Source organism: Pseudomonas sp. UBA7500, assembly GCF_002478435.1.
Lineage (GTDB): Bacteria > Pseudomonadota > Gammaproteobacteria > Pseudomonadales > Pseudomonadaceae > Aquipseudomonas > Aquipseudomonas palmensis.
On the sequence record NZ_DLNW01000027.1, the window covers coordinates 1 to 111,683 of the forward strand.

Consider the following 111,683-nt stretch of genomic DNA (forward strand, 5'->3'; position numbering starts at 1 on the left):
GCCCGGGCCCGGCCGCCGCCGTTGGCGTTTGCAGAGAACACGCAATGCCGCTGTCCAACGTTCACATCCTTCACCAGGATGCCGCCATCCTGGTGGTCAACAAGCCGACCCTGCTGCTGTCCGTGCCGGGGCGCGCCGACGACAACAAGGATTGCCTGATCACCCGCCTGCAGGAAAACGGCTACCCCGACGCCCTGATCGTGCACCGTCTGGATTGGGAAACCTCGGGGATCATCCTGCTGGCGCGCGACGCCGACAGCCACCGCGAGCTGTCGCGCCAGTTCCATGACCGTGAAACCGAGAAGGCCTACACCGCACTGTGCTGGGGCCAGCCTGCGCTGGACAGCGGCAGCATCGACCTGCCGTTGCGCTACGACCCGCCCACCAAGCCACGGCACGTGGTGGACCACGAGCAGGGCAAGCATGCGCTGACCTTCTGGCGCATCGTCGAGCGCTGTGGCGATCATTGCCGGGTGGAGCTCACGCCGATTACCGGGCGTTCGCACCAGTTGCGCGTGCACATGCTGTCGATCGGGCATCCGCTGCTGGGGGATCGACTGTACGCCTACCCCGAGGCCCTGGCGGCGCATGAGCGGTTGTGTCTGCATGCCAGCATGCTGAGCTTCACCCACCCGGTGAGCGGCGAGCGACTGCGCTTCGAGTGCCCGGCGCCGTTCTGATACACCGCGGCGCGGCCATCGCGGGTCANNGATATGGCCCTGCCGAACCTGGGGGGAGCGGGCTTGCCCCGCGATAGGGCCCACGCAAATCCGTGATCAATACGTTAAACTCGCGCCACTGCTGTCTGGAGTGACCTATGCGCGATGCACTGAACCAAGGCCTGATCGACTTTCTCAAGGCCTCCCCCACGCCGTTCCACGCCACCGCCAGCCTGTCGCAGCGCCTCGAGGCCGCCGGCTACCAGCGCCTGGACGAACGTGACAGCTGGGCCACCACGCCCGGCGGACGCTACTACCTGACCCGCAACGACTCCTCGATCATTGCCATCAAGCTCGGCCGCCATTCGCCGCTGCTCGACGGCATTCGCCTGGTCGGCGCCCACACCGACAGCCCCTGCCTGCGCGTCAAGCCACAGCCCGAACTGCAGCGCCAGGGCTTCTGGCAGCTGGGCGTGGAAGTCTACGGTGGCGCCCTGCTGGCCCCCTGGTTCGACCGCGACCTGTCGCTGGCCGGGCGCGTGACCTTCCGCCGCGACGGCAAGGTCGAAAGCCAGCTGATCGACTTCAAGCAGCCCATCGCGGTGATCCCCAACCTGGCGATCCACCTCAACCGCAGCGCCAACGAAGGCTGGGCGATCAACCCGCAGACCGAGCTGCCACCGATCCTGGCCCAGGTGGCCGGTGACGAGCGCGTCGACTTTCGCGCCCTGCTCACCGAGCAACTGGCCCGCGAACATGGCCTGAACGCCGACGTGGTGCTGGACTACGAGCTGAGCTTCTACGACACCCAGGACGCCGCCGTGGTCGGCCTGCATGGCGACTTCATCGCCGGCGCGCGGCTGGACAACCTGCTGTCGTGCTACGCCGGCCTGCAGGCCCTGCTGGCCGCCGACAGCGACGAGACCTGCGTACTGGTGTGCAACGACCACGAAGAGGTCGGCTCCAGCTCCGCCTGCGGCGCCGACGGCCCGATGCTGGAACAGACCCTGCGCCGCCTGCTGCCCGACGGTGACGATTTCGTCCGGGCCATCCAGCGCTCGCTGCTGGTGTCGGCCGACAATGCCCACGGCGTGCACCCCAACTACGCCGACCGGCACGACGGCAACCACGGGCCCAAGCTCAACGCCGGCCCGGTGATCAAGGTCAACAACAACCAGCGCTACGCCACCAACAGCGAAACCGCCGGTTTCTTCCGCCACCTGTGCATGGCCGAGGAAGTGCCGGTGCAGAGCTTCGTGGTGCGCAGCGACATGGGCTGCGGCTCGACCATCGGCCCGATCACCGCCAGCCACCTGGGTGTGCGCACGGTGGACATCGGCCTGCCGACGTTTGCCATGCACTCGATCCGCGAGCTGTGCGGCAGCCAGGACCTGGCGCACCTGGTCAAGGTGCTGACCGCGTTCTACCTGAGCCGCGATCTGCCCTGACCTGACAGGCCTGCGCCCACAGCACTGCGGTGATCGCCAAACAGGCGCCGTACCTGTGGGCGCTGGCTTGCCAGCGAAGAGGCCACGACTGACCCCCATCAACCCGCGCGCAAACATTTGGCGCTATGCTTGCCCATCATTACACTTCCTACAGCATAAGGACCTTGCGCATGTCCGAGTTTCAAACGATGTTCCTCCCGGTGATCGCCGGGTTGATCCTGCTCACCGTCGGCTTCAGCATGCGCGAGCGCAACAGCGGGGTGCTGATGATGTGGATCGGCATGCTGGGCATCCTGGGCATCATGGTGTGGAAGATCCTCGAGAAACTCACCTGACAAATGCTCTACACTCGGGCGATTGAGTGTTCGAGGTTGATCGTCCGGTGCCTGCCTTCCTGCGTTTCCTGTCCCTGCTGCTGATTCTGTTCCTGCCCCTGGGCCACGCACACGCGGCCGGCCTTCCGGGCCTGCTTGGCGGTTCGAGCAAACCCCAGCCCGAGGCGACTGAACCCCTCGCGCAATCGCTCGACGATGTCATCAAGAACCTCGAGAACGACCAGCAACGCAGCAAGCTGCTGGCCGACCTGAAGAAGCTGCGCGACGCCACCAGGCAAGCCCAGCCCAGTGCCGAGCAAGGTGTGCTGGGCCTGATCGGCACCACCTTCAACGAACTGGAAAAGCAGTTCAGCGGCGAGGCCAGCCCGTTCAACCGCTGGAGCCGCGAACTGGAACTGGCCCAGATCGAGCTCAGTGCGCGGGTGGTGCCGGTGCATGAATGGCCGACGATCCTGTTCGGTTTCGCCGCCATCATCGCGCTCTGGAGCCTGCTGGCCTACGCGCTGAACTGGGTCAGCCACCAGGTACGCCTGCGCTTCGGCCTCACCGAAGAGCTGCCGCAACACCCGCGCACCTGGGACCTGGTGCGCTTCGCCCTGCGCAAGCTCGGGCCTTGGTTGGTGGCGCTGATCATCACCGTGTACCTGAGCTTTGCCCTGCCCTCTTCGCTGGGCAAGTCGATGGCCATGGTACTGGCCTACGCCCTGGTGGTCGGCACCTGCTTCTCGGCCATCTGCGTGATCGCCTTCTCGCTGCTCGATGGCCCGCACCGCCACCGCGCCCTGTACATCCTGCGCCACCGCGCGTTCCGTCCGCTGTGGCTGATCGGCAGCTTTGCCGCCTTCGGCGAGGCGATGAACGACCCACGCATGGCCGCTGCCCTGGGCGACCACCTGGCGCACACCCTGGCGACCCTGGCCAACATTCTGGCTGCGCTGTCCACCGGGCTGTTCATCCTGCGCTTTCGCCGCCCCATCGCGCACCTCATTCGCAACCAGCCGCTGTCTCGGCGCCTGACGCGCCGCGCCCTGAGCGACACCATCGAGATCCTCGGCACCTTCTGGTACCTGCCGGCCCTGGTGCTGGTGGGCATTTCGCTGTTCGCCACGTTCGTGTCCGCCGGCGACACCAGCACGGCCCTGCGCCAGTCGCTGATGTGCACGGTGCTGGTGGTGATGTGCATGGTGGTCAATGGCCTGGTGCGCCGCCATGCGCTCAAGCCGCAGCGGGCCAACCGGCGCCAGGCGGTCTACGCCGAACGTCTCAAGAGCTTTGGCTACACCCTGGTGCACCTGCTCATCTGGCTGGTGTTCATCGAGCTGGGCCTGCGTGTATGGGGCTTCTCGCTGATCGGTTTCACCGAGGGCGAAGGCCACGAGGTCGCGGTGCGCGTGTTCGGCCTGGCCGGTACGCTGATCGCCGCCTGGCTGGTGTGGATCCTCAGCGACACCGCCGTGCACCACGCACTCACCCGCTCGCGCAAGGGCCTGGCCAATGCCCGTGCGCAAACCATGATGCCGCTGATCCGCAACGTGCTGTTCGTGGCCATCTTCATCATCGCGGTGATCGTGGCCCTGGCCAACATGGGCATGAACGTCACGCCGCTGCTGGCCGGTGCCGGTGTGATCGGCCTGGCCATCGGCTTTGGTGCGCAATCGCTGGTGGCCGACCTGATCACCGGCCTGTTCATCATCATCGAGGACTCCCTGGCCATCGATGATTATGTGGATGTCGGCGGCCACCTGGGGACCGTCGAAGGCCTGACCATCCGTACCGTGCGCCTGCGCGACATCGACGGCATCGTGCACACCATCCCGTTCAGCGAGATCAAGAGCATCAAGAACTACTCGCGCGAATTCGGCTACGCGATCTTCCGTATCGCCATCCCCTACAACATGAGCATCGACAAGGCCATCGGCCTGGTTCGCGACGTGGGCCAGAAGATGCGCAGCGATCCGCTGCAACGGCGCAATATCTGGTCGCCGCTGGAGTTCCAGGGGGTGGAGAGCTTCGAGTCCGGCTCGGCGGTGCTGCGCGCGCGCTTCAAGACCGCGCCGATCAAGCAATGGGAGGTGTCGCGGGCATTCAACCTGGCGCTCAAGCGCCAGCTCGACGAAGCCGGGCTGGACCTGGCTACCCCGCGTCTTTCGGTGCAGGTGGTGACCGCCGGCGGTGGCCCCGCGCAGGACACCGCCCCCGCCGACAGCAACGCCTAGCCCGCCTCGGCCACGATGCGAATCGCATCGTGGCGCCAGTACTCCAGGTCGCAGTCGATCAGCCGCCCGTGCTGGTCGCTGTTGACCCGGGTGATATGCAGGCCGGCACTGCCGGCCGACACCTTCAGCGCCATCGCCGCCGCCACCGGCAACGCGGTGGGTAGCGTCTCGAAACGCACCCGGCCATAGGCGATGCCGTAGTGCAGCGCGTACAGCTCGGTCAGCGACTGGCTCAGGTCGAAATCCAGAATCCCGGCAAAGTACTCGGGGTTGAGGTAGTGCTCGGCGTAGAGCACCGCGCGCCCATCGATACGCCGCAGGCGGCAGATCTGGATCACGCTGGACAGCGCCGGCAACTGCAGGCGCGCACAGATCGCCGCCGGCGCCGGCTGCAGACGGGCCGACAACAGCTCGGTGGCCGGCTGTCGGCCCTGGTCGCGCACCATGGCGTGGAAGTGGCTGCGCTCGATCAGGTCATAGCTCAGGCGCTGGGGCGCCACGAACCAGCCACGGCGTTCCTCGCGGTAGATCAGCCCGCAGGCCTCCAGTTGCACCAGCGCCTCGCGCAGGGTGATACGCGTGGTATCGAACACCTCGCTGAGCTTGCGTTCGGCCGGCAACTTGCAGCCGGGCGCCAGCAGGCCATGCTCGATCTGCTCTTGCAGGGCATTGCATATGGCTGTTACTGCACGCGTGGGCAGTCGATGCATCAAGGGTTACCTATCTGGACTAGTCCAGCCTGGTGCGTGTGCCAGAACGGCGCAGCGACGATGGCCGGGCGGAGTAACCAAAGCCTAGGCAATCCACATGAACGGCACATGACAGTGCGCCGGACGGTCACGCACAGGCCCGGTCGAGCGCGGTCAAGGCGTTGCGGATCAAGCACTTGAAACTGGTCTACGCTCTATTTTCAGGGCCGCTGCACACACCTGGCGCGGCGCCTTCGACATCAAACTGTCATGCAACCGGCCTACCTTGGCTCGGGTATTGCTGACCTAGACCAACCGAATCGAAACCCTCTCAGCGTTTTGCACGGCACCCATCAAGGAGCTTCGGATGAAACAGCTTTTTCTGGCCTCACTGTTAGGCACCAGTATTGCCCTGTGCACCTCGGCCATGGCCGCGGACACCGACCTCAAGGCCCTGGAGGACGCCGCCCGCAAGGAAGGCGTCGTCAACAGCGTCGGCATGCCCGATGCATGGGCCAACTGGAAGGGCACCTGGGCGGACCTGGCGAGCAAGTACGGCCTCAAGCACATGGACACCGACATGAGCTCGGCCCAGGAAGTGGCCAAGTTCGATGCCGAGAAAGACAACGCCAGCGCCGATATCGGCGACGTCGGCGCCGCCTTCGGCCCCATTGCGCTGGCCAAGGGCGTGACCCAGCCGTACAAACCCAGCACCTGGGAGCAGATACCGACCTGGGCCAAGGACCAGGACGGACACTGGGCACTGGCCTATACCGGCACCATCGCCTTCATCATCAACAAGCAGCTGGTCAAGGAAGAAGACATTCCCAAGACCTGGCACGACCTGGAAAAGGGCAAGTACAAGGTCGCCATCGGTGACGTCGGCACCGCTGCCCAGGCGGCCAACGGTGTACTGGCTGCAGCCATTGCCTACAAGGGCGACGAGTCCAACATCGAGCCGGGCCTGCAACTGTTCACCAAGCTGGCCCAGCAGAAGCGCCTGTCGCTGGCCAACCCGACCATCCAGACCCTTGAGAAGGGCGAGATCGAGGTCGGCGTGGTGTGGGACTTCAACGGCCTGAGCTACCGCGAGCAGATCGATCCGAAACGCTTCGAGGTGCTGATCCCGTCCGACGGCTCGGTGATGTCCGGCTACACCACCATCATCAACAAGTACGCCAAGCACCCGAACGCCGCCAAGCTGACCCGTGAATACATCTTCAGCGATGCCGGGCAGACCAACCTGGCCATCGGCCATGCGCGGCCGATTCGTGCCGAGCACCTGAAGCTGCCGGCGGACGTGCAGGCCAAGCTGCTGCCCAACGAGCAGTACGCGCCGGCGCAGCCGATCAAGGATGCAGCGGCATGGGAAGCCACCTCCAAGGCCCTGCCGCAGAAGTGGCAGGAGCAGGTCATCATCGAGATGGAGTGAAACCATCGCGGGTCAGGCACGCTCCCACAAGGAGCGGGCTTGACCCGCGATGTGGTCATCGCTGTCACCGGAGCCACCCATGAACCACAACGTCATCCTCGTCATCCTCGACGGCCTCAACCACCAGGTGGCCCACCACGCCATGGGCCACCTGCATGCCTATGTAGAAGCAGACCGCGCCGCCCTGTACCGCCTGGAATGCGAACTGCCGGCACTGTCGCGACCACTCTACGAATGCATCCTCACCGGTGTGCCGCCGATCGACAGCGGCATCGTGCACAACAACGTCACGCGCCTGTCCACCCAACGCAGCATTTTCCACTACGCCCGCGACGCCGGGCTGAGCACCGCCGCCGCGGCCTACCACTGGGTCAGCGAGCTGTACAACCGCTCCCCTTTCGAACCGCTGCGTGACCGCCACACCCATGCGCCGAAACTGCCGATCCAGCATGGCCTGTTCTACTACGCCGACCACTACCCCGACTCGCACCTGTTCGCCGACGCCGAGTACCTGCGGCGCAAGCACGCACCGAACTTCCTGCTGGTGCATCCGATGAACATCGACGATGCCGGGCACAAGCACGGCCTGGACAGCAGCCAGTACCGCAACAGCGCACGCAGCGCCGATATCCTGCTGGCCGACTACCTCAGCACCTGGCTGCAGGACGGCTACCAGGTGCTGATCACCGCCGACCACGGCATGAACAACGACCGCTCGCACAACGGCGTGTTGCCCGAGGAGCGCGAAGTGCCGCTGTTCGTGTTCGGCGATGCGTTCAGCCTCGACCCGGCCGCCAAGCCCCTGCAGACCGAACTGTGCGGCACCGTATGCGAACTGCTCGGCATCCCCCACGACAAGCCGGTATGCCGGGAGCTGCTCTCGTGAACTCGATCACCCGTGGCAAATGGCTGGCGCTGTTGTGCCTGCTGCCCTTCGCGGTATTTTTCATCATCTTCCAGATCGCCCCGCTGACCTGGGTGGCCGTGCACAGCCTGCAGGCCGAAAGCGGCTGGGGCCTGGACAATTTCAGCAAGGTGCTGGGCTCGAAGTTCTACCGCCAGGCCATCCAGCACAGCCTGGAGATCAGCTTCTGGTCGAGTCTGTTCGGCATCCTGATCGCCATCCTGGGCAGCTATTCGCTGCGCAAGGTGGACTCGCGCCTGCGCGACTTCGTCAACGCCTTCGCCAACATGACCAGCAACTTCTCCGGCGTGCCGCTGGCCTTCGCCTTCATCATCCTGCTCGGCTTCAACGGCGCGCTGACCCTGCTGCTCAAGCAGGCCGGGATCATCGAGGACTTCAACCTCTACTCCAAGACCGGGCTGATCATCCTCTATACCTACTTCCAGATCCCGCTGGGCGTACTGCTGCTGTACCCGGCGTTCGACGCCCTGCGCGAAGACTGGCGCGAATCGGCCGCCCTGCTGGGCGCCAGCGCCTGGGATTACTGGCGCCTGATCGGCCTGCCGGTGCTGACCCCGGCGCTGCTGGGCACCTTCGTGATCCTGCTGGCCAACGCACTGGGCGCCTACGCCACGGTGTACGCGCTGACCACCGGCAACTTCAACGTGCTGCCGATCCGCATCGCCGCGCTGGTGTCCGGCGACATCTCGCTGAACCCGAACCTGGCCAGCGCGCTGGCGATGATCCTGGTGGGGCTGATGACCCTGGTCACGCTGGTGCACCAGTGGCTGTTGAAGAGGAGCTACCATGTCTCGCGCTGAATCGGGCCCGGCCGGGCTCTACCACCGCGTGGTGGTGTACGTGCTGTTCGTGATCCTGCTGCTGCCGCTGGCCGGCACCCTGCTCTACTCGTTGTCCACCAGCTGGTCGGCGAGCCTGCTGCCCAGCGGGCTGACCTTCAAGTGGTACCTGGCGCTATGGAGCGAGCCGCGTTTTCTGGCCGCCTTCGGCCAGTCGCTGCTGGTGTGCGTGGGCGCGCTGGTACTGTCGGTGCTGCTGATCCTGCCGCTGCTGTTCGTGGTGCACTACCACTTCCCCAGGCTCGACGCACTGATGAACATCCTCATCCTGCTGCCCTTCGCGGTGCCGCCGGTGGTGTCGTCGGTGGGGCTGCTGCAGCTGTATGGCTCGGGGCCGATGGCGATGGTCGGCACGCCGTGGATTTTGATCGGCTGCTATTTCACCGTGGCCCTGCCCTTCATGTACCGCGCCATCACCAACAACCTGCAGGCGATCAACCTGCGCGACCTGATGGATGCCGCCCAGTTGCTGGGGGCCAACACCTGGCAGGCCGCGTTTCTGGTGGTGCTGCCCAACCTGCGCAAGGGCCTGATGGTGGCGCTGCTGCTGTCGTTCTCGTTCCTGTTCGGCGAGTTCGTGTTTGCCAACCTGCTGGTGGGCACCCGCTACGAGACGCTGCAGGTGTACCTGAACAACATGCGCAACAGCAGCGGGCACTTCAACAGCGCGCTGGTGATTTCCTACTTCCTCTTCGTGCTGGTGCTGACCTGGGCAGCCAACCGCCTGAACAAGGACAAGACCTGAAATGAGCTTCGTCAGCATCCAGAACCTGCGAAAAAGCTACGGCGCCAGCGCGGTGTTCAACGACATCAACTGCGAGATCGGCCGCGGTGAGTTCGTCACCCTGCTCGGCCCCTCCGGCTGCGGCAAGTCCACCCTGCTGCGCTGCATCGCCGGCCTGACCGCTGTAGACAGCGGCAGGATCCTGCTCGACGGGCAGGACCTGGTACCGCAGAGCCCGCAAAAGCGCGGCATCGGCATGGTGTTCCAGAGCTACGCGCTGTTCCCCAACATGAGCGTGGAACAGAACGTCGCCTTCGGCCTGCGCATGCAGAAGATCAAGGGCCAAGACAGCCGCCCACGGGTACTCGAGGCGCTGCGCATGGTCGAGTTGCAGGACTTTGCCAGCCGCTACCCGCACCAGCTCTCCGGCGGCCAGTGCCAGCGCGTGGCCCTGGCCCGCTCGCTGGTGACCCGCCCGCGCCTGTTGCTGCTGGACGAGCCGCTGTCGGCGCTGGATGCACGCATCCGCAAGCACCTGCGCGAACAGATCCGCCAGATCCAGCGCGAGCTGGGCCTGACCACCATCTTCGTCACCCATGACCAGGAAGAGGCGCTGACCATGTCCGACCGCATCTTCCTGATGAACCAGGGCCGCATCGTGCAGAGTGGCGATGCCGAATCGCTGTACACCGCACCCGTGGATGCCTTCGCGGCCGGCTTCATCGGCAACTACAACCTGCTCGATGCCCAGAGTGCCAGCCGCCTGCTGCAACGTACGGTGAACAGCCGCCTGGCAATCCGCCCCGAAGCCATCGCGCTGAGCCTGGAAGGCGAACGCGAAGGCCTGGTGCGCAGTCACAGCCTGCTGGGCAACGTGATCCGCTACCGCATCGAAGCGCGTGGTGTGGAGCTGGTGGTGGATGTGCTCAATCGTTCAGCCGCCGATCTGCATGCGGACGGCGAGCGGGTATCCTTGTCCATCGATCCCACCGCCCTCTGCGAAGTTGCCTGAGGGCCGAACAGGAGTTTTGTTGTTATGGCTTTAGCGATTTTCGATCTGGATGAAACCCTGATCCACGGCGACTGCGCCTCGCTGTGGAGCGAGCAGATGGTGCGCCTGGGCTGGGTGGACGGTGAGTCGTTCCTGCGCAGGGACCGTGAGCTGATGGAGGCCTACGGCAAGGGGCACCTGGCGATGGAAGACTACATGGCGTTCAGCCTGGAGCCGCTGATCGGGCGCACACCAGAGGAAGTCGATCATCTGGTCGAGCCGTGGGTGGAAGACTTCATCGAGCCGATCATCTTCAGTGAGGCCACCCGCACCATTGCCGAGCACCGCAAGGCGGGGGATCGAATTCTGGTGATCTCGGCCTCGGGTGTGCATCTGGTGGGACCGATTGCCGCGCGCCTGGGGATCGACGAGTACCTGGGCATCGAGCTGGAAGTGGAAAAAGGGTTCTACACCGGCAAGACCGTGGGCACCCTGACCTACCGCGAAGGCAAGATCACCCGCTTGCTGGAGTGGCTGGACCAGCAGGAAGAGAACCTGGAAGGCGCAAGCTTCTATTCCGATTCGCGCAATGACCTGCCGTTGCTGCTGAAGGTTGACCACCCGTATGTGGTAAACCCGGACCCGGTGCTGCGCGAGCATGCCGAGAAGAATGGCTGGCCGATTCTGGCCTGGGCCTGAAAAAAGTTCGCCGGCAAGGTCGGCTCCTGCAGGAGTCGGCCTTGCCGGCGAACAGGGCCCTATACCAGGCTGTCGTCGATCACCAGCACCAACTTGCCCGATACCTGGTTGCCCGCCAGTTCGGCATACGCCGCCTCGGCGTCCTTCACCGCATAGCTGCCTACCAGTTGCGGCTTCAAGCGCCCTTCGGCGAACAGCGGCCACACCTGTTGGCCCAGGTCACTGAGCAGGTCGGCCTTGAACTGGTCATCGCGATTGCGCAGGGTCGAGCCGGTCACCTGCACCCGCTTGGCCAGTACCTGGGCCAGGTCCAGCTCGGCCTTGCGCCCGCCCATCAGGCCGATGATCACCCAGCGCCCGTCTCGGGCCAGCAGCTTGAGGTTGAGCGCCGCATAGTTGGCCCCCACCGGGTCCAGGATCACATCGAACGGGGCGAAGTCGTTCAGCGCCTCTATATCGTCACCGCGCACCACGCCACCGCTGGCGCCCAGCGCCTGACAATAGGCCAGCCGCTCGGCCGAGCCCACGCTGACCCAGCTGGGGCTGCCGAAGGCCTTGCACAGCTGGATGGCCGCCGACCCCACGCCGCTGGCGCCGGCGTGCAGCAACACCTTCTCGCCCGGCTTGAGGCCGCCCAGCTGGAACAGGTTGAGCCAGGCCGTGGCGTATACCTCCGGGATCGCAGCCGCCTGCTGCAGGCTCAGGCCCTCGGGCACCGGCAGCACGTGGCGCGCATCGACCACCACCTCTTCGGCCATGCCGCCACCGGCCAGCAGTGCGCATACCCGGTCGCCCACCTGCCAGGACACCCCGGCTCCCACTTCGCTGATCACCCCGGCACATTCCAGGCCCAGGAACTCGCTGGCGCCCGGTGGCGGCGGGTACAATCCGGCACGCTGCAACAGGTCGGCGCGATTGAGCCCGGCCGCTGCCACGCGGATGCGTACTTGACCTACATCGCAAGTTGGACTTGTCGTCTCAACCCACTCCACATGTCCGTCAACGCCTTGCAATGCCTTCACAGTGCCTCCATAGTTGAGTCATGACTGAGCCTGGCTGCCTTGGCACCAGGCTTTTTGCATTATGCGTCCGGCTCCATGGAACCGGCGAATTCAAAGACGGCCTAATATGCGTGATCAATTGCCCCTACGTCGAATCAGCATGAAGCATCTCCTGCCCAGCACTGCCCTCGCCCTGATGATCGGCCTTGGCAGCTTGCCGCTGGCCGGCGCCGCTTCGGCCGCCAACAGTTGGGACAAGTTGCAACCAGACCGCGATGAAGTGGTCGCCAGCCTGAACGTGGTCGAGTTGCTCAAGCGCCACCACTACAGCAAGCCGCCACTCAATGATGCGCGCTCGGTCATCATCTACGACAGTTACATCAAACTGCTCGATCCCTCGCGCAGTTACTTCATGGCCAGCGATATTGCCGAGTTCGACAAGTGGAAGACGCAGTTCGACGACTTCCTCAAGAGCGGCAACCTGGACCCGGGCTTCACCATCTACAAACGTTATCTGGATCGCGTGAAATCGCGCCTGGACTTCGCCCTGGCCGAGCTGAACAAGGGCGTCGACAAGATCGACTTCACCACCCAGGAAACCCTGCTGGTCGACCGCAAGGACGCTCCGTGGCTGCAGAACCAGGCCGAGCTCGACGACCTGTGGCGCAAACGCGTCAAGGACGAGGTGCTGCGCCTGAAGATCGCCGGCAAGGAACCCAAGGCCATCCAGGAACTGCTGACCAAGCGCTACAAGAACCAGCTCGCGCGCCTGGACCAGACCCGCGCCGAAGATATCTTCCAGGCCTACATCAACACCTTCGCCCAGTCGTACGACCCGCACACCAACTACCTGTCGCCCGACAACGCCGAGAACTTCGACATCAACATGAGCCTGTCGCTCGAAGGCATCGGCGCGGTGCTGCAAAGCGACAACGACCAGGTCAAGATCGTGCGCCTGGTGCCGGCTGGCCCTGCCGCCAAGACCAAGCAGGTGGCCCCGGCCGACAAAATCATCGGCGTGGCCCAGGGCGACAAGGAAATGGTCGACGTGATCGGCTGGCGCCTGGACGAAGTGGTCAAGCTGATCCGCGGCCCGAAGGGCTCCGTGGTGCGCCTGGAGGTCATCCCGGCCAGCAACGCGCCTAACGACCAGACCAGCAAGATCGTCTCGATCACCCGCGAAGCGGTCAAGCTCGAAGAACAGGCCGCCAAGAAGTCGGTGCTCAAGCTCAAGCAGGACGGACGCGACTACAAGCTGGGCATCATCGAGATCCCGGCCTTCTACCTCGACTTCAAGGCGTTCCGCGCCGGGGATCCGGAGTACAAGTCCACCACCCGTGACGTGAAGAAACTGCTCACCGAACTGCAGAAGGAAAAGGTCGACGGCGTGGTCATCGACCTGCGCAACAACGGCGGCGGCTCCCTGCAGGAAGCCACCGAGCTGACCAGCCTGTTCATCGACAAGGGCCCCACCGTGCTGGTACGCAACGCCGACGGCCGTGTCGACGTGCTCGAAGACGAAAACACCGGTGCCTTCTACAAGGGCCCGCTGGCGCTGCTGGTCAATCGCCTGTCGGCCTCGGCCTCGGAGATTTTCGCCGGCGCCATGCAGGACTACCACCGTGCCCTGATCATCGGTGGCCAGACCTTCGGCAAAGGCACCGTGCAGACCATCCAGCCGCTCAACCACGGCGAGCTCAAGCTGACCCTGGCCAAGTTCTACCGGGTTTCCGGGCAGAGCACCCAGCACCAGGGCGTGTTGCCGGACATCGACTACCCGTCGATCATCGACACCAAGGAGATCGGCGAGAGCGCCCTGCCCGAAGCCATGCCGTGGGACACCATCCGCCCGGCCATCAAGCCGGCCGTCGACCCGTTCAAGCCGTTCCTTGCGCAACTCAAGGCACGCCACGAAAACCGCAGCGCCAAGGACCCGGAGTTCGTCTACATTCGCGATCGCCTGGCCCTGACCCAGCAGTTGATGAACGAGAAGACCGTCAGCCTCAACGAGGTGGAACGCCGCGCTCGCCATGCCGACATCGAAGGCAAGCAGCTGGCGCTGGAAAACATCCGGCGCAAGGCCAAGGGCGAAGAGCCGCTCAAGGAACTGAAGAAGGAAGACGAAGACGCCCTGCCGGTCGAGCCGGATGACACCAAGCCGGAAGATGACGCGTACCTCGCCGAAACCGGGCGCATCCTGCTGGACTACCTGGGGCTGAATTCCTCGGTGGCCAAGCACTGAAACGATAATGGCAAAATAATGTGACGGTGCCCATTTCGGGTCATCAAACAGTCATCATTCTGTCGTGAAATAAGGGACTGGGCGCCGATGGCCCCAGTCCCTTTTTTTCAAGGTAGCCCTGCCATGACCGTGACCGAACAGCTCAGCGCGTTGAGCTCCATCCTGGCTCAAAGCGGCTTGCACAGCCTGTTCCAACCCATCGTCTGCCTGTCCGAGCGACGCATCCTCGGTTATGAAGCCCTCAGCCGCGGCCCGTCCAACAGCCCGCTGCACTCCCCCATCAACCTGTTCGCCGTGGCCCGCCATGCCGGCCGCCTGACCGAACTGGAGGTGGCCTGCCGCGAAAGCGCGTGCCGGCGTTTCAGCCAGCAGCAACTGGAAGGCAAGCTGTTCCTCAACGTGTCGCCCGAATCGTTGCTCGAACCGCAATACCAGTCCGGGCGCACGCTCAAGCTGCTGCAGAGCCTGGGCATCCCACCCAGCCGGGTGGTCATCGAGTTGACCGAACAAACCCCCACCGATGACTTCCAGCTGCTGTTCAACGCCCTGCACCACTACCGCGACATGGGCTTTTCGATTGCCCTGGACGACCTGGGCGCCGGCTATTCCAGCCTGCGCCTGTGGTCGGAACTGCGCCCGGACTACGTCAAGATCGACCGGCATTTCATCGACGGCATTCACCAGGATGCGGTCAAGCGCGAGTTCGTCGGCTCGATCCTGCAGATCGCCAAGGCGTCGCGGGCCAAGGTGATTGCCGAGGGCATCGAGCTGGCCGAGGAGCTGGCGGTGCTCACCGAGATGGGGGTCGACCTGGTACAGGGCTACCTGCTGTGCCGGCCGCAGGAGCAACCGCCCCGCGACGCTACCGCCATGCTGCCGTCAGCGACGCACAGTGGCGCGGTGGTGCTGGGTGAGGACGGCCGCGATCTGAGCGCGCTGCTCAACGAGCAACCGGCCGTGAGCGGTGATACGGCGACCCTGGAGGTACTGGCGCTGTTTCGCCGCCAGGCCAACCTCAACTCGCTGGCTGTTCTCGACCATGCCCAGCGCCCCTGCGGCATCGTGCACCGCCATTCGCTGTCCGACGCGCTGCTCAAGCCGTTCGCCACCGACCTGTATGCGCGCAAGCCGATCAGCCGGCTGATGAACGAGGACTTTCTGGCGGTGGAGCTCAACCAGTCGCTGCAGAAGGTCAGCCGCCTGCTGACCAGCCGCGCGCGCCAGCGCATCGAGGAAGACTTCATCATTACCCAGAACGGTCGCTACCTGGGCCTGGGGCGGGTGATCGACGTGCTCAAGCTGATCACCGAACAGAAGCTGCAGCAGGCCCGCTATGCCAACCCGCTGACCCTGTTGCCGGGCAACGTGCCGATCCAGCAATGCCTGACCCGCTTGCTGCAGCAACAGCGCGAGGCAGCGATCTGCTATGTGGACATCGACAGTTTCAAGCCCTTCAACGACATCTATGGCTATGCCAAGGGCGACGAAGTGCTGTTGAGCCTGGCCCAGTGCCTGAGCGAACGGGTCGACCCCAGCCGGGACTTCGTCGGCCATATCGGTGGCGACGACTTCATGCTGGTACTGGGTTCGAAGGATTGGGAGCAGCGCCTGAACGTGCTGCTGGACGACTTTCAGAATGCCTGTCGGCGCTTCTACCGCACCGAGCACCTGGAGGCCGGGTGCTTCATCGCGCACAACCGCCTGGGCCAGCGCCAGGAATTCCCGTTGCTGTCACTCTCGATCGGTGTGGTGCAACTGCATGCGCATACCTGCGCGCAACTGGATGCCGGCCAACTGGCCGACCTCGCCTCCCAGGCCAAGCACCATGCCAAGGATGTGCCCGGGCACAGCCTGTACCTGATCGATACGGCGCTGGCGCCTCAGGCCTGTTCGGGATAGGTGTACTCGAACACCCGTACCACTTCCGAGGCATGCCAGGATGCTGCGGCCATGCCGTCCGATGGCCCGGAAAACCGCCCCAGGCGCTCGACGCATTCGAAAAAGCCGGTACGTGGCAAACGGCTGGCCCCCTGGCTGATCACCAGCGAGCTACGCAGTGGCTGCTCGGCGCGTGCATCGATCACCGCCAGGTACTCAAGCGCGGCGGTCAGGGTCTGCATCGCCGGGCTTGGCAGCTCCAGGCGTTCGAGCAAGGCGCGGTAGGTCAGCAGGTGGCGTTGCCGGCGTGCCACGTCCAGCTCGCCCAGCAGCCCCTCCCATTGCTGACGGCTGATCCGCACGCCGCTCACGACGGCTCGCTCCAGCCTGCCACGCCCAGCTCCCAGGCCAGGCTGCGGCGGATCGCGGCATCCGGCTCGCGCTCACCGCTTTCAATCAGCGCCAGGTACACCGGACTGATGCCCACCTTGCGCGCCAGCTGCTCGGCAGCCAGGCCCTTGGCCTCACGCAAGGCGGCCAGCTCGCCCAACGCGGGCAGGCTGGCCGGCGTGGGTGCAGCGGCGCTGGCGTTGACGCCTGCCGGCTGCGCCGTGGCGGCCGGTTGACCTGCCGCCTTCAACAACGCTTGATAGTGCTCCCAGGGCACGACCGCGTACTCGGGTTGACCTTCTCGGCTGATAACCTGAATACCCATTACAACCCCCTTGTAAGAACCTGCGCATGTAATCGCTCGGTATAGCGCTTATGCCAAATATAGTACCAGCCGGCGCAGTATTGCAGGGTGTAACCGGATTTAGCGCTTTCCCTGCTCCAGGCGCAACGCTTCGGGGGTGTCGGGCAGGCGCTCGACCACGCGCAGTTTCTCGGGAGACTGACGATTGCGCCAGGCGCGAAAAGCCGCCAGCTCGCTGTCGAACGTCTTCAGCACCCAGGCCAGTACGGCGAGATCGTCGAGCAGGCCGATGCCGGGCAGCCAGTCCGGGATCGCGTCCAGCGGGCTGACAAAGTACAACAGGCCGGCGACGATGGTCAGTAGCGCCCTTGAGCTGATGGCACGGTACTCGCCACGCCACCACGCCACGCACAGCGCCTGCAGCAGGCGTACGTCATCCTTGAGCTTGCCCAGGCTCGGGCCCTTGCGCGCCACGGCGAAGATCAGCGCTGGCAGGCGCCCCCGGCTCAACAGGCGCTCGGCCAGCGGCAGGAAACGGGCAAAATTCCAGGGTGCTTTCATACCACCTCCAACGGCAGGGCCGGGAAGGTTATCCACAGTATTTGTGGATAACCTTGTGAACAGAGGCCATTTTCAGGCTCGGCGTGCCCGCCAGGCAAGGGCCAGGGTCAAATCGGGCGTTTTTTACACACCTGTTTCATTACGCGGTCACTTTGCGAAAGCCGTCACAGTTGCGCACGCCACCAAGGTGTGACGTCAGATCGCTCCCACGGTTCAGCCCGATCCATAAACGACAACGCCCCGTCGAGACGGGGCGTTGTGCACACAGCGGGACGCTTACTTCTCAGCAGCGTCTTCTGCTGCCTTGGCCGGGTCCTTGATGGCGATCAGTTCCAGATCGAACACCAGTACCGAGTTGGCCGGGATCATCGGGCTAGGGCTCTGTGCGCCATAGGCCAGGTCAGCCGGGATGAACAGCTTGACCTTCTCGCCCACGTGCATCAGTTGCAGGCCTTCGACCCAACCCGGAATCACGCCGCTGACCGGCAGGTCGATCGGGCTGCCGCGCTCGACGGAGCTGTCGAACACCTTGCCGTCGATCAGCTTGCCTTCGTAGTGAACAGTGACCACGTCGGTAGGCTTGGGCTGGGCGCCTTCGGCCTTCTTCACGATCTGGTACTGCAGGCCCGACGCGGTGGTGACCACGCCGTCCTTCTTGCCGTTTTCTTCAAGGAACTTCTTGCCGGCGGCGGCCGACTCTTCGCTCATCTTGACCAGGCGTTCTTCAGCACGCTTCTGCAGCGCGGCGAAGGCTTCGACCAGGTCTTCGTCCTTGATCTTCTGTTCCTTCTTGCCGACAGCGTCCTCGATGCCCTGGGCCACGGCCTTGGAGTCGAGATCGTCCATGCCTTCCTGTGCCAGGCTCTTGCCCATGTTCAGGCCGATACCGTAGGAAGCTTTCTGTGCCGGGGTCTTCAGCTCGACGCTGGTCTGCGAATCGCAACCCGCCAGTACCAGGCTAACCAGGGCAACCGCAGCCGCCAACCGATGCTGTTTCATGCTATTTCCTTGTTCATGCGCCAAAAGGGCAATCGAGTAAAGCCGCGAGCTTATCAGGCGGCCACGACCAATGGCTACCGGCATGAGAGCGACAAAAGGTCGAGAAGTTCAGCCAGGTGAAGGCTTCTTCATGCAGCCGATAAGCCAGTGGCCAGTATTGCAGCCAACGCCCCGGATCTGGATGAAATCTACGGGTAGTGTCCTTCGCGGTACTGCCCCGCCACTTCGCGCAGCACCTGGCACAACCACTGGGCCGGCAGGGCCTGTGGCAGCGCGGCATTGCTGCAGATACCCACCGAGCCACCGGGTTCGCGCACGCCCAGGTCGAGCTCGCACAGCTCGCCCCGCTGCAGGTCGACCCGCACCGCATCACGCGGGGCCACCCATACCGCATCGCTGCCCAGCACATAGCGCCGGCTCAGTGCCGGGGAAAGCGTTTCCAGACGTTGCTGCGGTTGTTCGATGGCGCATTGCACGAACAGGCTGTCGGCATGCTTGCGAATGGTGGTGCCGGCCAGGGGCAGTACCAGCGGGTACTGGCCCACCTGGTTGCGCTCGATCGGGCTGCGTGCCAGCAGCAGGTGGCCGGGGCGCACCACCAGCGACATCGACTCGCTGTACAGGTGCTCGAACAGCAGGCCCTGGATCTGCGGGCTGTCGGTCATGCGCCCGATCACCAGGTCCAGCTCCCCCACGTGCAACTGCGCCAGCAGGTGCGCACTGGGGCCGGTGGCAACGCTGACCACCAGGGCCGGGTGGCGCTGGTGCAGGCGGCAGATCACTTCGGGGATGAGCAGGCTTTCGACGGTCGAGAGCACGCCGATCTTCACCTGCGGCGGCGCGTGTTCCTCGCCGCGCAGGGTACTCACCCCTTCGCGCAGGGCCTGTACGCACGGGCCGGCGTAGCGCATGAAGCGCACCCCGGCCGCAGTCAGCTCGACACCCTGCTTGCCGCGCTCGAACAATCGCGTCTGCAGCAGTTCTTCGAGCTCCTTGAGGGTCTTGGAAATCGCCGGCTGGCTGATGGCCACGGCGTCGGCGGCCTTGGCGAAACTGCCTTGACGGGCGATTTCGAGAAAGCACAGCAGGTGGCGGAACTTGATGCGGGTATCGAGGTTCATGGCCGGAGTTTATCGCAACCGCAGCCCCTTTGCGGCGCCGGCCTCGAACAACACACAAGCTATATGCTATATATACGCTTCGTATACAGAGTGAGTATTGCCATGGGTATCGTCAAGATCGATGACGCGCTGCATGAAGACCTGCGCATTGCCAGCGGCGCGGTGTCGCGCTCGATCAACGCGCAGGCCGAGTACTGGATTCGCATCGGCATGCTGGCCGAGCTCAACCCGCACATGACCTACCAGGAACTGTTGCGCCAGTTGCTGCGCCAGGAGCAGGCCAGCCTCAGGGAGCTGATCGCATGAGCGAGGTGATCCTGAAGAACCCGCAGCAGCTGGCCTTGATGCGTACCGCCGGGCAATTGCTGACGCGGGTGTTCGAGCACCTGGACGGCTTTGTCGCGCCAGGGGTCAGCACCTTGCAGATCAACGACCGTGCCGAGGCGTACATCGTCGATGTGCTCAAGGCGCGTCCGGCCAGCAAGGGGCAGTACGGGTTCAAGTATTCGCTCAACACCTCCGTCGACCATGTGGTGTGCCACGGCGTGCCAAGTGCCGACGAGGTGCTGAAGGCGGGGTCGATCATCAATGTGGACATCACCCTGGAACAGGGTGGTTACATTGCCGACTCGTCGAAGATGTATGCGGTGGGCGCCATTGCCGACGAGGCGCGGCAATTGGTCGATACCACCTATGCCGCATTGTGGGCGGGCATTCGCCAGGTGCGGCCCGGGGCCACGCTGGGTGATGTGGGGCATGCGATACAGCGGCTTGCCGAGGGCGCGGGTTACAACGTGGTGCGTGAGTACTGCGGGCACGGCATCGGCAGGCAGATGCACGAGGCGCCGCAGGTGCTGCACTACGGACACCGCAACAGCGGGCTGGTGCTCAAGCCGGGCATGGTGTTCACCATCGAGCCGATGATCAACCAGGGCGGGCGTGGGGTGCGTACGCTCAAGGACGGGTGGACGGTGATCACCCGGGACCGCAGCCTGTCGGCACAGTGGGAGCATACGGTGGCAGTGACGGCGCAGGGGGTCGAGGTGTTGACCTTGCGTGAGGAAGAGCGGGGCATGGTCGGGTGACTGGCTCACCATCGCACTGCTGATCGTGCTTTTGATGTTCCGGTTCTTCAGGGGGGCTTGTGGGGCGCTTGGATCACCGCCCGTGCCGGATAATCTCTCGGCCCCCTTCCCGGGGAGCGACGGTTGTAAGGTTAGCGAGCTTATCCAGCATGGACAGAGACGCCGAAGGCCCCTTCCGCTCTTACAGCGGCTTACTTTTTTCTTGGAAAAAGTAAGCAAAACCGCTCCGTCCAGCATCCGGCCCTACGCTTCGCTACGGGTCCCCTCATTCCACCCACGCTCCGTGGGGCCGCGCCGTACGGGCATCCCTGCCCGTCGGCACTTTCCGGGCCATCCATGGCCCTACACCCCACTACACGCAGGCTCCATTCGGCCTCCTGAAGGACGGAAGATCAAAAGCAAAGCAACAGCAAGAGCAAGAAAACCAGCACCGGTAGACACCACTGCCGAAAAAATCTGGATCCAATTGCCCCACCCGCCCCGCCTCTCTACAATCCGCGCCATTACGGTCGACCCCGCCCATTCCCCGTCGACCCCGGAGCCTTCTATTCATGGAAGAGATTGAACAGCACTGGCTGTACGCCCTTTCTGCACCCATGGCCGCCCTCAACGGCGCCAGCCTCACCTCCCCCCGCTATTTCGAAGCCGAAGGGGACCTGGACCTGAAAAAATGGTGGGGCATCAACAACCGCCGCGAGCTGCTCGACATGCTGCGCATGGCCGACACCGGCCACGCCGAAAAACTCAACGATGCCTACTGGCAATACCCTCGCCGCCAACCCAGCCAATGGCAGGCACTGCTTGACGAGCTGGGCCCGCGCGAGCGCGCCAACTATGAATTTGCCGCACGCACCTATGCCGATTGCGGCTTCGGCGGCACCCGCGCCTGGGACCTGGGCCGCATGGGCTACCTGCTGCGCGCCGGGGTGTTCGAGAACCTGATCACCGAGCCCGAAAGCCTCTGGCTGCACAGCCGCCTGGCACTGCGCGCACGCCACTTCTACAACAGCTGGGACACCTACATCGCCGGCTACATGTTCGGCAAATCGCTATGGAACTGCTCCAGCCATGACGACGACGTCTACCCCTACCGTATCGACCGCCAGGGCGCCGAGCACTGGAACCGCTGCATCATCATGAACATGCTCAAGCGCGGCAAGGCACTGTTCGCCAGCCTGCCCTGGGACCTGCCACTGGACTACCCGCCCCGGCCCGATTCGCTCGAGGAGGGCACCTGGTCATGAGTTGCTGGATAAAGCTGGGCATCGAGCCCACCAAGGACCAGGACGTCATCCGCGGCGCCTACCGCGCCCGCCTGCCGGAGTTTCACCCCGAAACCGACCCGCAGGGCTTCCAACTGCTGCGCCAGGCCTACGAGCACGCGCTCAAGCTCGCCACCCGCACGGATGACGAAGACGACGAAGAGGACGAGGACGTCGGCGAAGAACAGGCCTACGCAGAACGCCCGCCGCGCCCGCCCCGCGTGCACCCGGTCATCGCCACCTTCGCCCGCATGCTCGCCGACCCGGCCCGGCGCTACAACGTCGATGCCTGGCAGGACTACTTGCGTGAGCTCGACCAGTTGCCCCTCGAAGAACTCGAGGACGTAAGCTGGGAACTGCTGTGGCGCCTGGAAGAAGCCGGCCAGCTGTCCAATGCCTGCGTGCAGGTGCTGGCCAAGCGCCTGGCCTGGGACAAGCAGTTGCTGCGCCTGGGCTTCGAAGAGGCGCAGGAAGTCGAGACGCTGCTGGCTCGCTTCGCCGCCCCCGACCCGTTCGACATGCGCCTGATGAACGACTGGTCTACGGCCGCGCAGTTGGAAACCCTGTGGTACCTGCGCAGCCTGGACCACCTCTACAACAACCGCCCGCTGTTCGAACTGGCCGCCTTCGCCCGGGAACACACCGTGGTCGCCCTGCCCCCGGACGCCGCACTGGTCGAACGCCTGCTGCTGCAGATCGGCCAGGCCGGGGTGGCCAGCCCGAGCCTGTACGCGCTGTGCGTTGAACGCCAGGCGCTACAACCCGACGATGTCGACGCGCTGTACCAGCTGGCCTGCCAGGCCAGCCTGCTGGGCAAGGAAGAAGAAGCGCTGTCGTGCTGGAGCCGCCTGTGGCTGGAGTTCCGCCACCCGGTGGCCGCCCGCGAGCTGCTGGACCTGTGCACCGCGCACCAGCCGCAACGCCTGCCGCTGATGATCCAGGCCTTCGACCGCCTGGCACCGGTGCGCACCTGGCCCGACGACCTGAGCGAAGACGAACAGACCCTGGGCAGCCCGGCGCAGCGCCCGGAAACCCTGACGCGCTGGTTCCAGGCCGCGCGCCTGGAACTGGACGGCATCGCGGGGCAGTTCGTCGACTGGCGGGCCACCGATGAGCGTGAGCTGGAACTGCTCGCCAGCCTGATCGACGAACACCCGGACCCGGCCCTGCAGCGTCTGTACCGCCACGCCTGGGCCCTGCACTGCGGCGACGCCGCGCTGCTGCAACAGGTGCTCGACGAACCTAAAAGCAGCCACCTGATCGATGAACTGATCCTCGACGGCTTGCGCTACCAGGCCCAACAGCAACTGGCCTGGCTGCAACAGGCGCCGATCCCCCTGGCGATCCAGGCGTTCCTGAACAGCAACTCGCCGCACCCACAACTGCCCGACGTGCTCAAGGACGGCGCCACCACCCTGTGCCGCGACTGGCTGCGCCGCCTGCGCGCCTACGACGGGCGCACCCTGGCCCGCCTGCACGAGACCTTCAGCCCGCGCGCCATGATGCCGGTACCGTTCGGCCTGGAGATGCAATGCGAGCTGGGCGCCGCAGGCGTGGTGCTGCCTCCCGCCCCGGCCGGCGCCGAGTTGTGGCACTGGCACCGCCAGGCACTGTTCATGCTGGCCCTGGCCCAGGCGCCACAACGCTGGCTGGCGCTGGTGACGCCGAGCATGCTCGACACCCTGCAGTGCCCACCCGGCCATCCGTTGGCAAAGGTCCATACCCTGCTGCTGAACCTGCTTCAGGAACAAGGCAACCTCGATGGGCTGCTGGGCTGGCTGGACAGCCGCGACCCGCTGCAAAAAGCCATTGCCGACAGCCTGCCCGCGCCGGACCAGGCCCTGAGCAGTGCGCGCCTGCCCAGTACGCTGGCGTTGCTGGCCAGCTACCAGAAGGACGAAGAGGCCTTCGCCGACGACCTGCTGGGCATGATGCTGTTCTGGGCGGTGCTCTACCACGACCCGGCACTGGATGCCGAACAGCACCGCGTGCTGCTGCGCACCATGGCCGACATCTCCAGTGAAGAGCCGTGGTTCGAAGCCTTTCGCAGCGGCCTGATCAAGGGCGAGCCGAGCCGGCCGCCGCGCGAGAAGCTCGATGCCTACGGCATGGACAGCGCGGTGTTCTACCAGGTCATGGATACGCTCAAGGGCCTGATCCGCTACGGCCGTGTCGGCGTACCGCGCCTCAAGGTGCTCAAGCAGCTGCAAAAGGCCAAGGATGACCCCAGCACCGGTATCGGCCTGCGCTTTGCGCTGACCGCGGTGTTGTCCTGGTGCGAGCGCCTGCTGCTGGCCCAGGCCGATCTTCAGCCAGTATCGCCCTGGGCCTTCTGGCGCTGGAACACGCGCCTGGGCCGTGGCGCATTCGTCGGCCAGCTGATGTTGTGGTTCTTCGTCACCCTGGTGCTTGCCATCACCTCCAGCGATGCGCCCGAGGCCATGGTCAAGATCGGCCTGGGCCTGGCCCTGCTGTTCGGCACCTGCCTGCGCCGGCTGCACGACATTGGCCACGGGATCGTGGTGATGGTGCTGCTGGCTGCGCTGTCGGTAGCGCTGCCGTTCCTGCCGCTGGTGCTGGTGGTGATGCCCGGCGACGTGCTGCCCAACCGCTGGGGCGTGTCGCCGGAGCATCATGACCCCGACGCTCTCAGCGGCGGGCTGCAGGCTGTGCTGCGGCGCCTGATCGGCTAGAGGTTGAGTGCGTCCAGCGCCTCGTTCAACTGCTGGCGCTGGCTGGCGATCAGGCTGGACTGCTGGGTGGCCAGCACCTGGCTGAAGTCGCTCAGCCAGGTGCCGATCTGCTCGCGCTCATCGCCCAGGCACTGCATCCAGGCGCGCTCCAGGCGCGCCGTCAGGGTTCGGTTGGGCAATGCATCGCGCGGGTGGATCTTCAGCCCGGCCAGGCGCTGATGGCTGTTCTGGCGCGCCTCTTCATCCAGCCCGGTGGGGCTGCGGTCGATGCTATGGCTGTGGCGCTTGCCGGTGTCCACCAGGGTCACGTCGACTTCGAGCAGGCCGTTGATGTCGTAACTGAAGCGGATGTCCAGTGACTGGATCTTGTCCATCGGGGTCAGCTCGACGACGAAGCTGTCGATGAAGATGTTGTCACGCACCCACGGCCGCTCACCCTGGTAGACCTCGACGTTGATGGTCTTCTGCTGTTCGTGGGAGGTGTAGAAGCGCTGCACCCGCGAGGTCGGTATCACCGTGTTGCGCTCGATGATCGGCGAGAATACCCCGCTGATGTTGGCGCCGCGGGTGGTCTCGATGCCCAGGGTGTAGGGGCATACGTCGGTCAGGATCAGCTCTTCGATGGCCGAGTCGCGGGCCTTGCAGGCCGCCTGGCTGGCAGCGCCCAGGGCGACGATGGTGTCGGGGTCGAGGTGGCGGTACGGCAGGCGGCCGAACAGCTTGGCCACCATCTGCTGCACCACCGGCATGCGCGTGGCACCGCCCACCAGCACCAGGCTGTCGAGGTCGCGCGGGCTCAGCCGCGCGTCGCGCAGGGCCTGCTCGATGGGCGCGCGCACCCGGCCCAGCAGCGGCTCCCAGATCGTCTGCGCGCCCAGCTCGTCCAGGGTCCACTCGCGGGGCTCGCCGGCACCCTTCCAGTAGACCGTCTGCGGGCCTTCGCCCAGCTTGCACTTGAGCAGTTCGATGCTGTCGTACAGGCTCGCCAGCGCCTGCGGTTCGACGCTGGACAGGGTCATGCCCCAGTCCTTCAGGCAGGCCTGCAGCAGCGCTTCGGTGAAGTCTTCGCCGCCAAGAAAGTTGTCGCCGGTGGAAGCATGCACCTCGATCAGCGGCAGGGCGTATTCGAGCACAGTGACGTCGAAGGTACCGCCCCCCAGGTCGAAGATGAGTGTGCGCTCGAATTTCTGCTCGTGCAGGCCGTAGGCCATGGCGGCGGCGGTCGGTTCGTTGATCAGGCGCTGCACCTTGAGGCCCGCCAGCTCGGCGGCGAACACGGTGCGCTTGCGCTGTTCATCGCTGAAATAGGCCGGCACCGAAATCACCGCCTCGTGCACTGCGCAGCCCAGAAAGGCCTCGGCGTCGTGCTTCAGCGAGCCCAGCACCAGGGCCGACAGCTCTTCGGGGCTGAATGCCTGCCCGCCCAGCTCCAGGCGCTTTTCGCTGCCCATGAAACGCTTGAATGCCGCGACGCTGCGATCGGGGTGGGTGGTCAATCGCGAACGGGCGGCGCGCCCCACCAGGATGCTGCCGTCGTCATCGATACTGACCACCGAGGGGGTAAGCACCTCGCCAAGGGCATTCGGGATCAGTTGGGCACGGCCTTGCTGCCATACGGCGATCAGGCTGTTGGTGGTGCCCAGGTCAATGCCCAGCAAGGGCGCGGCGGCGGGGGTTGCATCCTGCATATGAGGTCTCTGGCAGTGGTCGTCATCGGCCAGCGGCCGGAGCTCGCCCGGCCTGCTGAAAGGCGCCCTACTTTAACTGAACCCCCCACCTCGACAAACAACGAATGCACACACGGCGAAAAAGGCCTGACCTGTAAAAAAACATATCTATGATAGTCATTCTCATTTGAGATAAGCTTGCGCATTACGTCGCACGAGCACAATGGATGTCCACCCCAACCTCCGCCGTCAACCCGCTGGTCAGCGCCTTCCAGGAGCATTACGCCGACCTTCTGGCGTTTCTTGCACGGCGCATGGGCAATGTGGAAAAGGCCGCGGACGTGGCCCAGGACACCTACCTGCGACTGGCCAGCCTGTCCGATACGGCGCAGATTCTCGAACCGCGTGCCTTTGTCTTTCGCGTTGCCAGCAACCTTGCCATCGACCGCCTGCGCCAGGAACAGCGACGCTCGGCGCTGCATGACGACGTCAGTGACAACCTGGACGTATGCGACCCCCTCGCCTCCCCCGAGAAGCAGTTCCTGGCTGCCGAAGCGATCGAACAACTGGACCGCAGCCTGGCCCAGTTGCCCAGCAAGGCGCGCCTGGCACTGCTGCTCAATCGCCTCGAAGGCTTGACCCATGCACAGATAGCCGTGCGCCTGGACGTGTCCGAAAGCACGGTGGGCAAGTACATTGTGCAAGCCATGCGGCACTGCCGCGATTGGCTACGACAGTCGGAATCTATTTAGAATGCCCGGTACGCCCCCTCTGAAGGTTTCAGCAGCCCCTCATCATGACTAGACCCAACCCTTCCCAACCATCCCCTGTCGAGCTGGAGGATCAGGCCATCGAGCAGTGGGTGATGCTGATGTCGGGGAATGCCAGCGAGTCGGATCATGCCGCGTTTCGCCAGTGGCGCCAGCGCAGCCCGGCGCACGAAGCGGCGGCGCGGCTGGCCGAGCAGATGTGGCACGGGGTAGCACAGACGGCCACCGCGCAATCCTTCGTGCCGCCAGCGCCCCAACGCCGTGCAAAACCCTTGCGATGGGCTGCGCTGGCCGCCGGGCTGGCGGTGCTGGCCGTGACCCAGTTGGGGCAGCCAATGAAGGTGTACATGGCCGACCAGTCGACCGCCGTCGGCGAACGCAGGCACCTGGTGCTGGAGGATGGCAGCGAGGTCTGGCTCAACAGCGCCAGCGCACTGTCGGTGCGCTATTCGTCCACGCGTCGCGATATCGACCTGATCAAGGGCGAGGCGCTTTTCCAGGTCAGCAAGAACCCGGCGCGTCCATTCGTGGTGCATGCCGCCGCAGGCACGGCCCAGGCACTGGGCACCCGGTTCGACGTGAACCTGCTCGAACAGCAGGTGCGGGTCGGCGTCAGCGAGGGCGTGGTGCAGGTAACGTCCGGTGGCCAGAGCGCGCGCCTGGAACCGGCCCAGCAACTGGACTATGCCCAGGGCCTGCCACCGTCCTCCACGCGCCCGCTGGACCTGACCAGTGATGCGGCATGGCAGCGCGGCAAGCTGATCTTCAATCGACGCCCACTCGACGAGGTGGTCAGCGAAATCGGGCGCTATGTACCCGGCGCACTGGTGGTGACGGGGCAATTGCCGAGCACGGCGGTGAGCGGGGTGTTCAACCTGGACGACGGTGCGCAGATGTTCAGTACCCTGGCGCGCACCCAACCGCTGCGGGTCGTGCAACTGCCGTGGCTGACCCTGGTGATGAACCGCGAGAGCGTCGAAGAAAAATAAATCCGGATTTTGTTGGCAAGGTTGACGGCAATGAATCGTCGTTGGTTTGAACGCGAATACTTCTCATAAATATCGCTTCTTACCAACATTTGATGACGGACGATTTCAATGCAGGCGCTTTCCAACGCTTTTCCGTTCAGTGGCCGTACCCTGACGCTGGCCATCGCTCTGACCCTGGGTGGCGGGGTGCCGCTGACCCTGCCGCTGGCCCACGCAGCCGAAACCACCACGCGCCTGACCCTGAACCTGGCGCCCCAGGCGCTGGACCGGATGCTCACTCAACTGGCCGACCAGGCCAACGTACGTCTGGTGTTCAACTCCAGCGACCTGTCTGGCCGGTCCGGCCCGGCCCTGCAGGGTGCCTTTACCCTGGCCCAGGCCCTGGACCGGTTGCTGCAGGGTAGCGGCCATACCTGGCAGTTGCTGGACGGTCAGACCCTGTTGCTGGAAAAACTGCCTGCTGCCGATGCGTCCGTGGTGCTGGGCGCCACCAACATCGACAGCCGCGCAACCGAATCGGCCTACGGCCCGGTCGACGGGATCGTGGCCAAGCGCAGCGCCACCGGCTCCAAGACCGACACGGCCCTGAGCGAGATCCCGCAGACGATCAACGTCATCACCCAGGACGAAGTGAAGATGCGCGGCGCCCAGTCGGTCACCGAGGCCCTGCGCTACACCGCCGGCATGACCGGTGGCGGCTTCGCCGACCGGGTGAAGGTGTTCGATGAACCCACCTCCCGCGGCTTCTCCCCCACCCCGCTGTACCTGGACGGCCTGCACCTGCCCTACAGCGGCGGCAGCACCGGTGGCTCGCTGCAGATCGACCCCTACACCCTGGAGCGCATCGAAGTGCTCAAGGGCCCGGCGTCGGTGCTGTATGGCCAGAACCAGCCGGGCGGCATCGTCAACATGGTGAGCAAGCGCCCCACCGCCACGCCGCTGCATGAAGTGGTCATCGGTGGCGGCAGCTACGACCGCAAGTACGGGGCCTTCGACCTCGGAGGCCCGATCGACGATCAGGGTCAGTTCCTCTATCGCCTGACCGGCGTGGTCAACGACAGCAACTCGCAGATCGACTACGCCGACCAGAACCGCATGCTGCTGGCGCCCAGCCTGACCTGGCTGGCCAACGAGCGCACCACCGTCACGGTGTTCGGCCAGTACCAGAAAGACCGCGACACCCCGGAAGCCCAGGGCCTGCCGGCCAAGGGCACGGTGTACAGCACCGCCAACGGGCGCATCAGCCGCAGCCTGTTCATCGGCGAGCCGGGCCTGAACAAATATGACCGCGAGCAGTTCGTGGTCGGCTACGAGATCGCCCACGAGCTCAACGACACCTGGACCCTCAAGCAGAACGCACGCTACGCCGACCTCGACGACCGCTACGTCGCGCCACTGCACGGCTATTCATTCGGCCCCAACCCGGTCACCGGCGCCAACGACTTCAGCTACCAGGCAGACCGCTTCGGGGTGGACTGGGCGCAGCACAACCGGGTCTACGGCATCGATAGCACCGCCCAGGCCAAGTTCAAGACCGGCGAGCTGGACCACACCCTGCTGCTGGGGGTGGACTACTACCACTTCAACTCCGAGTTCCTCGGCCGATACGACCGTCGCGGCCCGGGCATCGACCTGTACAAGCCGGTCTACGGCAGCAAGTTCACTTTCACCCAGCCTTACCGCTGGGACAACACCATTACCCAGACCGGCCTGTATGCCCAGGATCAACTGCTGTGGAACAAATGGTTCCTGACCGTGGGCGGCCGCTATGACTTTGCCGAAACCGACAACAAGACGCCGCTCAACGGCGGCCACACCAACCAGAAGGATGAAAAGTTCACCGCGCGTGCGGGGCTGGGCTACTCGTTCGACAACGGTGTGACGCCCTACGTGAGTTACGCCGAGTCGTTTTTGCCGCTGTCCGGTGTCGACGCCAACGGTTCGGGTTTCGACCCCACCAACGGCAAGCAGTATGAAGTGGGCATCAAGTACGAGCCCAGGTCGATCGAGGGTTTCATCCAGCTGTCCGCCTACCAGATCGACCAGGACAACATGCTGACCAACGACCGCGACGACCCGAGCCTGAGCGTGCAGAGCGGCTCGGTGCGTTCGCGTGGTGTCGAGCTGGAAGGCAAGGTCAATGTCACCGACAACCTGAGTGTGCTGGCTGCGGTATCACGCAACCAGATCAAGTGGCGCAGCATCAACGACGGCCGCGAAGGCCGTACCCTGGCCATGCAGCCACCGCTGACCGCTTCGGCGTGGGTCAACTACGACTTCGACGTTTCCACAGTACTGGCCGGGTTCGGTGTGGGCCTGGGCGCGCGCTATGTGCGCAGCAGCTACGGTTCGGACTACGTGGGCGACTCTTTCCAGATTCCGTCCTACACCGTGTATGACGCCATGGTGTCCTATGACCTGGAAAAATCGCCGCTGCACGTCAAGGGCGTGAAGCTCAAGGCCAACCTGCAGAACCTCACGGACGAGAAGTACGTGGCGGCCTGCAATGGCGGGCTGGACTGCTATTACGGCGAAGGCCGCACCCTGAGTGCAGACGTGACCTACAACTGGTAAGACGGCGCGAGGCTGTCTGGAAAAGGCGCCCTCAGCGGCGCCTTTTTCGTTGTTGGAGGGGGATGCATGGCAGGCGCGGCCAAACGCCAGGCACAAAAAAAGCGACCCTAAGGTCGCTTCGTTTGTGGCTTCAGGGAGTTCAGTGGGCCCTGAAGCTAATATATGGCGCAGCGGACGGGACTCGAACCCGCGACCCCCGGCGTGACAGGCCGGTATTCTAACCGACTGAACTACCGCTGCGCGATACACTGAGAAGTGGTGGGTGATGACGGGATCGAACCGCCGACCCTCTGCTTGTAAGGCAGATGCTCTCCCGGCTGAGCTAATCACCCTTCGTCTCGGTGTGGCGCGCATTCTACGGAGCACCTCACACTCTGGCAAGCACTTTTTTAAAATTATTTTTCAGGCCTTCCAATGACTTAGCGGGCTTGGCCTGAACACGCCGCTCGGAGAATAATGCCCTCCTTATGTACCGAGGAGAGATGCACCCCATGTGGTTCAAAAACCTGCTGCCCTACCGCCTTACCCAGGACATCCAGTTCGACGCCGAGGCGTTGGAAACCGCACTGGCCAGCAAGCCGGCGCGCCCCTGTGCCAGCCAGGAGTTGACCACCTACGGTTTCGTCGCGCCCTTCGGCAAAGGCGAAGATGCGCCCCTGGTGCATGTCAGTGGCGACTTCATGCTGATCGCGGCACGCAAGGAAGAACGCATCCTGCCTGGCAGCGTGGTGCGTGATGCGGTCAAGGAGAAGATCGAAGAGATCGAAGCCGAGCAGATGCGCAAGGTCTACAAGAAGGAGCGCGACCAGATCAAGGACGAGATCATCCAGGCCTTCCTGCCCCGCGCCTTCATCCGTCGTTCGATGATTTTCGCCGCCATCGCGCCCAAGCAGGGCCTGATCCTGGTCAACTCGGCCAGCGCCAAGCGTGCCGAGGACCTGCTGTCGACCCTGCGTGAAGTGATGGGCTCGCTGCCGGTGCGCCCGGTGACGGTGAAGATCGCCCCAAGCGCGACCCTGACCGACTGGGTCAAGTCGCAGAAGGCTGCGCCCGACTTCTATGTGCTGGACGAGTGCGAGCTGCGCGACACCCACGAAGACGGCGGCATCGTACGCTGCAAGCGCCAGGACCTGACCAGCGACGAGATCCAGCTGCACCTGGGTACCGGCAAGGTGGTGACGCAGCTGTCGCTGGCCTGGCAGGACAAGCTGTCGTTCGTGCTGGACGACAAGATGGTGATCAAGCGCCTGAAGTTCGAAGAGCTGCTGCAGGACCAGGCCGAGGAAGACGGCGGCGAAGAGGCCCTTGGCCAGCTCGATGCCAGCTTCACCCTGATGATGCTGACCTTCGGCGACTTCCTGCCGGCGCTGTTCGAAGCGCTGGGTGGAGAGGAGATCCCGCAGGGGGTCTGATCGTCTGCTCTCTATATAGCTATATAGAGGCCTTGCGGGCCTCATCGCGGGTCAAGCCCGCTCCTACAGGGTCGCTGCAATCCTTGTGGGAGCGGGCTTGACCCGCGATGGGGCCGCCGATAATAAAAAAGGAGCACCCCCATGCGCGCCCTCGCCGCCCTCAGCCGCTTCGTCGGCAATACATTCGCCTGGTGGGTGCTGCTGTTTGCCCTCCTGGCCTTCTTCCAACCCGCCTGGTTCATCGGCCTCAAGGTCGCCATCGTGCCGCTGCTGGGCCTGGTGATGTTCGGCATGGGCCTGACCCTCAAGGTCGAAGACTTCGCCGCCGTGTTCCGCCAGCCCTGGCGCGTGGCCCTGGGCGTGGTCGCCCACTTCGTGATCATGCCGGGCGTGGCCTGGCTGCTGTGCCAGCTGTTCCACCTGCCCGCCGAAATCGCCGTGGGCGTGATCCTGGTCGGCTGCTGCCCAAGCGGTACCTCCTCCAATGTGATGGCGTGGCTGGCCAAGGGCGACCTGGCCCTGGCCGTGGCAATAGCCGCCGTCACCACCCTGCTCGCCCCGCTGCTGACCCCCGCGCTCATCTGGCTGCTGGCCTCGGCCTGGCTGCCGGTCTCGTTCATGGAGATGTTCTGGTCGATCCTGCAACTGGTGATGCTGCCGATCGTGCTCGGCGTGCTCGCCCAGCGCCTGCTCGGCCCGCGCGTACACCTGGCGGTGCAGGTGCTGCCGCTGGTGTCGGTGGTGAGCATCGTGCTGATCGTGTGCGCGGTGGTGGCGGCCAGCCAGGCCAAGATCGCCGAATCGGGCCTGCTGATCATGGCGGTGGTGATCCTGCACAACACCTTCGGGTTCGCCCTGGGCTACGTCACCGGCAAGCTGTTCAAGCTGCCGCTGGCCCAGTGCAAATCCCTGGCGCTGGAAGTCGGCATGCAGAACTCCGGGCTGGGCGCGGCACTGGCCAGTGCGCACTTCTCGCCCCTGGCGGCGGTGCCCAGCGCGCTGTTCAGCGTGTGGCACAACATCTCCGGTGCGCTACTCTCGACCTGGTTCCGGCGCATGGAAGAACCCGTCGCCGAAACGGCAGCGGTCGACGCCACGCGTTGACCGCCACTTGCCCCCCGGCAAGGAAATGTGCACTATAGTGCGCACTGTGAGGACGACCTCACGACGCACCGCGTGACCGATCCGGGGACGGCCCCATCAACAGATGGAGTACTGCGCATGTCCTGGATCATCCTGTTTTTCGCCGGCCTGTTCGAAGTCGGCTGGGCCATCGGGCTCAAATACACCGACGGCTTCACCCGCCCCCTGCCCACTGTGCTCACGGTTGCCGCCATGGCGGTCAGCCTCGGCCTGCTCGGCCTTGCCATGAAGGAACTGCCGCTGGGCACCGCCTATGCGATCTGGACCGGTGTGGGCGCAGTGGGTACGGTGATCGCCGGGATCATCCTGTTTGGCGAATCCATGGCGTTGATGCGCCTGGCCAGCGTGGCACTGATCATCATCGGCCTGGTGGGGCTCAAGGTCAGCGCCAGCTGACCCTGGCCCCCGCGCCTAGCGCCAGGTGCCGCGTAGTTCGCTGACCCGCTCGCGCAACAGCGCCGGTTGCGCCGTTTCCACCGGTACGGCGCTACCGGCCACCAGGGTCACCCGCGACCACAGGCGCCGGAAAAACCCCTTGGCCGGGTCACGGCTGAAGAAACTCCCCCACAGGCCCTGCAGCGCCAACGGAATCACCGGCACCGGGGTGCGCTCCAGAATCAGGCTCAATCCGCCTTTGAATGCATCGATCTCGCCATCGGAGGTCAGCTTGCCTTCCGGGAAGATGCACACCAGCTCGCCGTCGGCCAGGTAGGCGGCAATTTTCTCGAACGCACGCTCGTAGGTCGGCAGGTCTTCGTTGCGCCCGGCAATCGGGATCGCCCCCGCAGTACGGAAGATGAAATTGAGCACCGGCAGGCGGTAGATCTTGTAGTACATGACAAAGCGGATCGGCCGGCGCACGGCCCCGGCAATCAGCAGCGCATCGACGAACGACACGTGGTTGCACACCAGCAGCGCCGCGCCTTCATCCGGGATCTTGTCCAGGTCGCGGTGTTCGACGCGGTACATGGAATGGCTGAGCAGCCAGATCATGAAGCGCATGCTGAACTCGGGCACGATGCGGAAGATGTAGGTGTTGACTGCGATGTTGAGCAGTGACACCACCAGAAACAGCTGCGGGATACTCAGCTTGGCCAGCCCCAGCAACAGCATGGTGACCACGGCCGAGACCACCATGAACAGTGCATTGAGGATGTTGTTGGCCGCGATCACCCGGGCACGCTCGTCTTCGGGGGTGCGCGACTGGATCAGCGCGTACAGCGGCACGATGTAGAAACCACCGAAAACACCCAGGCCCATGATCGACAGCAGGATCCACCAGGCCTTGCTCATGCCCAGCAGGGCGAGCCAGTCATACGGCGCGCCAGCGGCCGGGATATCCCCCGAATGCCACCACCACAGCAGGCCGAACACCGTCAGGCCGAACGATCCGAACGGCACCAGGCCGATCTCCACCTTGCGCCCGCTGAGGCGCTCGCACAGCAGCGACCCCACCGCGATGCCCACCGAGAACAGCGTGAGAATCAGCGTGACCACGGTTTCGTCGCCGTGCATCCACTCCTGGGCATAGGCCGGGATCTGCGTGAGGTAGATGGCACCGACAAACCAGAACCACGAGTTGCCCACGATCGAGCGCGATACCGCCGGGGTCTGTTTCAGGCCCATGCGCAGGGTCGCGACGGTCTGGCTGAAGATGTTCCATTGCAGCTTGAGTTGCGGCGACGAGGCCGCGGCACGGGGAATTGCGCGGCTGGCCAGGTAGCCCAGCACCGCCACCAGCACCACCGCGCTGGCCACGATGGGCGCGTAGTGGGTGCTGGACATCATCACCCCGGCGCCGATGGTGCCGGCCAGGATCGCCAGGAAGGTACCCATCTCCACCAGGCCGTTGCCGCCCACCAGCTCCTCTTCGCGCAGGGCCTGGGGCAGGATCGAGTACTTGACCGGGCCGAACAGTGCCGAATGGGTCCCCATGGCGAACAGCGCCACCAGCATCATCCACAGGTGGTTATAGAGAAAGCCCGCGGCGCCCACGCCCATGATGACGATCTCGGCCAGCTTGATGGTGCGGATCAGCGCATCCTTGGCGAACTTTTCGCCGAACTGGCCGGCCAGGGCCGAGAACAGGAAGAACGGCAGGATGAACAGCAGCGCGCAGAGGTTGACCAGCATCGTGCCGTCGCCGCCCAGGCTGAGCTTGTAGAGAATGGCCAGGATCAGCGATTGCTTGAACAGGTTGTCGTTGAACGCCCCCAGCGACTGGGTGACGAAAAACGGCAGAAAGCGCCGTTTTTGCAGCAGGGCAAACTGTGAGGGGTGACTCATCGTCCAGGGTCCTGAGTGGGGCTTTGTTATTGGAGGAAGCCAGCCCGCAAAAAGCCACAGATGCACGGGTAAATGCAAGCCACTGCATGAACCGCTTCGCCGACAAGGCCTTCTAGCGCCAGCAAAACCCTGCCGGAGCCGGCCTTGCCGGCGAAACTGCCACCCTTGTCACTTGCCCGTGCACCCCGCAATGCAAGGCGACACGAACAGCTCGCCACGCCAGGCCCCCGCCAGGGTACGGCTGGCCACCACCAGCCACAGCCCTGCCAGCGCCACCACCAGCACGTGGCCCATCACCGTGAAGAACCCCAACTGCAGCCACGCCGCCAGCTTCAACGTGGCCAGGGCATACACCCCCAGCGGAAAGGTGAAGCCCCACCAGCCCAGGTTGAACGGCATGCCATCGCGCAGATGGCGCAGCGTGATCAACACGGCAGTGAGCAACCACCACAGCCCCGCGCCCCACAGCACGATACCGGCCACCAGCCCCAGCCCGCGGGCAATCTCGCCCAGGCTGCCCAGGCCATTGGCAGCGAAGATCGCCGGTGCATCACTGCCCAGCAGCATCATGCCCAGGGCACCGGTGCCGATCGGCCCGAGTGCCAGCCAGCTCGAAGCGGCCATGCTCGCCTGGGGCAGCTTGTGCAGCGCCATGCGCAGGGTGAGGATGGTCAGGATGCTGAACGCCACCGGCAACGACACCGCCCACAGCACATAGCTGGTGATCAGTACCTGGAACTGGCGATGGACGTCCGTCAGGTGCGGGGCCAGCAGGCCGCCGCTGGCCGCGGCCACTTCGGCCGCCACCACCGGCAGCAGCCATACCGCGGTCATCTGGTCGATGCTGTGCTCCTGGCGGGTGAACATCAGGTAAGGGATCGCCACCCCGCACAGCAGCGCCAGGGCCACGTCCAGCCACCACAACGCCTCGACCCACGGCAGCACCCCCGTGCCCCACCGCTCGACTCCGAATACCAGCGCCCCATTGAGAATGGTCGCCAGGCCCATGGGGATGGTGCCGAAGAACATCGAGACCGTGGAATGCGCGAAAATCCGCCGCGCCTCATCGAAGAACATCACCCAGCGCGCGGTGTAGAGCACGCTGAACAGCACGAACAGGCCAATGGTCAGCAGCCACAGCGCCTCGGCCATACCCGACAACCCCGGCACCGCCTGCCGCAGCGCCAGCGCCAGCACGCCGGTGCCCATGGTCGCGGCGAACCAGTTGGGGGTGAACTGTCGGATCACCTCGCGCGGGTGAGCCAGGCGGCTCAGCGGGCGCAAGGGGTGGGCTATCTTGGTGCAGGTCATGGTGTCGGTCTCCTGTCCTCCGGTGAGGTGAAATCGATGTTACAACCCTATGGAATATCGATATAACGGGTAATTTCTCTAACTGTTATCTGTTTTACCTATATATAAGCCGTTCGCGAGCCTTTCAAGGCTGACGTATGCTGGCGGCTGACCTCACCGGACAAGGACGTGAACATGCTCGAAAGCCTGCGGGGCTATGGCGCCGAGGTTCGCCTGCTGCTGTGCACCACCTTCGTGCTGACCCTGGCGCGGGCCATCACCCTGCCGTACCTGGTGGTGTACCTGTCGGAGCACTTCGCCCTGGGCATCAGCGCCATCGGCCTGATGATCGGCGGTGCACTGATCGTCGGCTCGCTGCTGAGCCTGTACGGCGGCTACCTGATCGACACCCTGCGCAGCTACACGGTGATCGTGTTCTCCACCCTGGCCTTCGCCCTGGCGTTCTTCGTGGCCGTGGCCAGCCGGCAACTGGGGATGCTGTTTGCCTGCCTGGTGGTGATCAACCTCACCCTGGCAGTGGTGGACATTGCCGCCAAGGCCGGCTTCTGCGCGCTGTTGCCAGTGCAGGCACGCGGCGAGGTGTTCTCGATCAAGTACACCCTGAGCAACGTCGCCTATGCCGTCGGGCCTTTTGTTGGGGTGGCGCTGGTGCTATTGGATGACCGGCTGCCGTTCGTGCTGTCGGCATTGCTGGGGCTGGGCATGTGCCTGAGCTATCAACGCCGGGGCGAGCGTGCTGCACGCGCCGGGCTCGGCGGGCCGACGCTGGGCCTGCTGGCGGTCGGCAGGCACCTGCTCGGCGATCGGCGCCTGGTGTACTTCACCCTGGGCGGCGCGCTCAGTGCGGTGGTGTTCGGCCAGTTCACGGCCTACCTGTCGCAGTACCTGGTGACCACCACATCGGCCATCCAGGCCAACCAGACCGTCAGCTACCTGGTGGCGACCAACGCCATCACGGTGATCGCCCTGCAATACGCCATCGGCCGGCGCATCGGCAGTCGCCAGCTGATGCCCTGGCTGCTGGCCGGGATGCTGCTGTTCGTGATCGGGTTGCTGGGGTTCTCGCTGGCGCAGACATTGTGGGTGTGGTGCCTGGCGATGCTGGTGTTCACATTGGGCGAGATCATCGTGATCCCGGCCGAATACATGTTCATCGACAGCATTGCCCCGGAGCACCTGCGCGGGGTGTATTACGGCGCACAGAACCTGTCCAACCTGGGGGCAGCGCTGGGGCCGGTGCTGTGCGGGTTTGCGCTGGCACACCTGATGCCGACAGCGATGTTCTACCTGATGATGCTGTCGGTGGGGCTTGCGGGGCTGTTCTATTGCCTGGGGGCACGGCGCCAGGCCTGAAGGCCGGCGCCGACAAAGATCCACGCTGCTCTTGCCGCAAAACGCAGCACCACCGAGATCAGATAGATCGCGCTCCGCGCATCGCCGGCAGGTTCAACACCCCCGCCACCGCGCACAACCCGACCAGCACCAGCGCATACACCTCGCTGGTGGCCACCAGCCCGAACTGGCGCACCATCAACCCGGCCGCCAGCGCGGGCACACAGAACGCCAGGTAGCTCAGCACGTAGAACGTGGCCATCAAGCCCGCCCGTTCATGGGCCTCGGCCAGTGGCAGGGTGCTGCGCAACGCACCCAGAAACCCCGCACCAAAGCCGCTGCCCGCCACCAGCGTGGCGGCGAAGAACAGCACCAGGCTGGCGTTGTACAGCGCCAGCAGAATCAGCCCCACCCCGCCGGCCAGCAGCCCGGTGCCCAGCGCCAGCACCTGCTGTGCCGGGCGCAGGCGCAGCCGATAGATCGCCAGCGCACCACTGAGGGTCAGGGTCGCCACCAGCGCGCCACCGATCAGGCTGGAGCCCAGGCCGCTCACCTCCCGCACCAGCGACGGCCCCAGTGAGAGGAAGAACCCGCCAAGCGCCCACACCGCAATGTTCACCGGCAGCATGCGCCACACCGCGCCGCGCGCCTGGGGCGGCACCAGCAGGCTCGGACGCAGGGCGCGCAGCGCGCCCGGCTGGCGGCTGACGCTCTCCGGCAAACGCCACACCAGCAGCGCCAGCACCACGAACAGCGCCAGCAGCACCCCATACACAAGGCGCAGCGGCCACGGCGCGAACTCCACCAGCACGCTGGTGCCCAGCGCCCCGCAGGCCATGCCCAGCAGCGGCGCCAGGCTGTTGACCAACGGCCCCTGTTCGCGGTCGGTATCGAGCAGCGCGGCGCCCAGCACACTGGTGGCCATGCCGGTGGCAAAGCCTTGCAGCAACCGCGCCGCAAGCAGCCAGGGCACCGACTCGGCCTGGATGAACAGCAGCATCGCCACGCTCTCGAGCAGCAACGACACGAAGATCACCGGCCGGCGCCCCAGGTAATCGGACAGCGACCCCACCGTCAGCAACGCCGCCAGCAGGCTCAAGGCATACACCGCAAACACCAGGGTCAGGGTTGCCGGCGAAAACTGCCACGCATGCTGATACAGCTGGTACAACGGCGTCGGCGCACTCGAAGCCGCCAGAAACCCGAGCAGCGCGACGGCCAGGTACACCAGCCGCAAACGCGCCGACGCCGGACGGCTGAACAATCCGATCATGTGCTTTCTCCACTAAAGCTAACCGTTAGCTTTTGTGCAGTCTGCGCGCCCTTAATCCTTAACGCAAACCCTTTGTGTTAAGGTCGCGCCATGGCGATCAAAGAAGGTATTCGCACGGGCGGTCGCAGCGCCCGTGTCCAGCAATCGGTACACAGCGCCGTGCGGGCCCTGCTCCAGCAGCAGGACCGCGCGAGCCTGACCGTGCCCATGGTGGCCGCACGTGCCGGCGTCACCCCCTCGACCATCTACCGGCGCTGGGGTGAACTGGCGGCGCTGCTGGCCGACGTGGCGGTGGAGCGCCTGCACCCCGACAGTGAACCCCTCGACACCGGCACCTTGCGCGGCGACCTGCTGGCCTGGGCCGAGCAGTATCTGGACGAGATGAGCTCCGAGCCCGGCCGACACATGATGCGCGACGTGCTCAGCAGCGCCTGCCCCGGCTACTGCACCACCCTGCTGCGCGGCCAGTTGCAGACCTTGCTGGACCGCGCGCAGCAGCGTGGCGAAGCCGGCCCCGGGGTGGAACGGCTGCTCGACCTGCTGGTGGCTCCCACGGTGTTTCGCATTCTGTTCGCCGAAGCGCCCCCGAGCCTGCAGCAGCTGCATGAACTGGTCGAACTGGCCCTGCGCGACTGAGCACTGCGACGCTCTGCCACTGCGACCTTCGTCGGCGCTGACGAAGTGAGAACGGCGTGCCAGACTGATTGATCGTGGTTGGCCGTTACCGTTTTTTCGTTCGGAGTTTTCATGTCGCTGTCCAGCGGGCTGATCGCCCTGGTCGCCCTGGCCTATATGGCCATCATGTTCGCCATCGCCTTCTACGGCGACCGGCGCAGCACCCCGCTGCCGCCACGCCTGCGCGCGTGGGTGTACAGCCTGTCGCTGGCGGTGTACTGCACCAGCTGGACCTTCTTCGGCGCGGTCGGCCAGGCCGCCGAACAACTCTGGGCCTTTCTGCCCATCTACCTGGGGCCGGTACTGCTGATGCTGTTTGCACCCTGGGTGCTGCAGAAGATGGTGCTGATCAGCAAGCAGGAGAACATCACCTCCATCGCCGACTTCATTGCCGCGCGCTATGGCAAGTCCCAGACCCTGGCGGTGGTGGTGGCGCTGATCTGCCTGGTGGGCGTGCTGCCGTACATCGCCTTGCAGCTCAAGGGCATCGTGCTGGGGGTCAACCTGCTGATCGGTGCCGGGGCCGATGCCACCGGCAGCCGCGTGCAGGACACCGCGCTGGTGGTGTCGCTGGTGCTGGCGCTGTTCAGCATCGTGTTCGGTACCCGCAGCCTGGATGTGACCGAGCACCACCGCGGCATGGTGCTGGCCATCGCCTTCGAATCGCTGGTCAAGCTGCTGGCGTTTCTCGCCGTGGGGGCGTTCATCACCTTCAGTCTGTATGACGGCTTCGACGACCTGTTCAGCCAGGCCCGCCTGGCGCCCGCCCTTGACGGCTACTGGCAGGAAACCATCAACTGGCCGTCGATGATCGTGCAGACCGGCGTGGCGATGATGGCGATCATCTGCCTGCCGCGCCAGTTCCATGTCACCGTGGTGGAGAACATCGAACCGCAGGATATGCGCCTGGCACGCTGGGTGTTTCCGGCCTACCTGATCCTCGCCGCGCTGTTCGTGGTGCCGATTGCCCTGGCCGGGCAGATGCTGCTGCCCAGCTCGGTGCTGCCGGACTCGTTCGTGATCAGCCTGCCGCTGGCCGAAGCACACCCGGCGCTGGCCTTGCTGGCCTTCATCGGCGGCGCCTCGGCCGCCACCGGCATGGTCATCGTCGAGGCCGTGGCGCTGTCGACCATGGTCTCCAACGACATGCTGCTGCCCTGGCTGCTGCGGCGCAACAACGCCGAGCGCCCGTTCGAGGTGTTCCGCCACTGGATGCTCACGGTACGCCGGGTGACCATCGTGGTGATCCTGCTGCTGGCCTACGTCAGCTACCGCCTGCTGGGCTCCACCGCCAGCCTGGCCACCATCGGCCAGGTCGCCTTTGCCGCCGTCACCCAACTGGCCCCGGCCATGCTCGGTGCGCTGTACTGGAAGCAGGCCAACCGCCGCGGCGTGTTCGCCGGCCTGGCCACCGGCACCTTCCTGTGGTTCTACACCCTGGTACTGCCGATTGCCGCCCACAGCGTGGGCTGGTCGCTGGAGCTGTTCCCGGGCCTGGCCTGGCTGCACGGCAACCCGCTCAACCTGCCGATCACCCCGCTGACCCAGGGCGTGGTGCTGTCGCTGGCAGGCAACTTCACGGTGTTCGCCTGGGTTTCGATCCTGTCGCGCACGCGGGTATCGGAGCACTGGCAGGCCGGGCGCTTCATTGGCCAGGAAACCAGCGCGCGGCCCAGCAGCCGTTCGCTGCTGGCGGTACAGATAGACGACCTGCTGCACCTGGCCGCGCGCTTTGTCGGCGAAGAGCGTGCGCGCCAGAGCTTCATCCGCTTCGCCTATCGCCAGGGCAAGGGCTTCAATCCCAACCAGAACGCCGACGGCGAATGGATCGAGCACACCGAGCGCCTGCTGTCCGGCGTGCTCGGCACCTCCTCGACCCGCGCCGTGGTCAAGGCGGCCATCGAAGGCCGCGACATGCAGCTGGAGGACGTGGTACGCATCGCCGACGAAGCTTCCGAGGTGCTGCAGTTCAACCGCGCCCTGCTGCAAGGGGCCATCGAGAACATCAGCCAGGGCATCAGCGTGGTCGACCAGTCGCTGCGCCTGGTGGCCTGGAACCGTCGCTACCTGGAACTGTTCAACTACCCCGACGGGCTGATCAGTGTCGGCCGGCCGATTGCCGACATCATCCGCTACAACGCTGAACGCGGCCTGTGCGGCCCGGGCGAGGCCCAGGTGCATGTGGCGCGGCGCCTGCACTGGATGCGTCAGGGGCGCGCGCACACCTCCGAGCGGCTGTTCCCCAATGGCCGGGTGATCGAGCTGATCGGCAACCCCATGCCCGGCGGCGGGTTCGTGATGAGCTTTACCGACATCACCCCCTTCCGCGAGGCCGAGCAGGCCCTCAAGGACGCCAACGAAGGCCTGGAGCAGCGCGTGGCCGAGCGAACCCACGAGCTGTCGCAACTGAACCTGGCGCTGACCGAGGCCAAGAGCCATGCCGAAGCGGCCAACAAGTCCAAGACCCGCTTCCTGGCGGCCGTGAGCCACGACCTGATGCAGCCGCTGAACGCCGCACGGCTGTTCTCCGCCGCGTTGTCGCACCAGGAAGAGGGCCTGTCGGGCGACGCCCAGCAACTGGTGCAGCACATGGACAGCGCCCTGCGTTCGGCCGAAGAGCTGATCAGCGACCTGCTGGACATCTCGCGCCTGGAGAACGGCAAGATCAACCCGGACGCCAAGCCGTTCGCCCTCAGCGAACTGTTCGACGCCCTGGGTGCCGAGTTCAAGGTGCTGGCCCAGCAGCAGGGCCTGGATTTTCGCGTGCGTGGCAGCAAGCTGCGGGTGCATAGCGACGTCAAGCTGCTGCGGCGTATCCTGCAGAACTTCCTCACCAACGCCTTCCGCTATGGCAAGAGCCCGATCCTGCTGGGCGTGCGCCGCGCCGGGGACCGCCTGTGGCTGGAAGTGTGGGACCGCGGCCCGGGCATTGCCGACGACAAGCTGCAGGTGATCTTCGAGGAATTCAAGCGCCTGGACAGCCACCAGACCCGCGCCGAAAAAGGCCTGGGCCTGGGCCTGGCGATCGCCGACGGCCTGTGCAAGGTGCTCGGCCACCCGCTGGAGGTGCGCTCATCGCCCGGCAAGGGCAGCGTGTTCCGCGTCAGCGTACCGCTGGCCAGCGCCGCGAGCCCGGCCCAGGCCAAGCCAGCCGAACAGGCCGGCCAGCCGCTGGCGGGGTTGCAGGTGCTGTGCGTGGACAACGAAGACAGCATCCTGATCGGCATGAACAGCCTGCTCAGCCGCTGGGGCTGCCTGGTGTCGACGGCGCGCAACCGCGAGGAATGCGCCGCCCTGCTCGACAAGGGCCTGCGCCCGCATCTGGCGCTGGTGGACTACCACCTGGACAACGGCGAAATCGGTACCGAACTGATGGCCTGGCTACGCACGCGCCTGGGCGAGCCGGTGCCGGGGGTGGTGATCAGTGCCGACGGCCACGGCGAGACCGTGGCGCGGGTACATGCCGCCGGCCTCGACTACCTGAGCAAGCCGGTCAAGCCGGCGGCCCTGCGCGCCCTGCTCAATCGTCATCTGAGCCTGGTGCAGTAAGGCCTTCGGCAAGGTTGTCGGTGCCGCCCATGGCGCGTTCCAGCAGGTCGGCCGGCAGGCTCTTGCTGGCCCGCGCGCCGAGCAGCTTGAGCTGCTCGCTGCGACTGATCAGGTTGCCGCGCCCCTCGCAGAGCTTGTTGCGCGCTGCGGCATAGGCCTTGTCGACCTGTTGCAGGCGGTTGCCCAGCTCGTCCAGGTCCTGGATGAACAACACGAACTTGTCGTACAGCCAGCCGGCGCGCTCGGCGATCTCGCGGGCGTTCTGGCTCTGGCGCTCCTGTTTCCACAGGCTGTCGATGACCCGCAGGGTGGCGAGCAACGTGGTCGGGCTGACGATCACGATCTGGCGGTCGAAGGCCTCCTGGAACAGGTTGGGCTCGGCCTGCAGCGCCGCCGAAAACGCCGCCTCGATGGGCACGAACAACAGCACGAAATCCAGGCTGTGCAGGCCCTCGAGGCGATTGTAGTCCTTGCCCGAGAGGCCTTTGACATGGTTGCGCAGCGACAGCACATGCTGCTTGAGCGCGGCCTGGGCCACGTCGGTTTCACTGGCGTTTACATATTGCTGGTAAGCCGTGAGGCTGACCTTGGAGTCGACCACCACCTGCTTGTCGCCGGGCAGCATGATCAGCACGTCGGGCTGGAAACGCTCGCCATCGGCGCTCTTGAGGCTGACCTGGGTCTGGTATTCGCGGCCCTTTTCGAGCCCCGCATGTTCCAGCACCCGCTCCAGAATCAACTCGCCCCAGTTGCCCTGGGTCTTCTGGCCCTTGAGTGCCTGGGTCAGGTTGGTGGCCTCGTCGCTCAGGCGCTGGTTCAACTGCTGCAGGCGCTCGAGTTCCTTGCCCAGCGAAAAGCGCTCGCGGGCTTCCTGCTGGTAGCTTTCCTCGACGCGCTTCTCGAACGACTGGATACGCTCCTTGAGCGGGTCGAGCAGTTGCCCCAGGTGCTGCTGGCTGGTCTGGGCGAAACGCTGCTCGCGCTCGTCGAAAATCTTCGTCGCCATTTCGGCAAACTGTGCACGCAGCTCGTCGCGCGAGCCCTGCAGATCGTTCAGGCGCTGCTGGTGGCTGTCCTGCTGCTCGCGCAGTTCGGCGGCAAGGCCGGCGCAGCGCGCTTCGAGGCGGCGCAGCTCGGCTTCACGGGCGTTGCGTTCAAGGTTCCAGGCATGGGCGGCATCGCGTGCGTTGTCGCGCTCGATCTGCAGCAACTCCAGCTCGCGGCCCTGAGCGGCCAGGCTGGCCTGCTTGGCGGCATTGGCCTGGCCCAGGTCGCTGATTTCGTCACGGCTGGCGTCGAGTTGCGCGCTCAGGCCCTCCTGGGCCAACAGCGCACTGCTCAGGCGCTCCTCGGCCAGTGCGGCGGCGGCCTGCCTGTCAGCCAACTGACGTTGCAGACGCACCAGCACCACCACAGCGGGCAAAGCCGCCACCACCATTCCCAGCACGATGCTGGTCAGATCCATTGCAGCCATAGACAGCATGCTCACCCCCAGGGAAATCCCCCAGAGCTTAACAGCCCCGGGCGGTCGATCAGTGGCTCGTGAGTTGCCCGAGCAGCCGCACGGCTTCTTTGGAGCCCTGCGCGGCGGCTTGTTCCAGCCAGTAACGTGCCTGCTCCGGCTCGTTGACCTGGGGCTGGGCGCACAGACGGCCATATTCGAGCTGTGCCCTGCGGTCACCGGCCCGGGCAGCCTGGCGCAGCAGCTCGTGGCCGATGCGCCGGTCACGGGCGTTGCCGCAATCGCGGCACAGCATCTGCCCCAGCCGGCTCTGCGCCACCACCACACCCTGGCGTGCCGGTTGCTTGAGCAGGCGCCCGGCGAAGTGCTTGACGTTGGGGTTGTCGCCCAGGCGCGGGCTGTCGAGCAGCCACAGGGCCACCTTCAACGAAAAACGTCGGGGCTCGGCAACGGGGGGTTGGGCAGTGGGGCTTGGGGTTTTGCTGCGAAACTTCATAAAAAACGGCGAAGGCAACTCGAGAGGCGCGCCACTCTACCGGATTTTCTCGTGCATGGCCCGAGGGAATTCGAGGCTTTTTTTCCGTCAGGCGATGTTTTTTTTTGACACGTCAGTAGACATTTCGCGCGAGCCGAAATGCGCCGCGAAAATTGTCAGACACTTCCTGCATTGCTGGCACCCGCGTCCTAGAGCAGACCCGCATGACAATCCACAGAAGCTGTGGATAACTCGGTGGACAACCCCCTCCTACACCCCGCAAACCCCGGTAGAATGGGGCCCGCGCTCAAACTGACGATTTTTTCACCAGCTAAAAAAAGTGTTTTTTTTCATTGACTTGTACTTTCGAACTGGTCATCGCCAGGGCCCTGCCGCGGTGTAGCGCCACATTGACAAGAGGTGTTACAGGTGTGGACAGGTGCCCCAAAGCGAGGCACGGGATTGCACGAAAATGCTCCGCACGCGCGGTGGTGCCTCCTGGGGCCCTCTTCACAGAACAGCCTGAAATCGAGATAATGGCCGGCTTGGCGCACGAAAAGCACAAAGGGTTGCCACAACCTGGAAACTGCTGTAGTGTTGCCAGCGTTAGTACCAAGCTGAAACTCAATTCTGGCCAAAGCAGTCCTTGCAGCGTCCTGATCCGACAACGGAACAGCACCTGTTGAAACCAGGACCGGCCCACTTGATGACTCCCAGGTAACCATTACCTACTCTTGGCGAGTCACCCTGCAGATTGAACAGGATCTTCACACAGCGGCGCAGAACCTTAGCCCTGACGTGTTGCCTGTCTTCCTAGTACCTACCAGTCAGCCCTGGCGCCACCTAATCAATGCGCTTACCTCTGGCTGCCCTGTTCCAGTCAGGTTCTTCGCTCTAGCCCTAAAGCTTTGCGTTACTGGAACGTTTTATATGAACACGGCTCTTATGCTGTGTCTTTTGCAGGAACATCTAATAACTATGAATACATCCATCCATACTCAGGCTGCCATTCGCACCCTTAGCCAGGCATTTGCCCCGTTGAACTGCATGATCCATGCGGCGCGCAAGGGCAGCTTCAGCTTTACCCTGGTCAATGAACACGGCATTGCTCGTCACAGCGAGCGTCTGTATCCGGAGCAGTACGAGAGTGCTGAGCCGCTGCAAGCGGTGATTGACCGGACTCGCCAGGCACTGGTTGCCTGATGGTCGTCTGAGACGCAAGAAGCCCTGCCGGTTGGCGGGGCTTTTTTATGCCTGAAATTCAGTGACCGCCGCGCTCGACCTGCCCTCTGCAAGGCCCGGATTCATTGGCCAAACCCCAACCACCGAAAGCGCTTTAACCCCCACGGCCTAATACCCAAGCGTCATATGGGTTATGCCAAGCCACCACAATCGATTTAAAAACAGTCCTTTACAGCATAGATATGACACTACACTTCAACTCAAGCGGCCTTGCCCGCTTCCGGCGGGCCTGACCCCGACCCACCTGCTGCCAAGCACCAGCGTCCCGCCGGCCATTTACGAAGTTCGAGGGCATTATGGCTATCGCCGCGAGCGAGTTGAGTGAATTCGTCATCCGCCCCACCCTGTTGTACCTGGGCCGCTACTGCCCCAGCGCCGAAGCCCTGCTGCTGGGCATCGCAGCCAGCCAGTCGGGCATGGGTTCGGCCCTGCACGACCGTCGTGGCCACGGCCTGTACCGCATCGGCGAACTGCGCCACCAATCGATCTGGGACCAGTTCCTGGCCCACGACCCCGAATTGGCCAGCCTGGTCCGCGGCCTCGCCAGCCAGCACGCGTTCCTCAGCGGCCCGCACCTGGAACTGACCGTCAACCTGCGCTACGCCACCGCCATCGCCTGGATGCTGGTCGAAGAAAAGGCGCTGCCGCTACCAGAATCCGACGACCTGCTAGGTCTCGCAAGAATCTGGCGTCAAACATTCCAGCCCCACGCCCGTTTACGCGACTTCACCCAGGCCTGGCAGGCATGCGTCGGCAAACCGGCGCTCCAGGCCTGCTGAGAACCATTTTCAAACAACCGGGTAAAATCAGCGAATCTGGTCGGATTGTCCTACAAAAACGCGGTATCTCCTGATTTAGAGCCTATAGCGCACGTCCAAAATTATTGATACTTTGCGCTCCGGTGATCCCATGGAGTTCTAATAATGAAAAAAGTAATACTCAAATCCTCACTCGGCCTCGCTGTCGCTTTCGCATCAACTCAACTCTTCGCCAGCGGTTTTGCCCTCAACGAGCAAAGCATCAGCGGCATGGGCACAGGTTTCGCGGGTCGTTCTTCTTCTGCCGATGACGCCAGCACCGTGTTTGGCAACCCTGCCGGCATGTCCCGCCTCAAACGCGAACAAGTGACCGTCGGCGGCGCGGCCATCATTGCCAAGTCCGACATCAAGGGCAGCGGCACCTTCGGTGGCAGCAACGACGGCGACATGGTCCCCGTGGTTGGCGTACCGATGGGCTACTACGTCAAGCCGATCGATGACCACTGGGCATTCGGCTTCGGGGTCTACGTGCCTTTCGGCCTGATCACCGACTACGAGCACGGCTTTGCCGGCCGCTACTTCGGCAGCAAGAGCGAAGTTCAGGTCGTGACCCTGCAACCGACCATCAGCTACGCCTTCAACGACAAGGTCTCGATCGGTTTCGGCCCGACCATCAACCGTATCGACGGCACCCTGGAGTCCGCCGCGCTGAACCGCGCCACCCCAGGCAGCAACGACGGCAAGGTCAAGATCACCGGTGACGACACCGCCGTCGGCTACAACATCGGCGTGATGGTGCAGGCCACCGACAGAACCCGCGTCGGCCTGACCTACCACTCGATGGTCGACTACAAGCTCAAGGGCGACACCAAGATCAGCGGCCCGGGCTTCGGCCCGTTCAGCGGCAGCAAGTTCGACGCCTCGCTGAAGATCAAGACCCCCGAGTCGGTCGACTTCTCGGTCACCCACGAACTGGATGACAACTGGACCCTGTACGCGGGCAGCACCTGGACACGCTGGAGCCGCCTGGAGTCCATCGTGGTCAACAACGAGGGCACCGGGCCACTGGCACCGGCACTGGGCCAGATCGCCGAAGAACAGAACTGGCACGACACCTGGGCCCACGCCATCGGCGCTGCCTACAAGCTGAACAAGGAATGGACCCTGCGCGCCGGCTTCTCCGTCGACCAGTCGCCAGCCAACAACCAGAACCGTTCGCCACGCATCCCAACCGGCGACCGCAAGGTGTTCAGCCTGGGCGCCGGCTGGAACCCGAGCGACGACATGACCATCGACGTGGCCTACTCGTACCTGATGGAAGAAGACGTCAAGATTCACCAGAGCACCGCCATCACCGACCCTTCGTTCAAGGGCTCGTACAACGCCAAGTACGAAAACAGTGCACACGGCCTGGGTGCTTCACTGACCTACCGCTTCTGATCGCTGTTGCATTAAAAAACCGCCTTTCAAAGGCGGTTTTTTTATGCCCGTGCGCGCACGCGCCAGGCCTGCGCCAGGCAGTCCTCCACATACGCCATGAAGGCTCGCACCTTGGGCGTCAGCGCCGAGCGGTCGGCCACGCACAGGTAGATGTCCATGGGCGAGGTCTGTGCATAGGCCTGGTGGGGTTGGGCATATTCGAACAGCGGCACCAGTTGCCCGTTCTCCAGGTAAGGCCGCGCCACGAACTCGGCCAGGCGCACGATCCCACCCCCCATCACCGCCATCTGCGCCAGCACGTCGATGTCATCGCTGATCGACACATCCCCGAACTCGGCATCGAAACGCAGGCCGTCACGCACAAAGCCCCACCGCAGAAAACGGCCGTCCACCGGGTAACGGAACACCAGGCAGCGATGCCCCTTCAAGGCTTCCGGGGTGCCGGGCCGGCCGGCACGCTCCAGGTAGGCAGGCGCTGCGCAACAGATGAACGGGATCTGGGCAACGTGCCGCGCCAGCAGGCCGTCTTCCAGCTGGGGGGTGATGCGCACGCTCACGTCAATCGACTCGCGCGCGTGGTCCACACGCCGGTCGCTCGTAAGCAATTCAATTGAAAGCTGCGGATAGCGCAGGTTGAATGCCGGCATCAGGGGCGCCAGCACATAGCGCGCGAAGGCCGAAGAAGAGGAGATGCACAACCGGCCCTGGGGTTCGCCGTCATCGGACGTGACGGCCAGCTGCGCCAGTTCCAGATCACGCTCCACATGCCTGACCTTGTCGTAATAGGCGCGACCATTGGGCGTCAACGCCATGCTGCGGGTGGTGCGGGCCAGCAGGCGCACTTGCAGATGGGCTTCCAGGCGCGCGATGTTCTGGCTCACTGCGGCGGCGCTCAAGCCCAGGGTGCGGGCCCCACCGGCGATGCTGCCAGCCTCGACCACCTTGATGAAACTGCGTATCGAGCCCAACAGGTTCACGGCCAAACTCCAGGATTCGTAAGGTTCTCTTTATAAAGACCTAAGCTGGCGTCGTCTACCTCGTACCCTGGCAGCCTGCTAGTCTGGCGCCTCCCCTACCTTCAGGAGCCTGCATGACCAGCCAGACCCGCCCTCGCCCACGCCTGAAACTCGGCGTACGCGCCACCCCCTACGTATTCGCGTTCTACATGTCGTCGATCATGGCGCTGTTGATGTGCTTCGTGATCACCGCCGCCAACAGCGGCGTCGGCGAGCATTACCTGGCCAATGTGCTCAAGGCCTACCAACTGGCCATGCCGGTGGCCTTCGCCTGCGTGCTGGTGGTACGGCCGATCGTGCTCAAGCTGGTGGCCTGGACCGTCCACCCGGGCAAGGCCTGAGCCCACCTCAGGGCTGCGAGGCGATGGCCTTCTCGATGGCAGCCCTGAACGCCGGGTCGTCCGGCTTGGTCAGGCTGGAGAAGCTGGCTACCACCTTGCCCTGGCGATCGACCACATACTTGTAGAAATTCCACCTGGGCGCATTGCTCTGCCTGGCCAGCTCGCGAAACAGCGGCGTGGCGTCGTCGCCGCGCACCTTCTGTGGCTCGGTCATGGTGAAGGTCACGCCGTAGTTGGCATAGCACACCTTGGCGGTCTTCTCGCTGTCGGCGTCTTCCTGCTTGAAGTCGTTGGACGGCACCCCGAGCATTTCCAGGCCCTGCCCGTGATAAGCCTTGTAGGTGCTCTCGAGCCCTTCGAATTGCGGCGCGAAGCCGCAATAGCTGGCGGTGTTGATCACCACCAGCGGCTTGCCGGCGAAGCGCTCACACAGGTTCACCTGTTCCTTGGCGCGCAGCTTGGGCAACTCGCCCTGCAGCAAGGCCGGGCAGTCGGCGGCCAGCACGGCCCCCGAACCAGCCAGTATCAATAGCGGTACCAACAGCCAGCGTGCGTACATGGTGCGTCTCCCTTGCCTGAGTGCAGGGGTTCAGCTTACGCCTAGCACACGCCCATGCCCAACTGCATCAGCGCCAGACCACCCTGGTGCCAGCCCCACCACACCAGCGCCAGCATCAGGCCAGCCAGCACCAACGCTACCAGGCGCGCGGTCATGCCGCCTCCGGCCGCGCCTGCAGCCGCGCCACCGGGCGCTCGCGCACCGGCCAGTTGAGCGCGGCAGCCAGCAGGCTGAGCAGGATCGAGATCTGCCACACCAGGTCATAGTTGCCGGTACGGTCGTACACCACACCGCCCAGCCAGCCGCCCAGGAATGCGCCCAACTGATGGAACAGAAAGACGATGCCGCCCAGCATGGACAGGTTGCGCACCCCGAACAGGGTGGCGACGGTGCCGTTGGTCAGCGGCACGGTCGACAGCCACAGCAGGCCCATGGCGATACCGAACAGGTAGGCGCTGAACTGGGTCACCGGCGCCCACAGGAACAGCACGATCACCACCGCCCGCAGCAGGTACAGGGTGGTCAACAGGCGCGGCTTGGACATGCGCCCGCCCAGCCAGCCGGCGGTGTAGGTGCCGACGATATTGAACAGCCCGACCAGTGCCAGCACCGTGGTGCCGATGGTGGCCGGCAGGTGCTGGTCGACCAGGTAGGCCGGCAGGTGCACGCCGATGAACACCACCTGGAAACCGCACACGAAAAAGCCCAGCGCCAGCAACCAGAAGCCCGAGTGCGAACAGGCTTCGCGCAGCGCCTGCATCAGGGTCTGTTCGTGCCCCTGGCTGGGCAGCGGGTTATCGCGCAGCATGCCCACCAGCGGCACGATGAAGGCCACCAGCAGGCCCAGCACCAGCAATGCCGCCGACCAGCCCAGCCAGCCGATCAGGCCCAGGGTGCCAGGCAGCATCGCGAACTGGCCGAAGGAGCCTGCGGCGCTGGCGATGCCCATGGCCATGCTGCGCTTGTCTGCCGGCACGGCACGCCCTACCACACCCAGGATCACCGAGAACGAGGTGCCCGACAGGCCGATGCCGATCAGCAGCCCGGCACTGAGCGACAGTGACCACGCCGAGTCCGCCATGCCCATCATCACCAGCCCCACGGCGTAGAGAATGCCGCCGATGATCACCACCTTGGCCGCGCCCAGGCGATCGGCCAGGGCACCGGCAAACGGCTGGGCCAGGCCCCAGATCAGGTTCTGCAAGGCGATGGCGAAGGCGAACACTTCGCGCCCCCAGCCGAATTCGGCGCTCATCGGCGCCAGGAACAGGCCGAAGCCATGCCGCACCCCCAGCGACAATGCCAGGATCAGCGCCGCCCCCAACAGCACCCAACCGCTCGTGCGCCATACCGATGTCATTCTTGTTCTCCCAGACCGCCGCAAGGTTACACGGGTATATACCCGCTTATTGGTGTAATACGCTCAAGCCAACTGTTCCAACAGGCGCACCAGTTCATCGCGCTGCCCTTCACCAAGGTTGCTCACCAGGGCATCCTGGGCCTGCTCCCAGGCAGGCGTGGCGGCCACCAGGCGCGCCAGGCCCTTCTCCGTCAGCAGTACGATGCGGTTGCGCAAGTCGACACCTTCGGCCAACGCCACCAGGCCGTCGGCTTCCAGCACCCGCACGTTGCGACCCAGCGTGCTGCGATCCAGGCCCATGGACTCGGCCAGCACCGAGATGCTGGGCTGATCGAGGCGCTGCAGATGCCGCAGCAGGGAATACTGGGCGACATTGATGCCGAAGCCCACAAGGGCTTCGTCATAGTGCCGGCTGACCCCACGGGCGGCCCGGCGCAGATGAGTACAGATGCAATGGCTCTTCAACATAGATGCGTGTATATACCCGTAGTTATCAGGATGCAAGCGTTCAGTGGGGTGCGCCATTGAGGGCAAGGCGTTTTCGAATCGGTTCCAACAGGCTGGAGGGCGTGCGCTTGAGCGGGTCCGGCAGGCCCTTTTCGATCGCCTGCCAATAAGCCCACGGCACTTTGGCGCTGCCCAGCTCATAGTCCATCCCGTCCCAACTGTCTTCGCGAAAGCTGTAGAAGGCCCAGTGCACCTGCTGGCGATCGAGGGTGCCCAGTACATCCTCCAGATAGGCGGTACAGCCCGCCCAGCGGCGCATGCAGCCGAACTCGCCGGCCACCAGGCGATTGGCCGGCACCGCGTGCCTGCCGGCCCAGTCCAGCGGGCGCTGCAGATACTGCTGCACCCGGGCCTTGTTCCATTGCGCAACGCTGCCGCCAAAGGGCGCGGGCCCAGGGTAGGCATAGGGCGTGGCGCGCTCCAGGTTGGGCGCGCTGGTGGCCGCGTAGGGTTCGTACATGTGAAAGCTGTAGAGCAGGCGCTGGTCGTCGAGCGCGCCAGGCCAGTACTCGAAGGCATCGGCCGCGGCGTACCAGCCGGCATCGAGCATGATCGGGGTGAGTGGATCGACTTCGCGTATCGCCGCCACCAACTGGCGATACAGCGCCGGCAGGTCGCGGGTGCTGCCCTGCTGCTGTCGGTACCAGGCGTGCATCTGCTCGGCGCTGGCGTGCTCGGCCAGGCCGCCGAGTTTCTCGGGCGCCGGTTCGTTGATCAGGTTGTAGGCCGCCACCGCCGGATGGTCCTTGAGCGCCCGCGCCAGGTCACGCCAGAAGTCGGCGGCCTGGGCCCAGTAGGCCTTGTCCTGCCAGAGCCGGTCATCGAACTGGCCGGCGTTGTTCTGTGCCCAGCGCATGCCGGGCAGTGAGAGGGGCGTGATAACGACCTTGAGGCCTGCGGCGTGCGCGCGGTCCAGGGTGGCCTTGAGCGTGGCAAGGTCGGCGGCCGGCAGCCCTTGGTAGGTATCGGCATTACCGAGCAGAAAATCACGCTGCGCCGCTTGCCACTTGTCATAGGACAACCGCACCCAGCTCGCCCCGTAGCCGTGCAGCGCCTCGAAATAGGCCTGGTCGGGCGGCAGGCGGTTGAAGCTGTTGCCGCCATGGCGCGGCGTGTTCCAGAAGTCGATCAGGTCGGCGGCGTGGGCCGGCAGGGACGAACAGGCGATAAGGCAGGCCAGCAGTTGGTTGCGCATCGGGGCACCCCGCAAAGACAGAGGGACGTAAGGCTAGCGCTTGCGAAGGCTGACCACGTGCTGCATTCAGTTGCAAAACACTACGGATTCATGACCGCAGCGAAGAGCTCCTGACAGCCCCTTCAGAGTGCCAGGCTTACCACCACCGCCAGCTCCAGCAGCTCCAGCAACGCCCCTGCTGTATCCCCGGTGGTGCCCCCCAGGCGCTTGAGCATCACCTGGCGCAGCAGCGCGAACACCAGCAGCGCCACGCCCACGGCCAGGATACCGTTCCATCCCGCCAGCACCAGGCACCCCAAACCGGTCGCCAGCAACACGGCCTTGGCTTCGCCACGCGGCAGATGCTCGGCCAGCGCCTGTCCCAGGCCGCCTGCGCGCACATACGGCGTGCACAGGAACAACCCCAGCATCGCCGCCCGCCCCAGTACCGGTGCCAGCAGCAGGCCCACCGCCTGCCCGCTGTCGACCAGCGCGAGCAACGCGCAGAACTTGAGCAGCAGCACCAGTACCAGCGTCACCACCGCAATCGGCCCGCTGCGCGGGTCCTTCATGATCGTCAGGGTGCGTTCGCTGTCGCCGAATCCGCCCAGCCAGGCATCGGCGCTGTCGGCCAGGCCATCCAGGTGCAACGCACCGCTCAACCACACCCAGACGCACAGCAGCAGGGCCGCCTGCAGCATCGGCGGGCTGCCCGCCAGCAGCGCGCTGGCCGCCCACAGCACCCCGCCGAACAACAGCCCCACCAGCGGGTAGCACAGCAGGGAGCGCCCCATCTGCTCGGGCGCGGGCATGCCCGCCAGGCGCACCGGCAGGCTGCTGAGAAACTGCAGGGCAATCCAGAACGCCTGCATCAGGCGATTTCCGCGAAACGACCGTCGGCCGCGCAATGCAGACGGTGCACCGCGCCGTGCCCGACCACCACCTGCAGCAGCTGCTCGCGCGGCAGGCCGCGGGCACGGGCCAGCAGCAGGCGCATCACGCCGCCGTGGGTCACCAGCAGCACGCGCTCGCCGGCGTGGGCCTGATACGCCCGCGCCATGGCCGCCAGCACCCGCTCGGCAAACGCCGTGACCGGCTCGCCACCCGGCGGCGTGAAGGCATAAGGGTCGGCCCAGAACAGCCCCAGGCCCTGTTCGTCGGTAAGCATGAGGTCAGCGGTGCTGCGCCCCTCCCAGTCGCCGAAGTGCAGCTCCTGCAGGCCGGCCTCCAGTTGCATGGGCACGCCCACCTGATCGGCAAGTTCTTCGGCAAATCGCGCGCAGCGCTGCAGCGGCGAGCTGATGATCCGCGTCCACGGCCCGCCCTCGACCACAGCCGCACGCATCTGCGCCCAGCCAAGTTCGGTCAGCGCGTCGTCCAGGCTGCCGCGCAGCCCACCGCCCAGTTCGGTTTCACCATGACGCAGCAGGTCGACGATCATGTATCGCGGTCCGCCACCGCCGCCTCGGCGAAGGTCGCCATCTGCCCGTGCAGGTCGCAGGCCATGCGCAGCAGCGGTACCGCCAGCGCCGCCCCGCTGCCCTCGCCCAGGCGCAGGCCCAGCTCCAGCAGCGGTTGCGCCTGCAACGCTTCGAGCACCCGCTGGTGCCCGGGCTCTGCGCCGCGATGACCGAACAGCAGCCAGGCCCGGCAACCGGGGTTGATGCGCGTTGCAACCAGCGCCGCCACGGTGCAGATAAAACCGTCCACCAGCACCACGATGCCTTGCTGCGCGCACGCCAGGTACGCCCCCACCAGCGCGGCAATCTCGAAGCCGCCAAAGCACAACAGCTGCTCCAATGGGTCGTCGGCCAGCGCCGCGTGGGTGAGCAGCGCGCGTTCGATCACGCGGGTCTTGTGTTCGACACCGGCAGCATTCAGGCCAGTGCCGGGGCCGGTCAGCTCGCCAGGGGTGCATTTGAGCAATGCACTGGCCACCGCACTGGCAGAGGCCGTGTTGCCGATGCCCATTTCGCCGCCGATGAACAGTTGCGCCCCGGCATCACGCGCACGCAAGGCGCTCTCGCGCCCGGCCTGCAGCGCCAGGCGCCCCTGCTCGGTGGTCATTGCCGGCACCTGGGCGAAGTTGGCGGTGCCCGCCCCGATGCGCAGATGGCGTACACCGGCAAGTTCCAGGGTCAGGTCGACCGTCCCCAGGTCGACCACCTCCAGCTGCGCACCCAACTGGCGGGCCAGCACGCTGATGGCTGCGCCGCCGCCGACGAAGTTCTGCAGCATCTGCCGCGTGACCACCTGCGGATAGGCCGAAACCCCCTCGGCCACCACGCCGTGATCGCCCGCGAAAATCGCGATCCATACCTGCCGCACGCCAGGCTTGAGCTTGCCCTGCAAGCCCGCCAGCTCCACCGCAACCTGCTCCAGCCGGCCCAGTGAGCCGGCTGGCTTGGTCAGCTCGCGCTGGCGCTCCAGCGCCTGTTCGCGCACAGCCAGGTTGATCGGCTGACACGCGTTCTGCCACCAGTTTTGACTCATGTTCAGGCTCCCTTGAGCGTAAGTGGCAGGCCGGCAACGGTCAGCACCACGTGCTGGCAACGTTCGGCAATGGCCTGATGCAGCCAGCCGGCTTCATCGACGTAACGACGGGTCAGCTCGCCCATGGGCACCACGCCCAGGCCGGTCTCGTTGCTGACCAGGATGATTTCACCCGGCAACTGCGCCAGGCAGTCCAGCAGTGCATCGCGCTCGGCGGCCAGGCGCTCGGGGTCCTCGAGCATCAGCAGGTTGGTCAGCCACAGGGTCAGGCAGTCCACCAGCAGGCAACGCTCGGGCGCGGCGGTTTCGCGCAGCACCTGCGCCAGCGCCAGCGGCTCCTCGATCAGCGCCCACTCGGCAGGGCGACGCGCACGGTGCAGTTGCACGCGAGCATTCATTTCACCGTCCAGCGGCTCGCTGGTGGCGATATAGGTCACCGCCAGCGCGCTGTCGACGGCGTATTGTTCGGCCAGGCGGCTCTTGCCCGATCGGGCGCCGCCAAGAATCAGCTTGAGCATGTCAGTCCAGCCCGCAGAGTTGACGAAGCCGGGCGCCGTCCAGGTGCGTGTCCACCAGGTCGGCCAGGCGTTCGATGTCCAGTTCACGCAGAGCATGGTAGTCCACCTGCTGCACATCGTTCAGGCCAGCCCAGCGCAGCAGCGCCGTGCACGAATGCGGCGACTCGAACAGGCCGTGCAGGTAGGTGGCCAGGATCTGCCCGTCGGCGCTGACCGCGCCATCGCTGCGACCGTCGGCCAACTGTACGGCGGGCTGCGCCAGCGCCGGCCCGCGGGTGACCCCGGCATGGATCTCGTAGCCACTGACGGGCGCCTGCTCCAGGTTCAGCGTGCCGCTGACATTGCGCAGCTGCTTCTCGGCCTCCAGCTGCGTGCTGTAGTCCAGCCAGCCCAGGCCCGCGCTGCTGCCGGCGGCGCCTTCCAGGCCCAGTGGGTCATGCACGTGGGTCCCGAGCATCTGCAGGCCACCACAGATGCCCAGCAGTTTGCCGCCGTAGCGCAGGTGGCGGGTTATCGCCTCTTCCCAGCCGCGCTCGCGCAGGTGCGCCAGGTCGCCGCGCACGCTCTTGGAGCCCGGCAGGATGATCAGGTCGGCCGGCGTTATCGCGTCGCCCGGCCCGATGAACTGCAGATCCACCTGCGGATGCAGGCGCAGCGGATCGAAGTCGGTATGGTTGCTGATGCGCGGCAGCACCGGCACGATCACCTTGAGCACCTGCGCGGCTTTCTGGCCCTGGCGCCGGTCCAGGCCATCCTCGGCTTCCAGATGCAGGTCCAGCACATACGGCAGCACGCCCAGCACCGGCTTGCCGGTACGCGCCTCGAGCCAGTCCAGGCCGGGCTGCAGCAGGGCGATGTCGCCACGAAAGCGGTTGATCACGAAGCCCTTGACCCGCGCCTGCTCGCTGGGCGACAGCAGCTCCAGGGTGCCGACCAGGTGTGCGAACACCCCGCCGCGGTTGATATCGGCGATCAGGATCACCGGGCAGTCGACCGCCTCGGCAAACCCCATGTTGGCGATGTCCCCGGCCCGCAGATTGATTTCGGCCGGCGAGCCCGCGCCCTCCACCATCACCACCGGGTAGGCGTCGCTCAGGCGCTGGTGCGAGGCCAGTACCGCCTGCATGGCGATGGCCTTGTAGTCGTGATAGGCCACCGCGTTCATGCTGGTGACCGCGCGGCCATGCACGATCACCTGGGCTCCGGTCTCGCTGTTGGGCTTGAGCAGTACCGGGTTCATGTCGGTGTGCGGCGCCAGCCCGGCGGCCTGGGCCTGCACCGCCTGGGCGCGGCCGATTTCGCCGCCGTCGGCCGTCACCGCACTGTTGAGTGCCATGTTCTGCGGCTTGAACGGCACGACACCCACGCCCTGGCGCGCCAGCCAGCGGCACAGCGCGGTCACCAGGGTGCTCTTGCCGGCATCGGAGGTGGTGCCTTGCACCATCAGGGTGGTCATGGGTGTTCCTTGCGGTAGTCGTCCAGCGCCTGGACCAGGCGCTGCCAATCGGTGTCGGTGGCCGGCAGGCCGAAACGCAGGCTGCCCAGGTGCTCGAACAGGCGCAGCAGGATGCCGCGCCGCGCCATGAACTGGTGCAACTGCGCGACGTGGGCAAGCTCCAGGTACTGGAACAGGTCGCAGCCGCCGGCCGGCGAGAAGCCGGCAGCATCGAGTACCTGCGCCAGGCGTGTGCTGGCCTCGGCGCAGCGGGTGATCTGGCGCTGCTGGGCGCCATGGTCGAGCAGGCAGGCCTGGCCCAGCACCCGCGTGGGCCCGGCGATCGACCAGGGCCCCAGTTGTTCGGCCAGCAGCTGCAGCAGTTGGCGTTCGGCCAGCACGAAGCCCAGGCGTACACCGGCCAGGCCGAAGAACTTGCCGAACGAGCGCAGCACGATCAGCCCGTTGCGCCAGGTTTCGGCGGCGATGCTGTGTTGCGGGGTGTTGTCCATGAACGCTTCATCCACCACCAGCCAGCCACCGCGCTGGGCCAGGCGGGCGTGCCAGCCCAGCAGGCGCTCGGCGCTCAACAGGCGCCCGGTGGGGTTGTTGGGGTTGACCACCACCAGCACATCGAGGCTGTCGAGAAAGAACTCCACCTCGGCCTCGCCGACTTCACGCACGCGGTGCCCGGCGCGCCGCCAGCCCTCGGCATGTTCGGCGTAGCACGGCGACAGCACACCGACCTTGCCACTGCGACGCAAGCGCGGCAGGGCCTGGATGGCGGCCTGGGACCCGGCCACCGGCAGCAGTTGCGGCACGCCGTAGTACTCGCGGGCCGCCTGCTCCAGGCCATCGTCGGTTTCGGGCAGGCGTGCCCAGGCGCGCAACGGGATCTCGGGGATCGCGAAGGGCCACGGCGCGATGCCGCTGGACAGGTCGACCCAGTCCTGCACTGCGATGCCGTACTCCAGCACCGCCCGTTGCAAACGACCACCGTGTTCAAGCATAGAATTGCGCCCCCACGCACAACAGCAGCAACCACAACCACACGCCCTTGCACACCAGTTGCCAGCCACGCTCGATGGCGTCGGCATCGGCCGGCGGGCCTTCGCCCAGTTGCGGGCGCTGGTGCAGCTCGCCGTGGTACACCGCCGCGCCGCCCAGCTCGACACCCAGCGCACCGGCGCCAGCTGCCATCACCGGGCCGGCGTTGGGGCTGTCCCACAACGGCGCCTGGCGACGCCAGCAGCTCAGTGCCAGGCGCGTCCTGCCCAGCACCGCGTAGGTCAGGGCCACCAGCCGCGCCGGAATATAGTTGAGCAAATCGTCGATGCGCGCTGCGGCCCAGCCAAAGCGCTCGAAGCGCTCGTTGCGATAGCCCCACATGGCATCCAGGGTATTGCTCAAGCGATACAGCACCACACCTGGCGCCCCCGCCACCACGAACCAGAACAGGGCGGCGAACACTGCATCGCTACCGTTCTCCAGCACCGATTCGGTGGCGGCACGCGCCACGGCGGTGTCATCCAGTTCGCCGGTTTCACGGCTGACCAGGTAGCCCACGCGGCGGCGCGCTTCGTCCAGGTCGCCGCCACGCAGCGCCTCGGCCACGGGCCGTACATGTTCGCCAAGGCTGCGCAGGCCGAGCGCGCAGTACAGCGCCAGTATCTCCACCAGCCAGCCGATGTAGGGCAGCCACGACAGCACAGTGACCAGCAGGGTCAGGGGCACCACCGCCAGAAACCACGCGGTGACGCCATGGCTGCGCCAGCCACGACCGCCGGCATTGAAGCGTTGTTCCAGGCGTCCGGCATAACGGCCGAACGCGACCAGCGGGTGTGCACGCCGGGGCTCGCCCAGCAAGGCATCCAGCGCCACCCCGGCCACACTCAGCAAGGCCACACTCATCAACGCTCTCCCCAATGGTTTTCGTAGAGCATCTCGCTCAATGGCCGCTCGCGGGCCCAGCCTTCGAGCACCAGCATGGGCACCTCGTAGAACGCCTCGACCGGGCCCAGGCACAGTACCGCCAGCGGTTTGGCACCGGCCGGCATGCCCAGCAGGTCGGCCAGTGCCTGCGGTTCGAACAGCGACACCCAGCCCATGCCCAGGCCCTCGGCACGGGCCGCCAGCCACAGGTTCTGGATGGCGCACGACAGCGAGGCCAGGTCCATTTCCGGCAAGGTGCGACGGCCGAAGATGTGCGCCTCGCGCCCGTCCATCAGCGCCGCCACCAGCACCTCGGCGCAATCGTTGATGCCCTCGACCTTGAGCCGCATGAAATCGTCAGAACGCTGCCCCAGTGCCTCGGCGGTGCGCACCCGCTCCTGCTCCACCAGCGCCTGGATCTGCTGGCGCAGCTCGCGACGGGTGATGCGGATGAAACGCCAGGGCTGCATCAGACCCACGCTCGGGGCCTGGTGCGCCGCCTGCAGCAGGCGTGCCAGCAGCTCGGGGGCCACCTCGCCGCCGCTGAAATGGCGCATGTCGCGACGTTCGCCGATGGCGCGGTAGACCGCCGCGCGCTCGGCGTCGTTGAAGGCCTGGTCGCTCATGGTGCCAGCAGCGCCGCCAGCGCAGACGGGTTGGACGGGAAGTAGAAATGCACATACGAGGCCGTCAGCCGGCCGCAACGGTACACCGCCTCGGCGCCGCGCCCGCCGTTGGGGCTTTGCCCGCGGGCGATGGGTTCGAGCGCGGTGCTGGTCAGCGAATGGTGATAGGTATGCCCGCGCAGGGTGCCCTCGGGCAGCTCTACCGCTTGCAGGGCCAGGGCCGCCAGGCGCTTCTGCATCACCGCCTCGCCCGGCAGCAGGCCGGCCAGTTCGGCCCGTTCGCCGGCCACATCGGTCAGTGCATCGAGCAGGTAGAGCATGCCGCCGCATTCGGCCAGCAAGGGCTTGCCTGCCTGGTGATGGGCCCGGATCGCCGCCAGCATCGGCGTGTTGGCAGCCAGCGCATGGTGGTGCAGCTCAGGGTAGCCGCCGGGCAGGTACAGGCTGTCGCAGTCTGGCAGCAGGCGGTCGTGGATCGGCGAGAAGAAGCTCAGCTGTGCGCCCATCTCGCGCAACAGGTCCAGGCTGGCGCCATAGGTGAATGCGAAGGCTTCGTCGCGCGCCACGCCGATCCGCACGCCGGCCAGCAGTGGCTCGATGCTGCGCGGCTGCGGCGCATCGAAGGCCACCGCCGGCGGCAGGGCCGACTCGCAGCTGTCGCCCAGGGCGTTGGCGGCGGCGTCCAGGCGCAGGTCCAGGTCGGTCAGTTCACTGGCCTGCACCAGGCCCAGGTGGCGGCTGGGCAGTTCGATGCCGGTTTCCCGCGACAGCCCGCCGTACCAGCGCAGGCCTTCGGTCAGGCTGCCTTCGAGCAGTTGCGCGTGACGCAGCGAGCCCACCCGGTTGGCCAGCACGCCGGCAAACGGCAGGTCGGGCTGGTAGCGCGCCAGACCCAGGGCCAGCGCGCCGAAGGTCTGGGCCATGGCCGTGCCGTCGATCACCGCCAGCACCGGCACGCCGAAATGCCGCGCCAGGTCGGCGCTGGACGGCGTACCGTCGAACAGCCCCATCACCCCTTCGATCAGGATCAGGTCGGCGTCGGCGGCGGCTTCCCACAGCAGGCGCCGGCTTTCCTCGGCGCCGACCATCCACAGGTCCAGCTGGTACACCGGTGCGCCACTGGCGCGCTCCAGAATCATCGGGTCGAGAAAGTCCGGGCCACACTTGAACACCCGGACCTTGCGCCCCTGGTTGCGGTGCAGGCGCGCCAGTGCGGCCGTCACCGTGGTCTTGCCCTGGCCAGATGCAGGTGCCGCGATCAGCACCGCCGGGCAATGACGGGTTTGCCTCATAGTTCCACGCCCTTCTGGGCACGGATGCCGGCCTGGAAGGCATGCTTGACCATGCCCATCTCGGTCACGGTGTCGGCCAGCTCGATCATCTCGGGCTTGGCGCCGCGGCCGGTGACGATCACATGCTGCATCGGTGGGCGTGCCTGCAGGTCGCCGAGCACCTGGTCGAGGTCGAGGTAGCCGTGCTTGAGGGCGATGTTGAGCTCATCGAGCACTACAAAACCGATGGCCGGGTTCTGCAGCAACTGGCGCGAAACCGCCCAGGCAGCCTCGGCGGCGGCGATGTCGCGCTGGCGGTCCTGGGTTTCCCAGGTAAAGCCCTCGCCCATCACGTGGTAGCGCACCTGTTCGGGGAAGCGGCGGAAGAACAGCTCCTCGCCGGTGCTGTTGCGGCCCTTGATGAACTGCACCACGCCGCATTGCATGCCGTGGCCCAGGGCCCGCGCCAGCATGCCGAAGGCCGAGCTGCTCTTGCCCTTGCCGTTGCCGCTGAGTACCAGCAGCAGGCCGCATTCATTGGGCGAGTTGGCAATGCGTTCGTCGATTACCGCTTTTTTGCGCAGCATGCGCGCCAGATGGCGTTCGTCGCGATCGGTGGTGTCGGTCATCGGAGGCTCCGTGGGCAACTGGCGCGCACAGGGACCGGGGGGATCGAGTCGGCGCGACAGCAGGTTGGCGATGGCACACGGAAAACGCGCAGGCCCTGCCACTGGCCGGGAGAACCGCGCATCACCCTCCGTGATGCCGTTGATCTGTGACAGGCCGGTCTCCGGGCTCATGGGCGGGTCTGATCGACCCGGATCGCGCGCCTTCCCGGGCTGTTGCACCCAGTGGCCCTGCGCGATCCCGACTCATTTACCGTTGCGGGGGCAGCGCCGGAATCGCACGTTGCACGTGCCCACCGGCTTCCCTGTTTCACCCTGCCGGCACCTTGGCCGCAGAGCACCTGAAACAAGTCGCGAAGGTTAGAGGGTTGGGCCATGAGCGTCAATCAAAGGCGCTGCGAAGCGGTCTGGATCAATGGCATTTATGTCATCTTGTGTCACACTCACTGCAGTGATATCACATAGCCATTATCCGCACCTCTCCGATCCACAATAACAATGGAGCACGGCATGCAAGGTCTGATCATCAACAACCCGCGTCTGGAGTTCCTGCGCCCCGCCCTGGAACGTTGGGCCGAGTGCCTGGAGCGCTACAACCAGACCCTGGGCGACAGCGACGCCCCCTACTGGCAAGGCGTGCAAAGCAACCTTGGCGTGCTGAGCGCGGCGGCCTGGCAGGCGGAGCTGGTGACCTTGCAGGGTGCGCAGACCAAGAAGCAGCGCGACGAAGGCGAGCGTGCGGCGCACTGCGACCTGGTGATCGCCAGCAAGGAAGAGACCGCCTACCTGCAAGCCACCCAGCGCTGGCCACGGGTCGGCAAGCTCGACCTCACCGATGCCCTGCAGGAGAGCGTCGCCCAGGCTCGCCTGGTGGGCTATGCCAGCCAGCTCAAGGTCGCCGCGCTGTTCGTCAGCCCGTACAAGGCCGGGCAACACGCCAGCCCCGAAGAGCTTCAGGACCTGGTCGACGACCTGCAAAAGCACAATGCATGCGCCATCGCCTGGGTGTTCCCCTATGGCTACCGCAAGCTGCACGACGACGTGGGCCGCTACCACCCCGGCATCGCGCTGCTGCTCAAGCAGGCCTGAGCCCCTGTCGAGGGAACCTCGCCGACGTGCCCGCCTCTACCTTACTGGACACGGCCAACTTCGCGAGGGACACCGATCATGGGCAACATGCGCATTGCTGTACTGCTGGCACTCACCACCGGGCTGGTGGCCTGCGGCGAGAACGCCCGCCTGGACGTCACCGATGGCACCGGCCCGTCGCCGCGCCTGCCCGAACCGAACAAGACCCTCATCCCCACGGTAAACATCGCGCCGGCCATCGGCTGGCCGAAGGGCGGCAAACCCAAGGCTGCGGCAGGCACCCAGGTGGTGGCCTTCGCCGACAAGCTCGACCACCCGCGCTGGCTGTACGTGCTGCCCAACGGCGACGTGCTGGTGGCCGAGACCAACGCGCCGCCCAAACCCGATGACGGCAAGGGCATCAAGGGCTGGGTGATGGGCAAGGTGATGGGCCGCGCCGGCGCCGGAGTGCCCAGCCCCAACCGCATCACCCTGCTGCGTGACAGCGACAAGGACGGCGTGGCCGACACCCGCACCACCTTCATCGAGGGGCTGAACTCGCCGTTCGGCATGGCCCTGGTGGGCAACGACTTCTATGTGGCCGACACCGATCGGCTGTTGCGCTTCACCTACGAGCCAGGCGCCACCCGCCTGCAGGGCAGCGGCACCAAGGTGGTCGACCTGCCGGGCGGCACGCTCAACCACCACTGGACCAAGAACGTGATCGCCAGCCCCGACGGCAAGAAGCTGTACGTGACCGTGGGCTCCAACAGCAACGTGGCCGAGAACGGCATGGAGCAGGAGAAAGGCCGCGCCGCGATCTGGGAGGTCGACCCGGCCACCGGCAGCCAGCGCCTGTTCGCCACCGGCCTGCGCAACCCCAACGGCCTGGCCTGGGAACCCCATAGCCAGCAGCTGTGGACGGCGGTGAACGAACGTGACGAGATCGGCAGCGACCTGGTGCCGGACTACATCACGTCGGTGAAGGACGGCGCCTTCTATGGCTGGCCCTACAGCTATTACGGGCAGCATGTGGATGAACGCGTACAACCGCAGGATGCAAAGCTGGTGGCCAGCGCGATTGCGCCGGACTATGCGGTGGGGCCGCACACCGCCTCGCTGGGGCTGGCGTTTACCGTGCCGAACGCCTTGCCGGCGCCATTCGACCAGGGCGCGTTCATCGGCCAGCACGGCTCATGGAACCGCAAGCCGCACAGTGGCTACAAGGTGATCTTCGTGCCGTTCAGCACGGCAGGCAAACCGTCGGGCAAGCCCATTGATCTGCTGACCGGGTTTCTCGACGAGGACGGCAAGGCCATGGGGCGCCCAGTCGGTGTGGTGAACGATCAGCGTGGCGGGGTGCTGGTGGCCGACGATGTGGGCAATGTGATCTGGCGGGTAAGCAAGGCGCAGTAGCACTGCGCTGACGTGTTCGCCGGCAAGGTCGGCTCCTGCTGGAGCCGGCTTTGCAGGCCACGCTGTCAGGGATTGCGCGCCAGGTGCGCCGGCTGCAGCACGCGCTTGGCGTTGAGGTAGGTCTTCTGCCAGTAGCTGTTGGACAGGTAGTCCAGGCGCACCGTACCGCCCGTTGACGGTGCATGCACGAAACGCCCCTCACCCACGTAGATACCGGCATGGCTCACCTGGGTACCGCCATTGGTGGCGAAGAACACCAGGTCGCCCGACTGCAACGCACCCTTGTCGATGTCCGGGGCACGAATGCCGATCATCTCGCGGGTTGAGCGCGGCAGGGCGATACCCGCCGCGTCCCGGTACACGTAGCCAATCAGCCCGCTGCAATCGAACCCCGAGTCCGGGGTATTGCCGCCCCAGCGGTAAGGCGTGCCCACCAGGCCCAGGGCCCGGAACAGCACATCCTCGGCCACTGGCGAGAAATACACCTGGGGCGCCATCACCTTCGGCTCGACCACCTGAGGTTTCTGCGGGGCATGGCTGGAGCAGGCACCCAGCAGGGCCGCCAGGGAAAGTACAGCAACGCGCGCGAGTATCGACATAGTCAGAACATCCTGTCTGAAGCCGCCCGACCCCAAGTCGGAAATAGGTGAGAATTTAGATTAGACGTTTTCTGTAAACACGCACGGCGGCGAGCTTTTCAGCTACGCCGCCGTGCGGGACATCACGCGCAGACTCAGTTACGCGACAGGGTAGTCGGTGCCATGGCCAGCGCGCGCTTGGCTTCGATGAAGGTCTTGCTCCAGTAGCGGTCACCGAGATTGTCGATGCGCACGCCACCGCTGCGGCGGCTGCTGGAGTGGATGAACTGATCGTCGCCCAGATAGATGCCGGCGTGGCTGACGCGGCCGCGACCATTGGTGCTGAAGAACAGCAGGTCGCCTGGCTTGAGCTTGTTGCGCGCAACCAGCGGGGCTTTCACGTTGATCATTTCGCGGGTGGAGCGCGGCAGGTTCATGCCGGCCTCTTCGCGGAACAGGTAGCCGATGAAGCCGCTGCAGTCGAAGCCGGACTTCTCCGAGGTGCCGCCGAAACGGTAGCGGGTACCGATCAGGGACATGCCACGTTCGAGAATGTTGTCGGCCAGGGCTGGCAGTTCGTAGGGCTTGGTGCTGGAGGAGAACGCTTCCAGGTCCTGCTCGGTGGCCAGCTCTTCTTCGAACACCGACGCAGCGGTGGAAGGCTTGGCGGCAGCCTGGGCAGCAACTGGAGCGGGAGCCTGCTGGTGGGTGACGGGACCGGTGGTCGCGCAGCCGAACAGCAAGGTCACAAGTGCGAGGGGCACGAGGGGTGCGAAGCGATTTAGCATGGGCACGACCGTGGCTTGAATTTGATGAAGCCGAGACTATGCCTTCTATCGGATCGATTTGCAAATTCAATCGAAAAAAATGTGACTTTTATGTGCCGAGGCTCTGGGCCGGCCCTACCAGCCCAATGTCTCTTTCAAAAACGGGATGGTCAGCTTGCGCTGCGCCTGCAGTGAAGCCTGGTCGAGGCGTTCGAGCAGGTCGAACAGTGCGCTCATGCTGCGCGTGCCTCGGGTCAGGATGAAATGCCCGACTTCGTCGGTGAGGTGCAGGCCCCGGCGCGAGGCGCGCAATTGCAGGGCACGCAGCTTGTCTTCATCCGACAGGGCGCGCATCTGGAAGATCAGCGCCAGGGTCAGGCGCGACTTCAGGTCGGCCAGCTTGATCGGCAATTCCCGTGGGGAGCTGGACGCTGCCAGCAGCAAGCGGCGGCCGCTGTCGCGCAGGCGGTTGAACAGGTGGAACATGGCCTCTTCCCAGTCCGGCTTGCCGGCAATCACATGCAGGTCGTCCAGGCACACCAGTTCGTACTGTTCCAGGTTGTCGAGCAGTTCCACGCCGCGATCGAGCAGTTGCGCCAGAGGCAGGTACACCGCAGGCTCGCCCAGTTGCTCGAAGCGCAGGCACGCGGCCTGCAGCAGGTGGGTACGCCCTACGCCCTGCTTGCCCCACAGGTAGATCAGGCTTTCGGTCCAGCCGGCGTCGGCTTCGCAGAGTCGCTCGACGTAGCCCAATGCGGCGGCGTTGGCACCCGGATAGTAGTTGATGAAGGTGGCGTCATCACGCAGACGCACACCCAGGGGCAACTGGATCGGTTTCATGCTGGCTGGGCAGTCCCGAGGAACCGCAAGGGGCCTTTGGTGAAAAGTCCGCAAAGTCTATACCCGTGACGCCAACCGCACAATGCGTTAGCAAAATCAAAGGCTTGCGCGGCATATGGGGCAGGCATGGGTCAATCCTCCAGCAGTTCCTCTGCACTCAGGCGAAACAGCTCCACGGTGTTGATGCTCGCCCCTTCGAGCGAGCCTTCCTTATCCAGTACCTGGTTGGCCGCGTTCATCTCCGAACTGCGCCCGGCAACGCGCTGGAAGGTGCTGCGCGGTAGTGCGGCGCTCCAGCCATTCTCGAAGGTGTTGTAGGCCAGGGTCAGCGCCGCGGTGAAGTAGTGCTGATTGGCGACCGGGATCCGCACCGCATTGTCGTCCTGGTCATAGGCCGTGAAATGACTGGGCAGCGCCTTGAGCCCCAGACGCTTGAGCACCACCCAGGAAAATGCCGAGGGTACGAACATCGTGAGCTTCTCGGCCGCGTGCCGCGAGTAGCCCTGCTGCTGCAGGGCCGCTGCCACCTCATCCTCGTCGAGGTCATCGGCCAGCAGCGGCAATGCATCCATCACGCCTGCCAATGCACAGGCGTGGTCGGTTTCATGTTCCATCACTCAGGGTGTCCTTCAAAGGTCCGGGTCGATTTCACCAGCATACATGTCCGACTCTTTATAGAGGTCGTGCATGTGCCGCAGCAACACCATGATCACCGCCGCCACCGGCAGCGCCAGCAACACCCCGGTGAACCCGAACAGCTCGCCGCCGGCCAGGATCGCGAAGATCACCGCCACCGGATGCAGACCGATGCGGTCGCCCACCAGCAACGGCGTGAGCACCATGCCTTCAAGGGCCTGGCCCACCATGAACACCGCGACGATGCCCAGCATCGGGTACAGGTCGCCGCCGAACTGGAACATGCCGGCGATCAATGCCGCGCCGATGCCGATGATGAAACCCATGTACGGCACGATGGCCGCAAGCCCGGCCATGATACCGATCAGCAGGCCCAGTTCGAGGCCCACCAGCATCAACCCGGCGGCGTAGATCACCCCCAGCGCCAGCATCACCAGCAACTGCCCGCGCACGAACGCACCGAGCACCTCGTGGCATTCCAGGGCCAGCGACACCACCTGCTCTTCGCGCTGGCGCGGCAACAGGCGGCGCAGCTTGGCCATCATCAGGTCCCAGTCGCGCAGCAGGTAGAAGCCCACCACCGGGATCAGCACCATGTTGGCCAACCAGCCGATCAGCGCCAGCCCGGACGCGGTAGCCTGGCTGAGCACGATGCCGACGATGTCGGTGGTCTGGCCCATGTGCTCGCTGATCGCCGACTTGATCTTGTCGAACTTCCAGAAGCCATCGGCCAGCCCCAGGCGCGTCTGCACCCACGGCAGCGCCACGTGCTGCAACCAGTCGAGCATCTGTGGTGCCAGCTCGTACAGGCGCACCAACTGCTTGGCCAGCATCGGGATCAGCACCAGCAGCATCGCCATGAACACCAGGGTGAACAGGGCGAACACCACCACCACGCCCCAGGTGCGTGACAGCCCGGCGCGCTCCAGCCGGTCCACCAGCGGGTCGGCCAGGTACGCCAGGCCGATACCTATAAGGAAGGGCGAGAGGATCCCGTGCAAGAAGTACAGCAGCGTGCCGATTACCAGCACCCCCAACACCCATACCCAACGGCGTGTATCCATCATTCAGTCACGCTCCCTGCCAACGAAACCGCAAACCGGTGAACGGTGCGGGCGCAGCCACCTGGGCCTCGCCTGGGGCTGCGGGTGCGACCGGCGCTGGGGCGGCGGCCTCTGCCGGCACCTCCTGCAGCCTGGCCAGGCCCAGTTGCGCACGCACCTGTTCGGGGGTGCCGCTGACGGTGTAGGTCAGGGTATCGCCGTCCACATAGGTCAGGCGCCCGCCCAGCGGCTCAAGGGTCTGCAAAAGCTGCGCATAGCGCTCCAGGGTCATGCCCTGGACCTGTATCTGGTTTTCGCCACCGGTGCCCGGTCGCGCGACGAAGCGCGGCGCCAGGCGCGTGCTGACGGCCAGCATCACCGCATCGGCCAGGGCGGCCTGATCGGCGCCTTCGACCTTGCCCTGCTCGCGCTGGTCGCCCAGCCACAGGCGCCAGGTGCCCTGCCATTTGCCCTCGCCCTCGGTGGCATGCACCGCCAGCAACGCATCGGCCGCGTAGCGCTCGGAGGCCTCGCGCAGGGGCGCGGGGTCGGTGCCTTCGAGGTTCTTGGCAGTGGCCACCAGTTGCTCGTTCAGGTCGCCCATGGGCAGGCGCAGCGGCAAGCCACGGTGTTGCGCGGCGCGGCGCAGCGGTTCGGCGCTGCTCTGGCCATCGCCCACCAGGCTCGAACCGCCCACGCTGTCGTTCAACCACCAGCCGAGGATGGCCGGCCGGTTGCTGCCCCACAGGGCCAGCCCGGCCTGGCGCAAAGCCCGGTCGGTGCTGCCGGGGTCGAAATCCACCAGCACGGTTTCAGGCGGGCCGGCCTCGAAACCGAACTGGCTGATGATTTGCTGCGGGTCCTTGCGTAGCCCTGCCAGGCCCGCACTCTGCGGCGCCTTGGGGTCGCCCGTGAGGCGCACCACCAGGGTACTCAGGGCATTCTGGGTGGCCTGGGCGCGGGCTTCGGTGCCCTCGCCGCTGACCGGCTCGCGCACCTGATAAAGGCCAGTGAGGGTTTCGGCCTGAACGCTCAGGCCAAACAGGGCAAGGCAGCCAACGGCCAGGTATGAACGCAAACGCATGGAGGATTCCTGTCCAGGTAAATAGAAAGCGCGGTCAGTGAAAAGTGAAGCTCTGACCACCCCCGCGGGTAAAACATTCAGCCCTGCGGTCAAATTTCATTACCTATACCTTATACAGCCCATGGCGCGGCAACCAGCGGCCATACCGAATCAATGTTTTTATGTCGAATGAGGCCCTGCCCGTCGGCCTGAGGATGGCCGCTACCGGGTAACCCTGATAAAATCGCGCGCCTTCGCAGACCGGCGACGCTCAGGCAGCAGGAAAACCCTCGCAATGCCTGGCAGGTGCCGGTCGATTCCCCCGAATCCCTCCCCCTAAAGGCCTGGATCATGAGCAAGCAACCCTCCCTGAGCTACAAGGACGCCGGTGTAGACATCGACGCCGGTGAAGCATTGGTCGAACGCATCAAAGGCGTCGCCAAGCGCACGGCGCGCCCGGAAGTCATGGGCGGCCTGGGGGGCTTCGGCGCCCTCTGCGAAATTCCGGCAGGCTACAAGCAGCCGGTGCTGGTTTCGGGCACCGACGGCGTGGGCACCAAGCTGCGCCTGGCACTGAACCTGAACAAGCACGACACCATCGGCCAGGACCTGGTCGCCATGTGCGTCAACGACCTGGTGGTGTGCGGCGCCGAGCCGCTGTTCTTCCTCGACTACTACGCCACCGGCAAGCTCAACGTCGACACCGCGGCTGACGTGGTCACCGGCATCGGCGCCGGCTGCGAACTGGCAGGCTGCTCGCTGGTAGGCGGCGAAACCGCTGAAATGCCGGGCATGTACGAAGGCGAAGACTACGACCTGGCCGGCTTCTGCGTCGGCGTGGTGGAAAAGGCCGAGATCATCGACGGCTCCAAGGTGGCTGCCGGTGACGCCCTGATCGCCCTGCCATCGTCGGGCCCGCACTCCAACGGTTACTCGCTGATCCGCAAGATTATCGAAGTGGCCGGCGCCGACATCCAGAACGTCCAGCTCGACGGCAAGCCGCTGACCGAACTGCTGATGGCCCCGACCCGCATCTACGTCAAGCCGCTGCTCAAGCTGATCAAGGACACCGGCGCGGTCAAGGCCATGGCCCACATCACCGGTGGCGGCCTGCTCGACAACATCCCGCGCGTGCTGCCAAAAGGCGCCCAGGCCGTGGTCGACGTGGCCAGCTGGCAGCGCCCGGCGGTATTCGACTGGCTGCAGCAGCAGGGCAACGTCGACGAGACCGAAATGCACCGCGTACTCAACTGCGGCGTGGGCATGGTGATCTGCGTGGGTCAGGATCAGGTCGACAACGCCCTGAACGTGCTGCGCGAAGCCGGCGAGCAGCCTTGGGTGATCGGCCAGATCGCCACCGCTGCCGAAGGCGCCGCCCAGGTCGAGCTGAAGAACCTCAAGGCGCACTGATGCCGAGCACGTCTTGTGATGTAGTGGTGCTGCTGTCCGGCACCGGCAGCAACCTGCAGGCCCTGATCGACAGTACCCGCACCGGCGACAGCCCGGTGCGGATCCGCGCGGTGATCTCCAACCGCGCCGATGCCTACGGCCTGCAGCGCGCCCGCGATGCGGGCATCGACACCGCCGTGCTCGACCACAAGGCCTTCGACGGCCGCGAGGCCTTCGACGCGGCGCTGGTCGAGCTGATCGACGGCTTTGCCCCGCAGCTGGTGGTGCTGGCCGGCTTCATGCGTATCCTCAGTGCCGGTTTCGTGCGCCATTACCACGGCCGCCTGCTCAATATCCACCCTTCCCTGCTGCCCAAGTACAAGGGCCTGCATACCCACCAGCGTGCGCTGGAAGCCGGGGATGCCGAGCATGGCTGCAGTGTGCACTTCGTCACCGAGGAACTCGATGGCGGGCCACTGGTCGTACAGGCTGTGATACCGGTAGTCTCGGATGACACGCCGGCGCAACTGGCCCAGAGGGTTCACAGCCAGGAACACCTGATTTATCCGCTGGCGGTGCGCTGGTTCGCCGAAGGCCGTTTGCGCCTTGGCGAGCACGGTGCTCTACTGGATGGCCAGCCCTTGGCGGCCAGCGGCCACTTGATTCGACCCTAGGAGATTTTATGCGTCGTGCCCTGCTCTTCGCACTTGCCGTGCTTGCACTGCCGCTTCAGGCAGCCGATCTGAAGCCTTTTTCGGCCAGCTACACCGCCGACTGGAAGCAACTGCCCATGAGCGGCACCGCCGAGCGCAGCCTGGCCAAGAACGCCAACGGGACCTGGAGCCTCAACTTCAAGGCCTCGATGATGATTGCCAGCCTGACCGAACAAAGTACCCTGCGCCTGGACAAGGACACCCTGCTGCCGCAGACCTACCACTTCGAACGTGGCGGCCTGGGCAAGGCCAAGAAGGTCGACCTGGACTTCGACTGGTCGAGCAAGAAGATCACCGGCTCCGACCGTGGCGACGCGGTCAACCTGCCGCTCAACCGCGGCGTGCTGGACAAGTCGTCCTACCAGCTGGCCCTGCAGCATGACGTGGCAGCCGGCAAGAAGAGCATGACCTACCAGGTGGTGGATGGCGACGAGATCGACACCTACGACTTCCGCGTGCTGGGTACCGAAAAGGTCAGCACCAAGACCGGCCAGGTCGATGCGATCAAGGTCGAGCGCGTGCGCGACCCGAGCCAGAGCAAGCGCGTCACCGAGCTGTGGTTCGCCAAGGAATGGGACTACCTGCTGGTGCAACTGCGCCAGGTCGAGACCGACGGCAAGGAGTACGTGATCGTGCTGCAGGACGGCACGGTCGACGGCAAGTCGGTCAAGGGCAGCTGACAGGCCGCTAGCGTGCATTACCCAAAACCCCGCCTTGTGCGGGGTTTTGTTTTTGTGGCGTGGCCCTCCCTGCAGACACCAGCCTTGCTGGCGAAGGAGTCGCCTCGACCGTGCGGCATGAAAGATGTTTCATGCGCCAAGCATTTACTTAGGCTGCTAACAAATTCTATAAAAGAGACCTGCGACACGGTGCCGCAGTTAACTGGATTTGGAGTTAGCAGATGACTGTCAAAGTAACTGAGCGCGATGAATCGAAACTGTCCCACGAAGGCCTGGCCGCAGGCGTGCGTATCTGGGATGTGCATCAGCAGGACCAGCTGGTCGGCATGTTCCACAACGAACAGGAAGCCCACAGCTACCGGATCGAACTGGAGTACCTCGAAGCCAAGCGCCAACCCCAGTAATTCCCCGTCTTCAGAAACAGCAAACCCCGCCGAGGCGGGGTTTGTCGTGTCTAGCCCAGCAGGCTTACCACATCAGGTCATCCGGGATGACGTAGGCGGCGTACGGGTCGTCCGCATCCGGCGCTTCGACCTGGGTGTTGAGCAGCACGATGCGCTGCGGGTCGCGCTCCTGGATCTTCAGCGCGGCCTCGCGCGGGATCACCTCGTAGCCACCGCCATGCTGCACGATCGCCAGCGAGCCGCTGCTCAGCTTGCTGCGCATCAACGCGTTGACCGACAGGCGCTTGACCTTCTTGTCGTCGACGAAGTTGTAGTAGTCCTCGGTGGTCAGCTTGGGCAGGCGCGACACCTCGATCAACTGCTTGACCTGGGCGGCACGGGCCTTCTGCTCGGCCTTTTCCTGCTGCTGGCGGTTGAGCTCCTGGTCACGCTTGGCCTTCTCGGCCATGGCTTCCTTGGCCAGGCGCTGCTGGGTGTCGTCGACTTCGACTTGGCCTTTGTGCTCCAGGCGTTTCTGTTTCTTCTGTTCTTTGCTGACCTGCTTGACCTGCTTCTGGTTGACCAGGCCGGCTTTGAGCAGTTGGTCACGAAGGGAAAGGCTCATCGGTGTTCACTCACTTATGCAACAGCTCAGCCGCAGCTGGGCAGGTTCTTTTCCTGACGTTTGGCTTCGCCCCAGAGCGCGTCCAAGTCTTCGAGGGTGCAATCTTCAATCGGACGCCCCATGTCGCGCAATGCCTGTTCGATAAAACGGAAACGTCGTTCGAACTTGCGATTGGCGCCACGCAGGGCGTTTTCCGGGTCCAGCTTGAGGTGACGGGCCAGGTTGACGGTGGCGAACAGCAAATCGCCTACCTCGTCGGCCAGCGCCGCCGGGTCGTTGTCGGCCATGGCCTGGAGTACTTCGTCCAGCTCCTCGCGCACCTTGTCCAGCACCGGCAACGGGTCGTCCCAGTCGAATCCGACCTGGGCCGCACGCTTTTGCAGTTTGGCCGCACGCGACAGGGCCGGCAAGGCCGCCGGCACGTCGTCGAGCAGCGACAGTTGTTCGGGCTCGCCCTTTTCGGCGCGCTCCTGGGCCTTGATCTCTTCCCAGCGCTGCTTGACCTGTTCTTCATCGAGCCGTGGCAGGTCCAGCGGCGCATGGAGCTCGCCGGTGGGGAACACGTGCGGGTGGCGACGGATCAGCTTGCGGGTGATGCTGTCGATCACCCCGGCGAATTCGAAACGGCCCTCTTCACGGGCCAGCTGGGCGTAATACACCACCTGGAACAGCAGGTCGCCCAGTTCGCCCTGCAAGTGTTCGAAGTCGCTGCGCTCGATGGCGTCGGCCACCTCGTAGGCTTCTTCGAGGGTGTGCGGGATGATCGTGGCGTAGGTCTGCCTGAGGTCCCACGGGCAGCCGTACTGCGGGTCGCGCAGGCGGGCCATGAGGTGGAGCAGGTCGTCTAGGGTGTACATCGTGTGCTCTCTGTTCGGCAGGTCTGGCCTCATCGCGGGTCAAGCCCGCTCCCACAAGGATCCTGCAGGAGCGGGCCTGCCCCGCAATGGCGCCCTCAAGGCGTACGGTTGCGCCGCGTCTCGATGATGTTGGGCAACTGCGAAATGCGCCCCAGCAAGCGCCCCAGGGCGTCCAGGCCCGGGATCTCGATGGTCAGCGACATCAGCGCGGTGTTGTCCTCCTTGTTCGAACGGGTATTCACCGCCAGCACGTTGATGCGCTCGTTGAGCAGCACCTGCGACACGTCACGCAGCAGGCCCGGGCGGTCATACGCACGCACGATGATGTCCACCGGGTAGGTCTGCACCGGCACCGGGCCCCAGCTGACCTGGATGATGCGCTCCGGCTCGCGACCGGCCAGTTGCAGCACCGAGGCGCAGTCCTGGCGGTGAATGGTCACCCCACGGCCCACGGTGATGTAGCCGACGATGGCATCGCCCGGCAGCGGCTGGCAGCACCCGGCCATCTGCGTCAGCAGGTTGCCAACGCCCTGGATCTGGATATCCCCGCGCTTGCCCGGCTTGTAGCCGGTGGCCTTGCGCGGCACCAGCTCAATGTGGTCGATGCGGTCCGGCTCCACCAGTTGCTGCGCGGCGTTGACCAGGTGCGCCAGGCGCAGGTCGCCGGCGCCCAGCGAGGCGAACATGTCTTCGGCAGTCTTGAGGTTGGCCTTTTCGGCCAGGCGCTCGAAGTCCACCTGCGGCAGGCCCAGGCGGTTGAGTTCGCGCTCGAGCAGGGTCTTGCCGGCGGCGACGTTCTGGTCGCGGGCCTGCAGCTTGAACCAGTGCACGATCTTGGCCCGCGCCCGCGAGGTGGTGACGTAGCCCAGGTTCGAGTTCAGCCAGTCGCGGCTCGGGTTGCCGTGCTTGCTGGTGATGATCTCCACCTGCTCGCCGGTCTGCAGGCTGTAGTTGAGCGGCACGATGCGCCCGTTGATCTTGGCGCCCCGGCAGTTGTGGCCGATCTCGGTGTGCACGCGGTAGGCGAAGTCCAGCGGCGTGGCGCCCTTGGGCAGGTCGATGGCGTGGCCGTCGGGGGTGAACACGTACACCCGGTCCGGCTCGATATCCACGCGCAGCTGTTCGGCCAGGCCGCCGATGTCCCCCAGTTCCTCGTGCCATTCCAGCACCTGGCGCAGCCACGAGATCTTCTCCTCGTAGTGGTTGGAGCTGGGCTTGACGTCGGTGCCCTTGTAGCGCCAGTGCGCGCAAACGCCCAGTTCGGCCTCCTCGTGCATGGCATGGGTGCGGATCTGCACCTCCAGCACCTTGCCCTCGGGGCCGATCACCGCGGTGTGCAGCGAGCGGTAGCCGTTCTCCTTGGGGTTGGCGATGTAGTCGTCGAACTCCTTGGGGATGTGCCGCCACAGGGTATGCACGATGCCCAGCGCGGTGTAGCAGTCGCGCATCTCGGGCACCAGCACGCGCACGGCGCGCACGTCGTAGATCTGGCTGAACTCCAGGCCCTTGCGCTGCATCTTGCGCCAGATCGAATAGATATGTTTGGCCCGGCCGCTGATGTCGGCCTTGACGCCCGTGGCCAGCAGCTCGTTCTGCAGCTGGTTCATCACGTCGCTGATGAAGCGCTCGCGGTCGAGCCGGCGCTCGTGCAGCAGCTTGGCGATCTGTTTGTACTGGTCGGGTTCCAGGTAGCGGAACGAGAGGTCTTCGAGCTCCCACTTGATGTGGCCGATGCCCAGGCGGTGGGCCAGCGGCGCGTAGATGTCGAACACCTCGCGGGCCACGCGGTTGCGCTTCTCGTCGTCGGCGCCCTTCACCGCACGAATGGCGCAGGTTCGTTCGGCCAGCTTGATCAGCGCCACGCGCACGTCGTCGACCATCGCCACGAGCATCTTGCGCAGGTTCTCGACCTGCGCCTGCGAGCCCAGCACCAGCGAATGGCGCGGGCTGAGGCTGGCACTGATGGCCGCCATGCGCAGCACGCCGTCGATCAGCTTGGACACCACCGGGCCGAAACGCTGGCCCACCTCGGCCAGGGTCACCTTGCCTTCACGCACCGCACGGTAGATGACCGCCGCCACGAGGGAGTCCTGGTCGAGCTTGAGGTCGGCGAGAATCTCGGCGATCTCCAGGCCCGCCTGGAAGCTCGAGGTACCGTCGGCCCAGGAATGCTTGGCCGGGTTACCTTTTTTCTCTATGTCCTGAGCGAACTCGCAGGCCGCCTTGAGGGCTTCCCGGTCCAGCGCCAGGTCGACGCTGACCACATGATCCAGCCATGCTTCGAGATTGATACTGCCGTCGGTGTTGACCGGCTGGTGCACTCTCACCTGTACCATCTTTGTTTACCTTTCCCTACAGCGCATGCTCATGCGCTTGAAAACACGGGTGTCGCCCCTGCCAGATCGAAGGGGCGACACCGGGCGGGCCAGCGTCGCTAACCCACCTCGAATAACGCCATGGCCTCGACATGCGCAGTCTGCGGAAACATGTCGAGGATCCCGGCACATTTTAACCGGTACCCCTGCTTGACCAGCTCGACGGTGTCGCGGGCCAGCGTCGCCGGGTTGCACGACACGTAGACCAGACGTCGGGCGCCAAGTGCGGCGATGTTGCGCACCACCTCGAAGGCACCGTCGCGCGGTGGGTCCAAGAGTACCGCACAAAAGCCTCCTGCCGCCCAGCCTGAAGTCGCCAGAGGCTGGGATAAATCGGCCTGAAAAAACTGCGTGTTATGCAGTTTGTTGCGTTGGGCATTGGCCGCGGCCCGATCGACCATGGCCTGCACCCCTTCCACCGCCACCACTTCGCGGGCCTGCCGGGCCAGCGGCAGGGCAAAGTTGCCAAGGCCGCAGAACAGGTCCAGTACACGCTCGTCGGCCTGTGGCGCAAGCCATGCCAGGGCCTGCTCGATCATCGCGGTGTTGACCTGGGCATTGACTTGCACGAAGTCACCTGGCCTGTAGGCCAATTCCAGGTTCCATGGTTCCAGGGTAAACCCTAGCGTGTCCGCTGGATTGGCCGGGGCCGGTTGCCCCTCACCTTGTAACCAGAGTTGTACACCCGCCTCGCTGCAGAACGCCTGCAAACGTGCCAGGTCGGCCTCGACCAGTGGCGCGGTATGGCGCAGCAGCAGTGCCAGGGCGGTACCGCTGAACAGCTCCACGTGCCCCACCACCTGTGGCTTGCTCAGGCTCTGCAACAGCAGCGGCAGGTGACGCAGTATCGACTGCAAGGGTTGTACCAGCACCGGGCAGTCGTCGATGGCGACGATGTCCTGGCTGGCTTCGGCGCGAAAGCCCACGTCGAGCTTCCGGGCCTTGGCGTCCCAGCGCACCGCCACGCGGGCGCGCCGGCGGTAACCGAATTCGGGGCCGGACAACGGCGCGGCCCACTGCTCGGGCACCACGCCGGCCACCCGCTGCAACTGCTCGGCCAGCAGGCGCTGCTTGAGTTCGAGCTGAGCGGCATGGGGCAGGTGCTGCAGGTTGCAGCCGCCACAGCGATCGAAGTGCTTGCACGGCGCCGGGCGCCGCGCCTCGCTGGCGCTGAACACACGCTCCAGGCGTGCCTCGACCACCTTGCCGTGGGCATTGAGCACCCGCGCCTCGACCTCTTCACCGGCCAGGGCGCCGCTGACGAACCAGGTGCGCCCTTCGAAGAAGGCGATGCCGCGGCCGTCACCGGCCAGGCGCTCGATGCTCAAGCGCTGTTTCTTGCCCGTTGGCACCTGGGGCGCACGGGTACCACCGGTCGGCTGGAAGCGCAGACCGCCATTGCGTTTGGCCTTGGACATCAGTTGGCCGCGTCGAAGATGCCGGTCGACAGGTAACGGTCGCCACGGTCACAGATGATCGCCACCATTACCGCGTTTTCCAGCTCGCGCGACAGGCGCAGCATGGCCGCCACCGCACCACCGGAGGACACGCCACAGAAAATGCCCTCTTCGCGGGCCAGCCGGCGGGTGGTTTCTTCGGCTTCGCTCTGGGCCATGTCGACCACACGGTCGACGCGGCTGGCGTCGAAGATCTTCGGCAGGTACTCGTGGGGCCAGCGGCGGATCCCGGGGATCGCCGAGCCTTCCATCGGTTGCAGGCCGACGATCTGCACGTTGGGGTTCTGCTCCTTGAGGTAGCGCGAGCAGCCCATGATGGTGCCCGTGGTGCCCATGGAGCTGACGAAGTGGGTGATGCTGCCGCCGGTCTGCTGCCAGATTTCCGGGCCGGTGCTGACGTAGTGGGCTTCGGGGTTGTCACCGTTGCCGAACTGGTCGAGCACCTGGCCACGGCCTTCGGCCTGCAGGCGCTCGGCGAGGTCGCGGGCGCCCTCCATGCCTTCTTCCTTGCTGACCAGGATCAGCTCGGCGCCGTAGGCGGTCATGGCAGCCTTGCGTTCGGCGCTGGAGTTGTCGGGCATGATCAGGATCATCTTGTAGCCCTTGATCGCCGCTGCCATCGCCAGGGCGATACCGGTGTTGCCGGAGGTTGCCTCGATCAGCGTGGCGCCTGGCTTGATCTGCCCGCGCAGTTCGGCACGGGTGATCATCGACAACGCCGGCCGGTCCTTGACCGAGCCTGCCGGATTGTTGCCTTCGAGCTTGAGCAGGAGGGTATTGCTGGTCTCGCCGGCCATGCGCTGCAGGCGAACCAGGGGCGTGTTGCCGACGCAATCGGCGATGGTAGGGTACTGCAAGGTCATGGCGTATTTCGCAATCCAGACTGCGGGGGCGCCTATCATACCGGCAAACGGCTTTGGCCCATATCACGCAATGGTTGAGGGTTATAGCCGAGGGATATAAGCAGCCCGCGCGCAGCAACTTGAAACGGTGGTGGTGCATTGGCCGGCAAGGCCGGCGCCTACAGCCGCAGCGGTGCTAGATCACCGCCGGCAGCTGCATGTTCACCCGCAAGCCCTTGGCGTTGTTCTGCGCCCACAGCTGCCCGCTCTGACGCTGCAGGGCATTGCGCGCAATGCTCAGGCCCAGGCCGAAGCCGCCGTTCCCCGGCCGCGAGTCGTCCAGGCGGGTGAACGGCGCGAAGATGTGTTCCAGCTGGGCCTCGTCCACGCCTCCGCCTTCGTCCTCCAGCCACAGCAGCCACTGGCCCCCCTGGCGGCTTCCCGCCAGGCGTATCACCCCGCCCGGCGGCGAGTGGCGAATGGCATTGCGCAGAATGTTCTCCAACGCCTGGGCCAGGCTGTTGAGGTTGCCCTGCACCCAGCAGTCGGCCCCCAGCGTGCACACCAGTTGCTCCCGCGGCCAGCCACTTTCGAAGCAGGCATCCTCCGCCAGCATCTCCCACAACGCCTGCACCTGGATCGGTTCGCTGACCAACTGCGTGCGCTCGGCGTCCAGCCAGGCCAGTTGCAGGGCGTCTTCCACCAGGCGCTGCATGTTGTCCACTTCCCGGCCCAGGCGTTCGCGCAGCGCCTCCAGGTCGGTCTCGCCCTCGCTGGCCACCCGCAGGCGGCTCAGCGGCGTGCGCATTTCATGGGACAGGTCGCGCAGCAACTGCTGCTGCAGGGCCACCGTGCCCTGCAGGCGCTCGGCCATGTCGTCGAAGGCGCGCCCCAGCTCGCCGAACTCGTCCTTGCGGCTGGTGGTGTCGCTGGCCACCCGCGCGGTGAGCCGGTCGGCGCGCCAGGCATTGGCCTGCTCGCGCAACTGGCTCAGCGGGCGAATCAGCATGCGATACAGGCCCACGCAGAACACCAGGGTCAGCAAGCCGGGGATCAGGCCGTTGGTGACCATTCGCCAGAACAGCATGTTCAGGCGCCCCGGCATCAGCCGCTGCGGCAGTTCGATCACCAGGCTGCCCAGGCTGGAGTCGTCCGGGAACGGCACGAGCATCCATGGCGAGCGCGCCGAATGCCGGCTTACCGGCCAGTCGGTGCCGCGCAGAAACGTCAGGCGCTGGCTCTGGGCGTCGGTCAGCGGCACGCTGCCCAGCGATTGCAGGTCGCTGCCGATCACGCCCACGAAACCGCGCTCGCGCTCGTGCATCTGCGTCAGCCACGCATCCACGCCGGCCTGCCCGCCGCGGCGCACGGCGTTTTCGGCCTCGCGGGCGTAGTCTTCGAGGGTGGCGCGCGCCTTGGGCGACAGGTAGGCGTTGCGGATCTCCATGTGCCGGCCCCACTGCCAGCTCAGGGCAATCATCAGCAGGCAGAACACCACCAGCAGCAAGGCCAGCTTCCAGAACAGGGAATGACGGCTGAGCACCTACAGGTCCTCGCTGGCGCTGAGCACATAGCCCTTGCCCCACACCGTGCGCACCTGGCGCTCCAGGTAACCGATGGCCTTGAGCTTGCGGCGGATCTGGCTCACGTGCATGTCCAGGCTGCGGTCATGCCGGGCATAGCCGCGCTGCAATACGTGCTGATAAAGGAATGCCTTGCTCAACACCTCTTCATGGCTGCGGTGCAGGGTGTCGAGCAGGCGGTACTCGCTTAAGGTCAGGCCGGCCCGCTGCTGCCCGTGGAGCACATCGCAGGCCAGTTCATCGAACACCAGTTCGCCCGCGGGCGTGCCCTCCCCCGGCTGGTGCCGGCGCTCCAGCGCCACCCGCCGCAGGATCGCCTCGATGCGCACGCGCAGCTCGACCATGCTGAACGGTTTGGGCAGGTAGTCGTCGGCGCCGCGCTGGAAGCCGGTGATGCGATCGCCTTCGGCGCCCAGCGCCGACATCAGGATCACCGGTATCGAGCTCTTCTCGCGCAGCCGCGCCAGGGCATCCAGCCCGTTCAGGCCGGGCAGCAGGATATCCATCAGCACCACATCGAAGCTGCGCTGGCGAGCCATCTGCAGCCCTTCGCGGCCATCGCGGCACCAGGTCACCAGAAACCCGCTGCGCTCGAGCTGCTCGTGCAGGTGGGCACCCAGGACCGGATCATCCTCGATGGCAAGTATGTTTGAGGCGTTAATGGCGACGGGATTCATTGGCGGGTGCTAGCAATTCTCAATCGCTCGATTATTGAGCATTCCCCCCATGCAAGCAACACGCGCCGACAAAAGCACCTGCGCCTCCTACAATCGACAAAAACAGATACAAATGAGTGCATTAGATACACAGTCGCGGTAATTTTCAGAGTTGGGTCGTCGGAACATGCCGACGAAGGTCCTACAGCGCTAACCGAGCACAGGAGAGTGGGCGTGCTGAATCGATTGGGAATCAGAAGCCGCGTACTGCTGCTCGCCCTGCTCCCGGCCAGCATGATGGCGCTGGTGCTGGGTGGTTACTTCACCTGGTTGCAGCAAAGCGAACTGCAGGCCCAGCTGCTGCAACGCGGTCGCATGATCGCCGAGCAACTGGCGCCCCTGGTGGCCCCGGTGCTGGCCCGCAACGATTCGGCGCAGCTCGAGCGCATCGCCGCCGAGGCGCTGGAGCAGGCCGACGTGCGCGCCGTGTCGTTTCTGCACCCCGACCGCAGCCACCTGGCCCACGCCGGCCCGAGCATGCTCAACCAACAGCCCAGCGGTGGCGGCACCCAGTTGCTGCAACGCAGCGGCAACGATGCCACGCGCTACCTGTTGCCGGTGTTCGGCCGCCATCGCGAGCTGGCCGGCGAACGGGTTCCCGGTGAAGCCGACCGCCTGCTGGGCTGGGTCGAGATCGAGCTGTCCCACGATGGCACGCTGCTGCGCGGCTACCGCAGCCTGTTCGCCAGCCTGCTGCTGATTCTGGTGGGCCTGGGCGCGACCGCCCTGCTGGCGCTGCGCATGAGCCGCACCATCAACGGCCCCATCGGGCAGATCAAGTTCGCGGTCAACCAGCTCAAGGACGGCAACCTCGAACAGCGCCTGCCGAGCCTGGGCAGCCATGAGCTGGATGAACTGGCCAATGGCATCAACCGCATGGCCGAAACCCTGCACAACGCCCATGAAGAGCTGCAGCACAGCATCGACCAGGCCACCGAGGACGTGCGCCAGAACCTTGAGACCATCGAGATCCAGAACATCGAGCTGGACATGGCGCGCAAGGAAGCCCTGGAAGCCAGCCGCATCAAGTCCGAATTCCTGGCCAACATGAGCCACGAGATCCGCACGCCGCTCAACGGCATCCTGGGCTTTACCCACCTGCTGCAGAAAAGCGAACTGACCCCGCGCCAGCTCGACTACCTGGGTACCATCGAAAAATCCGCCGACAGCCTGCTGGGAATCATCAACGAGATCCTCGACTTCTCCAAGATCGAGGCCGGCAAGCTGGTGCTCGACAGCATCCCGTTCAACCTGCGCGACCTGATCCAGGACACCCTGACCATCCTCGCCCCGGCGGCCCACGCCAAGCAGCTCGAACTGGTCAGCCTGGTGTACCGCGACACCCCGCTGTCGCTGGTAGGCGACCCGCTGCGGCTCAAGCAGATCCTCACCAACCTGGTGAGCAACGCGATCAAGTTCACCCGCGAAGGCACCATCGTTGCCCGCGCCATGCTCGATGACGAAACCGAAGACAGCGTGCAGTTGCGCATCTGCGTGCAGGACACCGGCATCGGCCTGTCCAGCCAGGATGTGCGTGCCCTGTTCCAGGCCTTCAGTCAGGCCGACAACTCGCTGTCGCGCCAGCCCGGCGGCACCGGCCTGGGGCTGGTAATCTCCAAGCGCCTGATCGAACAGATGGGCGGCGAGATCGGCGTCGACAGTACCCCGGGCGAGGGGTCGCAGTTCTGGATCAGCCTCAACCTGCCCAAGGCCCGCGACGACGCCGAGGACCTGCCACCCCAGGCGCTGCAAGGCCGGCGCATGGCAATCGTGGACGACCACGAACTGGCCCGCCAGGCATTGGCGCACCAGATGCAGGACTGCGGCCTGGACGTGACCACCTTCACCACCAGCGAGCAGCTGCTCAAGGGCATCGAGGCCGCCTTCCTTGCCGGCCAGCCGTTCGAGCTGGCGATCATGGGGGTCAACCTGCAATCGCTGGCGCCCGAGCGCTTGGGCCAGTACATCCAGCGCCTGGAGCACTTTGCCTGTCAGGCCCTGGTGCTGTGCCCCACCACCGAACAGGCGCTGTACCACCCGCACCTGCCCAATGCCCACGGCCAGTTGCACGCCAAGCCTGCGTGTACGCGCAAGGTGCGCCGGGCCCTGCTCGAGCTGGTGCAGCCCAGGCGTACCAGCGGCGAATACAAGGTGCCCAGCGGCCAGCGCCAACCCCGCGTGCTGTGCGTGGACGACAACCCGGCCAACCTGCTGCTGGTGCAGACCCTGCTCGAAGACCTCGGCGCCGATGTGCTGGCGGTGGACAGCGGCCATGCGGCGATCAGCGCAGTGCAGGACGAGCACTTCGACCTGGTGCTGATGGACGTACAGATGCCGGTGATGGACGGGCGCGAATGCACCGAACAGATCCGCCAGTGGGAGGCCACGCGCAGCGCCCCGGCCTTGCCGATCGTGGCCTTGACCGCGCATGCCATGGCCAACGAGAAGCGCGCCCTGCTGCACAGCGGCATGGACGACTACCTGACCAAGCCGATCAGTGAGCGCCAGCTGGCCCAGGTGGTGCTGAAGTGGACCGGCCTGCAACTGGGCAGCCCGACCAACGAGCGCGGCGCCGAACTGCCGGTCGACGGCAACGACCTGAAGGTGCTGGACCCTGAGGAAGGCCTGCGCCTGGCGGCAGGCAAGCCGGACCTGGCCGCCGACATGCTGGCCATGCTGCTGGCTTCGCTGGATGCCGACCGCGACGCTATCCGCTGCGCCCGCGAGGCCGACGACCGCCACGCCACCATCGAGCGCGTGCACCGCCTCAATGGCGCCACGCGCTATTGCGGCGTACCGCAGCTGCGCGCCGCCTGCCAGCGCAGCGAAACCCTGCTCAAGCAGGACGACCCCGAGGCCCAGCGTGCCCTCGACGAACTGGACCAGGCCATCAACCGCCTGACGACCGTGGCCCGCCAGAGCGCCTGATCTCTGGCAAGGCCCGGGCCTTGCCGGTTGGTTACACTGACGGCATCCGACCCTTGGGAACCATGCCATGCAAGCCTTGCTCTTCAGCAGCCAACACTATGACCAGGACAGCTTCAGCAGCGCGCCAGGGGCCACGCAACTGGCGCTGCACTTTCAAGGCGCGCGCCTGACCGAAGACACCGCGGCACTGGCCGAAGGCTACGAGGTGGTGTGCGCGTTCATCAACGACGACCTCTCGGCGCCGGTGCTGAGCCGCCTCAAGGCCGGCGGCACGCGCCTGATCGCGCTGCGCTCGGCCGGCTACAACCATGTCGACCTGGCCGCCGCCAAGCGCCTTGGGCTGACGGTGGTGCGGGTGCCGGCCTACTCGCCGCATGCGGTGGCCGAACACGCCGTGGCCCTGATTCTTGCCCTCAATCGCCGCCTGCACCGTGCCTACAACCGCACCCGCGAGGGCGATTTCAGCCTGCACGGGCTGACCGGTTTCGACCTGCACGGCAAGACCGTCGGCGTGGTCGGCACCGGCCAGATCGGCCTGGCTTTTGCGCGGATCATGGCAGGCTTCGGCTGCCAGCTGCTGGCGTACGACCCCTACCCCAACCCCGAGGTGGAGGCGCTGGGTGCACGTTACCTGGACCTGCCGGAGCTGCTGCGCGAATCGCGCATCATCAGCCTGCACTGCCCGCTCACGCCGCAGACCCGGCACCTGATCAACCCGCAGAGCCTGGCCAGCCTGCAGCCGGGCGCCATGCTGATCAATACCGGGCGCGGCGCGCTGGTCGACACACCGGCGCTGATCGACGCGCTCAAGAGCGGCCAGCTCGGCTACCTGGGGCTGGACGTGTACGAGGAGGAGGCGCAGATCTTTTTCGAGGACCGCTCCGACCTGCCGTTGCAGGACGACGTGCTGGCGCGGCTGCTGACCTTCCCCAACGTGATCGTGACCGCGCACCAGGCCTTCCTGACCCGCGAGGCACTGGCGGCGATCGCCGCCACCACGCTGGAGAACATTGCCCGCTGGGCGGCAGGCAATCCGCAGAATCTGGTCGAGGGATGATGCTAGGATACGCGCCATATTTGGAGGACCCATGGTCGAACACGATTTCCGCTACACCCTGTTCAATCCGCAACACACCCTGATCGAATGCCGCTCGCTGGTACCCGGTCGCTATCAGGTCACCGGCAACGGTGGCTCGATCCAGAAAGGCGACGTACTGCTGGTGACCCTCAAGGGCAGCAAGACCCTGTCGATGCGCCTGACGGTCGAGACCGTGCGCCACCTGATCAACCCCACCGGCCAGTGGGTGGCGGTAGCGGCGGGCCCGGTGTTCGGCGAGCTGGCGATTCATGCATGGCAGGTCAACTGCGATGGCTGCCAGGCCACCCTGGACTTCGAATTCGCCGTGGATGCCAAGCTGGGCACCAAGGCGCAGAAGCCGGCGGCCGTGGCGCGCATCGCCGAATTGGGTTGGTGCACACAGGGCGACAAGCACCTGTGCCCGAAATGCCAGGAGGCTGCAAAGTGAAACCCGTGATGGTCTGTGCAGCGGTGGTCGCGACCCTGGCCGGTTGCGCAGCCGAGCCGATGAAGCTGCAACAGGAACAGAGCTACGTGCTGGAGTGGATTGGCGAACGTCCGCTGATCGACTACAGCCACCTGACCCTGACGCTGGCCGAGGATGGCCGGGCGTATGGCAATGCCGGCTGCAACCACTGGTTTGCGCCGTATACGCTGGACGGCGAGAAACTCAGCTTTGGCCCGGTGGGCAGCACGCGCAAGCAGTGCGCGCCGGCGCTGATGGAGCAGGAAAAGCGCTTTCTGAAGGCGCTGGAGACCGTGCAACGCTGGGACATCTCGCCGATCGAGCAGGTGCGCTTCTGGCCCGAACAGGGCAAGCCGCTGCGCTTCTGGCCTGAGGAAGGCTGACAGCCCGCATCGCCTGCATCGCGGCCCAGGCCCGCCCCCACAGCGCTGTGGGAGCGGGCTTGACCCGCGATGGGCGCACCGCCGATCAGGCGCCCTTTAGCACCTTGATCTTCTCGGCCAGCCCCTCGGCCGTCTGCTCGCCCATCAACTGCTCACGCACCTTGCCCTTGTCGTCGATGATGTATGTCACCGGCAGCGCCTCGCTGCGCGGCAGGTCGTAGCGCTCGGCCGGGTCGTCGGCCAGCACGGTGAAGTCGATGCCCAGCGCCTGGCTGGCCTTTTTCAGCTCATCGCCGCGCAAGCCGTCGAAATTCACCCCCAGTACGGTGATCCCCTGCGCCTGCCAGTCCTTGGCGGCTGCGTTCAGTTCGGGGATCTCGGTGCGGCACGGCCCGCACCATTCAGCCCAGTAGTTGAGCACCACCCAGCGCCCTTCGATCTGCTCGGCTTTCACCGCATTGCCGTTCTGGTCGAGGCCGTAGTCCACACCGCATCCGCCGAGCAACAGGCTCGCGGTGATGGCCAGGGCTGCTGCCAATCGCCTTGTCATGGGTCAATCCTTCTTCAAGATTCAGGCAAAATGCCAATTCGCTGCGGTTAGAATAGCCGCCACCCCCTGCCGGATGCGACCCCGAACATGACCGAACTGACCCTGTATCACAACCCGCGCTGCTCCAAGTCCCGTGGCGCGCTGGAATTGCTCGAAGCCCGTGGCCTGACCCCGGAGGTGGTGCGCTACCTGGAAACCCCACCCGACGCCGCCACCCTCAAGGCCCTGCTCGGCAAGCTGGGCATCGGCGCGCGCCAGCTGCTGCGCAGTGGCGAAGACGAATACAAGACCCTGGGCCTGGCCGACCCGGCCCTGAGCGACGACCAGTTGATCGACGCCATGGCCCGGCACCCCAAGCTGATCGAACGCCCGATCCTGGTGGCGGGCAACAAGGCCGTGATTGGCCGGCCGCCCGAGAAGGTGCTGGAGATTCTGCCGTGAGCGCGCCCTATATCCTGATCCTGTTCTACAGCCGCCACGGCTCCACCAGCGAAATGGCCCGGCAGATTGCCCGTGGCGTCGAACTGGGTGGGCTGGAGGCGCGCCTGCGCACGGTGCCGGCGATTTCCACCGAGTGTGAAGCGGTGGCCCCCGACATCCCCGAGAACGGCGCGCTGTATGCCACCCTCGACGACCTGCGCCATTGCTCGGGCCTGGCCCTGGGCAGCCCGACGCGCTTCGGCAACATGGCCGCGCCGCTCAAGTATTTCATCGACGGCACCAGCAGCCTGTGGCTGAGTGGCGGGCTGGTGGGCAAGCCGGCGGCGGCGTTCACCTCCACGGCCAGCCTGCATGGCGGCCAGGAGTCGACCCTGCTGTCGATGCTGCTGCCGCTGATGCACCACGGCATGCTGATCATGGGGCTGCCCTACAGCGAATCGGCGTTGCTCGACACCCGGGGCGGCGGCACGCCGTATGGCGCCAGCCACCATGCCGGGGCCGATGGCAAGCGCGACCTGGACGCCGACGAGATCGCCCTGTGCCGTGCCCTGGGCCAGCGCCTGGCGAGCACTGCCAAACTGCTGGAGAACGGCCGTGGCTAAGAAGCCCAAGGTGCTGCCGCCGCTGGAGTGGCTGGAGCCACGTGTGCGCGCTACCCGGGTGCTGAGCCTGGTGGCGTTTTTCAGCCTGATGGCGTTGCTGACGGTGAACAACCTGTGGTTCGCCAACCTGCACGGCGCGCGCGTGGGGGTGATCCTGGCCATCGAGCTGGTGCCGTTGCTGCTGGTGCTGCCGGGCATGCTGATGGGCAGTGCACGGGCCCATGCGTGGACGTGCTTCGTGGTGAACCTGTACTTCATCAAGGGCGTGCTGGCCGCGTTCGACCCGGCGCGGGCGCTGCTGGGGTGGCTGGAAGTGGGGATCAGCCTGGTGCTGTTCGTGAGTGCGCTGCTGTTTGTGCGCTGGCGCTTTCAGTATGAGCGGCGGGTGGCGGGGGAAGGCGTCTGATAGGCGGCGCGCCTATCGCGGGTCAAGCCCGCTCCCACAGGATTACCACGGTCCTTGTGGGAGCGGGCTTGACCCGCGATTGCGACACCGTCGTTCTCAATGGTTGACGGTATACGCCAGCATCATCGACAACTGGCACATCGGCCGCCCGCTCTGGGCATGCCACTGGTTGAACGCCTGCTGCACGGTGGCCAGGTCGCGCTGGCTGGTCGGCTGCCGGTCGATCACATCCTGCGCCACCAGCGCCGCCACCACGTCATTGCTCGGCACGAAGGTGTCCTTGCCGACCATGCGCAGAAAACGCGGCGCCGACAGCCCGCCCATCTGGTTGCCCTGCTTGGCCAGGTACTTCCACAGGCCGACGATGTCGGTCACCGGCCAGTCGGCGATCAACGCACCGAAACTGCCCCTCTCCCTGGCCACGTCGAGCATGAACTGCGCATTGCGCGGCACGCTCTTGAGCTTGCCCAGGTGGCGGATGATGCGGGTGTCCTGCATCAGCCGCTCCAGGTGCTCGGCGCCCATCAGCACCACCTTCTCTGGGTCGAAGCCGAAGAACACCTGCTCGAACGCCGGCCACTTGGCGTCCACCAGGCTGTGCTTGAGCCCGGCGCGAAACACCCGCAGGGCCATGGTCGAGAGGTAGCGGTCGTCGCTGATCTGGCGCAGCTGCGCCGGGCTCAACGGCTCGGGCAGGTGCGCCTCGAGGGCCGCCGCCGAACCGAAGCGGTTCAGGCAGAATTCATGCAGCCACTGATAATCGCGCATGCCGGTCAGAGGTTCAGCACATCGACGAACCGCGGGGTGGCGGTTTCATCGATGCGCAGGTTGGTGAAGTCGAACAGGTTGCGGTCCGCCAGCTGCGACGGCACCACGTTCTGCAGGCCGCGGAAGATGCTCTCGGTGCGTCCCGGGGTCTTGCGCTCCCACTCCACCAGCATGTCCTTGACCACCTGGCGCTGCAGGTTTTCCTGCGAGCCGCACAGGTTGCACGGGATGATCGGGAATTGCTTCATGTCCGAGTAGGCCTGGATGTCCTTCTCGGCGCAGTAGGCCAGCGGACGGATCACCACGTTGCGACCGTCGTCGGCGCGCAGCTTGGGCGGCATGGCCTTGAGCGTGCCGTTGAAGAACATGTTGAGAAAGAAGGTCTCGACGATATCGTCGCGGTGATGCCCCAGGGCCATCTTGGTCGCACCGATCTCGTCGGCGAAGGTGTACAGCGTGCCGCGACGCAGGCGCGAGCACAGCGAGCAGGTGGTCTTGCCTTCCGGGATCAGTTCCTTGACCACCGAATAGGTGTCTTTCTCGACGATGTGGTACTCGATGCCCAGGGTCGCGAGGTAGGCCGGCAGGATGTGCTCGGGGAAGCCTGGCTGCTTCTGGTCCATGTTGACCGCGACGATGTCGAACTTGATCGGCGCCACTTTCTGCAGGTGCAGCAGAACATCGAGCATGGTGTAGCTGTCTTTGCCGCCCGACAGGCAGACCATGACCTTGTCGCCCTCTTCGATCATGTTGAAGTCGGCGACGGCTTCGCCGGCAAGGCGACGCAGGCGTTTTTGCAGTTTGTTCTGGTTGACCGAAAGGGTGCCCATGGCGATTGAATCCGCAAGGTGTGACAAAAGCGGCACATTTTACGCACAAACCTGACGCTCGCGTAGCCCATCCGATAAAGACTGCAAGGAAATGAAGCGCCGCGCTTACAGCGCAATTTGCTCTAAAAAAGCGGATTTGTGCAGCGAACCCCTTCCTATACTGCGTCATAAGGCCACAGCAAGCGTGACCTGATCCCGTCAGGCCCAGCCACTGGGCCGCGCAAGCGCTCCGCTGGGGGGCGATGGCAACAACGAGGGAGTGACTGGCATGATCCATCACGTTCTGGGGCTGTTCACCCATCCTGACCAGGAATGGAAAGAAATCCGTGGCGAAGACGAAACCATCAGCCACATGTACCTGACCCACACCTTGATACTGGCGGCGATACCCGCCGTTTCCGCGTTCATCGGCACCACCCAGGTGGGCTGGGTGATCGGCAACCGCGCACCGGTCATGCTCACCGTCGACAGTGCGATCTGGATGACCGTGATGTCCTACCTGGCCATGCTGGGCGGCGTCGCGGTGATGGGCGCCTTCATCCACTGGATGGCGCGCACCTACGACGCCACCCCGAGCATGGCCCAATGCATCGCGTTCGCCACCTACACCGCCACCCCGCTGTTCATCGGCGGCCTGGCGGCGCTGTACCCGCACCTGTGGCTGGGAATGATCGTCGGCACGGCAGCCATCTGCTACACGGTGTACCTGCTGTACGTGGGCCTGCCGACCTTCATGAACATCCCGTCCGACGAGGGCTTTCTGTTCTCGAGTTCGGTGCTGGCGGTGGGGCTGGTGGTGCTTGTCGCCATCATGGCCTTCACCGTGATCGTCTGGGGACTGGGCGTGGGGCCCGTCTATACCAGCTAGACAATACGCCAACCTAGGGGCTGTACCCATCAGGCCGCCGCAAGGCGGCTTGATGCTGTGCGGACCAGCGGTCTCGGCAGCGCCGCCCGGGTTGCGGCATAATTGCCGGCCAGGAGTGTCCAACCGATATGCCAGAGCTGCTCAATTCCCGCGTCGAAAGCTGTTACCAGCAAGCCGAAAGTTTTTTCAAGCGCCCCTTCCTGCGTCCCGAGGTGAGCTTCAAGCTGCGCGGGCAGAAGGCCGGTGTCGCGCACCTGCACGAAAACCTGCTGCGCTTCAACCTGCAGCTGTACCGCGAGAACAGTGAAGACTTCCTGCGCCAGACCGTGCCCCACGAAGTCGCGCACCTGGTGGCGCATCAACTGTTCGGCGACCGCATCCAGCCCCATGGCGAGGAGTGGCAGCTGATCATGCGCGGGGTGTACGAGCTGCCACCCAACCGCTGCCACAACTATGCAGTCAAGCGCCGCAGCGTGACCCGCTACATCTACAAGTGCCCATGTGCGGGCAGTGACTTTCCGTTCTCGGCGCAGCGCCACGGGCTGGTGCGCCAGGGGCGGCGGTATCTGTGCCGGCGGTGTCGGCAGACGCTGGTGTTCACCGGCGAGACGCGGGTGGAGTAGACGCTTCGCCGGCAAGCCAGCGCCCTGCGGGAGCCGACCTTGCGGCGAAGACGCCTGCACAGGCGCAAAAAAAAGCCCATCCGAAGATGGGCTTTTTGCGTTTGGCTAACCTCAGCCCTGGCGCACCGCACCTTCGGCGACACCCAGGTCGTCGGTAGGACGGGTGTCGACCAGCGGCGAACCACCCGAAGCCAGCTCGGCTTGCAGCTTGTCTTCGTCAAGCTCGTTGACCCACTTGGCCACCACCACGGTTGCCACCGCGTTGCCGATCAGGTTGGTCAGGGCGCGGGCTTCGGACATGAAGCGGTCGATACCCAGGATCAGCGCCAGGCCGGCAACCGGCAGGTGGCCGACCGCCGACAGGGTCGCGGCCAGCACGATGAAGCCGCTGCCGGTAACGCCTGCAGCACCCTTGGAGGCCACCAGCAGCACCAGCAGCAGGGTGATCTGGTGGGTGATGTCCATGGTGGTGTCGGTGGCCTGGGCGATGAACACCGCAGCCATGGTCAGGTAGATCGAGGTGCCGTCCAGGTTGAACGAGTAGCCGGTCGGGATCACCAGGCCAACCACCGATTTTTTCGCGCCCAGACGCTCCATCTTGGCCAGCATGCGCGGCAGGGCCGACTCGGACGACGAGGTGCCGAGCACGATCATCAGCTCTTCACGGATGTAGCGGATCAGCTTGAGTACGCTGAAGCCGTGGGCACGGGCGATACCGCCCAGAATCACCAGGATGAACAGCAGGCAGGTGATGTAGAAGCAGGCCATCAGGTAGCCCAGCTGCACCAGCGAACCCACGCCGTACTGGCCGATGGTGAAGGCCATGGCACCGAAGGCACCGATCGGGGCCAGCTTCATGATCATGTTGATGATGTTGAACATGACGTGGGCGAAGCGGTCGATCAGGTCCAGCAGCGGCTTGCCGTAGGCACCCAGGCGGTGCAGGGCGAAACCGAAGATCACCGAGAACATCAGCACCTGCAGGATGTCGCCGTTGGCGAAGGCACCGACCACGGTGTTGGGGATGATGTTGAGCAGGAAGCCGACGGTGGTCTGCTGCGCACCGGCGGCGGCATAGGCAGCCACGCTGCTGGCGTTGAGGGTGGTCACGTCGATGTGCATGCCGGCACCCGGCTTGACCACGTTGACCACGACCAGGCCGATGATCAGCGCGATGGTCGAGACGATTTCGAAGTAGAGCAGCGCGTAGCCGCCGGTCTTGCCGACCGATTTCATGCTCTGCATGCCGGCGATGCCGCTGACCACGGTGCAGAAGATGATGGGGGCGATGACCATCTTGATCAGTTTGACGAAACCGTCACCCAGCGGCTTGAGCGCCACACCGGTGTCGGGATAGAAGTGACCCAGCAAGATACCGATGGTGATGGCGATGATCACCTGGATATACAGCGATTTGTACAGCGGCTGACGCGTCGTCATGGCTATTTTCCTCAATGTGCCGGCCCATCCTTCCCAGGAGGCGATCGGCACCTAAAGCGCGAACCCTCCTGCATTGGAGGGATTTGTTGTGTCGAGCTGCGTGGCAATGCTCTGCGGAGTCAATAGCAAGGCTGATGCCAGGATGTGCCAAGGCGGTGCAAACACCCTGTTTCAGGGCATTTCGTGCACCGCAAGGCAGCAAGGCAGGACGCGCCAGTTGGCGGATTTCCGCCCGGCACTCAAAGAATAGACCCGATGATGGCGGTAATCCGCCCACTGGGCGGAATGTGGCAGGCGCTCAGTCGAGCGGAAAGCGGATACGGAAGGCAGCGCCGCCCAGGGGCGAATCGTCGAGAGTGAGGGTGGCGTCGTAGCTCTCGATGATGTCCTTGACCACCGCCAGGCCGATGCCCTGCCCCGGGTACTGGCGATCGAGGCGCTCGCCCCGCTGCAGGATACGCTCGCGCTGGTGCACCGGCACGCCCGGGCCGTCGTCCTCGACACACAGCTCCAGCGCCGTGTCGCTGACCCGCAGGCTGATGCGGATCTGCCCCAGGCACAGACGGTAGGCGTTTTCCAGCAGGTTGCCGAGCAGTTCGAGCAATGCGCCCTGCTCCATGGGTACCAGTGCCTGGTCGGGCACTGCATAGGTGATGTGCACCTGCTTGTCGCGGTAGACCTTGGCCAGGGTGCTGCACAGGCTGTCGAGCAGCGGGTGCAAGGCCACCTGGTGGCGCACCAGGCCGCTCTTGCGCAGGCTGGCGCGCTGCAACTGGTAGTCGATCTGCTGGCTCATGCGCTCGATCTGGCTCTGCAGCACCCGCGCCTGCTCGCGCTCGCCTTCGCGCTGGGCCATGCTTTCGCTGACCCCTTGCAGCACCGCCAGCGGGGTCTTGAGGCTGTGCGCCAGGTCATCCAGCGAGTCGCGGTAGCGCCCGCGCTGCTCGCGCTCGCTGCGCAGCAGGCGGTTGAGCGAGCCGGTCAGGCGCAACAGCTCGCGTGGGTGTTCGGCACTGAGGCCCTCGCGGGCGCCGGACTCCACGTCGTCCAGCTCCACGCTCATGCGCCGCAGCGAGCGCAGGCCCCAGGTCAGCCCGGCCCACAGCAGCAGCATCAGGGCCAGCAGCGCCGCGCCAAAGCCCAGGTAGAGCTTCTCTTGCAGGCCGTTGAGGGTTTGCTGGTACTCGCGCACCGGTTGCAGGGCAACGATGCTGAAGGCCGCGCTCTTGCCGCCCAGCAGCTTGACCTCCACGTCATAGACGAAGAACTCCTCGCCGTGGTCCTGGCGGATGCGCGCGAACTCGTTGCCGCGCCCGTCGTAGCGGGGTGTGTAGTTGATGTTCTCGTCGTTGGTGGCACGCGAACGCCACACCAGGTTGCCCTGGCGGTCGTAGATGTAGCCGAGCAGGCGGCTGTCGGGCAGGTTGAATTTCTCGTCCGGCAGCAGATCGGGCATCTGCAGCTTGCCGCCGTCTATGCGCGCCGCCGAGATCAGCGTGGTCACGTCCGAGGCCAGGCGCTGCTCGATGGACTCCTGCAGGGCCAGGCTGAAGGCCTTCTGCAGGGCCGGCAACAGGGCCAGCATGAACAGCAGCGCCAGCACCGCTGCGGCCAGCATCAGACGCAGGCGCAGCGAACGAATCACAGGCAGCGCTCGGTGAACAGGTAGCCCAGGCCACGTACCGTGTCGATGGGCTTGAAGCCGTTGTCGCCCTCGAGCTTGCGGCGCAGGCGGCCGATCAGCACTTCTATCACGTTGGGGTCACGCTCGCCGTCGTCGGGGTACAGCTGCTCCATCAGACGGTCCTTGGCCACCACCTGCTGGTGATGGCGCATCAGGTATTCGAGGATGCGGTATTCGTAGGCGGTCAATGCCAGGGGCTGGTCATCGAGCAGCGCCTGCTTGCGGTTGAGGTCCAGGCGCAGGGGGCCTGCGATGATGGTCGACTGGGTGAAGCCGCTGGAGCGGCGCAGCAGCGCATTCAGGCGCGCCTCCAGCTCTTCGAACTGGAACGGCTTGACCACGTAGTCGTCGGCACCGGCGGCCAGGCCTTCGACCTTGTCCTGCCAGTTGCCACGGGCGGTGAGAATCAGGATAGGAAATGTCTTGCCCTGACTGCGCAGTTGGCGGATCAGGTCCAGCCCGCTCATGCCCGGCAGGCCCAGGTCGACGATGGCCAGGTCGTGATTGAACTGTTCGGCCTGGTACAGCGCCTCCTCGGCATTGGCCACCGCTTCGACCACATGCCCGCTTTCGCTCAGACGGCTGAACAGGTGATGCCGCAACAGGGCTTCATCCTCGACCACCAGCAGTTTCATACGCTCCTCCATAACCAGGCCCGGCCTGCTTGGCCGGGCATCTCGCTACATAACGGCAGAATAACAGCGAACCGGCCAGAGTGAAGGCCGGTTCGGGTATTGCGCGGGGGTTCAGAACAGGTAGTTGGCCGACAGGTAGGTTTGCGCGCTGCTTTTCAGGCGCAGGGCACCGAGCTTGTCGCCGTCGTGCTCGGACAGTTCGGTGGTGGCGTTGCTGCGCAGGTAGCGGTAGCCCAGTTCGACCGAAGCATTGCTGCTGACCTGTTGCAGTACGCCAGCCTGCAGGCCGTAGGCGTAGCCGGTGTCGGTGTCGCGGCTGTAGCCGGAGGATTCCTGGCTGAGCTTGGTCACGCCCAGGCTCGCACCGCCGAATGCCTTGGTGCTGCTACCCAGCGGATAGAACACGTCGTAGCTGCCCAGCAGGTTTTCCTGGCGCATTTTCAGGCCGCTGTGGTTGTTGGAGACGTTGTCGTAGGTGAGGTAGTAGCGGCCCTGGTCGTTCTGCTGACCAATGCGCGCACCCCAGGTGCCGTCCTTGCTGATGATGCCGTCGGTGTTGAGGTGGTCGGTGTTGCTGCTGAGCAGGCCGGACTTCTTGATCTTGTCGCTGGTCTGGCCGTAGGTGAGGCCGGCGAAGGTGGTGTCGGCAGCCTGTACCAGGGAGCTGGCACCCAGCATGGTGATGGCGATCAGTACGGTATTGAGGCTTTTCATGAGTGTGTACTCCAGAGTGATGCGCGGTGTTTGTGTGGGAGCTAGAGTAAGCAGGGCGCCCTGAACCGCCGCTGAATGCTGGCTGAACCCCGGCTGAACGAGCGGGCATCAACGGAAAAAAGGAGACTGACCATGCGTTACCTGCTCGCACTTGCCCTGATCGGCGCCACTGGCCTGGCCCAGGCCGCGGTGCAAACCCGCCAGATCGACTACCAGGACGCCGACGGCAAGCGCCTGGTGGGCTACTACGCCTATGACGACGCCGTGAAGGGCGAACGTCCCGGGGTGGTGGTGGTGCACGAATGGTGGGGGCTGAACGACTATGCCAAGCGCCGTGCCCGCGACCTGGCCGGGCTGGGCTACAGCGCGCTGGCCATCGACATGTATGGCGACGGCAAGAACACCGAGCACCCGGCCGATGCGCAGGCGTTCATGGCGGCGGCCCTGAAAGACCCGAAGACGGCGGCAACACGCTTCGATGCCGGGGTCGAGTTGCTGAAGATCCAGCCGCAGACCAACCCCGACAAGATCGCCGCCATCGGCTACTGCTTCGGCGGCAAGGTGGTGCTGGACGCTGCGCGGCGCAGTGAGCCGCTGGCGGGGGTGGCGAGCTTTCACGGAGCGCTGGTGACGGCCACGCCGGCAACCAGCGGCAGTGTGAAGGCGCCGTTGCTGGTGGAGCATGGCGCCAGCGACAGCATGGTCACGCCCGAGCAGGTGGCTGCGTTCAGGAAGGAGATGGAGGCAGCGGGCGCCGACCTGAAGTTCGTGAGCATCCCGGGGGCCAAGCATGGCTTCACCAACCCGGATGCCGACCGCCTGAGCCACGGCGAGCACGGCGGGCCGGATATCGGCTATGACAAGGCCGCCGATGAAAGCTCGTGGGCAGACCTGCAGGTGTTCTTGAAGAAGGTGTTTGACTGAAGCCCGCCTGGCGGCAACGCTGGCTCCTGCGGCAAGCCGCGTGAACCTGCAGGCGCCAGCGTTGCTGGCGAAGGCTCGTGGGCCACGGCACAATAGCGCCCATGAATCGACTCCCGCACTGCTGCGCCCCGCTCCAGCACCACTGGCCCCTGCCCCACCCGGTCCCCGGTGCGGTGCTGGTCAGCTGCGCCTTCGACCCGGCCAACCTCGCCGCCGATGACTTCCGGCGCGCCGCCATCGAACCCACCCCCAGCCTGCAACGCTCGGTGGCCAAGCGCCAGGCCGAGTACCTGGCCGGCCGCGTGTGCGCCCGCGCCGCCCTGCAGCGCCTGGACGGGCGCGACTACCTGCCCGCCACCGGCGACGACCGCGCCCCCCTATGGCCGGCCGGCATCAGCGGCTCGATCACCCACGGCAAGGGCTGGGCGGCCGCCGTGGTGGCCCGCAGCAGCGACTGCCAGGGCCTGGGCCTGGACCAGGAAAACCTGCTGGAGACCGAACGCGCCGAACGCCTGATGGGCGAAATCCTCACTGCCGATGAGCTGCAGCGCATGGACCGCAGCCAGCTGAGCCTGACCACCACGCTGACCTTCTCCCTCAAGGAAAGCCTGTTCAAGGCGCTGTACCCCATCGTGCGCAAGCGCTTCTATTTCGAGCACGCCGAACTGCTGGAGTGGTCCGCCGATGGCCACGCCCGCCTGCGCCTGCTCACCGACCTGTCGCCGCTGTGGTGCCACGGCCGGGAAATCCAGGGGCAGTTCAGCCTGCAGGGCGATCAGCTGCTGAGCCTGGTCAGCGTGTAAGCCGCAGGCTTACAGCGGGCACTGCGCGCAGCGCCCTACCCACTCGACCTTGTAGCTCAGGCAACAGGTGCGCCTGACCCGCCGCCCGTCAGGGGTGTAGCGCACCGCGCCGTACAGCGGGTTGCCGGGCGTCTCCAGCAACCGCTGGACCTCGGGCCGCTCACCTGCAATCTGCTCCAGGCAGTCACCGGCATTGCCCCACAACACCGCCGCCGGCACGCTGCCCAGCACGACCAGTTGCTCGACGATGGCTGGCAGGTGCCGTTCCAGTACCGCCACCACACCGCCCACCGCCGCGGACGTCGACAGGTCGGTTGGCAGGCCGCGCCCATCCAGCGTCACCGCCAGCGCCTGAACCTGCAACGGGGCGCGCCCGACCAGGGCCGCACGCCACAGCACGGCGAAGTAGTACTTGGACCATTGCGACACCAGCACCGGCCGTTGCGCCGGCATCAGCTCGGGGCCGTACAGCCCCAGCAGCAGGGCATCGAAGGCGTCGGGGCGCAACAGCTCAGCGAGCCTCAAGGCCGTCCTCCTGCGCCTGCTCCGCGTCATGCGCGCGTGGCCAGCTCAGGCTGAAGCAGGCACCACCCAGGCGCTCGCTCTTGCCGATCAGGGCGCGCCCGGCATGCCAGTAGATGATCCGCCGCACGATCGACAAGCCCAGCCCGTGCCCGCCAGAGGCGCGGGTACGGCTGTCGTCCAGGCGGGTAAAGGGCGTGAAGATGCGCGACCAGGCGCTTTGCGGCACCCCCGGCCCATCGTCCTCGACGTCGATGCGACAGCGCTGGGCGCCCAGTTGATAGCTCAGGCTGACCTGCGACTCGGCGTGGCGCATCGCATTGCTCACCAGGTTCTGCAGGGCGCGGTGCAGGTAGCGCGGCTCGGCCTCGACCCACGCCCCCTGCTCGCCACCCTGGCAAGGCCCGCGCAGCACCCGCACCTCGCGGCGCAGCGGCGCCAGTTCGGCAATCACCTGGTCGAGCAAGGCGTCCAGGTCGATACGCTGGAAGTTCAGGGCCGGCGCCCCTTGCTCAAGGCGTGCGTAGGTGAGCATCTCGTCGACCAGTCGGTCGAGGTCCTGAATGTCGTTGTCCATGCCCAGCAGGTATTTCTCGCGGGCGTGCTCGCTGCTGGCGTTCTCGACCATCTCCAGGCCAAAGCGCAGGCGCGCCACCGGGGTGCGCAGCTCATGGGACACCGCCCGCACCAGTTCGCGCTGCATGTTCAGCGATTGCTGCAGGTGCCCGGCCATATGGTTGAACGCCGCGGCCAGGCGCCCCACCGAGTCGGCGTCGTCCGCTGCCACCCGCACGTCCAGGCTACCCTGGGCAATCTGTGTGGCCGCCGCCTCCAGGCCCGACAGACGCCGCTCCAGCTGGCGCACCAGCAGGTACACGATCAGGCCGATCAGGCACAGCCCCAGCGCCGCGATCACCAGCAGCATCTGCGGTGGATACGGGTTCATCTGATACAGCGGCCCGATCTCCAGCACCCAGGGCGTGGCCACCATGCCGGCGAACACGCGGATCGAGTTGCCGTCCTTGCCCAGCGCCATCACGGTGTCGCCTTCGTCGACGCGACGGCGCTGGTCGCCGTCCATGTCGGTCTGGTCGAGGCTGAGCAGGCGCAGGTCGAAGCCGAACCCCTTGCTCTGCTTGAGTTCGGCCAGGCGCTGCGGCTGCTCGCCCACCGGGTAGCGCACCAGTTCGTCGGCCAGCAGGTAGATGGTGGCGCGGGCCAGTTGCTCGCTGATCTGCTGCACCTCGCCGGTCAGCAACAGGTTCTGCCCGCGCACCTGGCGCAGCACTCGCGCCGCATGGGGGCCGGTGCGCTGCACCAGCACATGCCCGCGTTGCAGGCGGGTGCGCTGGCTACCGTCGAGGGCGGCCTGATCGATCGAGGTGAGGGCCAGCGGAATGCCCAGCAGGCGCCCCCATATCGCCAGCGCCCGGGTACGCTCCACATCGCTCATGGGGGCCAGGTTGTCGGCCATCAGGGTAAAGGTGCCGTGGGCCAGGCGCTCGCGGTACTGCTCGGCACGCACCTCGTTGAGCAGGTGCAGGCTGAGCGCGCCCAGCAACGCCACCAGCACCAGGGCGGCCAGCATGCCGCCGTAGATGCGCAGGAAGATCGAGTTCATTCAACCAGGCCCAGCGCCTGGGCAGCCTCGCCCACGAACAGGTAGCCTTTGCTGCGCACCGTCTTGATCATGCGCGGGTGGTCGGGGTCGTCGCCTATCTTGGGGCGGATGCGCGAGATGCGCACATCGATGGAGCGGTCCTGGCCGTCATAGCCCACCCCGCGCAGGGAGGTAAAGATCTCTTCGCGGGACAGGATGCGCCCCGCGTTGCTCACCAGCAGCCACAGCAGGTCGAACTCGGCAGCGGTCAGCTCGATGCCGTTGTCGCCGAGCCAGGCTTCGCGCAGGGTGTTGTCCACCCGCAGCGGGCCGAACTGCAGGCTCTGGCGCTCGCCCGTGGTGGCCGGCACCTCGGTGCGACGCAGCAAGGCGTTGATCCGCGCCAGCAACAGGCGCGGGCGCACCGGCTTGCACACGTAATCGTCGGCGCCCAGGTCCAGGCCCTGCACCTGGTCCAGGTCCTCGCTGCGCGCGGTGAGCATCAGGATGACCCCGTTGTACTGCGTGCGCACCTTGCGGCAGATGCTCAGGCCGTCCTCGCCGGGCAGCATCAGGTCGAGGATCACCAGGTCTGGCTGCTCGGCCACGATGCGCGCCGCCGCCTTCGCCCCATCGCCCTCCACCGCCACGTCGAAGCCATTGGCTTGCAGGTAGTCACGGGTCAGCTCGGCTAGACGCTCGTCATCCTCGACGATCAACACCTGACTGTTGGGCTGCTGCACGGATCACCTCGGCTGGGCTTTTTATTGTTGGAGTGAAGCCCTTCAATAAAGGGCAACATTGGCCCGCGATACTACCACTGCCGGGCGCCGGAAAAAGCCGCGCCAAAGTCGCTGGACAAGTGCGTTTTTTGTGATAGGGTTCGCGCCCTCAAAAATGCCCCTGCGACGCTTTGCCCGGGCAAAAAAAGAGTGACGAGCGGTGGAATGGCGGTGGGACGCGGCCTACAAGGCTTTGCCCATAATCACGCACAATCTACCCACACGTTATCCACAGGCCACTGCCTTGCAATACCCCCGATACCGCATTATCTTGTATCCCCAGCGCGACAAAACACTACATGTTGGGTTTTGAACAAAAATCCAAGCACAAGTGGAGCAGAGAACTCAAGCCTTCAGAGGCGCTTTTTTTGCTTGAACTTTGATTGAAATTCGCAGCCAAACCGCTCCTGCGGAAGGCGACCGGTGCAAGCCCGCGACGGGCCTTGTTTCGGGTACGGGTGTTGCAAGTGCAACCCCGTCAGCAACAGTTTTTGGGCCGTGGCCCAGAACCTTTGACTTCGGCCAGGGAGCGGCAAGCGATTGCCCCTTTTTTTCCTGATCTGTCCCGAAGTCGGTAGACCCTGCCCGGCCAGGCGCGCATGCGCCGGTGGGCAAGTTGGCGAGCTTTCGGACGGAACGGTAGGTGCCCAAAAGGCATCTGAACAAACATAGAGAACGTGGAGACACCCATGCAAACCGACACAACTCGCGAGAACCCGCAGGCGCTGGCGCCGCAGGCCGCTGATTCGAACCAGGATCTGGCTGCCACCGCCCCCGGCCAACTGCGCGTGATCAAGCGTAACGGCACTGTCGTCGCCTACACCGACGACAAGATCACCGTGGCCATCACCAAAGCGTTCCTCGCAGTTGAAGGCGGCACCGCTGCCGCCTCGTCGCGCATCCACGACACCGTCGCCCGCCTGACCGAGCAGGTCACCGCCACCTTCAAGCGTCGCATGCCTTCGGGCGGCACCATCCATATCGAAGAGATCCAGGACCAGGTCGAACTGGCCCTGATGCGCGCCGGCGAGCAGAAAGTCGCCCGTGACTACGTGATCTACCGTGACCAGCGTGCCAAGGAGCGTGCCACCCGCACTCCGGCCGACGCCTCGGTACAGCCGCACCCGAGCATCCGCATCAGCCTGGCCGACGGCAGCTTCGCGCCGCTGGACATGAACCGCCTGAACACCATCATCACCGAGGCCTGCGAAGGCCTGGCCGAAGTCGATGGCGAGCTGATCCAGCGCGAAACCCTGAAGAACCTGTACGACGGCGTGGCCATCAAGGACGTCAACACCGCCCTGGTGATGACCGCCCGTACCCTGGTAGAGCGCGAGCCGAACTACTCGTTCGTCACCGCCCGCCTGCTGATGGACACCCTGCGTGCCGAAGGCCTGAGCTTCCTCGAAGTGGCCGACAGCGCCACCCACCACGAAATGGCCGAGCTGTACGCCAAGGCGCTGCCTGCCTACGTAGCCAAGGGCGTGCAGTTCGAACTGCTCAACCCTGCCCTGGCCGACTTCGACCTGGAGCGTCTGGGCAAGGCGATCAACCACGAGCGCGACCAGCAGTTCACCTACCTGGGCCTGCAGACCCTCTACGACCGCTACTTCATCCACAAGGATGGCGTGCGCTTCGAGCTGCCACAGGTGTTCTTCATGCGCGTAGCCATGGGCCTGGCGCTGGAAGAGCAAGACAAGGAAGCCCGTGCGATCGAGTTCTACAACCTGTTGTCGTCGTTCGACTACATGGCCTCGACCCCGACCCTGTTCAACGCCGGCACCCTGCGTCCGCAGCTGTCGAGCTGCTACCTGACCACCGTGCCGGACGACCTGTCGGGCATCTACCACGCGATCCACGACAACGCCATGCTGTCGAAATTCGCCGGTGGCCTGGGCAACGACTGGACCCCTGTGCGTGCACTGGGCTCCTACATCAAGGGCACCAACGGCAAGTCCCAGGGCGTCGTGCCCTTCCTCAAGGTGGTCAACGACACCGCTGTTGCGGTCAACCAGGGCGGCAAACGCAAGGGCGCGGTCTGTGCCTACCTGGAAACCTGGCACCTGGATATCGAAGAATTCATCGAGCTGCGCAAGAACACCGGTGATGACCGTCGTCGTACCCACGACATGAACACCGCCAACTGGATCCCCGACCTGTTCATGAAGCGTGTCTTCGATGACGGCAAGTGGACCCTGTTCTCGCCAAGCGAAGTACCAGACCTGCACGACCTGACCGGCAAGGCCTTCGAAGAGCGCTACGAGTACTACGAAGCCCTGACCGAGTACAACAAGATCAAGGTGTTCAAGACCGTCCAGGCCAAAGACCTGTGGCGCAAGATGCTGTCGATGCTGTTCGAGACCGGCCACCCGTGGCTGACCTTCAAGGACCCGTGCAACCTGCGTTCGCCGCAGCAGCACGTGGGCGTGGTCCACAGCTCGAACCTGTGCACCGAGATCACCCTGAACACCAACAAGGACGAGATCGCGGTCTGCAACCTGGGCTCGATCAACCTGCCGAACCACATCGTCGACGGCAAGCTGGACACCGCCAAGCTGCAACGCACCGTGAACACTGCCGTGCGCATGCTCGACAACGTGATCGACATCAACTACTACTCCGTGCCGCAGGCGCGCAACTCGAACCTCAAGCACCGCCCTGTGGGCCTGGGCATCATGGGCTTCCAGGACGCACTGTACCTGCAGCACATCCCGTACGGTTCGGACGCTGCGGTCGAGTTCGCCGACAAGTCGATGGAAGCGGTCAGCTACTACGCGATCCAGGCCTCCTGCGACCTGGCCGATGAGCGTGGCGCCTACGAGACGTTCCAGGGTTCGCTGTGGTCCAAGGGCATCCTGCCGCTGGACTCGCAACAGATCCTGATCGAGCAACGTGGCCAGCAGTACATCGATGTCGACCTGAACGAGAGCCTGGACTGGGCACCGGTACGTGCCCGTGTGCAGAAAGGCATTCGCAACTCGAACATCATGGCCATCGCACCGACCGCGACCATCGCCAACATCACCGGCGTTTCGCAGTCGATCGAGCCGACCTACCAGAACCTGTACGTGAAATCGAACCTGTCGGGCGAGTTCACCGTGATCAACCCGTACCTGGTCCACGACCTGAAGGCCCGCGGCCTGTGGGACTCGGTCATGATCAACGACCTGAAGTACTACGATGGTTCGGTGCAGCAGATCGAGCGCATTCCGCAGGAGCTCAAGGACCTGTACGCCACCGCGTTCGAAGTCGAGACCAAATGGATCGTCGATGCAGCCAGCCGTCGCCAGAAGTGGATCGACCAGGCCCAGTCGCTGAACCTGTACATTGCCGGCGCTTCGGGCAAGAAGCTGGACGTGACCTACCGCATGGCCTGGTACCGTGGCCTGAAAACCACCTACTACCTCCGTGCCCTGGCCGCCACCAGCACCGAGAAGTCGACCATCAGCACCGGCAAGCTCAACGCCGTGTCCAGCGGTGGCGACAGCGCCCCGGTCCAGGCGGCAGCGCCAGCCGGCCCTGCCCCGGTGCCAAAAGCCTGCGCGATCGACGAGCCAGACTGCGAAGCCTGCCAGTAAGGCCTGAAGGCGCCGCTTGCAAGCGGCGCCTTGCGCCTACCCTGTAGGCGCTGGCCTTGCCAGCGAAGAGGTCGGCACAACCACCGGCCTCTATCGCCGAACACCCAGGTGCGGGTCACCCCGCCCTCCCCGAGGGGCTGCGCCCCCGGAAGCATTCCAAGATTTTGCGTGCACACCTTAACCGCGAGCAGCGCAACCCTAGATCCAACCGGCCATACTCTTTCATGGCCCTCAAGCAGGAGACCCATCATGCTGAGCTGGGACGAATTCGAAAACGAAGACGGCGAAGTCGCCGCCAAAGGTCAAACCGCCTCTCAGGTGGCTGAAGCGGGCATCGACAAGCTCGACAGCGCTGGCGGTGTGGCCGCGCAGGAAGCCCGTGCAGTGACCGCCGCCGACTCCGACGCGGTCAAGCGCGCCAAGGCCGCCCTGGACGATCTCGACATCGCCGAAGGCCTGGCCGAGCTGGAAGGCTCTGCTGCCCGTGTAGCGGTCGACGAGAAGCGCATGATCAACTGCCGCGCCGACCTCAACCAGCTGGTACCGTTCAAATACGACTGGGCCTGGCAGAAGTACCTGGATGGCTGTGCCAACCACTGGATGCCGCAAGAGGTCAACATGACCGCGGACATCGCCCTGTGGAAGACCCCCGAAGGCCTGACCGACGACGAGCGTCGCATCGTCATGCGCAACCTGGGCTTCTTCTCCACCGCCGACTCGCTGGTTGCCAACAACCTGGCACTGGCCGTGTACCGCTTGATCACCAACCCCGAGTGCCGCCAGTACATCCTGCGCCAGGCGTTCGAAGAGGCGATCCACACCCACGCGTACCAGTACTGCATCGAATCGCTGGGCATGGATGAAGGCGAGATCTTCAACATGTACCACGAGATCCCTTCGGTCGCGAAAAAGGCCGCCTGGGGCCTGCGCTACACCCGTGCCATCTCGGACCCGGAGTTCGACACCGGCACCGTCGAGACCGACAAGGAGCTGCTGCGCAACCTGATCGCCTACTACTGCGTACTCGAAGGCATCTTCTTCTACTGCGGCTTCACCCAGATCCTGTCGATGGGTCGTCGCAACAAGATGACCGGCGTTGCCGAGCAGTTCCAGTACATCCTGCGTGACGAGTCGATGCACCTGAACTTCGGTATCGACGTGATCAACCAGATCAAGATCGAAAACCCGCACCTGTGGGATGCCGAGATGAAGGAAGAGGCCTCGCAGATGATCCTGCAGGGTACTCAGCTGGAAATCGAATACGCACGCGACACCATGCCACGCGGCGTGCTGGGCATGAACGCGGCGATGATGGAGGACTACCTCAAGTTCATCGCCAACCGTCGCCTGTCGCAGATCGGCCTGAAGGAAGAGTACCCAGGTACCACCAACCCGTTCCCATGGATGAGCGAAATCATGGACTTGAAGAAAGAGAAGAACTTCTTCGAGACGCGGGTTATCGAGTATCAGACTGGCGGCGCGTTGAGCTGGGATTGATTTCCCGCGCGTGGATGCTGCAAAAAGAGGCTGCCGCAAGGCGGCCTTTTTTGTGCCTGGCTTTTTTCAGAGGTTTTCGCATGCTGTTGGTCGCTGCGCCTGCTGGCGTCTGTCAGCCAGGGTCACGCTGGAACCCGGTAGGAGCCAGCCTTGCTGGCGAAGAGGCCAGCAGACCTTGCGCACTACTACAGTTGATCCGGCAAAAACTGCGGCACCCTGGCCTTCAACAGTTCAACCAACTCCGGCGCCATGAACCCATAGTCGTCCGGGATGCCCAGGCAAACGATACGCTTGTCGCCCAGCACCGAGCGGAATCGCGCCGACAGTTTCTTGCGGTGCGCCTGTTCCATCACGATCACCAGGTCTGCCCACGCCAGCAACTCGTTGCCCACCGGCACGTCCGCATCATTGCCCACACCGGCAGAGGCCGTCTCCACCCCCGGCCAGTCGGCAAACACCTGTTCAGCCGTGGGGCTGCGCAAGCGGTTCTGAGTACACACGAACAGTACATGCAGTGTCATTGATTACCTGGAATTACAACAAGATTAGGGTTGGCAGACAGCCCATCGCGGGGCAAGCCCGCTCCCACAGGAGGGCGCAAACACTTTGTGGGAGCGGGCTTGACCCGCGATGGCGTCGGCAAATCAGAGGGTCGCGCGATGGCTACCCGCGCTGCGAATCGAAAAACCGATACAACGCCCGCAAACCGATCACGACGGCCTCGACCGAAGCCGCATGCTCCTGCGGCTGCAACGCCTCGACTTTTTCGATGTTCTCGTCCAGCCCATGCAGCGCAATCGCCTCCAGGTGCCGTACCTGTACCGGCGGCAGCGCCGGCCAGCGCGCTACCTGCACACCCCGCAAATAGCCGAAGCACCACTCCTCGACCACCACCTGCGGATCAGGCTCGGACTCGTCTTCGAGAAACAACGGCTCGAAGGCATCACACGCCTCACTGAGTTCGCCCGCCACGTTGTTCATGTAGCGCATCAACAACGCCGAAAACGCCTCGGCCTCGGCCGGCTTCTTGAACCGCGGCGCTCTGCCACCGGTCACTTCGGGCAGCCATTCGTTGGGCGTCAACAACACGGGCGAACTGGCCAGCGCCACCAGAAAGCCATCCAGCTCCGAGAGCGTGAGGATGGCTTCATCGTTACCGTACTTGAGCAGAAAACCATCAAGACGGGTCATTTCCTTATCGTTCAAAGGCTGTACAAAAGCTGTCATGGCATAGCCTCAAGGCGGGATCCTGCCGTAACACTACATCACCCCGCCCTTCAGCGCTTACCCGGCGCCCGTCAGCCACCCCACAAGTGGCAGGATCATCAGCGTGCAGGCAGCCATCGACAGCACGTTGCCAATGTACCCATGCAGATGGCTGGGCAGGCGCTGGCTGATTGCGACCGCCAATGGCGGTGCCATCACCGCGCCCAGGCCGGCACTGAGCACCACCACCTCCCACGTGCCACCCAATGTCAGCACCGCCGCCGGCACCACGGACACGATCGGGATGTAGGTCGGGTACCACCCCCGCTGTATCCATTGCCTGCGCCACAACAGCACGCCGATCAGCGACGCCAGCGCCTGCCCGCCCACCATCTCCAGCACCAGCTGGGAGCCGTAGGCCGGCCCGGCCGGCGACAGCAGGTAGGCCGCCAGCACGCCGAGCAACAAGCCCAGGCTGGCCAGCTCATTGCCGAAGAACGGCGCCTCGCTGAAGTCGGCCAGCACCCGTCGCAGCGTCCAGCCAACGCCGTGGTGCGGTGTCGCTCTCTCGACGACCGGTGCCGGTGGCGGCGCATCGACAGGCGGCGTCGAGCGCACCAGGCCTGCAAACCGCCGGCACAGCATGAACGCCAGCACGCTCGCCACGGCCATGCCGCCAACATTGCCGATCACCACCGGCAAGCCCAGTGGGTAGCACAGGTAGTTGACCAGCAGCAGGCTCGCTGGCGTCACCAGCAGTGCACCCAGCAACGCGCCATTGATCGCGACCTTCCAGCCGCCGCCGAACAGCAGCACCATCGCCGCCGGCAGCGAGACAAACGCGACGAAGGTGGGTTGCCAGGTGCTGGCGCTGAGCGTCCAGCCCCACAGCACATGGCTGAACACCAGCCCCAGCAGCGAACTGGTCACCAGCCAGGGCCACAACCCGGTGCCATAGCAGATCGCAAAGCCCTGCCATGCCCGGCCCGTGCGGTGTGCCCAATGGGCCAGCGCGGCGCCCAGCAGCAACCCGATCGCCGGCAGCTCATGCTTGTAGAACGCTACCTCGCTGATATCGCCGACGATCCAGCGCAACCGCGCCAGCGGCTCGTGCAGGTTGGCGACCATGTGCGCGTAGTCGGGCCATACCCCGACCCAGGATGCCGCACGCCCGCTGATGACCTCGATGAACACCCCGGTGCCCAGCGACACGCACACGCACATCAGCAGCAAAGGCAGAAAGCCTGCCTCCACCTTGTCGATTGACTTGTCCATGGCGACTCCTCAGCGCGGCAGCGCTGGATGCTGGTCATAACCCAGCATCGCGCCATAGCAATCGGTGCGACGGTCCCGTGGCAGGTCATTCAGGCTGTTCCAGACCGGCGCGCTGCGTGCAGTGCTGAGGTCGACATCGGCATACAGGATGCACTCGTCCTCGGCGCCCCCCACCTTGCCCAACGGCCAGCCATTGGTGCCCGCGATCAGCGAACACCCCAGAAAACGCCCGCCACGCTCGCTGCCGATGCGGTTGGCGGCGGCAATGTAGACATTGTTGACGTGGGCCGCGGTGATGGTGAGGTACGAGGCCATGCACCTGCCGCTGGCATCGAACAGCGGGGGCGGTGTCCACACCCAGTTGTTCAGGCTGCAGATGATGTCTGCACCCTGCAACGCAAGCAGGCGTGGCACCTCGGGAAACCATACGTCCCAGCAGATCATCAGGCCGATCCGGCCGATCGGGGTTTCAAACACCGGAAAGCCCAGATCACCGGGGCTGAACCAGAGCTTTTCCTGGTTCCACAGGTGTGCCTTGCGGTAATGCCCCAGCAGGCCGTCGGGGCCGAACAGCACCGCGCTGTCATACAGCTTGAGGCCATCGCGCTCGGCAAATCCTGCCACCAGGTACACCTGATGCTCCCGGGCGAAGGCGCGCCAGGTCTTGATACTGGGACCTTCATCGAGGGTTTCGGCATGCGCATAGGCTTCTGCTCGGGTCTCGAAGGTGTAGCCGGTGTTGGCAAGCTCGGGCAGCACGATCAGGTTGGCGCCGTCATGCACCGCCTCTTCGGCGAGCTGCAGACCTTTGCACAAGTTGTTGTCGCACTGGTCCAGCCCGACCTGCGGGTCGAACTGGATCACGGCAATACGCACGGGGCTGACCGGGACAGAGGGTGCAGGCATGGAAGTGTCCTTTTTGTTGTTCGAGTTGTCGTTTGGAGGCTTTCCAGTGGACAAAACAACCCTCAAGAGGGACAAGTCGGCCCCTTCCGACAATGCTGCAAGGCCGCTCTGCACCTGTAGGAAAGGCCTACCGGGACGCCTGGGGCTGAATGCGATAGTGCGGATAGACCGCCATGCTGAAACCGCCGTTGAACAGTGCCCCGGTGTCGTTGCACAGGTTGATCACTGCATCGATCGCGGTGCGCAGGCAGGGCTCGGTCCAGCCTGCATCCACCGAGAACGACTCGCCTGCCAGGTACAACCCGCTGTGACGGGCATGCTCACGGCTGTATCGCATCAGGCTCAACGCATCGTAGTAGGTGCCGGCCCGGTAGAGCCTGGCGCAGCCCAGAGCATTGCGGTCGGTGACCCAACGCTGCACCCGCGCATTGCGGGTATCGACATACGGCGATAGCGGTGCCTGCACATTGCTGCACCGCAACAGGATCCGGTCCAGCTCCTGCACGCACTTTTCCACCAGTTGCTCATCGCTGAACGCGGCCAGCTTGGTCGCGTCGTCCTCCCAGGTGTAGCTGAGCAGGATGCAGTCGCTGGCATAGCGGTCGTTGTAGCGATAGGCATAAACATCGTGGATAAAGCTGTCAGTAACGAGAATTTGCGGGATGGCCTGATTACGTTGCAAAAAACTTTTCTGCAATGGCGCATACACCTTGCAGCTGGTTTCCCAGTGCGCCGTCTTGTATGCATCGATGATCTGATGAGGCAGCATTGCTGCAGTGAAGCCTTCAAGACGCACCGATGTCTCGATCAGCCAGGAAGGCAAGGTGACGATCACTGCGTCGAAGTCTTCGCTCTGCAACGTGCTCGACTGCAGGTCGCTGGCATGCCACTGGTACTGCACGCGAATCTGCTGGTTCGCCAGCTTGCGCAGGCCAGTAACCGGGCTGTCGGTAAGCAGCCCGTTGGGCAGGGCACTGAGGTGCTGGTAGGGAGATGCACCGGTTGGCGCCACCGGCATGAACAACAGGCATTCATCCAGAGCGGCCAGCCCCAGGTAGGTAGGTGACGCGAACGGCAGACCTCTGCTGTCGTATACAGGCCGATTGGCAACCAGCGGCGCGTCCAGCGGGTCACCCTGCTCGTCCACGCGGCCATGCACCAGTTGCAGGTGGCTGCTGAAGCCGAAGATCGCCGTTCGCAGCGGATACAGGCTGCAGACATCATAGAAAGCCCCCCAACTGCCGTCGCCGATACCGATGGCATAGAACACCGCGGACTCTGCCGCGCTCATGCCCAGGCCGCCGAAGTCGCCGGGCGTTTCGGGGTTCCACACATCAATTGCCGGCAACCTGACCAGGTCCCGAAACGACATTGCCTGATAGCGTTCAACAATGGCGGCCCACAGGTCTTCCCACTGCTCGCCGCCATAGGCTTGCGCCACGGTTTCGGTCATCCGGTCGGCAAACACCCGCCACTTTTCATGTACCTGTTGCAAGGTGGCCGTAGGTGGCGGTGTCCGGCCGTCAGCGTTGTCCCAGATCAACAGCGTCGGCTCGCCCTCGCCGTCCAGCAGACCTTCACGCAGGTAGATGCCTGTCGAGCGTACGGCAGGCGTACCCGGGTTGGGAAAATCGGACAAGCGCAGATCGAACTGACTGGCGTAGTACGCCATCAACGAGCGCCCCTCTTTCGGCGCTTCGCCACTGCGATTGAACAACGGCATGCGCATGGCGCCCATTTCGAACGGCGTCGAAGGCTCCCTGTCGCCTGGGCCAGGGTCGACGATGGTCATGTGCCGACCGCCGATCCGTTGCGACTTTTCGATCAGGGTGATGTGCTGGAAGCCGCAACGCAGCAGCTCGCGGGCGGCAGTCAAGCCGGTAACGCCGGCACCGATGATGCAAATGCGGTGCTCGGCGCGACGGGCTTGGGCGATACCACCGACCTGCTCGAGCAACCTGCGGTAGTCGAAACACAGATCGGGCGGGTTGGGGAACCGCGCCGACCAGCCTTCGGCATTACCCGCCAAGGGGGTCGCAACATCAGCGGGATGGTTGTAGGTGGAACCGATAGTCATGGGCTGCTCTCTGCTTGAAGTGGCGGAGCAGAGAGCTTGAAGTCGCTGCCGGCTGCAGCGGTGCTACATAGTTGAACGCCCTCACTCCGGCAGTTCGAGCGCCACCCCACCTGCATGCTGCCTCACTATGCGATACGGCAGCACCGCCCAGCCCACCCCACGGCAATGGCGCTGCACGCTGTCGAACACCGGGTCGAACTGGATGCCTTCGGGGGTAAAGCGCCATGTGGGCATCTGCCACACCTGCGCCTGTGCATAATCGCAGCCGTCCTCGCCCACCTCGCCCAACATGTGCTGCGGATAAAGCTGCTTGAGCTGGCCCAGCAACCACGGCGCAAAGGTGCGCGAGCGGTAGTC

General features: G+C 65.1%; 105 protein-coding genes, 2 tRNA genes and 1 riboswitch (1 of these 108 running past the window's edge). Of the genes, 48 read left to right on the top strand and 59 right to left on the bottom strand.

Translation table 11 applies throughout. The features are described from left to right. Positions 1 to 44 precede the first annotated feature (44 nt). The 4 genes from B4I46_RS11825 (at position 45) to B4I46_RS11840 (ending at position 4,658) form a co-directional block, all read left to right on the top strand. Complete coding sequence (locus B4I46_RS11825; protein ID WP_054914663.1) at positions 45 to 680, top strand: RluA family pseudouridine synthase; 636 nt, start codon at positions 45 to 47, stop codon at positions 678 to 680. 137 nt (positions 681 to 817) lie between these two features. Further along, positions 818 to 2,107, top strand: coding sequence for a M18 family aminopeptidase (locus tag B4I46_RS11830; protein ID WP_054914664.1), 1,290 nt, complete (start codon positions 818 to 820; stop codon positions 2,105 to 2,107). Positions 2,108 to 2,277: 170 nt separating this feature from the next. Next, positions 2,278 to 2,442, top strand: a complete 165-nt coding sequence (locus B4I46_RS11835) for a hypothetical protein (RefSeq protein ID WP_167400231.1) — start codon at positions 2,278 to 2,280, stop codon at positions 2,440 to 2,442. 47 nt (positions 2,443 to 2,489) lie between these two features. Then, positions 2,490 to 4,658 (top strand): mechanosensitive ion channel family protein, encoded by a 2,169-nt coding sequence (locus tag B4I46_RS11840; RefSeq protein ID WP_054914665.1) that lies wholly within the window; start codon positions 2,490 to 2,492, stop codon positions 4,656 to 4,658. Here the strand turns inward: B4I46_RS11840 and B4I46_RS11845 are convergent. Then, complete coding sequence (locus B4I46_RS11845; RefSeq protein WP_043859984.1) at positions 4,655 to 5,368, bottom strand: UTRA domain-containing protein; 714 nt, start codon at positions 5,366 to 5,368, stop codon at positions 4,655 to 4,657. The two genes, B4I46_RS11840 and B4I46_RS11845, sit on opposite strands and share 4 nt — an antisense overlap. 346 nt (positions 5,369 to 5,714) lie before the next feature. Here B4I46_RS11845 and B4I46_RS11850 point away from each other — a divergent pair, with 346 nt between their 5' ends. From B4I46_RS11850 to B4I46_RS11875, 6 genes are all read left to right on the top strand, one after another. After that, positions 5,715 to 6,779 (top strand): ABC transporter substrate-binding protein, encoded by a 1,065-nt coding sequence (locus B4I46_RS11850; RefSeq protein ID WP_043859983.1) that lies wholly within the window; start codon positions 5,715 to 5,717, stop codon positions 6,777 to 6,779. 79 nt (positions 6,780 to 6,858) lie between these two features. After that, positions 6,859 to 7,665 carry an alkaline phosphatase family protein gene (locus B4I46_RS11855; protein WP_104572067.1) on the top strand — a complete coding sequence of 269 codons (807 nt, stop codon included), beginning with the start codon at positions 6,859 to 6,861 and terminating at the stop codon, positions 7,663 to 7,665. Beyond that, on the top strand, positions 7,644 to 8,504 hold the full coding sequence (locus B4I46_RS11860) for an ABC transporter permease (protein ID WP_162484863.1): 861 nt from the start codon (positions 7,644 to 7,646) through the stop codon (positions 8,502 to 8,504). The genes B4I46_RS11855 and B4I46_RS11860 overlap by 22 nt, the downstream gene beginning before the upstream one ends. Then, a complete protein-coding gene (locus tag B4I46_RS11865) occupies positions 8,491 to 9,288 on the top strand; it encodes an ABC transporter permease (RefSeq protein ID WP_054914667.1) in 798 nt (265 codons plus the stop codon). The genes B4I46_RS11860 and B4I46_RS11865 overlap by 14 nt, the downstream gene beginning before the upstream one ends. Position 9,289: 1 nt before the next feature. Further along, positions 9,290 to 10,279 (top strand): ABC transporter ATP-binding protein, encoded by a 990-nt coding sequence (locus B4I46_RS11870; protein ID WP_286900332.1) that lies wholly within the window; start codon positions 9,290 to 9,292, stop codon positions 10,277 to 10,279. A 24-nt stretch (positions 10,280 to 10,303) separates the two neighbouring features. Beyond that, positions 10,304 to 10,957: an HAD family hydrolase gene (locus tag B4I46_RS11875; protein WP_043859979.1), complete on the top strand. Its 654-nt coding sequence runs from the start codon at positions 10,304 to 10,306 to the stop codon at positions 10,955 to 10,957. A gap of 59 nt (positions 10,958 to 11,016) precedes the next feature. Here B4I46_RS11875 and B4I46_RS11880 read toward each other — a convergent pair whose 3' ends face one another. After that, positions 11,017 to 11,979, bottom strand: a complete 963-nt coding sequence (locus B4I46_RS11880; RefSeq protein ID WP_043859978.1) for an NAD(P)H-quinone oxidoreductase — start codon at positions 11,977 to 11,979, stop codon at positions 11,017 to 11,019. 139 nt (positions 11,980 to 12,118) lie between these two features. Between B4I46_RS11880 and B4I46_RS11885 the strand changes: the two genes are divergently transcribed. Both B4I46_RS11885 and B4I46_RS11890 read left to right on the top strand, forming a co-directional pair. After that, on the top strand, positions 12,119 to 14,200 hold the full coding sequence (locus B4I46_RS11885; RefSeq protein ID WP_167400229.1) for a carboxy terminal-processing peptidase: 2,082 nt from the start codon (positions 12,119 to 12,121) through the stop codon (positions 14,198 to 14,200). A gap of 123 nt (positions 14,201 to 14,323) precedes the next feature. Further along, positions 14,324 to 16,099 carry a GGDEF domain-containing protein gene (locus tag B4I46_RS11890; RefSeq protein ID WP_054914669.1) on the top strand — a complete coding sequence of 592 codons (1,776 nt, stop codon included), beginning with the start codon at positions 14,324 to 14,326 and terminating at the stop codon, positions 16,097 to 16,099. Here B4I46_RS11890 and B4I46_RS11895 read toward each other — a convergent pair. The 5 genes from B4I46_RS11895 to pcaQ form a co-directional block, all read right to left on the bottom strand. Next, complete coding sequence (locus tag B4I46_RS11895; protein ID WP_116055198.1) at positions 16,081 to 16,449, bottom strand: hypothetical protein; 369 nt, start codon at positions 16,447 to 16,449, stop codon at positions 16,081 to 16,083. The genes B4I46_RS11890 and B4I46_RS11895 overlap by 19 nt on opposite strands. Further along, complete coding sequence (locus B4I46_RS11900) at positions 16,446 to 16,793, bottom strand: helix-turn-helix domain-containing protein (protein ID WP_286900338.1); 348 nt, start codon at positions 16,791 to 16,793, stop codon at positions 16,446 to 16,448. Before B4I46_RS11900 ends, B4I46_RS11895 begins: the two co-directional genes overlap by 4 nt. A gap of 99 nt (positions 16,794 to 16,892) precedes the next feature. Continuing rightward, complete coding sequence (locus B4I46_RS11905; RefSeq protein ID WP_043859973.1) at positions 16,893 to 17,333, bottom strand: YkvA family protein; 441 nt, start codon at positions 17,331 to 17,333, stop codon at positions 16,893 to 16,895. A 276-nt stretch (positions 17,334 to 17,609) separates the two neighbouring features. After that, positions 17,610 to 18,332, bottom strand: a complete 723-nt coding sequence (locus B4I46_RS11910) for an FKBP-type peptidyl-prolyl cis-trans isomerase (RefSeq protein WP_054914671.1) — start codon at positions 18,330 to 18,332, stop codon at positions 17,610 to 17,612. Positions 18,333 to 18,520: 188 nt separating this feature from the next. Beyond that, entirely contained in the window at positions 18,521 to 19,453 is a 933-nt protein-coding gene (pcaQ, locus tag B4I46_RS11915; protein ID WP_286900341.1) for a pca operon transcription factor PcaQ, read from the bottom strand. Between the two features lie 102 nt (positions 19,454 to 19,555). Between pcaQ and B4I46_RS11920 the strand changes: the two genes are divergently transcribed. From B4I46_RS11920 to B4I46_RS11935, 4 genes are all read left to right on the top strand, one after another. Continuing rightward, complete coding sequence (locus B4I46_RS11920) at positions 19,556 to 19,759, top strand: ParD-like family protein (RefSeq protein WP_043859970.1); 204 nt, start codon at positions 19,556 to 19,558, stop codon at positions 19,757 to 19,759. Then, positions 19,756 to 20,538, top strand: a complete 783-nt coding sequence (gene map / locus B4I46_RS11925; protein WP_043859969.1) for a type I methionyl aminopeptidase — start codon at positions 19,756 to 19,758, stop codon at positions 20,536 to 20,538. The genes B4I46_RS11920 and map overlap by 4 nt, the downstream gene beginning before the upstream one ends. Before the next feature lie 551 nt (positions 20,539 to 21,089). Beyond that, positions 21,090 to 21,782, top strand: a complete 693-nt coding sequence (locus B4I46_RS11930; RefSeq protein WP_043860023.1) for a DUF1266 domain-containing protein — start codon at positions 21,090 to 21,092, stop codon at positions 21,780 to 21,782. Further along, a complete protein-coding gene (locus B4I46_RS11935) occupies positions 21,779 to 24,493 on the top strand; it encodes a molecular chaperone DnaJ (protein WP_104572064.1) in 2,715 nt (904 codons plus the stop codon). The genes B4I46_RS11930 and B4I46_RS11935 overlap by 4 nt, the downstream gene beginning before the upstream one ends. Here the strand turns inward: B4I46_RS11935 and B4I46_RS11940 are convergent. Further along, on the bottom strand, positions 24,490 to 26,181 hold the full coding sequence (locus tag B4I46_RS11940; protein ID WP_054914674.1) for a molecular chaperone HscC: 1,692 nt from the start codon (positions 26,179 to 26,181) through the stop codon (positions 24,490 to 24,492). The genes B4I46_RS11935 and B4I46_RS11940 overlap by 4 nt on opposite strands. Positions 26,182 to 26,387: 206 nt before the next feature. On the opposite strand from B4I46_RS11940, the gene B4I46_RS11945 reads away from it, so the two are divergent. The 3 genes from B4I46_RS11945 (at position 26,388) to B4I46_RS11955 (ending at position 30,493) form a co-directional block, all read left to right on the top strand. Then, positions 26,388 to 26,912, top strand: a complete 525-nt coding sequence (locus B4I46_RS11945; protein ID WP_043860021.1) for a sigma-70 family RNA polymerase sigma factor — start codon at positions 26,388 to 26,390, stop codon at positions 26,910 to 26,912. 44 nt (positions 26,913 to 26,956) lie between these two features. Then, a complete protein-coding gene (locus B4I46_RS11950) occupies positions 26,957 to 27,919 on the top strand; it encodes a FecR family protein (protein WP_082405706.1) in 963 nt (320 codons plus the stop codon). 108 nt (positions 27,920 to 28,027) lie between these two features. Continuing rightward, positions 28,028 to 30,493, top strand: a complete 2,466-nt coding sequence (locus B4I46_RS11955; protein WP_286900346.1) for a TonB-dependent siderophore receptor — start codon at positions 28,028 to 28,030, stop codon at positions 30,491 to 30,493. Between the two features lie 163 nt (positions 30,494 to 30,656). Here B4I46_RS11955 and B4I46_RS11960 read toward each other — a convergent pair. Beyond that, positions 30,657 to 30,733 (bottom strand) — tRNA-Asp (locus B4I46_RS11960). Positions 30,734 to 30,749: 16 nt separating this feature from the next. After that, positions 30,750 to 30,825 (bottom strand) — tRNA-Val (locus tag B4I46_RS11965). Between the two features lie 159 nt (positions 30,826 to 30,984). Between B4I46_RS11965 and rdgC the strand changes: the two genes are divergently transcribed. From rdgC to sugE, 3 genes are all read left to right on the top strand, one after another. Then, complete coding sequence (gene rdgC, locus B4I46_RS11970) at positions 30,985 to 31,905, top strand: recombination-associated protein RdgC (RefSeq protein ID WP_088514017.1); 921 nt, start codon at positions 30,985 to 30,987, stop codon at positions 31,903 to 31,905. A 141-nt stretch (positions 31,906 to 32,046) separates the two neighbouring features. Further along, the gene (locus B4I46_RS11975; RefSeq protein ID WP_286900349.1) at positions 32,047 to 33,009 is read left to right on the top strand and encodes a bile acid:sodium symporter family protein; all 963 of its coding nucleotides are present in this window, start codon (positions 32,047 to 32,049) and stop codon (positions 33,007 to 33,009) included. 117 nt (positions 33,010 to 33,126) lie between these two features. Then, complete coding sequence (sugE, locus tag B4I46_RS11980; RefSeq protein ID WP_043860016.1) at positions 33,127 to 33,444, top strand: quaternary ammonium compound efflux SMR transporter SugE; 318 nt, start codon at positions 33,127 to 33,129, stop codon at positions 33,442 to 33,444. A 15-nt stretch (positions 33,445 to 33,459) separates the two neighbouring features. Here sugE and B4I46_RS11985 read toward each other — a convergent pair whose 3' ends face one another. Continuing rightward, entirely contained in the window at positions 33,460 to 35,334 is a 1,875-nt protein-coding gene (locus B4I46_RS11985) for an MFS transporter (protein WP_043860015.1), read from the bottom strand. 168 nt (positions 35,335 to 35,502) lie between these two features. Beyond that, positions 35,503 to 36,645 carry a TDT family transporter gene (locus tag B4I46_RS11990; RefSeq protein WP_058541019.1) on the bottom strand — a complete coding sequence of 381 codons (1,143 nt, stop codon included), beginning with the start codon at positions 36,643 to 36,645 and terminating at the stop codon, positions 35,503 to 35,505. 174 nt (positions 36,646 to 36,819) lie between these two features. Here B4I46_RS11990 and B4I46_RS11995 point away from each other — a divergent pair, with 174 nt between their 5' ends. Continuing rightward, positions 36,820 to 37,998 carry an MFS transporter gene (locus B4I46_RS11995; protein WP_043860013.1) on the top strand — a complete coding sequence of 393 codons (1,179 nt, stop codon included), beginning with the start codon at positions 36,820 to 36,822 and terminating at the stop codon, positions 37,996 to 37,998. A 58-nt stretch (positions 37,999 to 38,056) separates the two neighbouring features. On the opposite strand, the gene B4I46_RS12000 is transcribed toward B4I46_RS11995, so the two are convergent. Continuing rightward, the gene (locus B4I46_RS12000) at positions 38,057 to 39,250 is read right to left on the bottom strand and encodes an MFS transporter (RefSeq protein ID WP_054914678.1); all 1,194 of its coding nucleotides are present in this window, start codon (positions 39,248 to 39,250) and stop codon (positions 38,057 to 38,059) included. A 90-nt stretch (positions 39,251 to 39,340) separates the two neighbouring features. Here B4I46_RS12000 and B4I46_RS12005 point away from each other — a divergent pair, with 90 nt between their 5' ends. Together B4I46_RS12005 and B4I46_RS12010 are read left to right on the top strand one after the other, a co-directional pair. Then, complete coding sequence (locus B4I46_RS12005; RefSeq protein WP_286900355.1) at positions 39,341 to 39,886, top strand: TetR/AcrR family transcriptional regulator; 546 nt, start codon at positions 39,341 to 39,343, stop codon at positions 39,884 to 39,886. Between the two features lie 111 nt (positions 39,887 to 39,997). After that, the gene (locus B4I46_RS12010; RefSeq protein WP_123752772.1) at positions 39,998 to 43,474 is read left to right on the top strand and encodes a PAS domain-containing hybrid sensor histidine kinase/response regulator; all 3,477 of its coding nucleotides are present in this window, start codon (positions 39,998 to 40,000) and stop codon (positions 43,472 to 43,474) included. On the opposite strand, the gene rmuC is transcribed toward B4I46_RS12010, so the two are convergent. After that, positions 43,446 to 44,831: a DNA recombination protein RmuC gene (gene rmuC / locus B4I46_RS12015; protein ID WP_162484864.1), complete on the bottom strand. Its 1,386-nt coding sequence runs from the start codon at positions 44,829 to 44,831 to the stop codon at positions 43,446 to 43,448. The genes B4I46_RS12010 and rmuC overlap by 29 nt on opposite strands. Positions 44,832 to 45,006: 175 nt before the next feature. Further along, positions 45,007 to 45,432 carry a tetratricopeptide repeat protein gene (locus B4I46_RS12020; protein WP_100635013.1) on the bottom strand — a complete coding sequence of 142 codons (426 nt, stop codon included), beginning with the start codon at positions 45,430 to 45,432 and terminating at the stop codon, positions 45,007 to 45,009. Between the two features lie 957 nt (positions 45,433 to 46,389). Between B4I46_RS12020 and B4I46_RS12025 the strand changes: the two genes are divergently transcribed. From B4I46_RS12025 to B4I46_RS12035, 3 genes are all read left to right on the top strand, one after another. Beyond that, positions 46,390 to 46,614, top strand: coding sequence for a hypothetical protein (locus B4I46_RS12025; RefSeq protein ID WP_043862639.1), 225 nt, complete (start codon positions 46,390 to 46,392; stop codon positions 46,612 to 46,614). Between the two features lie 335 nt (positions 46,615 to 46,949). Beyond that, positions 46,950 to 47,432, top strand: coding sequence for a hypothetical protein (locus tag B4I46_RS12030; RefSeq protein WP_054914682.1), 483 nt, complete (start codon positions 46,950 to 46,952; stop codon positions 47,430 to 47,432). Positions 47,433 to 47,576: 144 nt separating this feature from the next. Beyond that, a complete protein-coding gene (locus tag B4I46_RS12035) occupies positions 47,577 to 48,851 on the top strand; it encodes an OmpP1/FadL family transporter (RefSeq protein ID WP_043862525.1) in 1,275 nt (424 codons plus the stop codon). 41 nt (positions 48,852 to 48,892) lie between these two features. On the opposite strand, the gene B4I46_RS12040 is transcribed toward B4I46_RS12035, so the two are convergent. Then, on the bottom strand, positions 48,893 to 49,828 hold the full coding sequence (locus tag B4I46_RS12040; protein ID WP_043862526.1) for a LysR family transcriptional regulator: 936 nt from the start codon (positions 49,826 to 49,828) through the stop codon (positions 48,893 to 48,895). A gap of 113 nt (positions 49,829 to 49,941) precedes the next feature. Here B4I46_RS12040 and B4I46_RS12045 point away from each other — a divergent pair, with 113 nt between their 5' ends. Then, positions 49,942 to 50,208 carry a DUF2798 domain-containing protein gene (locus B4I46_RS12045; RefSeq protein WP_043862527.1) on the top strand — a complete coding sequence of 89 codons (267 nt, stop codon included), beginning with the start codon at positions 49,942 to 49,944 and terminating at the stop codon, positions 50,206 to 50,208. A 7-nt stretch (positions 50,209 to 50,215) separates the two neighbouring features. Here B4I46_RS12045 and B4I46_RS12050 read toward each other — a convergent pair whose 3' ends face one another. From B4I46_RS12050 to cobO, 14 genes are all read right to left on the bottom strand, one after another. After that, complete coding sequence (locus tag B4I46_RS12050; protein WP_043862528.1) at positions 50,216 to 50,767, bottom strand: glutathione peroxidase; 552 nt, start codon at positions 50,765 to 50,767, stop codon at positions 50,216 to 50,218. Between the two features lie 151 nt (positions 50,768 to 50,918). Further along, the gene (locus B4I46_RS12055) at positions 50,919 to 52,127 is read right to left on the bottom strand and encodes an MFS transporter (RefSeq protein ID WP_043862529.1); all 1,209 of its coding nucleotides are present in this window, start codon (positions 52,125 to 52,127) and stop codon (positions 50,919 to 50,921) included. Positions 52,128 to 52,190: 63 nt separating this feature from the next. Then, positions 52,191 to 52,595 carry a MarR family winged helix-turn-helix transcriptional regulator gene (locus B4I46_RS12060; RefSeq protein WP_286900368.1) on the bottom strand — a complete coding sequence of 135 codons (405 nt, stop codon included), beginning with the start codon at positions 52,593 to 52,595 and terminating at the stop codon, positions 52,191 to 52,193. 40 nt (positions 52,596 to 52,635) lie between these two features. Beyond that, positions 52,636 to 53,829 (bottom strand): glycoside hydrolase family 5 protein, encoded by a 1,194-nt coding sequence (locus B4I46_RS12065; RefSeq protein ID WP_286900370.1) that lies wholly within the window; start codon positions 53,827 to 53,829, stop codon positions 52,636 to 52,638. A 122-nt stretch (positions 53,830 to 53,951) separates the two neighbouring features. Next, on the bottom strand, positions 53,952 to 54,680 hold the full coding sequence (locus tag B4I46_RS12070) for an adenosylcobinamide-GDP ribazoletransferase (protein ID WP_286900373.1): 729 nt from the start codon (positions 54,678 to 54,680) through the stop codon (positions 53,952 to 53,954). Beyond that, positions 54,680 to 55,249, bottom strand: a complete 570-nt coding sequence (gene cobC, locus B4I46_RS12075; RefSeq protein WP_229590002.1) for an alpha-ribazole phosphatase family protein — start codon at positions 55,247 to 55,249, stop codon at positions 54,680 to 54,682. Before cobC ends, B4I46_RS12070 begins: the two co-directional genes overlap by 1 nt. Continuing rightward, complete coding sequence (cobT, locus tag B4I46_RS12080; RefSeq protein ID WP_104572056.1) at positions 55,246 to 56,301, bottom strand: nicotinate-nucleotide--dimethylbenzimidazole phosphoribosyltransferase; 1,056 nt, start codon at positions 56,299 to 56,301, stop codon at positions 55,246 to 55,248. Before cobT ends, cobC begins: the two co-directional genes overlap by 4 nt. A gap of 2 nt (positions 56,302 to 56,303) precedes the next feature. Then, positions 56,304 to 56,819 carry a bifunctional adenosylcobinamide kinase/adenosylcobinamide-phosphate guanylyltransferase gene (gene cobU / locus B4I46_RS12085; protein WP_043862535.1) on the bottom strand — a complete coding sequence of 172 codons (516 nt, stop codon included), beginning with the start codon at positions 56,817 to 56,819 and terminating at the stop codon, positions 56,304 to 56,306. Position 56,820: 1 nt separating this feature from the next. Continuing rightward, positions 56,821 to 58,275, bottom strand: coding sequence for a cobyric acid synthase (locus B4I46_RS12090; protein ID WP_286900377.1), 1,455 nt, complete (start codon positions 58,273 to 58,275; stop codon positions 56,821 to 56,823). Beyond that, complete coding sequence (gene cobD, locus B4I46_RS12095) at positions 58,272 to 59,264, bottom strand: threonine-phosphate decarboxylase CobD (RefSeq protein WP_286900378.1); 993 nt, start codon at positions 59,262 to 59,264, stop codon at positions 58,272 to 58,274. Before cobD ends, B4I46_RS12090 begins: the two co-directional genes overlap by 4 nt. After that, positions 59,257 to 60,165, bottom strand: a complete 909-nt coding sequence (gene cbiB / locus B4I46_RS12100) for an adenosylcobinamide-phosphate synthase CbiB (protein WP_043862538.1) — start codon at positions 60,163 to 60,165, stop codon at positions 59,257 to 59,259. Before cbiB ends, cobD begins: the two co-directional genes overlap by 8 nt. After that, positions 60,165 to 60,812 (bottom strand): 5,6-dimethylbenzimidazole synthase, encoded by a 648-nt coding sequence (gene bluB, locus B4I46_RS12105; RefSeq protein ID WP_286900380.1) that lies wholly within the window; start codon positions 60,810 to 60,812, stop codon positions 60,165 to 60,167. Before bluB ends, cbiB begins: the two co-directional genes overlap by 1 nt. Beyond that, positions 60,809 to 62,104 (bottom strand): cobyrinate a,c-diamide synthase, encoded by a 1,296-nt coding sequence (locus B4I46_RS12110; protein WP_043862540.1) that lies wholly within the window; start codon positions 62,102 to 62,104, stop codon positions 60,809 to 60,811. The genes bluB and B4I46_RS12110 overlap by 4 nt, the downstream gene beginning before the upstream one ends. Further along, positions 62,101 to 62,712: a cob(I)yrinic acid a,c-diamide adenosyltransferase gene (cobO, locus tag B4I46_RS12115; RefSeq protein ID WP_043862541.1), complete on the bottom strand. Its 612-nt coding sequence runs from the start codon at positions 62,710 to 62,712 to the stop codon at positions 62,101 to 62,103. The genes B4I46_RS12110 and cobO overlap by 4 nt, the downstream gene beginning before the upstream one ends. A gap of 135 nt (positions 62,713 to 62,847) precedes the next feature. After that, positions 62,848 to 63,069, bottom strand: a riboswitch (cobalamin riboswitch). Between the two features lie 150 nt (positions 63,070 to 63,219). On the opposite strand from cobO, the gene B4I46_RS12120 reads away from it, so the two are divergent. Continuing rightward, complete coding sequence (locus B4I46_RS12120; protein ID WP_058541005.1) at positions 63,220 to 63,798, top strand: hypothetical protein; 579 nt, start codon at positions 63,220 to 63,222, stop codon at positions 63,796 to 63,798. Positions 63,799 to 63,876: 78 nt separating this feature from the next. Continuing rightward, entirely contained in the window at positions 63,877 to 65,193 is a 1,317-nt protein-coding gene (locus B4I46_RS12125; RefSeq protein WP_274097105.1) for a PQQ-dependent sugar dehydrogenase, read from the top strand. Positions 65,194 to 65,258: 65 nt separating this feature from the next. Here the strand turns inward: B4I46_RS12125 and B4I46_RS12130 are convergent, their stop codons facing one another. The 6 genes from B4I46_RS12130 to B4I46_RS12155 all read right to left on the bottom strand — a co-directional run bounded on the left by B4I46_RS12130 (position 65,259) and on the right by B4I46_RS12155 (position 70,141). Then, entirely contained in the window at positions 65,259 to 65,792 is a 534-nt protein-coding gene (locus B4I46_RS12130) for a C40 family peptidase (RefSeq protein ID WP_054914695.1), read from the bottom strand. A 134-nt stretch (positions 65,793 to 65,926) separates the two neighbouring features. Beyond that, the gene (locus tag B4I46_RS12135) at positions 65,927 to 66,559 is read right to left on the bottom strand and encodes a C40 family peptidase (protein WP_043862545.1); all 633 of its coding nucleotides are present in this window, start codon (positions 66,557 to 66,559) and stop codon (positions 65,927 to 65,929) included. 114 nt (positions 66,560 to 66,673) lie between these two features. After that, positions 66,674 to 67,378, bottom strand: coding sequence for a DnaA regulatory inactivator Hda (gene hda / locus B4I46_RS12140; protein WP_043862546.1), 705 nt, complete (start codon positions 67,376 to 67,378; stop codon positions 66,674 to 66,676). Between the two features lie 131 nt (positions 67,379 to 67,509). Then, complete coding sequence (locus B4I46_RS12145; RefSeq protein WP_043862547.1) at positions 67,510 to 67,992, bottom strand: hypothetical protein; 483 nt, start codon at positions 67,990 to 67,992, stop codon at positions 67,510 to 67,512. 15 nt (positions 67,993 to 68,007) lie between these two features. Then, complete coding sequence (locus tag B4I46_RS12150) at positions 68,008 to 69,081, bottom strand: AI-2E family transporter (protein ID WP_043862548.1); 1,074 nt, start codon at positions 69,079 to 69,081, stop codon at positions 68,008 to 68,010. A gap of 4 nt (positions 69,082 to 69,085) precedes the next feature. Further along, positions 69,086 to 70,141 carry a DUF2066 domain-containing protein gene (locus B4I46_RS12155; protein WP_058541003.1) on the bottom strand — a complete coding sequence of 352 codons (1,056 nt, stop codon included), beginning with the start codon at positions 70,139 to 70,141 and terminating at the stop codon, positions 69,086 to 69,088. A 330-nt stretch (positions 70,142 to 70,471) separates the two neighbouring features. Between B4I46_RS12155 and purM the strand changes: the two genes are divergently transcribed. From purM to B4I46_RS12175, 4 genes are all read left to right on the top strand, one after another. After that, positions 70,472 to 71,530, top strand: a complete 1,059-nt coding sequence (gene purM / locus B4I46_RS12160) for a phosphoribosylformylglycinamidine cyclo-ligase (RefSeq protein WP_043862550.1) — start codon at positions 70,472 to 70,474, stop codon at positions 71,528 to 71,530. Next, on the top strand, positions 71,530 to 72,183 hold the full coding sequence (gene purN, locus B4I46_RS12165) for a phosphoribosylglycinamide formyltransferase (RefSeq protein ID WP_054914698.1): 654 nt from the start codon (positions 71,530 to 71,532) through the stop codon (positions 72,181 to 72,183). Before purM ends, purN begins: the two co-directional genes overlap by 1 nt. Before the next feature lie 8 nt (positions 72,184 to 72,191). After that, on the top strand, positions 72,192 to 72,902 hold the full coding sequence (locus tag B4I46_RS12170; protein ID WP_286900391.1) for a DUF3108 domain-containing protein: 711 nt from the start codon (positions 72,192 to 72,194) through the stop codon (positions 72,900 to 72,902). A 221-nt stretch (positions 72,903 to 73,123) separates the two neighbouring features. Continuing rightward, positions 73,124 to 73,306 carry a hypothetical protein gene (locus tag B4I46_RS12175; protein WP_043862553.1) on the top strand — a complete coding sequence of 61 codons (183 nt, stop codon included), beginning with the start codon at positions 73,124 to 73,126 and terminating at the stop codon, positions 73,304 to 73,306. 64 nt (positions 73,307 to 73,370) lie between these two features. Here the strand turns inward: B4I46_RS12175 and B4I46_RS12180 are convergent, their stop codons facing one another. The 7 genes from B4I46_RS12180 to B4I46_RS12210 form a co-directional block, all read right to left on the bottom strand. Beyond that, positions 73,371 to 73,910, bottom strand: coding sequence for a DUF2058 domain-containing protein (locus B4I46_RS12180; RefSeq protein ID WP_043862554.1), 540 nt, complete (start codon positions 73,908 to 73,910; stop codon positions 73,371 to 73,373). 26 nt (positions 73,911 to 73,936) lie between these two features. Then, entirely contained in the window at positions 73,937 to 74,767 is an 831-nt protein-coding gene (gene mazG / locus B4I46_RS12185; protein ID WP_043862555.1) for a nucleoside triphosphate pyrophosphohydrolase, read from the bottom strand. A gap of 95 nt (positions 74,768 to 74,862) precedes the next feature. Further along, a complete protein-coding gene (gene relA / locus B4I46_RS12190) occupies positions 74,863 to 77,103 on the bottom strand; it encodes a GTP diphosphokinase (protein WP_054914700.1) in 2,241 nt (746 codons plus the stop codon). Between the two features lie 98 nt (positions 77,104 to 77,201). Further along, complete coding sequence (rlmD, locus tag B4I46_RS12195; protein ID WP_043862557.1) at positions 77,202 to 78,560, bottom strand: 23S rRNA (uracil(1939)-C(5))-methyltransferase RlmD; 1,359 nt, start codon at positions 78,558 to 78,560, stop codon at positions 77,202 to 77,204. Next, entirely contained in the window at positions 78,560 to 79,462 is a 903-nt protein-coding gene (gene cysM / locus B4I46_RS12200; RefSeq protein ID WP_162484876.1) for a cysteine synthase CysM, read from the bottom strand. The genes rlmD and cysM overlap by 1 nt, the downstream gene beginning before the upstream one ends. Positions 79,463 to 79,637: 175 nt before the next feature. Next, the gene (locus B4I46_RS12205) at positions 79,638 to 80,921 is read right to left on the bottom strand and encodes a HAMP domain-containing sensor histidine kinase (protein ID WP_078479810.1); all 1,284 of its coding nucleotides are present in this window, start codon (positions 80,919 to 80,921) and stop codon (positions 79,638 to 79,640) included. 63 nt (positions 80,922 to 80,984) lie between these two features. Then, the gene (locus B4I46_RS12210; protein WP_043862560.1) at positions 80,985 to 81,701 is read right to left on the bottom strand and encodes a response regulator transcription factor; all 717 of its coding nucleotides are present in this window, start codon (positions 81,699 to 81,701) and stop codon (positions 80,985 to 80,987) included. A 213-nt stretch (positions 81,702 to 81,914) separates the two neighbouring features. On the opposite strand from B4I46_RS12210, the gene B4I46_RS12215 reads away from it, so the two are divergent. The 4 genes from B4I46_RS12215 (at position 81,915) to B4I46_RS12230 (ending at position 86,595) form a co-directional block, all read left to right on the top strand. Continuing rightward, complete coding sequence (locus tag B4I46_RS12215; protein WP_043862561.1) at positions 81,915 to 84,668, top strand: response regulator; 2,754 nt, start codon at positions 81,915 to 81,917, stop codon at positions 84,666 to 84,668. A 67-nt stretch (positions 84,669 to 84,735) separates the two neighbouring features. Beyond that, positions 84,736 to 85,725 carry a 2-hydroxyacid dehydrogenase gene (locus B4I46_RS12220; protein ID WP_043862562.1) on the top strand — a complete coding sequence of 330 codons (990 nt, stop codon included), beginning with the start codon at positions 84,736 to 84,738 and terminating at the stop codon, positions 85,723 to 85,725. A gap of 31 nt (positions 85,726 to 85,756) precedes the next feature. Beyond that, on the top strand, positions 85,757 to 86,194 hold the full coding sequence (locus B4I46_RS12225; protein ID WP_058541001.1) for a hypothetical protein: 438 nt from the start codon (positions 85,757 to 85,759) through the stop codon (positions 86,192 to 86,194). An 8-nt stretch (positions 86,195 to 86,202) separates the two neighbouring features. Then, positions 86,203 to 86,595 (top strand): META domain-containing protein, encoded by a 393-nt coding sequence (locus tag B4I46_RS12230; protein ID WP_078479811.1) that lies wholly within the window; start codon positions 86,203 to 86,205, stop codon positions 86,593 to 86,595. Positions 86,596 to 86,680: 85 nt separating this feature from the next. Here the strand turns inward: B4I46_RS12230 and B4I46_RS12235 are convergent, their stop codons facing one another. After that, the gene (locus tag B4I46_RS12235) at positions 86,681 to 87,145 is read right to left on the bottom strand and encodes a TlpA disulfide reductase family protein (RefSeq protein WP_043862565.1); all 465 of its coding nucleotides are present in this window, start codon (positions 87,143 to 87,145) and stop codon (positions 86,681 to 86,683) included. An 87-nt stretch (positions 87,146 to 87,232) separates the two neighbouring features. Here B4I46_RS12235 and arsC point away from each other — a divergent pair, with 87 nt between their 5' ends. The 3 genes from arsC to B4I46_RS12250 are packed head-to-tail and all read left to right on the top strand — an operon-like array spanning position 87,233 to position 88,594. Then, positions 87,233 to 87,586 (top strand): arsenate reductase (glutaredoxin), encoded by a 354-nt coding sequence (arsC, locus tag B4I46_RS12240; RefSeq protein ID WP_054914702.1) that lies wholly within the window; start codon positions 87,233 to 87,235, stop codon positions 87,584 to 87,586. Beyond that, positions 87,583 to 88,188, top strand: a complete 606-nt coding sequence (gene wrbA, locus B4I46_RS12245) for an NAD(P)H:quinone oxidoreductase (RefSeq protein ID WP_043862567.1) — start codon at positions 87,583 to 87,585, stop codon at positions 88,186 to 88,188. Before arsC ends, wrbA begins: the two co-directional genes overlap by 4 nt. Then, positions 88,181 to 88,594, top strand: a complete 414-nt coding sequence (locus tag B4I46_RS12250; protein ID WP_043862568.1) for a DUF2069 domain-containing protein — start codon at positions 88,181 to 88,183, stop codon at positions 88,592 to 88,594. Before wrbA ends, B4I46_RS12250 begins: the two co-directional genes overlap by 8 nt. Positions 88,595 to 88,690: 96 nt before the next feature. Here B4I46_RS12250 and B4I46_RS12255 read toward each other — a convergent pair whose 3' ends face one another. Together B4I46_RS12255 and ttcA are read right to left on the bottom strand one after the other, a co-directional pair. Continuing rightward, positions 88,691 to 89,362: a DNA-3-methyladenine glycosylase I gene (locus B4I46_RS12255; RefSeq protein WP_286900402.1), complete on the bottom strand. Its 672-nt coding sequence runs from the start codon at positions 89,360 to 89,362 to the stop codon at positions 88,691 to 88,693. Between the two features lie 5 nt (positions 89,363 to 89,367). Continuing rightward, positions 89,368 to 90,192, bottom strand: a complete 825-nt coding sequence (gene ttcA, locus B4I46_RS12260; protein ID WP_054914704.1) for a tRNA 2-thiocytidine(32) synthetase TtcA — start codon at positions 90,190 to 90,192, stop codon at positions 89,368 to 89,370. 268 nt (positions 90,193 to 90,460) lie between these two features. Between ttcA and B4I46_RS12265 the strand changes: the two genes are divergently transcribed. Continuing rightward, on the top strand, positions 90,461 to 91,060 hold the full coding sequence (locus tag B4I46_RS12265) for a Yip1 family protein (RefSeq protein ID WP_043862571.1): 600 nt from the start codon (positions 90,461 to 90,463) through the stop codon (positions 91,058 to 91,060). Positions 91,061 to 91,188: 128 nt separating this feature from the next. After that, positions 91,189 to 91,683 carry a SprT family zinc-dependent metalloprotease gene (locus B4I46_RS12270; protein WP_043862572.1) on the top strand — a complete coding sequence of 165 codons (495 nt, stop codon included), beginning with the start codon at positions 91,189 to 91,191 and terminating at the stop codon, positions 91,681 to 91,683. Between the two features lie 111 nt (positions 91,684 to 91,794). Here B4I46_RS12270 and B4I46_RS12275 read toward each other — a convergent pair whose 3' ends face one another. From B4I46_RS12275 to B4I46_RS12290, 4 genes are all read right to left on the bottom strand, one after another. Beyond that, positions 91,795 to 93,123: a dicarboxylate/amino acid:cation symporter gene (locus B4I46_RS12275; protein ID WP_054914705.1), complete on the bottom strand. Its 1,329-nt coding sequence runs from the start codon at positions 93,121 to 93,123 to the stop codon at positions 91,795 to 91,797. 298 nt (positions 93,124 to 93,421) lie between these two features. After that, positions 93,422 to 94,768: an ATP-binding protein gene (locus tag B4I46_RS12280; protein WP_043862574.1), complete on the bottom strand. Its 1,347-nt coding sequence runs from the start codon at positions 94,766 to 94,768 to the stop codon at positions 93,422 to 93,424. Further along, positions 94,765 to 95,442 carry a response regulator gene (locus B4I46_RS12285; RefSeq protein WP_043862575.1) on the bottom strand — a complete coding sequence of 226 codons (678 nt, stop codon included), beginning with the start codon at positions 95,440 to 95,442 and terminating at the stop codon, positions 94,765 to 94,767. Before B4I46_RS12285 ends, B4I46_RS12280 begins: the two co-directional genes overlap by 4 nt. Positions 95,443 to 95,553: 111 nt before the next feature. Then, the gene (locus tag B4I46_RS12290; protein WP_043862576.1) at positions 95,554 to 96,156 is read right to left on the bottom strand and encodes a membrane protein; all 603 of its coding nucleotides are present in this window, start codon (positions 96,154 to 96,156) and stop codon (positions 95,554 to 95,556) included. Between the two features lie 132 nt (positions 96,157 to 96,288). Between B4I46_RS12290 and B4I46_RS12295 the strand changes: the two genes are divergently transcribed. Continuing rightward, a complete protein-coding gene (locus B4I46_RS12295) occupies positions 96,289 to 97,080 on the top strand; it encodes a dienelactone hydrolase family protein (RefSeq protein WP_058540996.1) in 792 nt (263 codons plus the stop codon). A 101-nt stretch (positions 97,081 to 97,181) separates the two neighbouring features. Next, positions 97,182 to 97,883 carry a 4'-phosphopantetheinyl transferase family protein gene (locus B4I46_RS12300; protein WP_043862578.1) on the top strand — a complete coding sequence of 234 codons (702 nt, stop codon included), beginning with the start codon at positions 97,182 to 97,184 and terminating at the stop codon, positions 97,881 to 97,883. Between the two features lie 9 nt (positions 97,884 to 97,892). Here the strand turns inward: B4I46_RS12300 and B4I46_RS12305 are convergent, their stop codons facing one another. The 3 genes from B4I46_RS12305 to B4I46_RS12315 are packed head-to-tail and all read right to left on the bottom strand — an operon-like array spanning position 97,893 to position 100,748. Beyond that, entirely contained in the window at positions 97,893 to 98,408 is a 516-nt protein-coding gene (locus B4I46_RS12305; RefSeq protein WP_286900408.1) for a (2Fe-2S)-binding protein, read from the bottom strand. Continuing rightward, complete coding sequence (locus B4I46_RS12310) at positions 98,395 to 100,026, bottom strand: ATP-binding protein (RefSeq protein ID WP_196933217.1); 1,632 nt, start codon at positions 100,024 to 100,026, stop codon at positions 98,395 to 98,397. Before B4I46_RS12310 ends, B4I46_RS12305 begins: the two co-directional genes overlap by 14 nt. Continuing rightward, positions 100,023 to 100,748: a response regulator transcription factor gene (locus tag B4I46_RS12315; RefSeq protein WP_054914711.1), complete on the bottom strand. Its 726-nt coding sequence runs from the start codon at positions 100,746 to 100,748 to the stop codon at positions 100,023 to 100,025. Before B4I46_RS12315 ends, B4I46_RS12310 begins: the two co-directional genes overlap by 4 nt. A gap of 728 nt (positions 100,749 to 101,476) precedes the next feature. Between B4I46_RS12315 and B4I46_RS12320 the strand changes: the two genes are divergently transcribed. Then, entirely contained in the window at positions 101,477 to 104,365 is a 2,889-nt protein-coding gene (locus B4I46_RS12320) for a ribonucleoside-diphosphate reductase subunit alpha (RefSeq protein WP_213606153.1), read from the top strand. 249 nt (positions 104,366 to 104,614) lie between these two features. Beyond that, a complete protein-coding gene (locus tag B4I46_RS12325; RefSeq protein ID WP_043862583.1) occupies positions 104,615 to 105,862 on the top strand; it encodes a ribonucleotide-diphosphate reductase subunit beta in 1,248 nt (415 codons plus the stop codon). A 185-nt stretch (positions 105,863 to 106,047) separates the two neighbouring features. Here B4I46_RS12325 and B4I46_RS12330 read toward each other — a convergent pair whose 3' ends face one another. The 6 genes from B4I46_RS12330 to B4I46_RS12355 form a co-directional block, all read right to left on the bottom strand. Continuing rightward, positions 106,048 to 106,383, bottom strand: coding sequence for a low molecular weight protein tyrosine phosphatase family protein (locus B4I46_RS12330; protein ID WP_043862584.1), 336 nt, complete (start codon positions 106,381 to 106,383; stop codon positions 106,048 to 106,050). Positions 106,384 to 106,525: 142 nt separating this feature from the next. Further along, positions 106,526 to 107,089, bottom strand: coding sequence for a UPF0149 family protein (locus B4I46_RS12335; RefSeq protein ID WP_116052140.1), 564 nt, complete (start codon positions 107,087 to 107,089; stop codon positions 106,526 to 106,528). 57 nt (positions 107,090 to 107,146) lie between these two features. Continuing rightward, positions 107,147 to 108,343 (bottom strand): hypothetical protein, encoded by a 1,197-nt coding sequence (locus B4I46_RS12340; protein ID WP_210015163.1) that lies wholly within the window; start codon positions 108,341 to 108,343, stop codon positions 107,147 to 107,149. A gap of 9 nt (positions 108,344 to 108,352) precedes the next feature. After that, complete coding sequence (locus B4I46_RS12345) at positions 108,353 to 109,249, bottom strand: nitrilase family protein (RefSeq protein ID WP_054914714.1); 897 nt, start codon at positions 109,247 to 109,249, stop codon at positions 108,353 to 108,355. 127 nt (positions 109,250 to 109,376) lie between these two features. After that, a complete protein-coding gene (locus tag B4I46_RS12350) occupies positions 109,377 to 111,326 on the bottom strand; it encodes a flavin monoamine oxidase family protein (RefSeq protein ID WP_286900414.1) in 1,950 nt (649 codons plus the stop codon). 81 nt (positions 111,327 to 111,407) lie between these two features. Further along, a protein-coding gene (locus B4I46_RS12355; RefSeq protein WP_286900415.1) for a hypothetical protein crosses the window boundary here: on the bottom strand, positions 111,408 to 111,683 show its end. 918 nt of this gene lie beyond the right edge of the window; the window shows 276 of its 1,194 coding nt (coding positions 919-1,194); the start codon falls outside the window, past its right edge; its stop codon occupies positions 111,408 to 111,410.

What these genes read in the sequence shown, in the direction of transcription:
- B4I46_RS12225 (WP_058541001.1), top strand. Translation starts at nt 85,757, where the DNA reads ATGGTCGAACACGATTTCCGCTACACCCTGTTCAATCCGCAACACACC.
- B4I46_RS12220 (WP_043862562.1), top strand. Translation starts at nt 84,736, where the DNA reads ATGCAAGCCTTGCTCTTCAGCAGCCAACACTATGACCAGGACAGCTTC.
- B4I46_RS11950 (WP_082405706.1), top strand. Translation starts at nt 26,957, where the DNA reads ATGACTAGACCCAACCCTTCCCAACCATCCCCTGTCGAGCTGGAGGAT.
- relA (WP_054914700.1), bottom strand. Translation starts at nt 77,103, where the DNA reads ATGGTACAGGTGAGAGTGCACCAGCCGGTCAACACCGACGGCAGTATC.
- B4I46_RS12340 (WP_210015163.1), bottom strand. Translation starts at nt 108,343, where the DNA reads ATGGACAAGTCAATCGACAAGGTGGAGGCAGGCTTTCTGCCTTTGCTG.
- B4I46_RS12065 (WP_286900370.1), bottom strand. Translation starts at nt 53,829, where the DNA reads ATGCGCAACCAACTGCTGGCCTGCCTTATCGCCTGTTCGTCCCTGCCG.
- B4I46_RS12090 (WP_286900377.1), bottom strand. Translation starts at nt 58,275, where the DNA reads ATGACCACCCTGATGGTGCAAGGCACCACCTCCGATGCCGGCAAGAGC.
- B4I46_RS12320 (WP_213606153.1), top strand. Translation starts at nt 101,477, where the DNA reads ATGCAAACCGACACAACTCGCGAGAACCCGCAGGCGCTGGCGCCGCAG.
- B4I46_RS11875 (WP_043859979.1), top strand. Translation starts at nt 10,304, where the DNA reads ATGGCTTTAGCGATTTTCGATCTGGATGAAACCCTGATCCACGGCGAC.
- B4I46_RS12310 (WP_196933217.1), bottom strand. Translation starts at nt 100,026, where the DNA reads ATGAACTCGATCTTCCTGCGCATCTACGGCGGCATGCTGGCCGCCCTG.
- B4I46_RS11975 (WP_286900349.1), top strand. Translation starts at nt 32,047, where the DNA reads ATGCGCGCCCTCGCCGCCCTCAGCCGCTTCGTCGGCAATACATTCGCC.
- B4I46_RS11865 (WP_054914667.1), top strand. Translation starts at nt 8,491, where the DNA reads ATGTCTCGCGCTGAATCGGGCCCGGCCGGGCTCTACCACCGCGTGGTG.
- B4I46_RS11905 (WP_043859973.1), bottom strand. Translation starts at nt 17,333, where the DNA reads ATGAAAGCACCCTGGAATTTTGCCCGTTTCCTGCCGCTGGCCGAGCGC.
- rdgC (WP_088514017.1), top strand. Translation starts at nt 30,985, where the DNA reads ATGTGGTTCAAAAACCTGCTGCCCTACCGCCTTACCCAGGACATCCAG.
- B4I46_RS12010 (WP_123752772.1), top strand. Translation starts at nt 39,998, where the DNA reads ATGTCGCTGTCCAGCGGGCTGATCGCCCTGGTCGCCCTGGCCTATATG.
- B4I46_RS11850 (WP_043859983.1), top strand. Translation starts at nt 5,715, where the DNA reads ATGAAACAGCTTTTTCTGGCCTCACTGTTAGGCACCAGTATTGCCCTG.
- B4I46_RS12295 (WP_058540996.1), top strand. Translation starts at nt 96,289, where the DNA reads ATGCGTTACCTGCTCGCACTTGCCCTGATCGGCGCCACTGGCCTGGCC.
- B4I46_RS11860 (WP_162484863.1), top strand. Translation starts at nt 7,644, where the DNA reads ATGCCGGGAGCTGCTCTCGTGAACTCGATCACCCGTGGCAAATGGCTG.
- B4I46_RS12210 (WP_043862560.1), bottom strand. Translation starts at nt 81,701, where the DNA reads ATGAATCCCGTCGCCATTAACGCCTCAAACATACTTGCCATCGAGGAT.
- pcaQ (WP_286900341.1), bottom strand. Translation starts at nt 19,453, where the DNA reads ATGAACCTCGATACCCGCATCAAGTTCCGCCACCTGCTGTGCTTTCTC.
- cysM (WP_162484876.1), bottom strand. Translation starts at nt 79,462, where the DNA reads ATGACCTTGCAGTACCCTACCATCGCCGATTGCGTCGGCAACACGCCC.
- purM (WP_043862550.1), top strand. Translation starts at nt 70,472, where the DNA reads ATGAGCAAGCAACCCTCCCTGAGCTACAAGGACGCCGGTGTAGACATC.
- cobT (WP_104572056.1), bottom strand. Translation starts at nt 56,301, where the DNA reads ATGAGTCAAAACTGGTGGCAGAACGCGTGTCAGCCGATCAACCTGGCT.
- hda (WP_043862546.1), bottom strand. Translation starts at nt 67,378, where the DNA reads ATGAAACCGATCCAGTTGCCCCTGGGTGTGCGTCTGCGTGATGACGCC.
- B4I46_RS12350 (WP_286900414.1), bottom strand. Translation starts at nt 111,326, where the DNA reads ATGACTATCGGTTCCACCTACAACCATCCCGCTGATGTTGCGACCCCC.
- B4I46_RS11835 (WP_167400231.1), top strand. Translation starts at nt 2,278, where the DNA reads ATGTCCGAGTTTCAAACGATGTTCCTCCCGGTGATCGCCGGGTTGATC.
- cobC (WP_229590002.1), bottom strand. Translation starts at nt 55,249, where the DNA reads ATGATCGTCGACCTGCTGCGTCATGGTGAAACCGAACTGGGCGGTGGG.
- B4I46_RS11825 (WP_054914663.1), top strand. Translation starts at nt 45, where the DNA reads ATGCCGCTGTCCAACGTTCACATCCTTCACCAGGATGCCGCCATCCTG.
- B4I46_RS12125 (WP_274097105.1), top strand. Translation starts at nt 63,877, where the DNA reads ATGGGCAACATGCGCATTGCTGTACTGCTGGCACTCACCACCGGGCTG.
- B4I46_RS12030 (WP_054914682.1), top strand. Translation starts at nt 46,950, where the DNA reads ATGGCTATCGCCGCGAGCGAGTTGAGTGAATTCGTCATCCGCCCCACC.
- B4I46_RS12150 (WP_043862548.1), bottom strand. Translation starts at nt 69,081, where the DNA reads ATGATGGATACACGCCGTTGGGTATGGGTGTTGGGGGTGCTGGTAATC.
- B4I46_RS11885 (WP_167400229.1), top strand. Translation starts at nt 12,119, where the DNA reads ATGAAGCATCTCCTGCCCAGCACTGCCCTCGCCCTGATGATCGGCCTT.
- B4I46_RS12285 (WP_043862575.1), bottom strand. Translation starts at nt 95,442, where the DNA reads ATGAAACTGCTGGTGGTCGAGGATGAAGCCCTGTTGCGGCATCACCTG.
- B4I46_RS11910 (WP_054914671.1), bottom strand. Translation starts at nt 18,332, where the DNA reads ATGAAACAGCATCGGTTGGCGGCTGCGGTTGCCCTGGTTAGCCTGGTA.
- B4I46_RS12230 (WP_078479811.1), top strand. Translation starts at nt 86,203, where the DNA reads ATGGTCTGTGCAGCGGTGGTCGCGACCCTGGCCGGTTGCGCAGCCGAG.
- B4I46_RS11920 (WP_043859970.1), top strand. Translation starts at nt 19,556, where the DNA reads ATGGGTATCGTCAAGATCGATGACGCGCTGCATGAAGACCTGCGCATT.
- B4I46_RS12330 (WP_043862584.1), bottom strand. Translation starts at nt 106,383, where the DNA reads ATGACACTGCATGTACTGTTCGTGTGTACTCAGAACCGCTTGCGCAGC.
- B4I46_RS12025 (WP_043862639.1), top strand. Translation starts at nt 46,390, where the DNA reads ATGAATACATCCATCCATACTCAGGCTGCCATTCGCACCCTTAGCCAG.
- B4I46_RS11945 (WP_043860021.1), top strand. Translation starts at nt 26,388, where the DNA reads ATGTCCACCCCAACCTCCGCCGTCAACCCGCTGGTCAGCGCCTTCCAG.
- B4I46_RS11900 (WP_286900338.1), bottom strand. Translation starts at nt 16,793, where the DNA reads ATGGGTATTCAGGTTATCAGCCGAGAAGGTCAACCCGAGTACGCGGTC.
- B4I46_RS11940 (WP_054914674.1), bottom strand. Translation starts at nt 26,181, where the DNA reads ATGCAGGATGCAACCCCCGCCGCCGCGCCCTTGCTGGGCATTGACCTG.
- B4I46_RS12325 (WP_043862583.1), top strand. Translation starts at nt 104,615, where the DNA reads ATGCTGAGCTGGGACGAATTCGAAAACGAAGACGGCGAAGTCGCCGCC.
- ttcA (WP_054914704.1), bottom strand. Translation starts at nt 90,192, where the DNA reads ATGGGCACCCTTTCGGTCAACCAGAACAAACTGCAAAAACGCCTGCGT.
- B4I46_RS12180 (WP_043862554.1), bottom strand. Translation starts at nt 73,910, where the DNA reads ATGAGCCTTTCCCTTCGTGACCAACTGCTCAAAGCCGGCCTGGTCAAC.
- cbiB (WP_043862538.1), bottom strand. Translation starts at nt 60,165, where the DNA reads ATGAGTGTGGCCTTGCTGAGTGTGGCCGGGGTGGCGCTGGATGCCTTG.
- B4I46_RS12055 (WP_043862529.1), bottom strand. Translation starts at nt 52,127, where the DNA reads ATGACATCGGTATGGCGCACGAGCGGTTGGGTGCTGTTGGGGGCGGCG.
- B4I46_RS12020 (WP_100635013.1), bottom strand. Translation starts at nt 45,432, where the DNA reads ATGAAGTTTCGCAGCAAAACCCCAAGCCCCACTGCCCAACCCCCCGTT.
- B4I46_RS12265 (WP_043862571.1), top strand. Translation starts at nt 90,461, where the DNA reads ATGATCCATCACGTTCTGGGGCTGTTCACCCATCCTGACCAGGAATGG.
- B4I46_RS12000 (WP_054914678.1), bottom strand. Translation starts at nt 39,250, where the DNA reads ATGATCGGATTGTTCAGCCGTCCGGCGTCGGCGCGTTTGCGGCTGGTG.
- B4I46_RS12270 (WP_043862572.1), top strand. Translation starts at nt 91,189, where the DNA reads ATGCCAGAGCTGCTCAATTCCCGCGTCGAAAGCTGTTACCAGCAAGCC.
- B4I46_RS12175 (WP_043862553.1), top strand. Translation starts at nt 73,124, where the DNA reads ATGACTGTCAAAGTAACTGAGCGCGATGAATCGAAACTGTCCCACGAA.
- sugE (WP_043860016.1), top strand. Translation starts at nt 33,127, where the DNA reads ATGTCCTGGATCATCCTGTTTTTCGCCGGCCTGTTCGAAGTCGGCTGG.
- B4I46_RS12255 (WP_286900402.1), bottom strand. Translation starts at nt 89,362, where the DNA reads ATGCGCGATTATCAGTGGCTGCATGAATTCTGCCTGAACCGCTTCGGT.
- purN (WP_054914698.1), top strand. Translation starts at nt 71,530, where the DNA reads ATGCCGAGCACGTCTTGTGATGTAGTGGTGCTGCTGTCCGGCACCGGC.
- B4I46_RS12070 (WP_286900373.1), bottom strand. Translation starts at nt 54,680, where the DNA reads ATGCAGGCGTTCTGGATTGCCCTGCAGTTTCTCAGCAGCCTGCCGGTG.
- B4I46_RS11990 (WP_058541019.1), bottom strand. Translation starts at nt 36,645, where the DNA reads ATGACCTGCACCAAGATAGCCCACCCCTTGCGCCCGCTGAGCCGCCTG.
- B4I46_RS12345 (WP_054914714.1), bottom strand. Translation starts at nt 109,249, where the DNA reads ATGCCTGCACCCTCTGTCCCGGTCAGCCCCGTGCGTATTGCCGTGATC.
- B4I46_RS12275 (WP_054914705.1), bottom strand. Translation starts at nt 93,123, where the DNA reads ATGACGACGCGTCAGCCGCTGTACAAATCGCTGTATATCCAGGTGATC.
- B4I46_RS11870 (WP_286900332.1), top strand. Translation starts at nt 9,290, where the DNA reads ATGAGCTTCGTCAGCATCCAGAACCTGCGAAAAAGCTACGGCGCCAGC.
- B4I46_RS12155 (WP_058541003.1), bottom strand. Translation starts at nt 70,141, where the DNA reads ATGCGTTTGCGTTCATACCTGGCCGTTGGCTGCCTTGCCCTGTTTGGC.
- arsC (WP_054914702.1), top strand. Translation starts at nt 87,233, where the DNA reads ATGACCGAACTGACCCTGTATCACAACCCGCGCTGCTCCAAGTCCCGT.
- B4I46_RS12050 (WP_043862528.1), bottom strand. Translation starts at nt 50,767, where the DNA reads ATGTACGCACGCTGGCTGTTGGTACCGCTATTGATACTGGCTGGTTCG.
- B4I46_RS11930 (WP_043860023.1), top strand. Translation starts at nt 21,090, where the DNA reads ATGGAAGAGATTGAACAGCACTGGCTGTACGCCCTTTCTGCACCCATG.
- B4I46_RS12120 (WP_058541005.1), top strand. Translation starts at nt 63,220, where the DNA reads ATGCAAGGTCTGATCATCAACAACCCGCGTCTGGAGTTCCTGCGCCCC.
- B4I46_RS12135 (WP_043862545.1), bottom strand. Translation starts at nt 66,559, where the DNA reads ATGCTAAATCGCTTCGCACCCCTCGTGCCCCTCGCACTTGTGACCTTG.
- B4I46_RS11830 (WP_054914664.1), top strand. Translation starts at nt 818, where the DNA reads ATGCGCGATGCACTGAACCAAGGCCTGATCGACTTTCTCAAGGCCTCC.
- B4I46_RS11935 (WP_104572064.1), top strand. Translation starts at nt 21,779, where the DNA reads ATGAGTTGCTGGATAAAGCTGGGCATCGAGCCCACCAAGGACCAGGAC.
- B4I46_RS12300 (WP_043862578.1), top strand. Translation starts at nt 97,182, where the DNA reads ATGAATCGACTCCCGCACTGCTGCGCCCCGCTCCAGCACCACTGGCCC.
- B4I46_RS11955 (WP_286900346.1), top strand. Translation starts at nt 28,028, where the DNA reads ATGCAGGCGCTTTCCAACGCTTTTCCGTTCAGTGGCCGTACCCTGACG.
- cobO (WP_043862541.1), bottom strand. Translation starts at nt 62,712, where the DNA reads ATGACCGACACCACCGATCGCGACGAACGCCATCTGGCGCGCATGCTG.
- B4I46_RS11985 (WP_043860015.1), bottom strand. Translation starts at nt 35,334, where the DNA reads ATGAGTCACCCCTCACAGTTTGCCCTGCTGCAAAAACGGCGCTTTCTG.
- cobU (WP_043862535.1), bottom strand. Translation starts at nt 56,819, where the DNA reads ATGCTCAAGCTGATTCTTGGCGGCGCCCGATCGGGCAAGAGCCGCCTG.
- map (WP_043859969.1), top strand. Translation starts at nt 19,756, where the DNA reads ATGAGCGAGGTGATCCTGAAGAACCCGCAGCAGCTGGCCTTGATGCGT.
- B4I46_RS12290 (WP_043862576.1), bottom strand. Translation starts at nt 96,156, where the DNA reads ATGAAAAGCCTCAATACCGTACTGATCGCCATCACCATGCTGGGTGCC.
- rlmD (WP_043862557.1), bottom strand. Translation starts at nt 78,560, where the DNA reads ATGTCCAAGGCCAAACGCAATGGCGGTCTGCGCTTCCAGCCGACCGGT.
- B4I46_RS12045 (WP_043862527.1), top strand. Translation starts at nt 49,942, where the DNA reads ATGACCAGCCAGACCCGCCCTCGCCCACGCCTGAAACTCGGCGTACGC.
- B4I46_RS11995 (WP_043860013.1), top strand. Translation starts at nt 36,820, where the DNA reads ATGCTCGAAAGCCTGCGGGGCTATGGCGCCGAGGTTCGCCTGCTGCTG.
- B4I46_RS12170 (WP_286900391.1), top strand. Translation starts at nt 72,192, where the DNA reads ATGCGTCGTGCCCTGCTCTTCGCACTTGCCGTGCTTGCACTGCCGCTT.
- B4I46_RS12110 (WP_043862540.1), bottom strand. Translation starts at nt 62,104, where the DNA reads ATGAGGCAAACCCGTCATTGCCCGGCGGTGCTGATCGCGGCACCTGCA.
- B4I46_RS12145 (WP_043862547.1), bottom strand. Translation starts at nt 67,992, where the DNA reads ATGGAACATGAAACCGACCACGCCTGTGCATTGGCAGGCGTGATGGAT.
- B4I46_RS11890 (WP_054914669.1), top strand. Translation starts at nt 14,324, where the DNA reads ATGACCGTGACCGAACAGCTCAGCGCGTTGAGCTCCATCCTGGCTCAA.
- bluB (WP_286900380.1), bottom strand. Translation starts at nt 60,812, where the DNA reads ATGAGCGACCAGGCCTTCAACGACGCCGAGCGCGCGGCGGTCTACCGC.
- B4I46_RS12235 (WP_043862565.1), bottom strand. Translation starts at nt 87,145, where the DNA reads ATGACAAGGCGATTGGCAGCAGCCCTGGCCATCACCGCGAGCCTGTTG.
- B4I46_RS12205 (WP_078479810.1), bottom strand. Translation starts at nt 80,921, where the DNA reads ATGATTGCCCTGAGCTGGCAGTGGGGCCGGCACATGGAGATCCGCAAC.
- B4I46_RS12035 (WP_043862525.1), top strand. Translation starts at nt 47,577, where the DNA reads ATGAAAAAAGTAATACTCAAATCCTCACTCGGCCTCGCTGTCGCTTTC.
- cobD (WP_286900378.1), bottom strand. Translation starts at nt 59,264, where the DNA reads ATGCTTGAACACGGTGGTCGTTTGCAACGGGCGGTGCTGGAGTACGGC.
- B4I46_RS12335 (WP_116052140.1), bottom strand. Translation starts at nt 107,089, where the DNA reads ATGACAGCTTTTGTACAGCCTTTGAACGATAAGGAAATGACCCGTCTT.
- B4I46_RS12130 (WP_054914695.1), bottom strand. Translation starts at nt 65,792, where the DNA reads ATGTCGATACTCGCGCGCGTTGCTGTACTTTCCCTGGCGGCCCTGCTG.
- mazG (WP_043862555.1), bottom strand. Translation starts at nt 74,767, where the DNA reads ATGTACACCCTAGACGACCTGCTCCACCTCATGGCCCGCCTGCGCGAC.
- B4I46_RS12005 (WP_286900355.1), top strand. Translation starts at nt 39,341, where the DNA reads ATGGCGATCAAAGAAGGTATTCGCACGGGCGGTCGCAGCGCCCGTGTC.
- B4I46_RS12060 (WP_286900368.1), bottom strand. Translation starts at nt 52,595, where the DNA reads ATGTTGAAGAGCCATTGCATCTGTACTCATCTGCGCCGGGCCGCCCGT.
- B4I46_RS11845 (WP_043859984.1), bottom strand. Translation starts at nt 5,368, where the DNA reads ATGCATCGACTGCCCACGCGTGCAGTAACAGCCATATGCAATGCCCTG.
- B4I46_RS11855 (WP_104572067.1), top strand. Translation starts at nt 6,859, where the DNA reads ATGAACCACAACGTCATCCTCGTCATCCTCGACGGCCTCAACCACCAG.